At 61.4% G+C, this 87351-nt stretch carries 92 protein-coding genes; 45 read left to right on the top strand and 47 right to left on the bottom strand.

Annotation, left to right across the window (positions count from 1 at the left end; translation table 11 throughout):
* Positions 1 to 100: 100 nt before the first annotated feature.
* The 8 genes from acuI to sppA all read right to left on the bottom strand — a co-directional run bounded on the left by acuI (position 101) and on the right by sppA (position 6329).
* Positions 101 to 1090, bottom strand: a complete 990-nt coding sequence (gene acuI / locus ACODTY_RS17225; RefSeq protein ID WP_488995442.1) for an acrylyl-CoA reductase (NADPH) — start codon at positions 1088 to 1090, stop codon at positions 101 to 103.
* Between the two features lie 50 nt (positions 1091 to 1140).
* The gene (gene lspA / locus ACODTY_RS17220; protein WP_488995446.1) at positions 1141 to 1623 is read right to left on the bottom strand and encodes a signal peptidase II; all 483 of its coding nucleotides are present in this window, start codon (positions 1621 to 1623) and stop codon (positions 1141 to 1143) included.
* A gap of 11 nt (positions 1624 to 1634) precedes the next feature.
* Positions 1635 to 2504 carry a TrmH family RNA methyltransferase gene (locus tag ACODTY_RS17215; RefSeq protein WP_488995441.1) on the bottom strand — a complete coding sequence of 290 codons (870 nt, stop codon included), beginning with the start codon at positions 2502 to 2504 and terminating at the stop codon, positions 1635 to 1637.
* Positions 2501 to 3574 (bottom strand): RsmD family RNA methyltransferase, encoded by a 1074-nt coding sequence (locus ACODTY_RS17210; RefSeq protein ID WP_488995440.1) that lies wholly within the window; start codon positions 3572 to 3574, stop codon positions 2501 to 2503. The genes ACODTY_RS17215 and ACODTY_RS17210 overlap by 4 nt, the downstream gene beginning before the upstream one ends.
* Positions 3575 to 3640: 66 nt before the next feature.
* On the bottom strand, positions 3641 to 4606 hold the full coding sequence (gene lhpI, locus ACODTY_RS17205; protein WP_488995439.1) for a bifunctional Delta(1)-pyrroline-2-carboxylate/Delta(1)-piperideine-2-carboxylate reductase: 966 nt from the start codon (positions 4604 to 4606) through the stop codon (positions 3641 to 3643).
* Between the two features lie 42 nt (positions 4607 to 4648).
* Positions 4649 to 4984, bottom strand: coding sequence for a DUF1049 domain-containing protein (locus ACODTY_RS17200; RefSeq protein WP_488995438.1), 336 nt, complete (start codon positions 4982 to 4984; stop codon positions 4649 to 4651).
* Between the two features lie 21 nt (positions 4985 to 5005).
* Positions 5006 to 5290, bottom strand: coding sequence for an integration host factor subunit beta (locus ACODTY_RS17195; protein WP_056234146.1), 285 nt, complete (start codon positions 5288 to 5290; stop codon positions 5006 to 5008).
* A gap of 82 nt (positions 5291 to 5372) precedes the next feature.
* Positions 5373 to 6329, bottom strand: a complete 957-nt coding sequence (gene sppA, locus ACODTY_RS17190; RefSeq protein ID WP_488995437.1) for a signal peptide peptidase SppA — start codon at positions 6327 to 6329, stop codon at positions 5373 to 5375.
* A 279-nt stretch (positions 6330 to 6608) separates the two neighbouring features.
* Between sppA and lptC the strand changes: the two genes are divergently transcribed.
* The 6 genes from lptC (at position 6609) to ptsN (ending at position 11781) form a co-directional block, all read left to right on the top strand.
* Positions 6609 to 7343 carry an LPS export ABC transporter periplasmic protein LptC gene (gene lptC / locus ACODTY_RS17185; protein WP_488995436.1) on the top strand — a complete coding sequence of 245 codons (735 nt, stop codon included), beginning with the start codon at positions 6609 to 6611 and terminating at the stop codon, positions 7341 to 7343.
* Positions 7330 to 7902 (top strand): LptA/OstA family protein, encoded by a 573-nt coding sequence (locus tag ACODTY_RS17180; RefSeq protein ID WP_488995435.1) that lies wholly within the window; start codon positions 7330 to 7332, stop codon positions 7900 to 7902. The genes lptC and ACODTY_RS17180 overlap by 14 nt, the downstream gene beginning before the upstream one ends.
* Positions 7902 to 8714 (top strand): LPS export ABC transporter ATP-binding protein, encoded by an 813-nt coding sequence (lptB, locus tag ACODTY_RS17175; protein ID WP_488995434.1) that lies wholly within the window; start codon positions 7902 to 7904, stop codon positions 8712 to 8714. The genes ACODTY_RS17180 and lptB overlap by 1 nt, the downstream gene beginning before the upstream one ends.
* Positions 8715 to 8895: 181 nt before the next feature.
* Positions 8896 to 10416, top strand: a complete 1521-nt coding sequence (gene rpoN, locus ACODTY_RS17170; RefSeq protein ID WP_488995433.1) for an RNA polymerase factor sigma-54 — start codon at positions 8896 to 8898, stop codon at positions 10414 to 10416.
* A 252-nt stretch (positions 10417 to 10668) separates the two neighbouring features.
* Complete coding sequence (hpf, locus tag ACODTY_RS17165) at positions 10669 to 11247, top strand: ribosome hibernation-promoting factor, HPF/YfiA family (RefSeq protein WP_488995432.1); 579 nt, start codon at positions 10669 to 10671, stop codon at positions 11245 to 11247.
* Between the two features lie 69 nt (positions 11248 to 11316).
* Positions 11317 to 11781, top strand: coding sequence for a PTS IIA-like nitrogen regulatory protein PtsN (ptsN, locus tag ACODTY_RS17160; protein WP_488995431.1), 465 nt, complete (start codon positions 11317 to 11319; stop codon positions 11779 to 11781).
* Positions 11782 to 11860: 79 nt separating this feature from the next.
* Here ptsN and ACODTY_RS17155 read toward each other — a convergent pair whose 3' ends face one another.
* A complete protein-coding gene (locus ACODTY_RS17155; RefSeq protein WP_488995430.1) occupies positions 11861 to 12130 on the bottom strand; it encodes a BQ00720 family protein in 270 nt (89 codons plus the stop codon).
* Positions 12131 to 12193: 63 nt separating this feature from the next.
* Positions 12194 to 12619, bottom strand: a complete 426-nt coding sequence (locus tag ACODTY_RS17150) for an Hsp20 family protein (RefSeq protein WP_488995429.1) — start codon at positions 12617 to 12619, stop codon at positions 12194 to 12196.
* Between the two features lie 129 nt (positions 12620 to 12748).
* Here ACODTY_RS17150 and ACODTY_RS17145 point away from each other — a divergent pair, with 129 nt between their 5' ends.
* The gene (locus ACODTY_RS17145) at positions 12749 to 13690 is read left to right on the top strand and encodes a nucleoside hydrolase (protein WP_488995428.1); all 942 of its coding nucleotides are present in this window, start codon (positions 12749 to 12751) and stop codon (positions 13688 to 13690) included.
* 2 nt (positions 13691 to 13692) lie between these two features.
* Here ACODTY_RS17145 and ACODTY_RS17140 read toward each other — a convergent pair whose 3' ends face one another.
* From ACODTY_RS17140 to ACODTY_RS17125, 4 genes are all read right to left on the bottom strand, one after another.
* Entirely contained in the window at positions 13693 to 15153 is a 1461-nt protein-coding gene (locus tag ACODTY_RS17140; RefSeq protein WP_488995427.1) for an amidase, read from the bottom strand.
* Between the two features lies 1 nt (position 15154).
* Complete coding sequence (locus tag ACODTY_RS17135) at positions 15155 to 16054, bottom strand: ribokinase (RefSeq protein ID WP_488995426.1); 900 nt, start codon at positions 16052 to 16054, stop codon at positions 15155 to 15157.
* An 85-nt stretch (positions 16055 to 16139) separates the two neighbouring features.
* Complete coding sequence (locus ACODTY_RS17130; protein WP_488995425.1) at positions 16140 to 17036, bottom strand: methylated-DNA--[protein]-cysteine S-methyltransferase; 897 nt, start codon at positions 17034 to 17036, stop codon at positions 16140 to 16142.
* 76 nt (positions 17037 to 17112) lie between these two features.
* Entirely contained in the window at positions 17113 to 17607 is a 495-nt protein-coding gene (locus ACODTY_RS17125; protein WP_488995424.1) for a DUF2244 domain-containing protein, read from the bottom strand.
* Positions 17608 to 17629: 22 nt separating this feature from the next.
* Here ACODTY_RS17125 and nth point away from each other — a divergent pair, with 22 nt between their 5' ends.
* Positions 17630 to 18427, top strand: coding sequence for an endonuclease III (gene nth, locus ACODTY_RS17120; RefSeq protein WP_488995423.1), 798 nt, complete (start codon positions 17630 to 17632; stop codon positions 18425 to 18427).
* Here nth and ACODTY_RS17115 read toward each other — a convergent pair.
* Positions 18422 to 18877 (bottom strand): DUF2214 family protein, encoded by a 456-nt coding sequence (locus ACODTY_RS17115; RefSeq protein WP_488995422.1) that lies wholly within the window; start codon positions 18875 to 18877, stop codon positions 18422 to 18424. The genes nth and ACODTY_RS17115 overlap by 6 nt on opposite strands.
* Before the next feature lie 120 nt (positions 18878 to 18997).
* On the opposite strand from ACODTY_RS17115, the gene ACODTY_RS17110 reads away from it, so the two are divergent.
* Complete coding sequence (locus ACODTY_RS17110; protein WP_488995421.1) at positions 18998 to 19228, top strand: YdeI/OmpD-associated family protein; 231 nt, start codon at positions 18998 to 19000, stop codon at positions 19226 to 19228.
* A gap of 36 nt (positions 19229 to 19264) precedes the next feature.
* Positions 19265 to 19807: a GNAT family N-acetyltransferase gene (locus tag ACODTY_RS17105; protein WP_488995420.1), complete on the top strand. Its 543-nt coding sequence runs from the start codon at positions 19265 to 19267 to the stop codon at positions 19805 to 19807.
* Positions 19808 to 19809: 2 nt separating this feature from the next.
* Here ACODTY_RS17105 and ACODTY_RS17100 read toward each other — a convergent pair whose 3' ends face one another.
* A complete protein-coding gene (locus tag ACODTY_RS17100; RefSeq protein ID WP_488995419.1) occupies positions 19810 to 20583 on the bottom strand; it encodes an IclR family transcriptional regulator in 774 nt (257 codons plus the stop codon).
* A 206-nt stretch (positions 20584 to 20789) separates the two neighbouring features.
* On the opposite strand from ACODTY_RS17100, the gene ACODTY_RS17095 reads away from it, so the two are divergent.
* The 5 genes from ACODTY_RS17095 to ACODTY_RS17075 all read left to right on the top strand — a co-directional run bounded on the left by ACODTY_RS17095 (position 20790) and on the right by ACODTY_RS17075 (position 25927).
* Positions 20790 to 21731 (top strand): Bug family tripartite tricarboxylate transporter substrate binding protein, encoded by a 942-nt coding sequence (locus ACODTY_RS17095; RefSeq protein ID WP_488995445.1) that lies wholly within the window; start codon positions 20790 to 20792, stop codon positions 21729 to 21731.
* Between the two features lie 128 nt (positions 21732 to 21859).
* A complete protein-coding gene (locus ACODTY_RS17090; RefSeq protein WP_488995418.1) occupies positions 21860 to 22363 on the top strand; it encodes a tripartite tricarboxylate transporter TctB family protein in 504 nt (167 codons plus the stop codon).
* A gap of 3 nt (positions 22364 to 22366) precedes the next feature.
* A complete protein-coding gene (locus ACODTY_RS17085; protein ID WP_488995417.1) occupies positions 22367 to 23890 on the top strand; it encodes a tripartite tricarboxylate transporter permease in 1524 nt (507 codons plus the stop codon).
* Between the two features lie 13 nt (positions 23891 to 23903).
* On the top strand, positions 23904 to 25082 hold the full coding sequence (locus ACODTY_RS17080) for a CaiB/BaiF CoA transferase family protein (RefSeq protein ID WP_488995416.1): 1179 nt from the start codon (positions 23904 to 23906) through the stop codon (positions 25080 to 25082).
* Positions 25079 to 25927: a citryl-CoA lyase gene (locus ACODTY_RS17075; RefSeq protein ID WP_488995415.1), complete on the top strand. Its 849-nt coding sequence runs from the start codon at positions 25079 to 25081 to the stop codon at positions 25925 to 25927. The genes ACODTY_RS17080 and ACODTY_RS17075 overlap by 4 nt, the downstream gene beginning before the upstream one ends.
* A gap of 2 nt (positions 25928 to 25929) precedes the next feature.
* On the opposite strand, the gene ACODTY_RS17070 is transcribed toward ACODTY_RS17075, so the two are convergent.
* From ACODTY_RS17070 to ACODTY_RS17055, 4 genes are all read right to left on the bottom strand, one after another.
* Positions 25930 to 26391, bottom strand: a complete 462-nt coding sequence (locus ACODTY_RS17070) for an NUDIX hydrolase (protein ID WP_488995414.1) — start codon at positions 26389 to 26391, stop codon at positions 25930 to 25932.
* 112 nt (positions 26392 to 26503) lie between these two features.
* Entirely contained in the window at positions 26504 to 26803 is a 300-nt protein-coding gene (locus tag ACODTY_RS17065) for a hypothetical protein (RefSeq protein WP_488995413.1), read from the bottom strand.
* A 218-nt stretch (positions 26804 to 27021) separates the two neighbouring features.
* Positions 27022 to 27204: a Flp family type IVb pilin gene (locus tag ACODTY_RS17060; RefSeq protein ID WP_488995412.1), complete on the bottom strand. Its 183-nt coding sequence runs from the start codon at positions 27202 to 27204 to the stop codon at positions 27022 to 27024.
* 387 nt (positions 27205 to 27591) lie between these two features.
* Entirely contained in the window at positions 27592 to 28593 is a 1002-nt protein-coding gene (locus ACODTY_RS17055; protein WP_488995411.1) for a phosphatase PAP2 family protein, read from the bottom strand.
* Positions 28594 to 28669: 76 nt separating this feature from the next.
* On the opposite strand from ACODTY_RS17055, the gene ACODTY_RS17050 reads away from it, so the two are divergent.
* The 4 genes from ACODTY_RS17050 (at position 28670) to ACODTY_RS17035 (ending at position 31972) form a co-directional block, all read left to right on the top strand.
* Positions 28670 to 28993 carry a hypothetical protein gene (locus ACODTY_RS17050; protein WP_488995410.1) on the top strand — a complete coding sequence of 108 codons (324 nt, stop codon included), beginning with the start codon at positions 28670 to 28672 and terminating at the stop codon, positions 28991 to 28993.
* Between the two features lie 39 nt (positions 28994 to 29032).
* A complete protein-coding gene (gene msrA, locus ACODTY_RS17045; protein WP_488995409.1) occupies positions 29033 to 29698 on the top strand; it encodes a peptide-methionine (S)-S-oxide reductase MsrA in 666 nt (221 codons plus the stop codon).
* A gap of 207 nt (positions 29699 to 29905) precedes the next feature.
* The gene (locus ACODTY_RS17040) at positions 29906 to 30895 is read left to right on the top strand and encodes a BMP family lipoprotein (RefSeq protein ID WP_488995408.1); all 990 of its coding nucleotides are present in this window, start codon (positions 29906 to 29908) and stop codon (positions 30893 to 30895) included.
* A 24-nt stretch (positions 30896 to 30919) separates the two neighbouring features.
* Positions 30920 to 31972: a hypothetical protein gene (locus ACODTY_RS17035; RefSeq protein ID WP_488995407.1), complete on the top strand. Its 1053-nt coding sequence runs from the start codon at positions 30920 to 30922 to the stop codon at positions 31970 to 31972.
* 15 nt (positions 31973 to 31987) lie between these two features.
* On the opposite strand, the gene ACODTY_RS17030 is transcribed toward ACODTY_RS17035, so the two are convergent.
* Positions 31988 to 32398 carry a hypothetical protein gene (locus ACODTY_RS17030; protein ID WP_488995406.1) on the bottom strand — a complete coding sequence of 137 codons (411 nt, stop codon included), beginning with the start codon at positions 32396 to 32398 and terminating at the stop codon, positions 31988 to 31990.
* 47 nt (positions 32399 to 32445) lie between these two features.
* Positions 32446 to 32652, bottom strand: a complete 207-nt coding sequence (locus ACODTY_RS17025; RefSeq protein ID WP_488995444.1) for a SlyX family protein — start codon at positions 32650 to 32652, stop codon at positions 32446 to 32448.
* A 200-nt stretch (positions 32653 to 32852) separates the two neighbouring features.
* Here ACODTY_RS17025 and ACODTY_RS17020 point away from each other — a divergent pair, with 200 nt between their 5' ends.
* Genes ACODTY_RS17020 through deoA form a run of 6 tightly spaced genes read left to right on the top strand, consistent with a single transcriptional unit; the run spans position 32853 to position 39077 of the window.
* On the top strand, positions 32853 to 34385 hold the full coding sequence (locus ACODTY_RS17020) for an ABC transporter ATP-binding protein (protein WP_488995405.1): 1533 nt from the start codon (positions 32853 to 32855) through the stop codon (positions 34383 to 34385).
* A complete protein-coding gene (locus ACODTY_RS17015) occupies positions 34382 to 35521 on the top strand; it encodes an ABC transporter permease (RefSeq protein WP_488995404.1) in 1140 nt (379 codons plus the stop codon). The genes ACODTY_RS17020 and ACODTY_RS17015 overlap by 4 nt, the downstream gene beginning before the upstream one ends.
* 1 nt (position 35522) lies before the next feature.
* Positions 35523 to 36494, top strand: a complete 972-nt coding sequence (locus tag ACODTY_RS17010; RefSeq protein WP_488995403.1) for an ABC transporter permease — start codon at positions 35523 to 35525, stop codon at positions 36492 to 36494.
* 28 nt (positions 36495 to 36522) lie between these two features.
* Positions 36523 to 36915 (top strand): cytidine deaminase, encoded by a 393-nt coding sequence (gene cdd, locus ACODTY_RS17005; protein ID WP_488995402.1) that lies wholly within the window; start codon positions 36523 to 36525, stop codon positions 36913 to 36915.
* The gene (locus ACODTY_RS17000) at positions 36912 to 37718 is read left to right on the top strand and encodes a purine-nucleoside phosphorylase (protein ID WP_488995401.1); all 807 of its coding nucleotides are present in this window, start codon (positions 36912 to 36914) and stop codon (positions 37716 to 37718) included. The genes cdd and ACODTY_RS17000 overlap by 4 nt, the downstream gene beginning before the upstream one ends.
* Before the next feature lie 39 nt (positions 37719 to 37757).
* A complete protein-coding gene (gene deoA / locus ACODTY_RS16995) occupies positions 37758 to 39077 on the top strand; it encodes a thymidine phosphorylase (RefSeq protein WP_488995400.1) in 1320 nt (439 codons plus the stop codon).
* 10 nt (positions 39078 to 39087) lie between these two features.
* On the opposite strand, the gene ACODTY_RS16990 is transcribed toward deoA, so the two are convergent.
* The 3 genes from ACODTY_RS16990 to ACODTY_RS16980 all read right to left on the bottom strand — a co-directional run bounded on the left by ACODTY_RS16990 (position 39088) and on the right by ACODTY_RS16980 (position 41456).
* Entirely contained in the window at positions 39088 to 39651 is a 564-nt protein-coding gene (locus ACODTY_RS16990; protein ID WP_488995399.1) for a TIGR02281 family clan AA aspartic protease, read from the bottom strand.
* 105 nt (positions 39652 to 39756) lie between these two features.
* Positions 39757 to 40386, bottom strand: coding sequence for a uracil phosphoribosyltransferase (upp, locus tag ACODTY_RS16985; RefSeq protein ID WP_488995398.1), 630 nt, complete (start codon positions 40384 to 40386; stop codon positions 39757 to 39759).
* Positions 40387 to 40478: 92 nt separating this feature from the next.
* Positions 40479 to 41456 carry an adenosine deaminase gene (locus tag ACODTY_RS16980; protein WP_488995397.1) on the bottom strand — a complete coding sequence of 326 codons (978 nt, stop codon included), beginning with the start codon at positions 41454 to 41456 and terminating at the stop codon, positions 40479 to 40481.
* Between the two features lie 102 nt (positions 41457 to 41558).
* Between ACODTY_RS16980 and ubiE the strand changes: the two genes are divergently transcribed.
* From ubiE to coaBC, 3 genes are read left to right on the top strand one after another with little or no spacing between them, the layout of a single operon-like run.
* Complete coding sequence (gene ubiE / locus ACODTY_RS16975) at positions 41559 to 42335, top strand: bifunctional demethylmenaquinone methyltransferase/2-methoxy-6-polyprenyl-1,4-benzoquinol methylase UbiE (RefSeq protein WP_488995396.1); 777 nt, start codon at positions 41559 to 41561, stop codon at positions 42333 to 42335.
* A 13-nt stretch (positions 42336 to 42348) separates the two neighbouring features.
* Positions 42349 to 43923, top strand: coding sequence for a 2-polyprenylphenol 6-hydroxylase (gene ubiB, locus ACODTY_RS16970; protein ID WP_488995395.1), 1575 nt, complete (start codon positions 42349 to 42351; stop codon positions 43921 to 43923).
* Between the two features lie 59 nt (positions 43924 to 43982).
* Entirely contained in the window at positions 43983 to 45458 is a 1476-nt protein-coding gene (gene coaBC, locus ACODTY_RS16965; RefSeq protein ID WP_488995394.1) for a bifunctional phosphopantothenoylcysteine decarboxylase/phosphopantothenate--cysteine ligase CoaBC, read from the top strand.
* A gap of 87 nt (positions 45459 to 45545) precedes the next feature.
* Here coaBC and ACODTY_RS16960 read toward each other — a convergent pair whose 3' ends face one another.
* From ACODTY_RS16960 to ACODTY_RS16945, 4 genes are all read right to left on the bottom strand, one after another.
* Positions 45546 to 46022 carry a DUF992 domain-containing protein gene (locus ACODTY_RS16960; protein WP_488995393.1) on the bottom strand — a complete coding sequence of 159 codons (477 nt, stop codon included), beginning with the start codon at positions 46020 to 46022 and terminating at the stop codon, positions 45546 to 45548.
* A gap of 182 nt (positions 46023 to 46204) precedes the next feature.
* Positions 46205 to 47050 (bottom strand): tetratricopeptide repeat protein, encoded by an 846-nt coding sequence (locus ACODTY_RS16955; RefSeq protein ID WP_488995392.1) that lies wholly within the window; start codon positions 47048 to 47050, stop codon positions 46205 to 46207.
* A gap of 142 nt (positions 47051 to 47192) precedes the next feature.
* Positions 47193 to 47453 (bottom strand): 30S ribosomal protein S21, encoded by a 261-nt coding sequence (rpsU, locus tag ACODTY_RS16950; protein WP_488995391.1) that lies wholly within the window; start codon positions 47451 to 47453, stop codon positions 47193 to 47195.
* Between the two features lie 154 nt (positions 47454 to 47607).
* Positions 47608 to 49113: a helicase HerA domain-containing protein gene (locus tag ACODTY_RS16945; protein ID WP_488995390.1), complete on the bottom strand. Its 1506-nt coding sequence runs from the start codon at positions 49111 to 49113 to the stop codon at positions 47608 to 47610.
* A 223-nt stretch (positions 49114 to 49336) separates the two neighbouring features.
* On the opposite strand from ACODTY_RS16945, the gene ACODTY_RS16940 reads away from it, so the two are divergent.
* Genes ACODTY_RS16940 through ACODTY_RS16920 form a run of 5 tightly spaced genes read left to right on the top strand, consistent with a single transcriptional unit; the run spans position 49337 to position 54805 of the window.
* Complete coding sequence (locus ACODTY_RS16940) at positions 49337 to 50590, top strand: sarcosine oxidase subunit beta (RefSeq protein WP_488995389.1); 1254 nt, start codon at positions 49337 to 49339, stop codon at positions 50588 to 50590.
* Between the two features lie 7 nt (positions 50591 to 50597).
* Positions 50598 to 50951, top strand: a complete 354-nt coding sequence (locus tag ACODTY_RS16935; RefSeq protein ID WP_488995388.1) for a cupin domain-containing protein — start codon at positions 50598 to 50600, stop codon at positions 50949 to 50951.
* Positions 50951 to 51247, top strand: a complete 297-nt coding sequence (locus tag ACODTY_RS16930) for a sarcosine oxidase subunit delta (protein WP_056233980.1) — start codon at positions 50951 to 50953, stop codon at positions 51245 to 51247. Before ACODTY_RS16935 ends, ACODTY_RS16930 begins: the two co-directional genes overlap by 1 nt.
* Positions 51244 to 54237, top strand: coding sequence for a sarcosine oxidase subunit alpha (locus ACODTY_RS16925; RefSeq protein WP_488995387.1), 2994 nt, complete (start codon positions 51244 to 51246; stop codon positions 54235 to 54237). Before ACODTY_RS16930 ends, ACODTY_RS16925 begins: the two co-directional genes overlap by 4 nt.
* Complete coding sequence (locus ACODTY_RS16920) at positions 54230 to 54805, top strand: sarcosine oxidase subunit gamma (protein ID WP_488995386.1); 576 nt, start codon at positions 54230 to 54232, stop codon at positions 54803 to 54805. Before ACODTY_RS16925 ends, ACODTY_RS16920 begins: the two co-directional genes overlap by 8 nt.
* Before the next feature lie 4 nt (positions 54806 to 54809).
* Here the strand turns inward: ACODTY_RS16920 and ACODTY_RS16915 are convergent, their stop codons facing one another.
* The 8 genes from ACODTY_RS16915 to ACODTY_RS16880 all read right to left on the bottom strand — a co-directional run bounded on the left by ACODTY_RS16915 (position 54810) and on the right by ACODTY_RS16880 (position 64134).
* Positions 54810 to 56393: an FGGY-family carbohydrate kinase gene (locus tag ACODTY_RS16915; protein ID WP_488995385.1), complete on the bottom strand. Its 1584-nt coding sequence runs from the start codon at positions 56391 to 56393 to the stop codon at positions 54810 to 54812.
* A gap of 105 nt (positions 56394 to 56498) precedes the next feature.
* Positions 56499 to 57977 carry a mannitol dehydrogenase family protein gene (locus tag ACODTY_RS16910; RefSeq protein WP_488995384.1) on the bottom strand — a complete coding sequence of 493 codons (1479 nt, stop codon included), beginning with the start codon at positions 57975 to 57977 and terminating at the stop codon, positions 56499 to 56501.
* A 32-nt stretch (positions 57978 to 58009) separates the two neighbouring features.
* A complete protein-coding gene (locus tag ACODTY_RS16905; RefSeq protein WP_488995383.1) occupies positions 58010 to 58780 on the bottom strand; it encodes an L-iditol 2-dehydrogenase in 771 nt (256 codons plus the stop codon).
* Positions 58781 to 59779 (bottom strand): ABC transporter ATP-binding protein, encoded by a 999-nt coding sequence (locus ACODTY_RS16900; protein WP_488995382.1) that lies wholly within the window; start codon positions 59777 to 59779, stop codon positions 58781 to 58783.
* A 27-nt stretch (positions 59780 to 59806) separates the two neighbouring features.
* Complete coding sequence (locus tag ACODTY_RS16895; RefSeq protein WP_488995381.1) at positions 59807 to 60631, bottom strand: carbohydrate ABC transporter permease; 825 nt, start codon at positions 60629 to 60631, stop codon at positions 59807 to 59809.
* A 12-nt stretch (positions 60632 to 60643) separates the two neighbouring features.
* Positions 60644 to 61516 (bottom strand): carbohydrate ABC transporter permease, encoded by an 873-nt coding sequence (locus ACODTY_RS16890; RefSeq protein WP_488995380.1) that lies wholly within the window; start codon positions 61514 to 61516, stop codon positions 60644 to 60646.
* Positions 61517 to 61607: 91 nt separating this feature from the next.
* Positions 61608 to 62918, bottom strand: a complete 1311-nt coding sequence (locus ACODTY_RS16885) for an ABC transporter substrate-binding protein (protein WP_488995379.1) — start codon at positions 62916 to 62918, stop codon at positions 61608 to 61610.
* Between the two features lie 259 nt (positions 62919 to 63177).
* Positions 63178 to 64134 carry a sugar-binding transcriptional regulator gene (locus ACODTY_RS16880; protein WP_488995378.1) on the bottom strand — a complete coding sequence of 319 codons (957 nt, stop codon included), beginning with the start codon at positions 64132 to 64134 and terminating at the stop codon, positions 63178 to 63180.
* Positions 64135 to 64353: 219 nt separating this feature from the next.
* On the opposite strand from ACODTY_RS16880, the gene ACODTY_RS16875 reads away from it, so the two are divergent.
* Entirely contained in the window at positions 64354 to 64581 is a 228-nt protein-coding gene (locus ACODTY_RS16875) for a hypothetical protein (RefSeq protein ID WP_488995377.1), read from the top strand.
* A gap of 91 nt (positions 64582 to 64672) precedes the next feature.
* Here ACODTY_RS16875 and ACODTY_RS16870 read toward each other — a convergent pair whose 3' ends face one another.
* The 9 genes from ACODTY_RS16870 to ACODTY_RS16830 form a co-directional block, all read right to left on the bottom strand.
* The gene (locus tag ACODTY_RS16870) at positions 64673 to 64921 is read right to left on the bottom strand and encodes a DUF680 domain-containing protein (protein ID WP_488995376.1); all 249 of its coding nucleotides are present in this window, start codon (positions 64919 to 64921) and stop codon (positions 64673 to 64675) included.
* Positions 64922 to 65122: 201 nt separating this feature from the next.
* On the bottom strand, positions 65123 to 65767 hold the full coding sequence (locus ACODTY_RS16865) for a TetR/AcrR family transcriptional regulator (protein ID WP_488995375.1): 645 nt from the start codon (positions 65765 to 65767) through the stop codon (positions 65123 to 65125).
* Between the two features lie 116 nt (positions 65768 to 65883).
* Positions 65884 to 66363: a MaoC family dehydratase gene (locus ACODTY_RS16860; protein WP_488995374.1), complete on the bottom strand. Its 480-nt coding sequence runs from the start codon at positions 66361 to 66363 to the stop codon at positions 65884 to 65886.
* Positions 66364 to 66468: 105 nt separating this feature from the next.
* Positions 66469 to 69597: an efflux RND transporter permease subunit gene (locus tag ACODTY_RS16855; protein ID WP_488995373.1), complete on the bottom strand. Its 3129-nt coding sequence runs from the start codon at positions 69595 to 69597 to the stop codon at positions 66469 to 66471.
* 13 nt (positions 69598 to 69610) lie between these two features.
* Entirely contained in the window at positions 69611 to 70771 is a 1161-nt protein-coding gene (locus ACODTY_RS16850; RefSeq protein ID WP_488995372.1) for an efflux RND transporter periplasmic adaptor subunit, read from the bottom strand.
* A 214-nt stretch (positions 70772 to 70985) separates the two neighbouring features.
* The gene (locus ACODTY_RS16845; protein ID WP_488995371.1) at positions 70986 to 71267 is read right to left on the bottom strand and encodes an Lrp/AsnC ligand binding domain-containing protein; all 282 of its coding nucleotides are present in this window, start codon (positions 71265 to 71267) and stop codon (positions 70986 to 70988) included.
* Positions 71268 to 71306: 39 nt separating this feature from the next.
* A complete protein-coding gene (locus ACODTY_RS16840) occupies positions 71307 to 72476 on the bottom strand; it encodes a M20 aminoacylase family protein (protein WP_488995370.1) in 1170 nt (389 codons plus the stop codon).
* 2 nt (positions 72477 to 72478) lie between these two features.
* On the bottom strand, positions 72479 to 73117 hold the full coding sequence (locus ACODTY_RS16835) for a GntR family transcriptional regulator (protein ID WP_488995369.1): 639 nt from the start codon (positions 73115 to 73117) through the stop codon (positions 72479 to 72481).
* 127 nt (positions 73118 to 73244) lie between these two features.
* Entirely contained in the window at positions 73245 to 74072 is an 828-nt protein-coding gene (locus ACODTY_RS16830) for a MurR/RpiR family transcriptional regulator (RefSeq protein ID WP_488995368.1), read from the bottom strand.
* 156 nt (positions 74073 to 74228) lie between these two features.
* Here ACODTY_RS16830 and ACODTY_RS16825 point away from each other — a divergent pair, with 156 nt between their 5' ends.
* From ACODTY_RS16825 to ACODTY_RS16775, 11 genes are all read left to right on the top strand, one after another.
* Positions 74229 to 75077, top strand: coding sequence for an N-formylglutamate amidohydrolase (locus ACODTY_RS16825; protein ID WP_488995367.1), 849 nt, complete (start codon positions 74229 to 74231; stop codon positions 75075 to 75077).
* 19 nt (positions 75078 to 75096) lie between these two features.
* Positions 75097 to 75600: a TRAP transporter small permease subunit gene (locus ACODTY_RS16820; RefSeq protein ID WP_488995366.1), complete on the top strand. Its 504-nt coding sequence runs from the start codon at positions 75097 to 75099 to the stop codon at positions 75598 to 75600.
* Positions 75597 to 76922, top strand: coding sequence for a TRAP transporter large permease (locus tag ACODTY_RS16815; protein WP_488995365.1), 1326 nt, complete (start codon positions 75597 to 75599; stop codon positions 76920 to 76922). Before ACODTY_RS16820 ends, ACODTY_RS16815 begins: the two co-directional genes overlap by 4 nt.
* Before the next feature lie 127 nt (positions 76923 to 77049).
* Complete coding sequence (locus ACODTY_RS16810) at positions 77050 to 78114, top strand: TRAP transporter substrate-binding protein (protein ID WP_488995364.1); 1065 nt, start codon at positions 77050 to 77052, stop codon at positions 78112 to 78114.
* A 96-nt stretch (positions 78115 to 78210) separates the two neighbouring features.
* The gene (locus ACODTY_RS16805; RefSeq protein ID WP_488995363.1) at positions 78211 to 79581 is read left to right on the top strand and encodes a glutamine synthetase family protein; all 1371 of its coding nucleotides are present in this window, start codon (positions 78211 to 78213) and stop codon (positions 79579 to 79581) included.
* A gap of 68 nt (positions 79582 to 79649) precedes the next feature.
* On the top strand, positions 79650 to 81038 hold the full coding sequence (locus ACODTY_RS16800) for an aldehyde dehydrogenase family protein (RefSeq protein WP_488995362.1): 1389 nt from the start codon (positions 79650 to 79652) through the stop codon (positions 81036 to 81038).
* Between the two features lie 18 nt (positions 81039 to 81056).
* Positions 81057 to 82229, top strand: a complete 1173-nt coding sequence (locus tag ACODTY_RS16795; RefSeq protein ID WP_488995361.1) for an iron-containing alcohol dehydrogenase — start codon at positions 81057 to 81059, stop codon at positions 82227 to 82229.
* A gap of 218 nt (positions 82230 to 82447) precedes the next feature.
* Complete coding sequence (locus ACODTY_RS16790) at positions 82448 to 83554, top strand: ABC transporter substrate-binding protein (protein ID WP_488995360.1); 1107 nt, start codon at positions 82448 to 82450, stop codon at positions 83552 to 83554.
* Between the two features lie 111 nt (positions 83555 to 83665).
* Positions 83666 to 84538: an ABC transporter permease gene (locus tag ACODTY_RS16785; protein ID WP_488995443.1), complete on the top strand. Its 873-nt coding sequence runs from the start codon at positions 83666 to 83668 to the stop codon at positions 84536 to 84538.
* Positions 84535 to 85326 (top strand): ABC transporter permease, encoded by a 792-nt coding sequence (locus tag ACODTY_RS16780; protein ID WP_488995359.1) that lies wholly within the window; start codon positions 84535 to 84537, stop codon positions 85324 to 85326. Before ACODTY_RS16785 ends, ACODTY_RS16780 begins: the two co-directional genes overlap by 4 nt.
* Before the next feature lie 17 nt (positions 85327 to 85343).
* Positions 85344 to 86408, top strand: coding sequence for an ABC transporter ATP-binding protein (locus ACODTY_RS16775; RefSeq protein ID WP_488995358.1), 1065 nt, complete (start codon positions 85344 to 85346; stop codon positions 86406 to 86408).
* A gap of 6 nt (positions 86409 to 86414) precedes the next feature.
* On the opposite strand, the gene ACODTY_RS16770 is transcribed toward ACODTY_RS16775, so the two are convergent.
* Complete coding sequence (locus ACODTY_RS16770; protein ID WP_488995357.1) at positions 86415 to 87074, bottom strand: class I SAM-dependent methyltransferase; 660 nt, start codon at positions 87072 to 87074, stop codon at positions 86415 to 86417.
* Positions 87075 to 87351: the final 277 nt, after the last annotated feature.

Genomic DNA, 87351 nt, shown 5'->3' with positions numbered 1-87351 from the left:
TGGATCCTCGGGTCGCGCCTTTCGCTGCGCTCAGGCTTGCCCGAGGATGACGAGGAAAAACGAAGCGGGCGTGGCAATGAATATGCGTGCGCTTTCCGTCTCACATATCGACGACGATGCGGCCCCTGATCTTGCCTTCGACGATGTCGCGTGCGGCATTGATGATGCCGTCGAAGCCGATGGTGGTCGAAAGCGCTGCAAGCTTGCCGATGTCGAGATCAGTGCCGATGCGCCGCCAGGCTTCCAACCGGACTTCCTTCGGCGCCATGACAGAGTCGATGCCAAGCAGCGATACGCCGCGCAAGATGAAGGGCGCGACCGATGACGGCAGGTCCATGCCGCCGGCAAGCCCGCAGGCGGCGACCGCGCCGCCATAGCCGGTCATCGACAGCACATTGGCCAGCGTGTTGCTGCCAACCGCATCGACGCCGCCGGCCCAGCGTTCCTTGGCAAGCGGCTTGGCCGGTCCCGACAGTTCTTCGCGGGCGATGATTTCGGTCGCGCCCAGATCGCGCAAATAGTCGGCTTCGCTGCTGCGCCCGGTCGAGGCGATGACATGGTAGCCGAGGCCGGACAAGACCGCGATGGCGACCGAGCCGACGCCGCCGGCAGCGCCCGTCACCACGACCGGCCCGCGTTTCGGCACGATGCCATGGCGCTCCAGCGCCATCACCGACAGCATGGCCGTATAGCCGGCAGTGCCCACCGCCATGGCGTCATGGGCGCTGATGCCGTCGGGCAGCGGCACCAGCCAGTCGCCGTTGACGCGAGCGCGCCCGGCATAAGCGCCGTAATGGGTTTCGCCGACGCCCCAGCCGTTGAGGATGACCTTGTCGCCCTTGCGCCAGTCGGGATGATCCGACGACAGCACCGTGCCGGCAAAGTCGATGCCCGGGACCAGCGGCCAGCGCCGCACCACCGGGGCCTTGCCGGTGATGGCAAGCCCGTCCTTGTAGTTCACCGTCGTTGCCTCGACGGCAACGGTCACGTTGCCTTCCATCAGGTCGGCTTCGGCAAGGTCCGTGACCGCGACCGACTGGTTCTTGTCCGCATCGCGGGAAACGAGGATGGCTTTGAATGTGTCCGGCATGTTCTGTCCCTGCTTTTTGCGCGGGACAATGCGGCGTCAATCTGCGGAAATCAATCGTCCGAAGGTCGTGTCTGCCGCCGCCAGCCGACGAATTCGTCGAGGATGACCAGCACGGCGCCGACGCTGATGAACGCATCGGCAAGATTGAACACGGCAAACGACCAGCTCGGCGTGTGAAACAGGATGTAGTCGATCACATGGCCGTAGACGCTGCGGTCGATCAGGTTGCCGAGCGCGCCGCCGACAATCAGGGCAAAGCCGGTGCGGGCCAGCACCTGTCCGGGCTCCGTGCGAGTGGCGAGGAAAATCACGAAGGCCGAGACCAGAAGCGACACGATGATCAGCCCGGTATCGCCGAAGGACGACAGCATCGAAAAGGCGATGCCGGTGTTGTAGGTGCGGAAAAGGCCGAGGAACGGCAGCAGGTCGATCTTCTCCTGGAACGGCAGGCCGGTTTCGACTAGGTACTTTATCCACTGGTCTACAATCATCGATACAATGACGAGCAGGGCATAGGGCGTCAGCGATTTCAAAATACCCGGCTTCATCTATGCGTCGTTTCCAGTTTCAACGCCCCGCGCCGGATTTCAAACAGCATCACGCCTGTCGCGACGGCAAGGTTGAGCGAGTCGGCACGGCCCTCCTGCGGAATGCGCAGCAGGCGATCGCAGCTTGCAGCCAGATCGTCCGGCAGGCCCTGCTGTTCGTTGCCCATCAAGAGCAGCACCGGCCGACCGGAAAAATCGACCGAGCGATAGTCCACCGCGCCTTTCAGGTGCGTGCCGGCAACGAGGCCGGGAAAGCCCTTGCGCCACGAAAGGAAAGCCTCGGGAGTCGCCTTGGCAACCGGAACGGCGAAGATCGAGCCCATCGTGGCGCGCACCGTCTCGACCGAGAATGGATCGGTCGTGTCGCCAACCAGAATGACGCCCTTGGCCCCAACCGCATCGACGGTGCGGATCACGGTGCCGAGATTGCCGGGGTCGCGCACCCGGTCGAGCGCCACCCAGACGTCTCCATCCTTGGCGCGGATGTCCTTGAGCGGCACGAGGCGCTGGGTAAAGACGCCGACCACCATTTGCGGGTTGTCGCGGCGGGTGATGGCGGAGAGCACCTTTTCGGAGACTTCCAGCACCGTGCCGCCGGCCGCTACCGTGCGGGCCGCAACCTTCTCGACCGCAGCGTTGCCGATCCCCGCCTTGGCAAACACCAGCGTGCGGATTTCCCAGCCGAGATCGAGGGCATCGATGACCAGCTTCAATCCTTCGGCCATGAAGGCATTTTGCTGGTCGCGGAACTTCTTCAGCGCCAGCGCCTTGATGTCCTTGACCAGCGGATTGGCGAGGCTGGTGACTTCCTTCACCCGCCCGACCGCGCGGCGGCCCTGGTGTTCGCTGCCATGATGGTTGCTCATTGCGCCACCCATCTGGAAAACAGGGATGTTGAGAGCGCCCGGCCTGCCGATTTCTCGCGGATGATCAGCTCTCCCGATTCAATTCTGCCGCCCATGCCGGCAAACGTATCGCGCATCAAGGCATGAATGGCGAAGAACGAGGCGCGGATGGAATAGGCGGTCAGCACCACGGCCAGCGGCTTGGGCGTCAGGATCGAGCGGCAGATGTCGGTCAGGGCCGGCAGGTGTTCGAACAGTTGCCACACCTCGCCCTTCGGGCCGCGGCCATAGGCGGGCGGGTCGAACAGGATGATGTCGTAGCGGCTGCCGCGCCGCTCCTCGCGCTCGGCAAATTTCATCGCGTCCTCGACGATCCAGCGGATCGGCTTGTCGGCCAGCCGCGCGATCTCCTGGTTCTCGCGTGCCCAGCCGATCGCCTTCTTCGAGGCATCGACATGGGTAACCTCCGCGCCGGCGCGTGCCGCCACCAGCGAGGCAAGGCCGGTATAGCCGAACAGGTTCAGCACCTTGACCGGGCGTTTGGCGCTTTCGATCAGCCCGGCCATGTGGTCCCAGTGCGAGGCCTGTTCGGGAAAGACGCCGACATGGCGAAACGAGGTGAAGCGTCCGAGATAGTCGATGCCGTTGTGCTTCATCGGCCACGTCTCGCCAAGCGGCGCCTTGGGAAAGCGCCAGCGGCCCATGCCTTCCTCGTCGGTATCGCCGGTAAAGACCGCATCCGCCCGGTCCCATTCCCTTGCCGGCAGCGCGCGCTGCCAGATTGCCTGGCCCTCGGGGCGGATGATGCGATAGGGGCCGTATTGTTCGAGTTTCTCGCCGCTGCCGCTATCCAGCAGCGCGTAGTCGGCATTTGGTGCGACCTCGAGGATCAGCGGCAGTCTTTCCGCGGGCAGGGTGCCTTCCCGACGGGCGAGAACGCGAGGCTCCGGCTTGGGCTGCTGGCGTTCCTCTTGCTTGGCCGCAGCGCGTTGCGGCTCCGGGCGTGCATCACGCGGCCCCGCCTGTGCGGTGCGCGGCTTGGCGTTCTGGTGCTGGCGGCTGTCGCGGCGTTGATCGCGAAAGGATTTCAAGGACGTGCATCTCCGGACGACAGTGCCGCTTTTGGCACAGCCGTTGAGCCATCGCAACAAACTGCGTCAGGAACGCAACGCCTTGTAGACGGCGATGCCTGCAGCGAGATCCTCGAGTGCCGCTCCAACCGACTTGAACAGCGTGATCTGGGCAGCGCTGGTGCGGCCGGCCTTTTCGCCGCGCGCCAGTTCATGCAGGTCGGCAACGATGCCTTGGGGTTTCAGCAGGCCGGAAGCCAGCGGCTGGACGATGTCGCCAGCCTCCTTGGTCGCACCGGCGCGGGTATCGACATAGATGGCGGCGCGCGAAATGGCGTCGTCGTCGCTCTCGCGCATGTCGGGCGTGAAGCCTCCGACCAGATCGACATGCGTGCCCGGTTTCAGCAATGCGCCCTTGACCAGCGGACTGGTCGAGATCGTCGCCGACGATACGATGTCTGCCGCAGTGAGTTCGGCGTCGAGATCGGTTGCCGCCTCTGCGGGCAGGCCCTCCGCGCGCAATTGCGCGGCTACCTTCTCGGCGTTTGCCGCTGTCCGGTTCCAGATGCGGATCGTTGTGATCGGTCGCACCGCAGAATGAGCCTTGGTGAGGAAGGGCGACAGTGCTCCCGCGCCGATCACCAGCAGCCGCGAAGCGTCTTCACGCGCCAGGTAGGACGCAGCCAAAGCCGATGCGCAAGCCGTGCGCCATTGCGTCAGCCGTTGGCCGTCGATCAAGGCCTCCGGTTCGCCTGTGGCCCCATTCAACAACAGGTAGAGCCCCATCACCGCTGGCTTGCCGATGGCGTTGTTGTCCGGCGATACCGTCACGATCTTCACGCCGATATGGCCGTTGGCCGAACTGCCGGCGGCATTGAAATCCGTCCAGGCGGGCATCAACAACAGGGTCGAGGCGGCACCATCAGGCCGCTCGACCGTATGGTGATGGCGCACCGGCTGCACGGCTCCCTCGCGAAACGCCGTGCGCAGCGTCTCGACCAACGAGGGAAACGTCAGCGCGCGATCGACGTCGGCTGCCGAGATTGTGAGCATCGAAAACTCCGCGACAGGTTTAGCGATCCGGCAAATGCCAGCTCAGTTGGTCGGCCGTGGCAGGGCGGGATTCTGCTGGGGAACGGCTGGCGGGCGGCTGACTGCTTGCCTCAGGCTTTCGGCCTCGACGCCGCGCTGGCGCGCCAGCTTGCGATAGCGCCCTTGCCTGACCCAGGTGGCAAGGCTGCCGATAAGCAATCCGAGCGCGAGCGCTGCGAACAGGAAAACAAAGAAGGGCAGCGTATAGGTCAGCGACGGGTTGCCGGGGTTGAACGGGTCAACCGTGAACGCGACCAGTTCGCGATTGGCCACCGCCAGCGCAATCAGGATGATTGCCAGCGGCACGACGATGACAACCAAGGCAACGCGATTGAACATGAATTTCCCGTCGATCCAGCGCTATTTGTCGCCGTTCAGCCGTTCACGCAACTCTTTGCCGGTCTTGAAGAACGGCACCCACTTTTCCTCGACGTCGACGGATTCGCCGGTGCGCGGGTTGCGGCCCGTGCGGGCAGGGCGGTTCTTGACCGAAAAGGCGCCGAAGCCCCGCAGTTCCACGCGGTTGCCCTCGGCGAGCGCATCAGTGATCTCATCGAACACCGCGCCGACGATATTTTCGACATCGCGCAGGAAAAGATGCGGATTGCGCGTGGCGATAATTTGCACGAGTTCAGACTTGATCATGCGAGCGATCCCCTTCCACAAAACACGCCGTTCAAAATTATGCAGATGATTTTATTGTCTTTTTCACTCGTTAAACGACCTGTCAAGGGTGCCAGACCGAGACAAGACCGTCAAGGAACAAGCGGTCGGCACCGATTTCGTGAAGTACCTCGCCACTGTAGTCGGGCAAGCCGAGCGCCCGGGCAACGGTGCGGGTCAACGCCTTGGAGAACAGAAAGCCGGTTCCGTTGTCGGTATTTTTCCATTCGATGACCTTGAGCTTGGCATCCACGCCCTTGGTCGCGAGCCAGTCGACAGCGACATCTTCGCCGCCGACCGCGTCGATCAGCTTGTTTTCAAGTGCCTGCCTGCCGGTGAAGATCGAGCCGTCGGCCAGCGCCAGAACCTCAGGTTTCGTCATCTGGCGCCGTTCCATGACGATGCCGACGAACCAGTCGTAGCTGTCCATGATGAGTTTGCGCACCATGGTACGTTCATCTTCGGTGGTCGGATTGAAAGGCGAGGGCTCGGCCTTCAGCGGCGAAGACTTCACTTCTTCGAGTTTCACCCCGATCTTGTCCATCAGGCCGGTCACGTCGGGAAACTGGATCAGCACGCCGATCGATCCGACGATCGAGGATTTGCGGGCCACGATATGATCGGCAGCGCTGGCAATCATGTACCCAGCCGACGCCGCCAAGGTGCCAACGGACGCCACGACCGGCTTTTCCGCGGCAATCTTGCGCACTTCTTCAAAAATGGCTTCGCCGCCGGCCGTGGTACCGCCGGGAGAATCGATCTGGAGGATTACACCTGCCACGCTTGGCGATTGACGGATCTTTTCCAGCCGCGCAAGCAGTTCCTCGTCCTCGGTAATCGTCCCTTCGATCTTGACCTTGGCGATGTGCGTGCTTGCTGTTCCGGCGAATTCGTCGTCATAAGCCCACGTCGCAAAGGCGATCAGACCCAGTGCGGCGATTGCCATCGCAGCAGCGCGCCAGAACGTCAGCTTGCGCCGCAGTCGGCGGCGGTCGATCAAGTCATCGGCTCTCAGCGGCATGTCCGGCCTCATCGGGAACTCGGGAAGACACATTTAGAGCATGCGCAAGGTCGCCGCCACCGCTTTCCGGCACCAACATGTCGCTTTGGCGCTCCTAAACCTCCCCTTGCGCGGGTTTTCCCGTATCGTGTATCTTTGCAGGCGGTATTTCCTGTGCTTATGCACGGGAGAACGTCATATTTTTGCAGTTTTAGTTCGCTTGTGCTTGTTTGAACGCCTCGGCGTGCCGAACTATAGGTCGGCATTTGAGGGGCTTATACGCTTGAGAAAGCAGCAGTAGTGGCGCGATCGACAAAACCGGCCCGTCAGCGTGATAAGCCTATCGCGCCATCGGCCAACGACGATTTTGAGGTCGATTCCGGAGCGGATCGCGCCGTCGCGTTCGATCGTGCCCAGCAACATTCACGCCGGGTTCGGCGGTTGAAGTTCGCCCTGCCGCTGGTGGCGGTGGTGATCGCCGTTGCCTTTCCGGTCTATTCCTACCTCGTCACGCCCGTCACGGTTGCGGTCAAGACCGATGACAGCGCGTTTTCCGACGGCAAGCTGGTGATGGCCAACCCCAAGCTGGAGGGCTTCACCAAGCAGAACCTTCCCTATGCCATGACTGCGGTCAGGGCCATCCAGGAAGTGTCGAAGGAAAATGTTATCGCGCTGGAAGGTATCAGTGCGCGGCTTCCCATCGATGCCAAAACCACGGCGGTCGTCGATGCCTCGACGGGAACCTACGATCGCGAGAAAAATACACTTGACCTCAACAGCGCCATCACCATCACGACTACAGATGGAATGGTCGCAAAACTGAAATCGGCCTTTCTCGACATGGGCAAAGGCAATATGAAGACAACCGAACCCGTCGACATCAGCCGTGCCGGATCGCGCATCACGTCGGAAACGATGTCGGTCGAAGATAATGGCAAGGTGTTGATCTTCGAGAAACGTGTTCGCGTCAATATCGATCCCGCCCAAGCCAAGGCGGCAAACAAGACAAGCGGAGATCCGAATGCAACGCAGTGATTCGATGAGGCTTCTGGCCCTTGCATCGATCTTGTCCCTTGTCGTGGCGGTGCCTGCCTTTGCCCAGTCGAACGGCACCAGCAGGATGTCGGGCCTAAAGCTGTCCGGCGACCAGCCGATCCAAATCGAAAGTGACAAGCTCGAGGTGCGCGAAGGTGACAGTGTCGCCATCTTCACCGGCAACGTAAACGTCGTCCAGGGCCCGACCGTGCTCAAGGCCGGCAGCATGAAAGTCTATTACGCCAAGGAACAGGGCGCGGCTTCAGGTTCAGGCACAGCGGGCTCGGCTACTACCGGCACCGCGAACATCGATCACCTCGAGGTGAGCGACAAGGTCTACATCAAGTCCGACACGCAGGTTGCGACCGGTGACAAGGGCACCTTCGACATGAAGAGCGAAGTGCTTGTCCTGTCCGGGGAAAAGGTCGTTCTGTCCGACGGCGCCAACGTGCTGGTCGGCTGCAAGCTGACCGTTCAGATGAAGACCGGACTGGCGCAGGTCGATGCCTGCGGACGCCGCGTCATGATGTCGATTACGCCGGGTTCGCAGAAGCCCTGATGATTTCATTCCCCAAGCTGCGCCTGCCTAAACTGGGGGCCTCGGGGCCTGCCGCTCCGGCTATCGCGAAGTCCTCGTCCACCAAGCTGAAGGGCACCCTGATCGCACGTGGGCTTTCCAAGAGCTACAAGGGCCGCAAGGTGGTGAGCGGCGTTTCGCTTGGCGTTCGGGCCGGAGAGGCTGTCGGCCTGCTTGGCCCCAATGGCGCCGGCAAGACGACGTGCTTCTACATGGTCACGGGCCTCGTTCCGGTCGATGAAGGCACGATCGAGATCGACGGCTATGACGTCACCTCGATGCCGATGTATCGCCGCGCAAGGCTTGGCATCGGCTATCTGCCGCAGGAAACTTCGATTTTCCGGGGCCTTACCGTCGAGCAGAACATTCGCGCCGTTCTCGAGGTTGTGGAAAAGAGCCGCAAGGAACGAGAGAAGAACCTCGACGAATTACTCGAAGAGTTTCACATCAGTCACCTCCGAAGCGCACCCTCTATGGCGCTTTCGGGCGGCGAGAGGCGCCGTCTAGAAATCGCTCGCGCTCTGGCCAGCCGTCCGGCCTATATGCTGCTGGATGAGCCCTTTGCCGGCATTGATCCCATAGCCGTGGCCGATATCCAGCAGCTTGTGCGCCATCTCACGGCGCGAGGCATCGGCGTCCTCATCACCGACCACAATGTGCGCGAAACATTGGGTCTGATCGACCGGGCCTACATCATCCATGCCGGTGAGGTTCTGACACATGGGCGTGCGGAGGAAGTCGTCGCCAACCCTGACGTGCGCCGGCTTTATCTCGGCGAAGGGTTTACGCTGTAAGCGACAGGCCCAATAGCTATTGCTGCCTTGCTTTCAGAACTGTACGTCGGGCTAACACTCCGGTAAGCCGCGTCTGTTAGCCATTGCCTTGACAAGCAAAAGGCGGGCCAGTTTCATTGATTGATCCGAAAAATTAATCGGTTGCTCGGCGATCTGCCGACAAGGAGGCAATGCCCTAACGATGGCGCTCGCGGCCAAGCTACAGCTAAGACAGGCGCAGTCGCTGGTGATGACACCGCAACTGATGCAGTCGATTCGTCTGCTGCAGTTCACTCAGGCCGAGCTTGAGCGGTTCATCGACGAGGAAATCGAGCGCAATCCGTTGCTGGAGCGGGCCGAACCTCAAGATGCCATCATCAACGACCCGGAACCTGCCGCCGAGCCTTCCCAGGCGGCAGACGACGACTGGTTCGACAATGAGGGCGCATGGACGTCGGAAGCGATCTCCGAAAAACTGGACACTTCGCTGGAAAATGTGTTCCCGGACGATCCGGGCACCAGCGAACGCCTGGGTCCGGACCTTGCGGCTCAATGGAAATCGACATCGGGCAGTGGTTCCGGCGGAGCTTCCGAAGGCTTCGACATGGAGGATATGGCTGCGGCGGCAGTGACGTTGCGCGATCATGTCGGAGAGCAGGTCGCGTTTGCCTTCAACGACCCCGCAGATCGGCTGATCGCCGCCGAACTCGCCGATAGCCTTGATGAAGCCGGCTATCTGCGCGCCGAGCTTAATGAAGTGGCGGAAAGGCTTGGCACCGATCATGCCGCGATGAAACGCGTGCTGGCGACCTGTCAGTCCTTCGATCCGGTTGGCATCTTTGCGCGAGACCTTGCCGAATGTCTCTCGCTCCAGCTCGCCGTGCGCGACAGGCTGGACCCCGCAATGCAGGCGCTGGTTGCCAATCTCGACCTTTTGGCGCGCCGGGATTTCCAGGCGCTTCGGCGCATCTGCGGTGTTGACGAGGAGGACCTGCTCGACATGCTGGCCGATATCAAGGCGCTCGATCCGCGTCCTGGATTGGCGTTTTCGGGCGGCGTCAGCGATGCCATCGTTGCCGATGTCGAAGTCAGATCGGCGAGCGATGGCAGTTGGGCGGTCGAACTCAATCCCGATACCTTGCCGCGCGTCCTGGTCGACCAGGTCTATTTCGCCCAGGTTTCCAGCCACGCCAGAAGCCAGGGAGAAAAGGATTTTCTCAGCGAATGCCTTCAAAGCGCCAACTGGCTGACGCGCAGCCTCGACCAGCGAGCGAAAACCATCCTCAAGGTGACCTTAGAGATCGTTCGACAGCAGGACGCGTTTCTGGTCCATGGTGTCCGCCACTTGAGGCCCCTCAATCTCAAAACCGTGGCGGATGCCATAGGCATGCATGAATCGACCGTCAGCCGGGCAACTGCCAACAAATACATGCTGACGCCGCGCGGCGTCTTCGAGCTGCGCTATTTCTTCACGGCAGCGATTGCGGCTTCGAGCGGCGGCGAAGCGCATTCTTCTGAGGCGGTGCGCGATCGTATCAGGCAGATGGTCGATGAGGAGCGGGCGGACGATGTGCTGTCAGACGATACAATCGTTGATCTGCTCAAGTCCGATGGCGTGGATATCGCGAGGCGTACGGTCGCCAAGTACCGGGAAGGTATGAATATTCCTTCGTCAGTCCAGCGCCGTCGCGAGAAAAAGGCGATGGCCAAGGCGTCGCGCTAGTACGAGTGCCCTTTCCACAGGTCCCGGGTTTCGTTGACAAGCCGCAGTGAAGTGGCTAGAAGCCCGCCCGCATGAAGCGGGCAGGACGTCCGCACAGGGATGGCCAGTAAAGCGTGGGCAACAGGCTGTCTGTAACCGTCGCAAAGTTCGGACGTAAATTCGGCGCAAGGGGCGCCGTGCGGCTTGTACGAACGAACCACGGGTATAAACTCCGGATAGTTTGAAGCCTGGACAAGGAAGGTCAGTATTCAGATGGTACTGCGCATAGCGGGAAAACATATGGATATCGGCGATGCGTTCCGTACGCGCATCAACGACCGTGTCGGTGAAGCGATCGGAAAATATTTCGATCGTGGATTTTCAGGACAGGTCACTGTCATCAAATCGGGCTCGCGTTTTTCGGCCGATTGCATGATTCGGCTGGATTCGGGCACGTCGCTGCACGCCACCGGAGAAGCCCAGGATCCGTCCTTGGCATTCGACGCGGCCGCCGAGCGGCTTGAAACACGGCTTCGACGCTACAATCGTCGTTTGAAGTCGCACTCACCGGTGAATTCGGCAATGGATTCTACCGACATCGCCTATGCGGTCATGGAACCGCTTGCGGATGATGACGAAGACATTCCGGCAGATTTCGCTCCCACAATCGTTGCCGAATCGACCATGGCGCTTAAGACCATGTCGGTGGCCTCGGCGGTCATCGAACTCGACACCACGGGCAGCCCCGTACTGGTGTTCCGCAATGGCGGCAACGAACATCTCAACATCGTCTATCGCCGGCCGGATGGAAACATCGGCTGGATCGATCCGGCAGCGGTCAAGACCGCGTAGGGACAGGAGAGACAGCCGGCACCGCGAATGGCGGCCGGCTGCGGCAGACGAAGCAGAGGAATCTCAAGAATGGCTCTGAACGATCTTGTCGACGTTCCGGCAATCATGCCGGCGTTGAAGGCCAACTCCAAGAAGCAGCTTTTGCAGCTTTTGTCGGAGCGCGCGGCCGCCATTTCCGGCATCCCGGAACGCGACATATTCGACACGATCCTGCAGCGCGAGCGGTTGGGTTCCACCGGCGTCGGCAATGGTATCGCCATCCCGCACGGCAAGCTGGCCGGCGTGAAGCGCATTACCGGTGTTTTTGCACGCCTTGAAACGCCGGTCGATTTCGAGGCGCTCGACGATCAACCTGTCGATCTGGTGTTTCTGCTTCTGGCTCCGGAAGGGGCGGGTGCCGATCACCTGAAGGCTCTGTCGCGCATTGCGCGCGTACTGCGCGATGGCGATACGGTGGCCAAGATTCGCGGAACCCGCGACGCAGCGGCGATCCATGCGCTCTTGTCGGATACGCCGGCGTCCCACGCGGCCTGAAAAGAAGAATGAAATAACGAATCTTCCAGGGCCGCGATCAGCGGCCCTTTTCGTTGCGCCCCCGCTGGGGCGCGGCGCACTAATGGATAGCGACCGTCGTCAGGTCGTTTTCCATTGCGCCGGCCAAGGCACGATCACGCGCATCCGACAACAGGATCGGCTGGCCATTGGCCGAAAAGAGAGCCCAGAGTTCCAGACCGGGCGCGATTTCGTCGAGGCCGGGAAAGCGTCCGCGCAGGTCGTCGCTCGAGACTTTCCTGAGGTAAGCCACAGAGCCTTCGCCGAGATGGGCGAATTCACCGTTGGTCATGGCCACTTTTTCAATGCTTCTTGCAGCAGTTCTGGTCATTTCAAGCCTCCTATCCGCGAGGCGCCTTCATGGGCCGTCTCGCATGAGAGCCATCGGCAAAGATCAGTCTTTCACCGATATGTTTATTTTCCGTACCAGCCTTTCAGCCTCCGGGCGGTCGAGGTCGATCGACAAAAGTCCGTTCTTCAGTTCTGCGCCAATCACCCGCATGCCGTCTGCAAGGACGAAACAACGCTGGAACTGGCGGGCGGCGATGCCGCGGTGGAGAAATTCACGTTCCGTGTCGTCGCTCTGGCGGCCGCGCACGACCAACTGGCTTTCCTCGGTGGTTACATCAAGGTCGCTTTCGGCGAAGCCTGCCACGGCAAGCGTTATCCGCAGTTTTTCCGTCGACCCGTCAGGGCCGCGCAGACGTTCGATATTGTAGGGCGGATAGCCGTCACCGGATTTCGCAAGGCGTTCCAGCGTCTTTTCCATCGCATCGAAGCCCAGAAGAAGCGGGCTGGAAAAGGGCGTCATTCGAGTCATCGCATTCCTGTCCTCTTTAGAGCGACATCACCCGGAAAAACCCTGTTGGCATTCTTCCGATTGTTGTTGATATGGTCCGCCAAGACGGCAAATTCAAGCGACCAGACTTCCGCTGCACAAGGAATTGAAATGTCGGATAAACGCAGGATCATCATCGATACCGACCCCGGTCAGGACGACGCTGTCGCTATTCTCCTGGCGCTGGGCAGCCCGGAACTGGAAGTCGTCGGTATTACCGCTGTCGCCGGCAATGTGCCGCTGAAGCTGACCGAGAAGAATGCCCGCAAAATCTGCGAACTTGCAGGCCGCCCCGACATCAAGGTCTATGCTGGTGCCATCCGCCCGCTGATGCGCAACCTCGTCACCGCCGAGGAGGTGCACGGCAAGACTGGGCTTAACGGGCCGGAATTGCCGGAACCCAAGATGAAGCTGCAAGATGAACATGCGGTCGATTTCATCGTCCGCGCGCTGATGGAGGAAGAGAGCGGCAGCATCACGCTTTGCCCGCTGGGGCCGCTTACCAACATCGCCCTGGCGCTTATCCGCGAACCGAAAATCGCACCGCGCATCAAGGAAATCGTCTTGATGGGGGGCGGGTTCTTTGAAGGGGGCAACGTTACCCCGGCTGCGGAATTCAACATCTACGTAGATCCACATGCTGCCGATGTCGTCCTGCGGTCCGGTGTGCCGATCGTGATGATGCCGCTCGACGTTACCCACAAGGCGCTGACTTCGGCCAGGCGTATCGCGGCCGTTCGTGCGCTCGGCAATCGGGTCGGCGAAGCGACCGCTCAAATGCTGGAATTCTTCGAGCGGTTTGATGAGGAGAAATACGGAACCGATGGCGGCCCGCTGCACGACCCCTGCGTCATTGCCTATCTTTTGAAGCCCGCCCTGTTCAAAGGTCGCTCCTGCAACGTGACGGTGGAAACCGCATCGGAACTCACGATAGGCATGACCGTCATCGACTGGTGGGGTGTCACCAAGCGCCAGAAGAACGCTTTGGTGATGCGCGACATCGATTCGGACGGCTTTTTTGCGCTGCTGACGGAAAGGCTGGGCCGGCTGTAGGTTCAGGCTGGCCGCGCACCTGATTGCCATGGCATGGCTGCCTCGTATGCGGCTGCAGCCTTGAGCACTTCCAGGTCGCCGCGCGGGCGCCCGATCAACTGAATGCCCATCGACCTGCCTCGTTCGTCGAATCCCACCGGGATATTGACAGCGGGGCAGCCGCCAAGCGTGGCAAAGGCCGAAACCTGCATCCAGCGATGGTAGCTGTCCATTGGCCGCCCCGCCACCTCGCGTGGCCAATGCAGCGTCACGTCGAACGGAAATACCTGAGCAGTTGGCAGCGCCAGAAGGTCAAACCGTTCGAACAGTGCGAGTAGCGTCCTGTACCAAGCCGAGCGCGTGAGCGAAGCGGCGTAGATTTGCGGAGCCGTAAGGACACGCGCGCCTTCGGCTTCCCATATCGCTTCCGGCTTCAGCAGGCGCCGCTTGGCTGGATCGTCATAGAGAACGTTCAGCGCCGCGCCACTTGAAGCCTGACGCAGCGTGACGAATGCCTGCCATAGCGCTTCGAAATCGAAGTCGGGCAGCAGCGGTTCGGTCGAAAAGCCCGGAAAACGGATCAGCGCTGCTTCGCACAGGTCGAGGATGCCAGGTTCTATAGGCAAATGCCCGCCAAGGTCGCCCAGCCAGCCGATATGGTCACCTGTCGCCGGCTCCTCCAGGCCATCGAGAAAAGACGCCGGCTTGTCGTAGGAAAGCGGCGCTTGCGCATCATAGCCGCACTGCACCTCGAGCAGCATCGCAAGGTCGCGGACAGTGCGGCCCATCGGCCCTTCTATGCCCATCTGGGCGTGGAAAATCTCCGGATTGGGGCCGGCCGGAACCAGACCCTGCGACGGGCGAAAGCCGAATATGTTGTTGTAGGCGGCGGGATTGCGGAGCGAGCCGCCGAAGTCGCTGCCATCGGCCAAGGGCAGCATGTCGAGCGCGAGCGCGACCGCTGCACCACCGCTTGAGCCGCCTGCCGTCAGGGCTGGATCGAACGCATTCAATGTCGGACCGAACACCGGATTGTAGGTGTTTGAGCCGAGGCCGAACTCGGGCACGTTGGTCTTGCCGACAATAATCGCGCCGGCCTTGCGTATGCGCTCGACGAAGATTTCGTCCTCGTCCGGCACGAAATCGGCGAAGATCGGCGAACCGAAAGTGGTCCGCAGCCCTTTGGTTAGCGCAAGATCCTTGATCGCGATCGGCAGGCCAAACAGAGGTCCGGCTTCACCACCACTTGCCAGATGGCGGTCGGCGGCGTCTGCTTCGCGCAGGATCTCTGCACGCTCGCGTAGCGAGACGACGGCGTTCACATATGGATTGACCACTTCGATACGATCGAGGAACGTGGTCACCACCTCGCGCACAGAGAGGTCGCGTTGCCTTATCGCTGCTGCGAGCTCGGTTGCAGGCTGGCGACAAATTGAACTGGCTGGCCCTATGGGGTGTTTTGTCGGTGGAGTTTGAATGCTCATGCTAGCGATTGAAAGCCTTGTCCACTTCGGAGGCAAGCGGGATCGACGGCTGTGCGCCTGGCTTCAGACAAGCCAGCGAACCCGCCGCCGCCGCGCGCGCCAGCGCTTGCTCCAGTGGCAATCCGGCGCCGAGAGCGGCACCGAAATAACCACAAAACGTATCGCCGGCACCAACCGTGTCCACCGGCTTGATCTTGAGCGCCGGCACTTGATGGAAACTTTCCGGCGTCGCGGCCAGCACGCCGTCGCCACCCAGCGTCACCACAACCGCATGACCAGTCTTGGCAGCAAAGGCGCGCATGCGCTCAGTGCGGTCGCCGCCGTCCAGCTTCAACAAGGCGCAGTTCAGGTCGAACTCGGTCTCGTTGGCGACGACGTAGTCGGCCTTGGCCAGATAGGCCGCCGCCTCGTCGCGATAGGGAGCTGTGTTCAGCACTGTGACGGCACCAGCTTCATGGGCGGCGTCCAGCGCAGCATCGACGGTGTTCAGTGGGATCTCGTGCTGCAGAAGCACGATGTCGCCATTGCCAAGCCTTGCTTTGACCAGATCACCCGGCACAACGGCTGCATTGGCGCCGGCCACCACTGCGATCATGTTCTCGCCGTCACCACCGACGAGAATAAGGGCCGTTCCGGTGGATGCGGAGCTTTCGGTGACGCCGGTCAGGTCGACGTTGCCGCTTTGCAATAGGGCAAGCGCTTCGGCGGCGAAACTGTCCTTGCCGACCGCTCCAATCATGCGCACGGAAGAGCCCGCGCGCGCTGCTGCCAGCGCCTGATTGGCACCCTTGCCTCCGGGGGCGGTGGCGAAGCTGGTTCCCTGCAGCGTCTCGCCGGCAGCCGGCAGGCGCTCGAGATTGGCGATCAGGTCGAGGTTGATCGAGCCGATGACGATGATCATGGACGAGAAAGCCTCCGGGTGTTTCCCGAAGGCTTATCGCGTAGCAAGCGGATTGGAAATATGGCGCGTGAGAAGCGGCGGCAAATCAACCGGTGGTAAGCTGCCCTGCTTCCCATCCAAGGATGGCGCGCTTGCGGGTCAGACCCCAGTGGTAGCCGGTCAAGGCACCCGACTTGGCCAGAGCCCGATGGCAGGGCACCACAAAGGAAATCGGATTGGCTCCGCAGGCCGCGCCAACAGCGCGCGAGGCTTTCGGTTCGCCGATATCGGCCGCAAGCGATGAATAGGTGCGCGCGCGCCCCAGCGGAATGCGCAGCAGCGCTTCCCACACACGTACCTGAAAGTCGGTGCCGATCATGACCACGCGCAATGGCTGGTCGGCGCGCCAGCGGGAAGGGTCGAAAATGCGTGCCGCATAGGGCTGCGTTGCACCCATGTCCTCGACATAATTGGCGTTCGGCCAGCGGCCAGACATATCCGCGAAGGCAGCCTGTTCTCCGCCCGGATCGTTGAACGAGAGGCCAGCCAGGCCACGGTCGGTGACCATGATCAGCGCAATGCCGAAGGGCGAGATGTGGTAGCCGTAGCGGATGGTCAGCCCCGCACCGCGTGTCTTGTAATCGCCGGGCGACATCGCCTCGTGCGTCACGAACAGGTCATGCAACCGTCCCGGACCCGACATGCCGACCTCAAGCGAGGCCTCCAGCAATGGCAGACCGTTGTCGAGCAATTTGCGGGCATGGTCGAGCGTCACCGCCTGCAGGAAGGCCTTGGGCGACAGGCCGGCCCAGCGCGTAAACAGCTTCTGCAAGCCATTGGGCGTTTCGCCAACTTCCTCGGCCAGCACCTCAAGCGAGGGCTGGTCGCGATAGTCGAGGCTGATCTTTTCAATCGCCTTGCGCACGACCTCATAGTCGCTACCGGACGGCGTGATGTCTTTTTCCAGGATAGCGGATGGCTTCATCTGTGTCTGGGCGTTCATGGACTGTCTCCTTGAGCGCCAATATCGGTGGGATGACGTTCTTTCTCCACCCGATTCCTGCACGAAAGCGGATTATTCAGCGCATTTTCGCGGTGGCCAGCGCGCGCGAAAATGCGGTTGCGAAACTTTCGCGGTCGTCCGGGTTGAGAAAGCCGCCGATCGACACGCTTTTGTCACGCGCTTCGACGGCCATGCGGGTAATGCCGATTTCGGAATGGCGCACCACCGAAAAGCGCGTCCAGAACGGATTGAAGCGATGCGCTTCCGATTTGCCGGAGGGCGCGACCTTGCGGATATCGAGCGCGGTGCGCGAGACCGAAACTTCTTCGCGAGCGCGGGCGGCGCGATAGTTCAGGCGAAAAGCGACATAGACGGCAATCACGTCCAGTCCGAAGAAGCCGAATACCGGCCACGCGCCTTGCGCCAGGAAGAATATGCCCGTCACTGCCCAGCCAGCCAGCAGCGCGCCAATCAGGATCATGAAACCGGTGCGGTCAAGCGATCTGTGCGGCGTCAGAAGCGCCTTGAAAAAGGGTTCGTCAGCGGCGAAGTCGGCATTTGTCTCGATCATTCAGCGATACTATAGGAAGGGCATGACCAAGCCCAAGCTAAAAGATCAGCCTGCAACCAAAGGTGAGTTGAAGCCCAAGACGAAAGTGCCTTCAGCACCCACGTCCCGCGCCCGAGCTGCCCGTTCGAAATCGCTCTACAGCGCTGCCGAAGTTCACGAGATTTTCCGGCGCTTTTCAGCCCAACGGCCCGAGCCGAAAGGCGAATTGGAGCATGTAAACGCCTTTACGCTGCTGGTGGCGGTAGTGCTGTCGGCACAGGCGACTGACGTTGGCGTCAACAAGGCGACGCGCGCCTTGTTCAAGGTCGCGGATACGCCCGAAAAGATGCTGGCGCTTGGCGAGGCCAAGGTCGGCGAATATATCCGCACCATCGGCCTGTGGCGCAACAAGGCTAAGAACGTGATTGCCCTGTCCGAGGCGCTCATTCGCGATCATGGAAGCGTGGTGCCGGATGACCGCGACGAGTTGGTCAAGCTGCCGGGGGTTGGGCGCAAGACCGCAAATGTCGTTCTCAACATGGCTTTCGGTCAGCACACGATGGCGGTCGACACCCACATATTGCGCATCGGCAACAGGCTTGGTCTTGCACCGGGCAAGACGCCCGAACAGGTCGAACGCGGGTTGGTCAAGATGATCCCTGATGAATACATGCGCCATGCCCACCACTGGCTGATCCTGCACGGGCGCTATGTCTGCAAGGCGCGCAAGCCGGATTGCACGTCCTGTGTCATTGCCGACATCTGCAAAGCTGCGGAAAAGACCACCAGCATACCGGCACCGCTCGTCGCGCTGGAGCCAGTGGCAGCCACCGCCCTATAGGCCGTAGCCGCGCGCCATCGCCGCTGCGAAGACCGGGATCAGCAAGAAGACGATTGCCTGCGCCAGAATTGCCTTTCTGACGGACGCGAGTTCATCGTCCGGAACCTTGAAGGCCGCATTGGCAGCGATCTGGCGATTCCAGGCGATGATGCGCATGGTTGGCTTAATGGACAGGATTCCCACAACGGCAAAGGCCGCGATCTTTGCCCAGAACACCCAGTTGTAGACGTAGAACTCCCAGCCCTTGAGGCCATAGAGAACACGCGCCAGGCCGGCGATGATGACCAGCATTGCGAGCATGCCGTAGTGGCGGTCGACGCGCCCAAGCCGACGCAGGGTCGAGGCGTCCAACGTGTTGCGTATGAGAACGAATTCCGCCGCGATGATGCCTGCCAGCGAAAACACGAGGAGATGGTGCAGGATGGCGAGTATGAGGTCGGTAGTGTCCATGGCTAGCTCCGGCTTGGCTTGGATGCGGGACGGAAGTTAGCAGCCGTTCGTGAAAATCCCATATGGGAAAAACCACCGTTCGACGTTGACGCTGCCTGCTGGCAGCCTACCTCATCCCAAATGAGCGGATTGAAGCGGCCCCTCAACGCCATGCCCGATGACGTGCGTGCGCTACTTGATGCGCGCGGACTGGCGCAAGCCTATGGCGCGCGTCCAGCCTATCAACGCAACGACTATCTCGGCTGGATCGCCCGCGCCAAGCATGCTGAAACGCGCCGGAAACGCGTCGACCAGATGCTGGACGAACTACAGCGTGGCGGCGTCTACATGAACATGGTCTGGCGCGGCTGAACGCTCTGCCTTCTTCAATGCTGGAGTATGAACCCGATGACGCACGCGCGTACCAGCGCTCCGGTCCTTGAAACGGAGCGGACGATCCTGCGATCCCACAAGCTGGAAGATTTCGACGCATATTGCGCCATGGGAACCGAGCCTGCCGTTTTCCGCTTCATCGGCGGCAGGGCGCGCACCCGCGAGGAAAGCTGGCAGCGGCTGCTCAGGCATGGCGGCATGTGGTCGCTGATCGGCTACGGGTTCTGGGCCATCGAGGAAAAGGCCAGCGGCCGTTTCATCGGAGAGGCCGGGTTTCACGATCTGAAGCGGGACATGGTGCCTTCGATCGAGGGCGTACCCGAGGCAGGCTGGGGCTTTGTCGCCGACGTCCACGGCAAAGGAATTGCCACCGAGGTGGTCAATCGGTTTCTTGCATGGGGTGACGAGGTTTTCGGTTCGGCGCGAACCGTCTGCATCATCGATCCGGAGAACACTGCATCGCTGAATGTCGCGCAAAAATGCGGCTACCGGGAGGTGCTTCGCACGCTCTACAACGAGCATGACACGATCCTGCTGGAAAGGACTGGCCTCGGCTGAGCTTACGCCCCCGCTAGCCTTGTTCTCGCCTGTTGGGCAGCCTGCTCGAGGTCCTGGGCGTCGTTGCCGAAAGCGCGTGTTGCCTGTGCTGCCGCCTCAAGCAGAGGAGGCGTCATGCGGCGCAGGAATGTCTCGTCAACGCGGGAACGAGGCCCGGCCAGCGTCATCGCCCCCAACAATGCGCGGCCCGGACCGAACACCGGGGCCGAGATGCCGGAAGTCTCAGGGTCACGGTCGCCGATTGAGAGGCAGCAATAAGCGGAGCGGATTTTGTCGCACTCCGCACCTTTTTCACCTGAAAAGGCCGATAGCACCCGACCGCCTGAACCGATGCCGAGCGGCAGGATATCACCTTCGCGCACCGTGTAGCGGATGGGATGCTTGGATTCGATCCGATACAGACACGTTCTGAAATTGCCCGCGCGAACGTAGAAAGCGACGCTTTCCCAACTCAGTTCGGCGAGGTCGCGCATGACCGGCAGCAGGATTTCCGCCGTCACTACGGAACGTTGATAAAGTGTCCCGAGGCGGAATGCCGCATGGCCGACACGGTAACGGCCATCCTCGGATCGCTCCAGCAATTGCCCACGCAGAAGTGATCCGCATATGCGCAGGATCGTGCTTTTATACAGGCCTGTGCGACCGGCAATTTCAGCTAGGCTGAGCGATGGGTCGGAAGCCGTGAATGCGCCAAGGATTGCGATGGCGCGATCCAACGCCGCCACGCCGTCGCCAGCCGGCCTGTCCTGCCCGTTGGATGTGCGGCGTGTGGCCACGGCCTTTCCTCGTTTTCATATAGTTTTCCTGTAAATATGCGTTCTGTCTAGCAGAATGATGTTCCGCTTGACAGAACATGGGGAGGATTGCACATTTTTTGACGACGAGCCCTATCGCGGGTTACGTTTCGCAGGCGCCAGGAGGAGGCGCCACAGACTGGAGGAACCTCATGTTGAATAGACGCCGATTCCTGGCGGGCACCGCTATGGCTGGTGTAGCCGGGCTGGTAGCATCGCATACCACGCTCGCACTTGCGCAGGATGCACCGCAGCTTTCAATCTTCGTGCCTGCCGCGCCCGGCGGCGGCTGGGACCAGACGGCCCGCACGATGGATCAGGTCATGCGCAAGGAAAACCTGATTTCGGGCTCGCAGATCACCAATGTGGGCGGTGCCGGTGGCGCCGTCGGCCTGCCGCAGTTCGTCAGCCAATGGGCCGGCAAGGGCAATTCGCTGATGGTGGCGGGCATGGTCATGGTCGGCGCTTTGCTGACCAACAAGTCGCCCGTCACGCTGGATCAGGTAACCCCGATTGCCCGCTTGACCGGCGAGTTCGAGGCGATCGTCGTCCCGGCCGCATCGCCGTTCAAGACGGTGCAGGACTTCGCAGCCGCCCTTAAAGCCGACCCGACCAAGGTCCCTGTCGCCGGCGGTTCCGCTGGTGGTTCAGACCACATCCTGTTCGGCCTCATCGCCAAGACCGTCGGCGTGCCGGCCACCAGCCTTTCCTACGTGCCGTTCGCGGGCGGCGGCGAGGCACTGGCGGCGTTGCTCGGCAACCAGGTTGCAGCCGGTATCTCCGGCTATGGCGAATTTGCCGAGCAGGTGAAGGCTGGAACGCTGCGGCTTCTCGCCGTGTCGTCCGGCGAGCGCCAGGAAGGCATTGATGCGCCGACGCTGAAAGAGTCCGGCATCGACGTCGAGCTGTTCAACTGGCGCGGCGTGTTTGCGCCTCCCGGCATTTCGGACGACGACAAGGCCGCCATGATCGCACTGGTCTCGAAGATGGCGGGTTCGGCTGCGTGGGCCGAAGAGTGCAAGAATCGCAACTGGTCGTCGATCCTGCTCACCGGCGACGATTACGTGAAGTTCGTCAACGAAGACAGGACGCGCATCGAGGCGATCCTGAAGGATCTTGGCCTCGCATAGGATATCGCCGGGGCGGCCCAAGGGTCGCCCCGTTTCCTCTTTTCCAATCGCCTGACGATGCGGTCGTCTGGATTCTTTAGTCCTGCGTCAGACAAGCCGCCAAGCTGCGGTGGTCACGGGAGGTGATAATGACGAACGGTGAACAGCCTGCCGTGCAACCACGCCTTGCGGTCCCCGAATTCCTGATTGGCCTTGGCATGCTGGCGGCGTCGGGAGCGGCGCTTTGGCAAACCTTCGCGATCCCGATCTCCCCGCTCTACTCGAAAGTCGGGCCAACCGTATTTCCCTACATCACCACCTTTGGCATGACGTTGCTTTCCGTGCTGCTGATCGTGAAAGCGGTCCGTGGCGGTTGGCAGCCCGAGGAAGAGAAAGAAACGCCGACCGACTGGAAGGCTATGGGCTTCGTCGTCGCCGGTCTGGTCGCCAATCTCGTGCTGATCCAGCCGCTCGGGTTCACCGTGGCATCGGTCGCCATGTATGTGCTGGTCTGCTACGGCTTTGGCAGCCGCAATCCGTTGCGGGATGCGCTGATCGGGCTGGTTCTGGCGCTTGCCGCCTATTTCGGCTTCGCCAAGGCGCTTGGCGTGAATATCGGCGCCGGCTTCATCGAAAACCTGCTGGGAGCCTGACATATGGACACTCTCAGCCAACTGGCACACGGCTTTTCGGTCGCCTTCACACCCGTCAATCTGCTTTGGTGCCTGCTTGGAACGACGCTCGGCACGGCCATCGGCGTGCTGCCGGGTCTCGGGCCGGCGCTCACCATCGCGCTGTTGTTGCCGATCACCTACCAGGTAGCGCCGGAAGCATCGTTCATCCTGTTTGCCGGCATCTATTACGGTGCCATGTATGGTGGCTCGACCACCTCGATCCTGCTCAACACGCCGGGTGAAAGCGCAACCATCGTCACCGCGCTGGAGGGCAACAAGATGGCCCGCTCCGGGCGTGGCGGGGCGGCGCTTGCCACATCCGCCATCGGTTCGTTCGTGGCCGGCACCATCGGTACGCTGGGCGTTGCGTTCCTGGCGCCGGTTGTCGTCGGCATCGCGCTGGCCTTCGGTCCGGCTGAATATTTTTCACTGATGGTGCTAGCGTTCATAACGGTTTCCGCCGTGCTGGGCTCCTCGGCAGTGCGTGGCCTTACCAGCCTCTTCATCGGGTTCGTCATCGGACTGATCGGCGTCGATCTCCAGACTGGGCAACCGCGCTTCACATTCGGTTCGACCGAATTGCTTGACGGCATCGATGTCATCATTGGCGCGGTTGGCTTGTTCGCGGTCGGCGAAACGCTTTACGTCGCCTCGCGCCGCTATGCCGGCAAGGACGAAATCGTGCCGCTGCGTGGCTCACTCTACATGACCGCGCAGGAATGGGGACGTTCATGGAAGGCGTGGATCAGGGGTGCTCTCATCGGCTTCCCCATTGGCGCGATGCCGGCAGGCGGCGCTGAAATCCCGACCTTCCTTTCCTATGCGCTCGAAAAGAAGCTTTCCAAGCACAAGGAAGAGTTCGGCACGGTCGGCGCCATCGAAGGCGTGGCTGGTCCGGAAGCTGCCAACAACGCTTCGGCGGCGGGCGTCCTGGTACCCATGCTGACGCTTGGCCTGCCGACATCGGCGACCGCCGCGATCATGCTCTCCGCCTTCCAGAGCTACGGCATCAATCCCGGACCTTTGCTTTTGACGACACAGGGCAACCTTGTCTGGGGTCTGATCGCCAGCCTTTTCATTGCCAACGTCATCCTCGTCATTCTGAACCTGCCGTTGATCGGCCTGTGGGTGCGCCTGCTGAAGATTCCCGCGCCGCAGATGTATGCCGGCATCCTGGTGTTCGCTACCGTTGGCACGTACGGCATTTCACGGTCAGTCACCGACCTCGTCGTACTCTATCTGCTCGGCGCGGCCGGATTCCTGATGCGCCGTTTCGATTTCCCCACCGCGCCAGTCATCATTGGCATGATCCTGGGGCCTTTGGCGGAAGCGCAGTTCCGCCGCGCCATGACCATCTCGAACGGCGACTGGACGGTGTTCTTCACCCATCCACTATCGCTGTTCCTGCTTACGCTTGCGGCGCTCGGCATGTTCGGGCCGATGATCTGGTCTTACTACGACCGCAAGCGCTTGCGTGGACCAGAACATGTTCCCGGCGACGCCTGAGCGGTAAGCGGACGTGACAGACCTGCTTACCGGAATCCGGGTTCTCGACCTCACCAATGTGTTGGCCGGGCCCTATTGCGCCTATCAGCTGGCGTTGCTCGGAGCCGACGTCATAAAGGTCGAGGCCCCATCGGGGGGTGATCTGGCAAGGCAGCTCGGTGCTTCCGCCAAGCTCAACGAAGCCGGGATGGGGGCATCTTTTCTCGCGCAGAACGCAGGCAAGCGCTCGGTCGTGCTTGATCTCAAGGACGCTGGCGACCGGGAGCGGTTTCTCGATCTCGTCGCAACGGCAGATGCATTGGTCGAGAATTTCCGGCCCGGCGTCATGGCGCGACTTGGCCTAGGCTACGGAGCCTTGAAAGAGGTACGGCCAAGTCTCGTCTATTGTGCGATTTCGGGTTTCGGACAAACCGGTCCGATGCGCGACAATCCGGCCTACGACCAGATCATCCAAGGTCTGTCCGGCATCATGAGCATCACCGGCACGCCCGAAACCGCACCTCTTCGCGTCGGCTATCCAGTGGCCGACACCTTGGGCGGGCTGGTCGGCGCGTTTTCGATCGCTGCGGCATTGGTTCGGCAAAAGGCGAGCGGGCAGGGCGCTTTCCTCGACGTGTCGATGCTGGAGTGTACCCTGTCAGCCTTGGGCTGGCCGGTGTCCAACTATCTCACAGCTGGCGTCGATCCGCGCCCCATGGGCAACGACAACATGACCGCCGCACCCTCCGGAACATTTCGCACGGCCGATGGACTGCTCAATATCGCGGCGAACAAGCAGGAGCAGTTCGTGGCGCTGTGCCAGCTCATCGGAGTGCCGGAATTGGCGCTCGATCATCGGTTTTCGGAGCGCGAGGCGCGCAAACGCAACCGTAGCGCGCTGACGGTGCTGATCGAAGCTGCACTTGCCGCTGAGCCAGCCGCGGTTTGGGAAGAGCGGATGAACCGGGCCGGCATTCCCGCCGGCAGGGTGCTGACAATTCCGCAGGTGCTTACCGAAGCGCAAGTGGTGGAGCGCAAGCTGACAACCCGTTTTGAAGCGGTTCCGGGTGTCGAAGGCCCGTTGACCGTTGTTCGCGGCGGCGTTCTCGTCGATGGAGAAGCCCCATCGCCTATCGTGCCGCCACCGGCGCTCGGCCAGCACATGGACGAGGTTTTCTCTAACCTGCCCAAGCGCGCCAAGGTGCGGGCGTGAGCGAGCGGGACAAAGGCGAGGGCCAGGCACGCGGTGAGCAATGGTGGGAAACCTCCATCATCGAGATGATGCCCGGCATCATCCGACTGCGCGGCTACGAGATCCAGGATCTCATCGGGCGTGTCAGTTTTCCGGCAACGATCTGGCTGATGCTGCGTGGCGAACTGCCAGGCGACCAACAGGCGGAACTTCTGGGCATTGCGCTGGCCGCAGCAGTGGACCACGGGCCGCAGGCCCCTTCGATTGCGATTGCCCGCATGGCGGCAACCTGCGGCGTCGGCATCAACAGCGCCATGGCGTCGGCCATCAATGTCCTCGGCGATGTGCATGGTGGAGCCGGTGAGCAGGCGCTTTCGTTCTACGGCGATATCGCCGCGGCCATGGATGAAGGCACGGCAATCGAACAAGCCGTTGCTTTCAGACTGGACAAGTTTTTTGCAGAAGAGCGCGGCTATGTGCCGGGCTTTGGCCATCGTTTCCACCCGGTCGATCCGCGTGCCCCGCGCCTTTTGGAAATCACGCGGGATTTTGCGGCTCGTGGCGTGATCGGTGGGCGCTTTGCCGCCATCGCGGAAATGATCGAAGCGGAAATCGCGCGCAGGAAAGGTAGGAAAATTCCGCTCAATATCGATGGCGCCACCGCGGTCATCTATGGCGAGCTCGGGTTTCCCCCGCCGCTCACGCGCGGCCTGTTCGTGCTGTCGCGTTCTGTCGGCATCCTTGCGCATGCATGGGAGCAATCGCAACGCGGCGAGCGCAACAAGGGGCCGCTGCCGCGCGAATGGCTATGGGCCTATACCGGCCCGTCGAAACGTGAATTACCCGATAAAGATTCGGGCAACTAGCGTTACTCTTCCGCAGGTATCGTCAGCGTCTTCAGCAGGCTGGACAGTTCCGGCTCATCGATCAGGGTGGCCGCCTGCGCAGGAGATAGCCATGCGCGCTGGCGCTTTGCCGTTTCCTTCCACTTCGGCAACTCGTCTTCGACCTTGAGCAGATAGACGGTGACGTCCACGCGCACGAAGCCTGCCGAAAGCCGCTTCCAGTATGAATAAGCGCCGGCTGGAGCCTTGAGCGTCTTGCCGGCCACGCCGGCTTCTTCCTCCGCCTCGATCGTCGCCGCCTTACGCCCGCTCTTGCCCTTCATCGGCCAGCCCTTGGGCACGACAAAACGTTTGGTTTCGCGCGACGTAACCAGCATCACCTCGATCTCGCCGGTCTCGCCGACGCGGAAGGGAATAGCAGCGACCTGCCGAACCCTTTCGCCCTTCTTGGCCTTGCGGATGGCCTTCTTCTTCGGTGTCGGCATGTGACTATCTCGTTCGTCGCCCATATAGACCAATCGCTGGTCGCCAGAATGACGCTCGCGCACCGATTCTGTTGCTACAAGATAGACGGCTAATGATTTCAGGCAAACCGCGCTAGCGGCATTTCTTCACATATGTGTTGCCGAAAACTTCGGTTCTGCAGTTGGAGCCGATCGTTGGTACGCTCGGACGTTGCACTTGCAGCGGTACGACCTGCTGCCTGTCCTGCTGACGAAATTGCTCCTGCTGCTGCTGGAATTGCTGCCGCTGCAATTGGTTTTGCAGCACCATGAGTTCGGTTGCCCGATCCTGGGCCGCGGAGAGGCCGGGGTTAATGGAAGCCAGAGGCTCTGCCGCCTGCGAAAATGCCGGCACTACGGAAAGTAGTCCCAGACTTGCGTAAAGAACGATCATCAGTTTTCCAGTTCGTGGCATGGCGGATTCAACCTACTATGCCCAAACATATAGGGTGTGATTGCGAAAAGTGGAATCCGGTATTCGAAATGCCTGTCCGGAAAACGGGTTGGGATCGGTTGTCTCGCTTTGATGGATGGTATGCCAGAAAAGGAAAGGCCGCCTTGCGGCGGCCTTTCCTTACCCTCGTTGCCTCCTGGGCAACGTGAATGAACTGATTAACGGCAGCTGTCGGTGTCGCCAACGCAGGTGGCGATTTCGCCGAACTTGGTGTTCAAAGCGGAGCCGAGCATGCCGGCGCCGACGATGATCGCCAGAGCGATCAGAGCTGCGATGAGGCCGTATTCGATAGCCGTGGCGCCCGACTCGTCCTTGACGAAACGCGAAAGAAGCTTGGTCATGAGAGTATTCCTTTTGCCCAGGTTGTGACTTCCGTAAAACGGTCTCTTGTCGAACCGTGGCCTAACCTTGCAGGGAACCAATTTCGGTTGCGTTAAAGGGAATGGTAAACGAAATGTAGTGCCGGCGCGTGCTTAACAAATGCCGAACTGATTTGTCGTTTTTCTATCCATTTCTTCAGTAGCGCGGCATTCTGCTCTTCAATTTGAAGGGCGTTTGAAGCCTGGGGAAGGGTTAAGGCGTGTTGCGATCTTTCAGATACGCCAAACACTCATAGCTTGTTCGATTTTTTGAATGTCTTGTCCGAATCCGAAATCGAATTCGGGACCGATACACTGGGAAGAAGCTGATTGGCTGTGGGGCGCGGACTGGCGCGCGCACCAGTGACCTTATGCCGTAGCTAGTGCGCCTGTTTGACCACGCATTGCCGCCCTCGTGCAGAAGATGGAGAATGCGAGAACGGCTAGGCCTGCTGGAATATCGCAGAGGTGATGGCCGCCATGCACCAGTACTGCCGGCAACACAAACACATTGATCGTCAGATAGACAGGAAACAGCCATCGCACGTTACGTGCATAGTAGGAGGCCACGAACGCGAGCACGATATGAAACGACGGGAATGCGATAAGCCCGCGAAACTCGTCCGGACTTAGATACGGTGCTCCATTTCGTAGCAAATCCAGTATTGCCAAACCGTAGTTGGGATCGACAATCGGACGAACCGCCAGCAGCACGTCCTGGGGTACCGTCTGATAGGCCTTCGCTCCTGCGCTGGGGAAAAGGCCCCAGAACATCACGGCGATCGTGCCGGCTATGACGACGGTGATCATCAGGCCATGCAAGTCGTCAAGGCGGGAACCAAGGCTCAGTACCACAAGCAGCAACGCAATCTGCGGCAGAGTGACGACATAGGAAAGGCGCATAAGTTCGTTAAACCACGGATGATGAGCCGCCCATCCGAGCATTCCCGGCCAGTCGTAACCCAAGGCTGCATCGATCTGGAAGAGCCAATGATCGATTGTTGGTCGTGGATTCGGCGTCAATAGATAATTGAACAGCGACATTGCCGCTGTGAAAGCGATGAATAGACCGGCGCTTGTCGCCATGGCCCCGATCTGCTCGCTTCTACCAGATCTCCGGTAGAAGAAGCCGAGCAGCAAAAGCCCGGATATAAGCAAGGCTAGCGAACCGTAAGCGGCAAGATCGACCCGTGAACCGCGTGCGAGGATCAGGATTACGTTTGCCACTGCTGCCGCAACAGTCACCCTGAGGACGAAAGCTTCTGCAGGAAAGAGATGTGTCGCTGCTCTTTTCATGGTCCCTGCTTTGCACAAGAAACTCAAGAATTCGCTAATCGGCGTGGCGTAGAAGCCCGTGGCGCGGCCCTTCAATTTCTCGTTTGAACGATTGCACCGAGGCGTCGTCCGCCATATCTGTCTATCCGAAACAGACATTGGAAAGATCTGGATGTTTCGCTTTGTGTTCCGTTTGGCTGCGATGATTTCGCTGTCGGTTGCCGTTATCATGGCGGTGCTTGACGCAACGCGCACCGTTGCTGCCTCGCAATTGGTCCTGACGCCGCTCAAGACGAGCTGGAATGCCGTATCGCCTCAGACAATGAGCACGGCGGAAATATTCGTGCGCGAAAAAATGGCGCCGGTTCTGTGGGACGCTGGCGCCAACTGGCTGCTCAGCCTGCCCGGCTGCGTGGTTTTCGCCGGCCTTGCGCTTGCATTCTACGCTGTTGGCTACAGGCGCGAGCGGACCACAAGACGGTACGCCGCGACCTGACATCTTTCCGGTGCCTTGGCGCAATGAAAGGAAGACGAGTTGTTTTTTCTCAGTGATATCCTGAACAAGAAAATTACCTTGCCGAAAGCCGGCGAGGCTCTCCCCGGCCGCGACAAGGCTATTCCCACAGCGGCCAAGCATTATGTGTCCAGGCATCCGCTCAAGGGACCGTATCCGGAAGGGCTGGAGATGGCCATGTTCGGCATGGGCTGCTTCTGGGGTGCCGAGCGGCTGTTCTGGCAAACGGAAGGCGTGTGGGTAACCGCGGCCGGCTATGCCGGTGGCCTCACGCCCAACCCTACCTATCAGGAAACCTGCACGGGCCTGACTGGCCACGCCGAGGTGGTGCTTGTGGTATTCGACCCGAAGGTCGTTTCCTACGGCGCATTGCTCAAGCTGTTCTGGGAAAGCCACGACCCGACGCAAGGCATGCGCCAAGGCAACGATGTCGGCACCACTTACCGCTCGGTGATCTATACCTATGGCGAAGCCCAGTACCAGGCGGCGATTGCATCGCGCGATGCCTACGAAGCCTCCTTGCGCAACGCTGGCCGCAGCAAGATAAGCACGGAGGTTTCACCCGCGCCCGAGTTCTATTTTGCCGAGGAAGAACACCAGCAATATCTGGCCAAGAATCCGAACGGCTATTGCGGCCTTCAGGGAACGGGCGTGCCGTGCCCGATTCCGGTTGCTGCTTCGGCCTGATGTGGTGGAGGTAACACCAGGTCGCGCCATCGCGGTTTGGTGATTGCGATTTTCCAAAAGGTCAAAAATTCCGGATGAATTTTGTTTCGGGCCATGCCAGATTGGTCTTGGCGGGAGCCGAGGTTTCCGCCCAATCTGCGCGCCGGTGCTGAAAGTGACCGGCGCGCTGCACTACAACGGAAAAACAACCGACAGGGTGTGGACCACATGAAACGTATCGTCCTCGGCCTTCTGGCCGCTACAGCCATGATTTTCCCGGCTTTCGCCGCGGACATCCAGCCGGCTCTGCTGTACGATCTCGGCGGAAAGTTCGACAAATCCTTCAACGAGGCTGCCTATAACGGAGCCGAGAAGTTCAAGACCGAAACCGGCATTGCCTATGTCGAGTTCGAGGTTTCAAACGCCTCGCAGCGCGAGCAGGCGCTGCGCCGCTTTGCCGAAGACGGCCGGAGCCCGATCGTCATGGCAGGCTTCTCCTGGGTCGATTCCCTGAAGAAGGTTGCCGCCGAATATCCTGAACTCAAATTTGCGATCATCGATGACTCGGTCGACCTGCCGAACGTGCGCTCGCTGGTGTTCAAGGAACACGAAGGCTCCTATCTGGTCGGCGTCATGGCGGCGATCGCCTCCAAGTCCAAGAAGGTCGGCTTCATCGGCGGCATGGACATTCCGCTGATCCGCAAGTTCGGTTGCGGCTATGTCGGCGGCGCGAAGTCGGCGGGCGCAACGGACGTCATCCAGAACATGACCGGCGATACGCCGGCAGCCTGGAACGACCCGGCCAAGGGCGGCGAAATCGCCAAGACCCAGATCGACCAGGGTGCGGATGTCATCTATGCCGCAGCCGGCGGCACCGGTGTTGGTGTTCTGCAAGCGGCCGCAGACGCCGGCAAGCTCGGCATCGGCGTCGATTCCAACCAGAACGGCCTGCAGCCCGGCAAAGTGCTGACCTCGATGCTCAAGCGCGTCGACGTCGCCGTCTACAACTCGTTCATGGATGCCAAGGACGACAAGTTCACCGCCGGCCTGAACAATCTCGGCCTCAAGGAAGGTGGCGTCGACTACGCCATGGACGACAACAATAAGGATCTCGTCACGGCTGACATGAAGGCAGCGGTCGAAAAGGCCAAGGCCGACATCATCGCCGGCACGGTCGAGGTTCATGATTACACGTCGGACAGCGCCTGCCCTTACTAATTACGGATGGCCATTTTTTTTAGAATGAAAGACGCTGGGGGGAACCCCAGCGTCTTTCTGGGTTCGATAGTTGCCGTTGATTCGATATGGACACCGTGGGGGCACGATGATCCGTTTATCGCCGATTGCTTTCACAATGGCATTGATGACCTAAGTTTTAGGTGCGGTCGTCTCAGTACTAAGAACATTTCAAAGAATATTGACTATATTGAAATAAGCACTGGCCTTTGCAATTGGGAAAAATACTTTGACTCCCAGCGGGAAGGCGACGGGGCGAGATTCGAACGATGTGTTAGTTGGGGAGAGTCTCCTAAAGAGTTCACAGGTGGGCCAGTCTGCTTAGTAAGATTTGAAGGTCTTCTTAGTGAAGAGGCCAAGTGTATTCTCAATAGCGAAAGGCGCCATATTGCTGAGCGAGATATGACATCCGAGTTTCAGAAATTAATTAATAATTTTTGTTGCGCGATAAATATCGCGAGGCCGGGTTGTTTTTCTTTTCATCCTGTAGATTCTGCGGCGGATAGATACAGAGCAATTGGATCATTTAATGGTTTCTGGAGATATATTCATGTATTGAATGATAAGCTCGGCTGGCCGACCTTCCGACAGTTTAATACGCCTTCCGTATGGGAGTGGTACTCTGGTATATCTGGTGTGATTGTTGGTAGCGATTCATCGAGTCTATCGAGAGCGCTTGCTATATACACTCGACTTTTTCGGCAACACTACATAAGCGATGAGTTGCAGGACATTGTTTGGAGTGTTGCTGGAATCGAAGCGTTGCTTGGCGAAACTGGATACACCATAGTTGGTGCTCTAAAGTCTAAGTTGAAGGTCGTTTTTCCTGGAATTCAAACGGCGAAATTAGATGTAGAAAAGACAATAGGAAAAATGTACGGGATCAGATCTTCTCTGGTTCACGGATCAGAAAAGCTCCCTGGCAGATTTAGCCTTGAGAAGCGTAAAGAATCGGATGACATACACGAATCTTTTGCTGCGGGTATTCTTTTGGGTCTCCTACAGGTTGCTTATCAAAGGAAGATATCTGATTTTCGATTTGAACATGTTTTCGTTTAATAATCAGGGTATGCTTCACAACTTTCCGGCAAAATAACCAAGGCAGAAGGCTACGATCAGGCCAAGCGCAACGATCATGCCGCGTTTTTTGTCCGTTGCGTGGGATCCAGTGTCAGTAACATTACGCCCAAGAGTGGAAACGGGGGCACCAACGGGTGCAAAATTTCCGCCAGCGTCCCGGCCGGCGCCCTGCATTTGCGGCAGCCCGGATATGCGCTGAAGCACCGAGTTCCAGCCTTCGTCGGCGTGACTGCTGTCATTGTCGCCAAGATCGAACACATGCGCCCGCTCTGCCATCTGTAGCACGGCATCGCGAAATGCAGAGTCGAGTTCCAGATCGCGCTCGGCGCGTTCCCGTTCGTCGTCGTCCATGAGGCCAAGCACGTAGCTGCCGGCCCGCTTGATGCGGTCGCGTTCACCTGTCATTGCCACTGTCCCCCAGAGGCAGGACCTGTCGATCCGGCCGCGTCTATTTACCAGTGCGGCGGTTTCGTTACCGGTATCTCGCCGGCTGACTGCTCTTCCAGTTCCAGGAAGCGGTCGGTCAGCGCGTCGAGTTTATGCTGCAGGCGTTCAATTACTTTCCATTGTTCGGCAATTTGGCCGGATAGCTCTTCGATGATTTTTTCCTGTTCGGCGGAACGGATTTCCAGCGCCGTCTGCCGATCGTCCGTCGTGATCATCCGCTGAATCCTTCGTCTTGTCATCCACCCGACAATAAACATCTGCCGGCGCCTGTTCCTGCAATTATCACGGCACGGTGTGGTGAGGGAAATTGACAAGCGGTCCGCCTTTTGTCGAGAGTGGACCTGATTGGCACCGTCATCGGGCCATGCTAGTCATTTTTGACCAAGCGATAAAAAACAATGGGAACAGCCGCATGGGACAGGCCGCCATCGAATTGATCGGCATCAACAAGAGTTTTGGCGCTGTCCATGCCAATCGCGACATCAATCTCGAAATCCCGCGCGGTACCATCCACGGCATCGTCGGCGAGAATGGAGCGGGTAAATCGACGCTGATGTCGATCCTGTACGGATTCTATCAGGCCGACAGCGGCGAAATCCGGGTCAACGGCAAGCCGGCGGCCATCAAGACCTCAAACGATGCCATCGCGGCCGGCATCGGCATGGTGCACCAGCACTTCATGCTGGTGGAGAACTTCACCGTGCTGGAAAACATCATCCTCGGAGCGGAAGGCGAGGCGCTGCTCAAGACCAGCATTGCCAAGGCGCGCTCCGAACTTCATCGGCTTGAACGCGAATACGGCCTCGAAGTCGACCCCGATGCCATAATCGAAGAACTGCCGGTCGGCATCCAGCAGCGGGTGGAAATCCTCAAGGCGCTTTATCGCGGTGCCGAAATCCTCATCCTCGACGAACCCACAGGGGTTCTTACGCCGGCCGAGGCCGACCATCTCTTCCGCATCCTCAATCAGTTGAAGGAGCAGGGCAAAACGGTCGTACTGATCACGCACAAGCTGCGTGAGATCATGGCGATCACCGACAATGTCTCGGTCATGCGGCAAGGCACCATGGTGGCGACGCGCGAAACCAAGAAGACAACGGTCGAGGAACTGGCCGAACTCATGGTCGGCCGGCGCGTCCTGCTTCGTGTCGAAAAGGGCGCGGCAAACCCAGGCGCGGTCAAGCTCGCGGTTTCCAACCTGACCGTGCGCGACCAGCGCGGCGTGACCATGGTTGACGATGTTTCGTTCGACGTTCGCGCGGGAGAGATCGTCGGCATCGCTGGCGTTGCCGGCAATGGCCAATCGGAGCTGATCGAGGCGATTTCCGGCATCCGGCGCGCCCTGTCGGGATCTGTCCTGCTCGACGGAACGCCCATCGACGTGACGGGCACAGCCGACCCCGGCGAATTGCGCGACCGTGGCCTCGCCCATGTGCCGGAAGACCGTCATCATGTTGGGCTGGTGCTGGCATTCGAGGAAAACGAGAATTCGATCCTCGGCTACCATGACGACGAACGCTACCGCAAAGGTCTGCTTCTCGACATCGATGCCATCCGCAACGATGCGAAGTCAAAGATCGAGGGCTACGACATTCGGCCACCGGATTGTCGGCTGAAGACAGCGAATTTTTCCGGCGGCAATCAGCAGAAGATCGTGCTCGCGCGCGAAATGGAGCAGGACCCCGGCGTCCTCATCGTCGGACAGCCCACGCGCGGCGTCGATGTCGGCGCCATCGAGTTCATCCACAAGCGTCTCATCGCCATGCGCGACCAGGGCAAGGCCGTCTTGCTCATCTCGGTCGAGCTGGACGAGATCCGTTCGCTCTCCGACCGCATCCTTGTCATGTTCGCCGGCCGCATTGTTGGCGAACGCGGACCGGAAGCGAGCGAAGGCGAGCTTGGCCTGCTCATGGCGGGTGTCGAACAGCGGGAGGCCGCAGAGTGAGCACCCCTTACGCCAAGCTTCCCGCCTGGGCCGATTACGGACTGATTCCGCTGATCAACCTGGCGGTTGCCTTCATCGTCGCCGGTTTCGTCGTCCTTCTGGTCGGTGAGAACCCGTTTCGAGCCGCCGCCATTCTCGTCGAAGGCGCGTTCGGGCGCGGGCAGGGCATCGCCTTTACGCTCTACTACGCCACCACCTTCATTTTCACCGGGCTCTCCGTTGCCGTGGCTGTGCATTGCGGGTTGTTCAACATCGGCACCGAGGGCCAAGCGTATATCGCCGGCCTCGGCGTCGCGGTGGTCTGTCTCACATTCGACGCAACCTTGCCGTGGTGGCTGACCTTTCCGCTGGCAACGCTAGCGGCGGCGGCGATGGGTGCGCTGTGGGCGCTGATCCCCGCTTACCTGCAAGCCAAGCGTGGCTCGCACATCGTCATCACCACCATCATGTTCAACTTCATCGCCGCTTCGATCATGGTGTACCTGCTCGTCGGCATGTTGAAACCCGTCGGCTCGATGGCTCCGCAAACGCGCATCTTCCTTGAAGGCGCGCAACTGCCAAAACTCAACTGGGTCATCGAACTGTTTGGCGCCCGCGTGCGTTCGGCCCCGCTCAACATTTCCTTCCTGCTCGCGTTGTTGATGGCTTTCCTGACATGGGTGCTGATCTGGCGCACGCGGCTCGGATACGAGATCCGCACCTACGGACACAGCCCCAAGGCGGCGCGTTATGCCGGCATCTCGGAAACCCGCATCATCATCATCACCATGATGATCTCCGGTGCGCTGGGCGGCATGATGGCGCTCAACCCAACCATGGGCGACCAGCACAATGTGGCGATCGATTTCGTCAGCGGAGCCGGTTTCGTCGGCATCGCCGTGGCGCTTATGGGGCGCTCGCATCCAGTCGGCATCGTGCTCGCCGCAATCCTGTTCGGCATGCTCTATCAGGGCGGGGCTGAACTGGCCTTTGAAATGCCTGCGATCAGCCGAGACATGATCGTCATCATCCAGGGGCTGGTCATCCTGTTCGCCGGTGCGCTGGAGCACATGTTCAGGCCGTCTATCCAGGCACTGTTCGCGTCGTTCAGTCCGAAGTCCGTCGGCATGGCTGCGGCCAAGGGCAAGGGGGCGTAGCATGGACATCTTCAACATCATCATCCAGACGCTCGACTCCACTCTTCGCCTGTCCGTGCCGCTGTTGCTGGCCTGTCTCGCCGGCCTCTATTCGGAACGCTCCGGCATCTTCGACATCGGCCTTGAAGGCAAGATGCTGGTCGGCGCCTTTGCCGGTGCCGCCGCCGCGTCCGTTTTCCACTCCGCCTTCATCGGGCTCGGCATGGCGATCCTCATCTCGATCTCCTTTGCCATGATCCATGGCTTTGCCTCGATCACTCATCGCGGCAACCAGATCGTGTCCGGCGTCGCCATTAACTTCATCGCAGCAGGCTCCACGGTCATTCTCGGCCAGGCATGGTTCCAGCAAGGCGGGCGCACGCCGGCACTGGCCGAAGGCGAACGGTTCTCGCCCATCACCTTGCCCGGGGCCGACGCAGTCAAGGATGTTCCCGTGCTCGGTCACCTCTATTCCGAGCTGTTGTCGGGGCACTCTCTGATCGCCTACATCGCCTTTGCCATGGTGCCGATCACCTGGTGGGTGCTTTACCGCACGCGCTTCGGCCTGCGCCTGCGCGCCGTCGGCGAAAACCCGGCGGCCGTCGATACCGCAGGCATTTCGGTTACGTGGCTGCGCTATCGCGCGCTTTTGTGCACCGGCGTGTTGACCGGACTGGCCGGTGCATACCTCTCGATGACGCAAAACGGCGGCTTCGTAAAAGACATGACCGCCGGCAAGGGCTACATCGCGCTTGCCGCACTCATCTTCGCCAAGTGGAAGCCGGTCAACGCCATGTTCGCCTGCCTGCTGTTTGGCTTCCTCGACGCATTGGCGATCCGTCTTCAGGGCACGCCGCTGCCGATCATCGGCAAGGTGCCGGTGCAGTTCATGCAGGCGCTGCCCTACATTTTGACTGTCGTGCTGCTGGCTGGCTTCATCGGCAAGGCGATCCCGCCGCGTGCCGGCGGCGTGCCATACGTGAAGGAGCGCTGAGCATGATCCAAGAAGGTGGATGCCGGTAATGTCGCACGACCTCTACCTCGCCGCGAAAGCGGCCATGGCCAAGGCCTATGCGCCCTATTCGAAATTTCCGGTCGGCGCTGCCATCCGCACCGAGGATGGCCGGGTTTTTGCCGGGGCCAACATCGAAGTTGCGTCTTATCCCGAAGGCTGGTGCGCCGAAACCACGGCGCTCGGGCATTACATCATGGGCGGAGGCGGCAAGATCGTCGAAATCGCCGTGATCGCAGAGCGCATGGCCAAATGTTCGCCCTGCGGGGGATGCCGCCAGCGGCTGGCCGAGTTCACCCGGCCAGACACCCGGCTCTATCTCTGCGATGAAACCGGCGTAGCTGAAACCGTAACGATGGGCGACATGCTGCCCTACGGCTTCCGCGGCGATATCCTCAAATGAAGCAGGCAATCGACCGTCTCACGGAACGGCTGGACGGGCTGATGCCCACGACAGCCATGGTATTGGGCTCCGGTCTTGGCAATCTCGCTGATCAGATAGAAGACCCCATCCGCGTTCCACATTCCGAATTGCCGGGATTTCCCAAAAGTGGCGTCACCGGCCATGTCGGCGAGGTCGTGGCTGGCAGTTTCGCCGGCCAGCCGGTGCTGATGCTGTCAGGCCGCGCCCACTACTACGAGCACGGCGACGCCGCCGTCATGCGCCCGGTCATCGAGACGCTTGCCGGCCTCGGCGTAAACAAGCTCATTTTGACCAATGCGGCTGGCTCGCTGGATCCCGAAATGCCGCCCGGCTCGATCATGCTGATCGCCGATCACATCAATTTTTCAGGCTCGAACCCGTTGTTCGGCGAGCCGAGCGACCGCCGTTTCGTCGGTCTCACCGAGGCTTACGACGCCGATATGCGCTCGGCCTTTGAAACAGCGGCGAAGGCCACTCACACCCAGTTGCACAAGGGCGTCTATATGTGGTTCTCGGGGCCGTCCTTCGAGACGCCCGCCGAGATCCGCATGGCGCGGGTGTTCGGAGCCAACGCGGTCGGCATGTCCACCGTGCCCGAGGTCATCCTGGCCCGCTTTTTCGGGCTTCGCGTTGCCGCCTGTTCGGTCATCACCAACTTTGCCGCCGGAATGACCGGTGCCGAACTGTCGCATCAGGAAACCAAGGACATGGCGCCACTTGGCGGCGCGCGCCTGGCAACTGTTCTCAAATACGTCTTTCGCAAGAGGCTGCTCGATGGATAGCGGCCTCTCATGCTGGCAAGAAGGCAGCGAGGACCGGTAATGCTGCCCCAGGAATTCATCCGCGCCAAGCGCGACGGCGGCAAGCTGGCGGCTGGCGACATCGCAGCTTTCATCTCAGGTCTTGCTTCCGGCACGGTTACGGAAGGGCAGGCGGCGGCTTTTGCCATGGCCGTGTTCTTCAACGGCATGAATCGCGACGAGGTTGTTGCGCTCACGCTCGCCATGCGCGACTCGGGCGATGTGCTCGACTGGTCGGACCTGCCGGGTCCGGTCAGCGACAAGCATTCCACGGGCGGCGTCGGCGACAACGTATCCTTGATGCTGGCGCCGATCGTTGCAGCCTGCGGAGCCTATGTGCCGATGATTTCCGGCCGTGGCCTTGGCCACACCGGCGGCACGCTGGACAAGATGGATTCCATTCCGGGCTATGCTTCGCAGCCCGACCTTGCGCTGTTTCGCAAGGCGGTTGTCGAAACCGGTGCCGCGATCATCGGGCAAACCGCCGATCTCGCTCCGGCCGACAGGCGGCTCTATGGCATTCGCGATGTCACCGCGACGGTCGAGTCGGTTCCGCTCATCACGGCGTCCATCCTGTCGAAGAAGCTGGCCGCCGGCCTCAAGTCGCTCGTTCTCGACGTCAAAGTCGGCAACGGCGCTTTCATGGAAAAGTCGCGCGACGCGACGGCCTTGGCAACCAGCCTGGTCGAGGTCGCGAACGGTGCCGGCCTGAAAGCCTCCGCGCTGATCACTGGCATGAACGAGCCGCTTGCCTCCGCAGCCGGCAATGCCGTCGAGGTTCAGAATGCGGTCGATTTCCTGACCGGACGTTTGCGCGACAAGCGGCTGGAGGATGTCACTTTGGCGCTTGCCGCCGAAATGCTGCAACTGGCGGGCCTTGCCTCATCCAATCAGGATGGCTTTCGCCGTGCCGGCGAGGCTTTGGAAGGTGGGCGCGCGGCTGCCGTGTTTGCGCGCATGGTCAGCGTCCTCGGCGGCCCCGCTGACTTGATCGACAAGCCTGAAAAATATCTGCCGAAAGCGCCGGTCGAGCGACCGGTCAAAGCGCAACAAGGTGGCTTTGTTACTGGTGTTGCCACGCGCGCCATTGGGCTTGCCGTGGTCGAACTGGGTGGCGGGCGCACCCGGCCGGAAGACAAGGTCGATCATGCCGTCGGCCTTACGCGCCTGTTGCCTGTGGGTGCCGAAGTTCGCGTGGGCGACACATTGGCCCTTGTGCATGCGCGGAACGAGGATCAGGTGGAGCGAGCGTCCGCTGCGGTGCTTGCCGCTTACACAATCGGGCCGGCGCGGTCGTCACCGGACAAGGCGATCCTGCGCCGCGTACTCCCGCGCGATTGATGCTTCTATTTTACTGCGCCAGCAGCAGCGTGCCGTTCTCGGCCTTGTAGCTGGCAAGCCGACCAAGAAAGCTCATGCCGATCAGGTTGGTCTGCAGGGCCCGGTCATCGAGTACGATTGCCTGGACATTGTCCAGATTGATCTTGCCGATCTGTAGCCGGTCGATGGTCACGGCAGCGCCGCGGATCTTGCCGTTGGCGGTGCTGACTTCATGGCGGAAATCGGAAGGGTTCAATGAAATTCCGACCCGGCGCGCTGTCGATGTCGTAAGCGCAACCAATGTCGCGCCGGTATCGACCAGCGCGTCGATCTGGCGTCCATTCACCCTGAAGGGCGCTGAAAAATGCCCTGACTGGTCCTGCTGAAGCAACACCTTGCGTCCAAGCGGCTGTTCGACATTGCCTGGAGCCGGCGTTGTCAGGTTGATTTCTGAAGTTGTCGCGTCGGTTGGTTCGTCGGTCCCGTAGACCGATTTCAGCACCGTCTCGAAGGCTTCCGGATTCGACTGGTAGAGCGCGGGTATCGCGGTCGATACGCCGATAATAACTCCCAGAAAAAGCAGACTTCGCAGCATGGGCTTGCCCCGATCAGAGCGCCCAGCCTAGTCAGCTTATGGTATCCAGCGGTTTAAAAACGGCGCTTCGACCGTCAAATTATGTAAATTTCCGGTAAACGCTGGCTATTTCGTGCCGTACATGCGGTCACCGGCATCGCCGAGGCCGGGCATGATGTAGCCCTTCTCGTTGAGCTGGCGGTCGATAGATGCGGTGAACACCGGCACGTCCGGATGCGCGGTGGTGAAACGCTCGATGCCCTCCGGCGCTGCCAACAGGCACAGGAAGCGGAGATTGGTGGCGCCGCGCGCCTTCAGCTTGTCGATGGCCGCAATTGCCGAATTGGCCGTCGCCAGCATCGGGTCGACGACGATGACCAGCCGGTCGGCAAGATCGCTCGGCGCCTTGAAGAAATACTCGATCGCTTCCAGCGTCTCGTGGTCGCGGTAAAGTCCGATATGGGCGACACGCGCTGCCGGCACCAGATCGAGCAAGCCCTCCAGCAAGCCGTTGCCCGCGCGCAGCACGGACGCGAACACAAGCTTCTTGCCCTCAAGGATCGGTGCGTCGATCTCCTCGATTGGCGTCTGGATCTTGGTCGTCGTCAATTCGAGGTCGCGGGTCACCTCGTAGCAGAGAAGGAGCGAAATCTCGCGCAACAAACGCCGGAAGCCAGCCGTCGACGTTTCCTTGTTTCGCATGATGCTGAGCTTGTGCTGCACAAGCGGATGGTCGACGACGGTGACGCCCTTCATGATGTTTCTCCGTGTTTGGCAGCTATACTAGCGAGTGGCAGTTGCGCAAGAAACCGCCGGTCAGGTGCCAATCACAGCTTTCGCCGGCAGAATCAACGGCTACTGCTGCTGTTCAACCGGGAAAGCAGGTCAGACCGTGTCTTGCGGTCGACAAAGGCGGCCTCGATGGCGGTTTTCGTGACGGCGACAAGCGCCTTGTCGTCCATTCCGAAGTGCTCGCGCCCGATGTCATACTCGCGCTTCAGCGAAGTCCAAAAATAGGGCGGGTCATCGGAATTCAGCGTTACCTTGCAACCTGCTTCCTTGAGCGCCGGAAACGGATGGCTGGCGAAATCAGGAAAGACCGAAAGCGCGATGTTGGAACCGGGGCAGCATTCCAGCACGATGCCTTCGTCGGCGATGCGGCGCACCAGATCGGCATTCTCGATTGCCCGCACGCCGTGCCCTATGCGGGAAGGCCGGATATGGTCGAGCGCTGCGGCAACGCTTTCCCAGCCCATCAGTTCTCCGGCATGGATGGTGATGCCGAGGCCTGCTTCGCGCGCAATCTCGAAGGCGCGGACATAGTCCTCGAAATCGCCCATGCGCTCGTCGCCGGCAACGCCGAATCCGGTCACCAGCGGATGGTCGCATTTGGCTGCAAAGCGCGCCGCCTGCTCGATTGCCTCGACGCCGACATGGCGCACGCCGGTCACGATCATGCGGCCCTCGATGCCGGTCTTTGCCTTGGCGCGCAGCATGCCTTCGCCCAGCGCATCGGTATAGGCCTGCGGCGACAGTCCGGCGCGGATTGCATGGTCGGGCGAGGTGAACACCTCCGAATAAATGGCTCCGTCGCGCGCGAGGCTGGTCAGGTAGTGATCGGCCAGGAGAGCGTAGTCATCCTCGGATCGGAAAAGGTCCGCCGAAAAGTCGTATGCGGCAAGGAAACTGGTGAAATCATGCCAGACAAACGAGCCTTCCCTGATGAAGGGCGAGGGGTCCTTGCCGTATTTTTCCGCCTGCCGGATGACCAGTTCTGGAGAGGCCGCTCCTTCGATATGGCAGTGCAGTTCGGCTTTCAGCGGCATCGTTTTTCCTTCATCTGCAGCGGCTGAGCGCCGCGCCTAAAGACATAGCGCCCGGTATCCTGATCGGCTATGGTCCCGCCGGTTTTATGGCGGATCAAAATCATGTCAGTTGAAAGAACGACCGCTCAGGGCGGCATGGAAACATCGTACGGCTTTCGCCAGGTCGGCACCGGCGACAAGCAGCCGCTGGTCAACGAAGTGTTCCACAAGGTCGCCAACCGCTACGACCTGATGAACGACCTCATGTCTGCTGGCATGCACCGGCTGTGGAAAGACGCCATGGTCGCGTGGCTCAACCCCTCAAAACGTCCCGGCTGGAAGGTGCTCGATGTTGCCGGCGGCACCGGCGATATCGCGTTTCGCATCATCGAGGCCAGCCAGCGCAATGCCCATGCGACTGTGCTAGATATCAACGGCTCCATGCTTGATGTCGGCCGTGACCGCGCCGCCAAGAACGGGCTTGCCGCCAATGCCGACTTCGTCGAAGCCAATGCCGAGGAACTGCCGTTCGCCGATGCGACATTCGATGCCTATACGATCGCCTTCGGCATCCGCAACGTGCCGCGCATCGATAAGGCCTTGTCTGAAGCCTACCGCGTCCTCAAACCCGGCGGCCGCTTTCTCTGCCTAGAATTTTCCGACGTCGACATGCCGTTGCTCGACCGCGTCTACGAAGCCTGGTCGTTCAACGCCATCCCCCGCATCGGCAAGATGGTGACCGGCGACGGCGAGCCCTATTCCTACCTCGTCGAATCGATCCGCAAGTTCCCCGACCAGAAGAATTTTGCCGAAATGATCGCAAAAGCCGGCTTCGACCGCGTCACGTTCCGCAATTATTCCGGCGGTATTGCCGCGCTGCATTCGGGCTGGAAGCTTTGACGGGATCGGCCTCATGAGCAGTCTGGGTGCCGCGTTCCGCCTCGTGCGGGCTGGCTGGGTTCTGGTGCGGGAAGGCGTCGTGGCTGCCGTTCCCGGCGACCAGCTTTCCGGCCTGCCCAAGTTCGGCTGGCGCGTGGCCGTCATGTTCACGCGGCGGCGCGCGCTCAGCCAGCAGCGCACGGATAGGCTGGCGCGGGCGGTGGCGCGGCTCGGCCCCTCTTATGTGAAGCTTGGGCAGTTTCTTGCCACGCGCCCTGATGTGGTCGGCAACGACATCGCGCTCGACCTCGCTTTGCTGCAGGACAAGATGCAGACCTTCCCGAAGGCGGAAGCCATTGCGGCGGTCGAGGCTTCGCTCGGGCGGCCGGTCGGCGATCTCTATCTGAACTTTGGCGACGCGGTTGCCGCTGCCTCCATCGCGCAAGTGCATCCGGCTGAAGTCGATCAGGTCGGAGAGCGCAGGCACGTTGCCGTCAAGGTTATCAGGCCCGGCGTTCGCCGCCGTTTCCAGCACGATCTCGACAGCTACTTCCTAGCGGCGCGCCTGCAGGAAAAATACATACCCTCCTCGCGTCGCCTGAGGCCCGTAGAGGTCACCCAGACCCTTGCCCAGACCACGCGCATCGAAATGGACCTCCGGCTTGAAGGAGCCGCCCTTTCGGAACTTGGCGAAAACATCAAGGAAGATCCGGGCTTCCGCGTTCCAGCCGTCGATTGGGAACGCACGGGCCGCGACGTGCTCACCATGGAGTGGGTCGACGGCATCAAGATGAACGATGTCGCCGCGCTTGATGCTGCCGGCCATGATCTCAAGGCCATTGCCGCCAATCTTATTCAGTCGTTCCTGCGCCACACGCTGCGCGACGGCTTCTTCCACGCAGACATGCATCCGGGCAATCTCTTCGTTGAAGCCAACGGCACCATCGTCGCTGTCGATCTCGGCATAGCCGGCCGTCTCGGCAAGAAGGAACGCCGCTTCCTTGCCGAGATCCTCTACGGCTTCATTACACGCGACTACCTACGCGTGGCGGAAGTGCATTTCGAGGCCGGCTATGTGCCGCACAGGCACGATGTCGCGGCCTTCGCCCAGGCCATCCGCGCCATTGGCGAACCGATCCACGGCCAGCCGGCCGAAACCATTTCCATGGCCAAGCTGCTGACCTTGTTGTTCGAAGTCACCGAACTATTCGACATGGAGACCCGGCCGGAGCTGATCCTCCTGCAAAAGACCATGGTCGTGGTCGAGGGCGTAGCCCGTACGCTCGATCCGGCCTTCAACATGTGGAAGACCTCGGAACCGGTGGTCGGCGACTGGATCAGGTCCAATCTCGGACCGCGCGGCATGATCGCCGACGCCCGCGAAGGTTTCCACGCGCTCTCGTCTCTGGCCCGCCATCTGCCGGAAATGGCGACGCGCACCGAGCGGCTCTCGCGCGAGATCGATCTCATGGCTGAGAATGGCTTGCGTTTCGACGAGGCCACGGCTCAGGCCATCGGCAAGGCCGAGGCGTGCCACTCGCGTTCCGGGCGGCTTGCGCTTTGGGTCATCGCGCTTGCGCTCGTCTACATCGCTTGGCGCCTGTTCTGACTTGCTCGAAACGATAGCAATGCTATCATTGCTATCGAAGATGAGGGCGGCTTGCTATCATGGCCAATATCACGATCCGAAATCTCGATGATGAGGTGAAGGAACTGCTTCGCCAACTGGCGGCGCAGAACAATCTCTCCATGGAAGAGCAGGCGCGGCTCATGATCCGCGCCGCCGTCGAAGGTCAGCTTGGCGCGGCAAGCCGCATCGAGCAGATCGAAGCGACATTGCGCGAGCTTGCAAGCAACAAGGCCAGGCCTTCGCCCGAACCCGCATCGCCTGCCAAAGAGCGGTCCGGCAGCCTCTCCAACAAGCGTATTTTGCTCGTCATTGGGGGCGGCATCGCTGCTTACAAGGTGCTTGACCTCATCCGTCGCCTGCGCGAGCGCGGCGCTGCCGTGCGCCCTGTCATGACGGCCGCGGCGCAGGAGTTCGTCACGCCGCTGTCCGTCGGCGCGCTTTCAGCTGACCATGTTTTCACTGACCTGTTCGACCGCAAGGACGAGCATGATATCGGCCACATCCGCCTGTCCCGCGAGGCGGACCTGATCGTCGTCGCCCCGGCCACAGCCGACCTGATGGCCAAGCTTGCCAACGGCCTTGCCAACGATCTTGCTTCCACCGTTCTTCTCGCGACCAACAAGCCGGTATTGATGGCGCCGGCCATGAACCCCAGGATGTGGACGCATCCGGCGACGCGCCGCAATCGCAGCCAGCTTGAAAAGGACGGCGTCAGGTTCGTCGGCCCGGCGCGCGGCGAGATGGCCGAAAGCGGCGAAGCTGGCGAGGGCCGCATGGTCGAGCCGCTGGAGATTGTTGCTGCCATCGAAGCAATGCTCAGGCCCGGTGCCAGGCCATTGGCGGGCCGCAAGATCATAGTCACGTCCGGTCCGACACATGAGCCGATCGATCCGGTGCGCTACATCGCCAACCGTTCTTCCGGCAAGCAAGGCCACGCCATCGCTGCTGCGCTGGCAAGGCTGGGTGCCGACGTCCAGCTTGTCTCCGGCCCGGTTACCATTCCTGATCCTGCCGGCGTGAACATGACGCATGTCGAAAGCGCCCGAGAGATGCAGGCGGCGGTCGAGAAACTGCTGCCTGCGGATGCCGCCGTGTTCGTCGCCGCGGTTGCCGATTGGCGCACTGCCAACTCAGCCGGCGAAAAGATCAAGAAGGTTGCGGGCGAGGGGGCCCCGGCACTGCAGATGGTGGAGAACCCCGACATTCTGGCAGGCGTCGGCCATCACGAGAAGCGGCCTTCTCTCGTCGTCGGCTTTGCGGCCGAGACCCAGAACATCCTGCAGAACGCCGAAGCGAAGCTGAACAAGAAGGGCGCGGACTTCATCGTTGCCAATGATGTCTCGCATGACAGCGGTATCGGTTCTTCCGGCGTCATGGGCGGTGACCGCAATAGTGTGCGCATCGTTTCGCGCGGTGGCGTCGATGCTTGGCCGGAGATGACGAAGGAAGAGGTTGCGGAGCGGCTCGCCGCTCTCATTGCGGAGAAGTTGGCAAACATCGCCGAGAAAGCCTGATTGGGCGCATTTCGGAAAGGGCGAATTGGAAAAGGCGGCACTGACGCGCCGCCTTTTGAGATCAGAAGCCGTTTTCCGAAGGAAAGCCTATTTCAGCGAATGCATCAATTCGAGCGATGTCACCGCGACCGCGACATTCAGGCCGGTCTGTGCCTGCACGCTAAGCGGCTGCAATGCATAGGAACGCTGGAAGCCGCCAAGCAGCAGGTTTGCGCCGCCGCCGGTTACAACGCTCGCCTCGGCGTTCACGCCGTAGTAGTTGCCGGCCAAATTGCCGCTGTCGTAGTCGCGCGATGCCGCGAGCACCGACCATACCAACTGACCCTGATGGGTTGAGCCGAGATCAACGCCGAGCTTGGAAATCACGCCCGTATAGATTTCGGATGGCCCGCCGTTCGACGGCTTGAAGGTGCACGACACGCCCTTGTTGGAGGTCACGACATAGGACGTGCCGCCGTCGATAGAGCAGTCGAGCACGCCGAGTTCGAACCGGCCTGTGGCATTTGCCGATGTTGCCAAGCCAAGGACGGCAAAAGTCGCGGCGAGGGTAAGTTTCTTGATCATGAAATCTCTCCTGAAGCAGGATAAGGGCAACGCTTGGAGCGTTGGACACCTGAAGAACGCCCCACCTTGTGGACCGTTCCCTGCAACAGTGGCGCGATGATGGCACGGCCTAAAATACGCGCCGCGCAACGGGCGTCGGAGCAGCGCTCAGGCCCTTGAACTTCGCTGCTTATGTGCGCCGATCAGGCCGCGCGCGTGCGCGAAAGCCCGTCCTTGGCCGGCTGGTAGGTGGGGCTCAGCCGCACCGCTTCCGCATAGGCCTTTGCCGCCTTTGCCTTGTCGCCGCGCCGCTCATAAACCAGCGCCTGGTTGGTCCACGCTTCGGCGTTCTTCGGGTCGAGCTTGATCGCCATGTTGAAGTCGGCGAAAGCATTGTCTTCCTGGTTCAAGGCCAGATAGGACAGGCCACGCCCGTTGTAGGGCTCGGAGGCATCCGGTGCCAGCGAGATCGAGGTCGAGAAGTCCTCGATGGCGTAGTTGTGCTGGCCCTGGCTCTGATAGATCAGGCCGCGATTGTGATAGGCGCGCGCGTCGGTGGTATCGAGCTGGATGGCCTTCTGGAAATCGTTGAAGGCTTCCTGCGTGCGCCCAGCCTTGCGGTAAAGATTGCCGCGGCCGATATAGGCGGCATCGTAGTTCGCGTTGATCTGGATCGACCGGTTGTAGTCGGCCAACGCATTGGCCTGGTCGCCCATGAAGCGATAGATCAGCGCGCGGTTCGAATAGGCCTGGTAGAAATTCGGGTTGAGTTCGATCGCCTTGTCGAAGTCCCTGAGCGCCTGCTGGTACTTGCCGCCGCGGCCATAGGCGGAACCGCGCACATTGTAGCCTTCCGGGTCGCTCGGATTCGAGTTGATGACCTGCGTCAGCGAGGAAATGTTTTCCGCCGAGCCTTGCGCGGTGTCGATACTGGCCAGTTCACCTACCGGGGCGGACTGGCATGCGGCCAGTGCCAATAGGGAAGTGAAAGCCGCCGCCAGCGCAAAACCACCAAATGAGGTCCTGCGCCTATCGCTCAAAGCATCCATCGCTGTGTTGTCCTCGTCTCTCTAGCTGGCCCAGCCCCGCGCCGCCTCGCGTTCGCTCATTCCAACCCAAAATAAAAGGTGGCCGCGATTGAGCATCGCGCCACCTCAAATATCCCCCGAAAGGGGCAAAAAACTGGCGTGATCAGCGCGGTGCGCGTGCAGCACCGGCTGCCGCTGCTGCCGGACGCGGCGTGCTGGGAAGGAGGCCTTCGCGCTGGGCGCGCTTGCGAGCCAGCTTGCGGGCGCGGCGAACGGCTTCAGCCTTTTCGCGGGCGCGCTTCTCCGAGGGCTTCTCGTAATGTCCGCGCATCTTCATTTCACGGAAGATGCCTTCGCGCTGCATCTTCTTCTTCAGCGCACGAAGCGCCTGATCAACGTTGTTGTCGCGGACGAGTACCTGCACGGGCAATCCTGTCTTTCGGGTTCGAAACCATCTTGCAAGCGGCCATAGCCACAAGCCTCCGTGGCGGGCTCCACCACGAATTTTGGCGGCTGATAGCAGAATCGACGGGGCATGTCCACATAAAGAGTGGCGAAACCGATCAAATCCGCGCGCGCTATTCGGCGGCGTCGCTGGAAGCGCCGGCTTCGTCCGGCGCATTCGGGTCTCCGGGTGCGGTTTCGCAGCCGAGATCGGGGAAAGCCAGTACCCGCTTGCCGTGGAAGTCCGTTCGCACCACCAGGAGGTTGCGCTCCTCGAAATAGGTGATCAGGCGGCGTGCGCGGCGCGGCGAATGGCTGCCATAGGTGCGGGCAAGCGTGGCGTCGGACGGGCAGGGTGCGCCGGAGACTGCTGCCTGGGCGACGACGAGGAACACGCCTTGCAGGTCTTCCGGCAGGCTCTCCGACAGGCTGAGCGCTGTTGCCCATGTCTCGCCGCCCGCCGTCTCGCGGTCGACGCCGGCGCGCGCCACCGCAAGCTTGCGGCGGAAAGCGGCAAGCTGGAGTGGTTCGCCGGCGACGCGACGAATGCGGCAGCGCACGAGGAAGTCCTGGTAAAGCACGGCATCGGTGCGGAAGGCGGCATCCGGATCTTCGAGGATTTCGCGCATCACAGTGTCGATGCCGGCCTCGCGCTCTGCCTCGTCGATGATGGCGAAAACCGGTTCCGCCGGTTGCTCCGGCGCCGGCTGAGGGCGTGACAACTGGGCGATGATGTCGGCCGTGGGCGTAGGTGCCGGCGGCGGGCGGCGCACCGGCTGCCGCATTTCTTCCGGGCCGGGGGTGAAAATCAGGTCGAGCGTGTCCTCCGTCGTCTCCGGCAGCGGCATCAGCTTGGGGCTGACCGAGCGGGCCGAGGTCTCGACCGCGCCGATCGTCACCGGCAAAGGCCGGCGCGAGATTGCCGGGCCGAGCGCCACGAAATGGCCGCGCGCCAGGTCGCGGAACATCTCGGCCTGCCTGCGGTCCATGCCGAGCAGGTCGGCGGCGCGCGCCATGTCGATATCGAGGAAGGTGCGACCCATCAGGAAGTTGGAAGCTTCCGCCGCCACGTTCTTGGCAAGCTTTGCCAGGCGCTGCGTTGCGATGACGCCCGCCAGTCCGCGCTTGCGGCCGCGGCACATCAGGTTGGTCATCGCACCAAGCGAGACTTTGCGCGCCTCATCCGATACTTCGCCGGCCACGGCGGGCGCAAAAAGCTGCGCTTCGTCCACCACGACCAGAACCGGGTACCAATGGTCGCGCTCGGCATCGAACATGCCGCCGAGAAAGGCTGCCGCCGCGCGCATCTGCTGCTCGACGTCCAGCCCCTCCAGGTTGAGCACGACCGAAACGCGGTGCTGGCGGATGCGGCCGGCAATGCGGGTCAGTTCGTTTTCCGTGCGTTGGGCATCGACGACGACGTGACCGAACTTGTCGGCAAGCGTGACGAAATCGCCCTCCGGGTCGATCACGCACTGCTGCACCCAAGGTGCGCTCTGTTCCAGCAGGCGGCGCAAAAGGTGCGACTTGCCGGAGCCCGAATTGCCCTGAACGAGCAGTCGGGTCGCCAGCAACTCTTCGAGATCCATCATGGCCGACTTCCCGGGGGAGGCCGCTCCCATGTCTATATCTACCTTCACGCATCGCTCCTTTACGGAAACAAGGCTCTAGCACCGCAGTTCGGTCATTGCGAAGCTTTGAAGCGGCAATACCCACAGGCCGTTTGCCGCGATGCTTGCGTATGGCGCAAAGCGGCACTAGTCGTCGCAAACAGCGCAAGGATGGCCGCATGGTTTCGCTAGTGGTACACCTCGCGCGACAGGCGTATCGAACGCCGCTCCTCATCCGCGAGGCTTGGAACACGTGAAAAAATATTCGGTATTCGCCATCGCCCGCGAGGCCATGCGTGGCCACAAGGGTTGGGAGGAACAATGGTCCTCACCAGAGCCCAGGAAAGAGTATGACGTGATCATCGTCGGGGCCGGCGGCCACGGTCTTGGCACCGCTTACTATCTCGCCAAGGAGCACGGCATCACCAACATCGCGGTGCTGGAAAAGGGTTGGCTCGGTGGCGGCAACACCGGCCGCAACACCACCATCATCCGCTCCAACTATCTCTATGACGAATCGGCAGGCATCTACGACCATGCCGTGAAGCTGTGGGACGGGCTGTCCCAGGACCTCAATTACAACGTCATGTATTCGGCGCGCGGCGTCATGATGCTGGCGCACAACATCCACGACATTCAGGTGTTCAAGCGCCATATCCATGCCAACCGGCTGAACGGCATCGACAATGAATGGCTGACGCCTGAGCAGGCCAAGGAATTCTGCCCGCCGCTCAACATCTCCAGGGATGCCCGCTATCCCGTGCTGGGTGCTGCCTTGCAGCGGCGCGGCGGCACCGCCCGTCACGACGCGGTCGCATGGGGCTATGCGCGTGGTGCATCGGCGCGCGGCGTCCACATCATCCAGAACTGCGAGGTCACCGGTATCAATCGCGGACCGAATGGCGAGGTTACCGGCGTCGAGACGACGCGCGGCACCATCGGCGCCAAGAAGGTCGGCGTCGTCGCTGCCGGCCACACCTCTGTTCTGATGAACATGGCAGGCGTTCGCATGCCGCTCGAAAGCTATCCGTTGCAGGCGCTGGTGTCGGAGCCGATCAAGCCGATCGTGCCATGCGTCGTCATGTCGAACACCGTTCACGCCTACATCTCCCAGTCCGACAAGGGCGAACTGGTGATCGGGGCCGGCACCGACCAGTACACATCCTATTCGCAGACCGGCGGCCTCCACATCCTCGAGCACACGCTCGACGCCATTTGCGAGATGTTCCCGATCTTCACGCGCATGAAGATGCTGCGCTCGTGGGGCGGCATCGTCGATGTCACGCCGGATCGTTCGCCTATCCTGGCCAAGACCCCGGTCAAGGGCCTCTACGTCAATTGCGGCTGGGGAACCGGCGGCTTCAAGGCGACGCCGGGCTCGGCCAATGTCTTTGCCCACACGATCGCCCGTGACGAACCGCATCCGATCAATGCGCCGTTCACGCTGGAGCGTTTCCGCACCGGTCGCCTGATCGACGAGGCGGCTGCCGCTGCCGTGGCGCACTGAGGCTGCGATGACCGGTCCCGTCAATCTTGCTAGCAAGCTCGCCTTGTTCTCCGAGCACTGGTCGCCAAAGATCGTGACCGGCTTCAACGGCAACGACGTCATGGTCGTCAAGGCAAAGGGCGAGTTCAACTGGCACTCGCATCCGGAAACCGACGATTTCTTCCTTGTCTTGAAGGGCCGCCTGACGATCAAGCTCCGCGACGGCGACGTCGTGCTTGGACCCGGCGAAATGTATGTCGTGCCGAAAGGCGTCGAACACTGCCCGGTCGCCGAGGAAGAGACGCATTTGCTGATCATCGAACCCGCCGGAACGCCGAATACCGGCGATCCGGCAACTGCCGTAACCAAGGTTCACGTCTGATGCTACTGATCCATTGCCCCTACTGCGAGGAAGAGCGGCCCGAGATCGAGTTTCGCAATGCCGGCGAGGCGCACATCGCGCGACCCTCCGACATCGCCTCGATCAGCGACGCGGATTTCGAAAAATTCTTCTTCATTCGCGACAACACCAAGGGCCTCGTCTACGAGCGCTGGCGGCATGTTCACGGTTGCGCCCGCTTCTTCAATGCGGTGCGTGATTCCGTGTCCGACAAGTTTGTCATGACCTACAAGGCCGGCGAGCCGAAGCCTAAGAAACTGCCGGGAGCGGGCAAATGAGCGCATCCTACCGCATCTCCGGCAAGGGCCGACTGACCCAGGCCAAGACGGCCCGCTTCACCTTTGACGATCAATCCTACACCGGCGTTGCCGGCGATACGCTGGCTTCCGCACTTCTGGCCAACGGCGTCCATCTCGTCGGGCGTTCATTCAAGTACCATCGTCCGCGTGGCATCCTCTCGGCGGGTGCGGAGGAGCCCAATGCGCTGGTCGGCATCCATCGCGATGCGGCGCGCAAGACGCCGAATGTGCGCGCCACCGTGCAGGAACTCTACGACGGATTGACCGCAGTCTCGCAAAACCGCTGGCCGTCGCTTTCCTTCGATGTCGGCGCGGTCAACGACATTGCCTCGCCGTTTTTCTCCGCCGGTTTCTACTACAAGACCTTTATGTGGCCGAAGGCTGCGTGGAAGAGCCTTTATGAACCCAAGATCCGTGAAGCTGCCGGCCTTGGCGTTTCGCCGGACCTGCCGGACCCCGATCACTACGCCGCTCGTTTCGCCCATTGCGAAGTTTTGGTGCTTGGAGGCGGTGCGGCCGGCATCGCTGCCGCGCTTGCCGCGGCGGAGACGGGCGTTCGCGTTATCGTTGCCGACGAGCAGGCCGAGTTCGGCGGAGCGCTGCGCTTTGAAAGCGGTTCCGTCATCGACGGCCAGAACGGCTGGGAGTGGGCGCAGGCGTCGGTTGCCAAACTGGCTGCCATGGACAATGTGCGGGTGCTGTCCCGCACCACCGCATTCGGCTACTACGCCCAGAATTTCGTCGGACTTGTCGAGCGCGTCACCGACCACATGCAGGCCCCGCATCCCGACCTTGCGCGCGAGCGGCTGTGGCAGGTCAGGGCCAAGCGCGTAATCATCGCAACCGGCGCCATCGAACGCCACATGGTGTTCGCCGACAACGACCGTCCGGGCGTCATGCTTGCTTCGGCTGCGCGCGCCTATCTCAACCACTATGGTGTCGCGGTCGGCCGCAATGTCGGCGTCTACACTGCCAACGACAGCGCCTATGCCGCCGCCATCGACCTCAAGAAGGTCGGCGTCAACATCGCCGCCATCGTGGACCTGCGCGACAATCCGGCGGGCAGCATCATCGACGAGGCGCGTTCGCTCGGCATCGAAATCCACGGCGGACGCGCCGTCGTTCGCGTCGGCGGCAAGCTGCGCGTTTCTTCCATGACCGTGCAGCCCAAGAACGGCGGCGGCGAACGCACCATCCCGGTCGATGCCGTCTTGATGTCGGCCGGCTGGACGCCTTCCGTGCACCTTTTCTCGCAGTCGCGCGGCAAGGTCGCCTTCAACGACGAAGTCAAGCGCTTCCTGCCCGGCACCTATGCGCAGGATTGTGTTTCGGCCGGCGCTTGCAACGGCACCGACGGCCTGTCCGCCTGCCTCGATGAAGCCTACGCGGCTGGCGTCAAGGCGGCGAAGGATGCCGGCGGCAAGGCTGCAAAATCCAACAAGCCCAAGGTCGAGGCGAGCGAAAGCTGGTCGCGCGGCATGCTGGGTGCTGCACCCGGCGCTGGTCCGGGCACCACGGTCAAGGCGTTCGTGGATTTCCAGAATGACGTTACCGCCAAGGATATCCGCCAGGCCGTGCACGAAGGCATGCGCTCCATCGAGCACGTCAAGCGCTTCACCACCAACGGCATGGCGACCGATCAGGGCAAGACCTCCAACATGCACGGCCTTGCCATTGCCGCCGACGAACTCGGCAAGCAGATCCCGGAAGTCGGCCTCACCACATTCCGCGCGCCTTATACTCCGGTCACCTTCGGTTCGATTGTCGGCCACGCGCGCGGCAAGCTGTTCGACCCGACCCGCCGCACCGCCACCCACGGCTGGGCGGAGCGCAACGGCGCGGTGTTTGAGGATGTCGGCCAATGGAAGCGTGCCTGGTACTTCCCCAAGTCGGGCGAAGACCTCCACGCCTCGGTCAACCGCGAATGCGTCACCGTGCGCAAGACCGCCGGCCTGTTCGATGCCTCGACGCTCGGCAAGATCGAGGTTGTCGGGCCGGATGCGGCGAAGTTCATGGAACTTCTCTACACCAATCCATGGGAGAAGCTGGAAGTCGGCCGTTGCCGCTATGGCGTCATGCTGCGCGAAGATGGCTTCATCTATGACGATGGCGTCGTCGGCCGCCTCGCCCCCGACCGTTTCCACGTCACCACGACGACGGGCGGTGCGGCCCGCGTCATGAACCATATGGAAGACTATCTCCAGACCGAGTTCCCGCATCTCAACGTCTGGCTCACTTCCATCTCGGAACAGTGGTCGGTCATCGCCGTGCAGGGGCCGAAGTCCCGCGACATCATCGCGCCGCTGGTCGAAGGCATCGACATGTCGGATGCCGCGCTGCCGCATATGTCGGTGCGCGAAGGCAAGATCTGCGGTGTGCCGACACGCCTGTTCCGCATGTCGTTTTCGGGCGAACGCGGCTTCGAGGTCAACGTGCCCGCCGACTACGGCGAGGCCGTTTGGGAAGCCCTGTGGGCCGAAGGCCAGAAGCACGGCGCCTGCGCCTACGGCACCGAGACGATGCACGTGCTGCGCGCGGAGAAGGGCTACATCATCGTCGGCCAGGACACTGACGGCACCGTCACGCCCGATGACGCCGGTCTCGGCTGGGCAGTCGGCAAGAAGAAGACCGACTTCGTCGGCATTCGTGGCCTGAAGCGCCCCGACCTGGTGGCCAAGGGTCGCAAGCAACTTGTCGGCTTGAAGACGAAGGACCCGAATGTCGTGCTTGAGGAAGGTGCGCAGATCGTCGCCGATCCCAAGCAGCCGATCCCGATGAAGATGCTCGGCCACGTCACCTCAAGCTACTGGTCGGAAAATTGCGGCCGCTCCATAGCGTTGGCCTTGGTTGCCGGCGGCCAGGATCGTCTGGGTGAAACGCTTTATGTGCCGATGCCCGACAGCACCATTGAGGTCGAAGTGACCGGCATGGTGTTCTTCGATGAGAAGGGAGCGAACCTCAATGGCTAAGGCTGCTGTGAAAAAGCCGGCTTCCGCATCGGTCGAGCGCCGTCCGGCACTCCACGGCCGCGAGACATCCGGTTCAAACGTCAAGGTCAGCGTTTTGCCGCCCGCCGAGCGCATGTCGCTGAGGGCACCTGAAGCGTCGGTCGCTTCGCTCTCGCGCGCTCTCGGCGTAACCTTGCCGCAAAAGCCCAAGACATCGGCCAGCAAGAATGGCCGCACCGTGTTCTGGCTTGGTCCGGATGAATGGTTCGTCATCGACGAAGCCGGCGGCGACCCGCTTGACGATTGCGCGAAAGCGAAAGCCTTGCATTCCGCGGTCGGCGTCTCGCATCGCAACGTTGCCTTTGCCGTCTCGGGTGCGGGAGCCGTCGCAACGGTTAGCGCTGGTTGTCCGCAGGACCTCTCCCTTGACGCGTTCCCGGTTGGCGCGTGCTCGCGCACCGTGATGGGCAAGTCGGAAATCCTGCTCTATCGCCCGGCGGCGGACACCTTCCGCGTCGAATGCTGGCGCTCGTTCTCCGACTATGTCTTTACGTTCCTGACGGAAGCGACGCGCGACGCGGCAGCCTGAGCGATCACACGATTGCGTCGAGGGCCTGCCGCTGGCGGTGCATTTCGAGGAAAATCCGGTAGTCCCGGTCGAAGCGGGTAGCCGCAGCCTTGTCCGGCTGCCGCTGCTTGCCTTCTTGCTGCATGCCGATGCACGCCTTGGCCAGATCGGGATATTGGCCTGCGGCTGTCGCCGCGACCGTGGCTGTGCCGATAAGAACGGAATCCGACAAAGGCTCGACCACGGTGCATCCGGTGGCGTCGGAATAGAGCTCCATCAATAGCGGGTTCTTGGTGTGCCCCCCGGTCACGTGCAGCGTGTCGATCAGGTAGCCGTTTTCGTTCATTTTCTCGAGCACGTGGCGAACGCCGAGCGCAATTGAAACGGCTGTGCGCCAATAAAGCCGGCACAGGCTGTCGAAGGATGCGTCGAGCGTCAGGCCGCTGATGACGCCGACCGCATGCGGGTCGGCAAGCGGCGAGCGGTTGCCGTGAAAATCCGGCAGCACATGCAGGCGTCCGGCGAGGTCCAGGCCTTCCGTCGCGCGCAGTTGCATTATCCGGTTCACGATCCGCGTGTGCATTGCAACGTCCGGCTCGCCGCCTGCGCCGTGGCTGCGGATGACGTGGTCGAGCAGTGCGCCGGTGGCGGACTGGCCACCTTCGGTCAGCCATAGATCGGGCAGCGCGGCGCCGAAGTACGGTCCCCAGAAACCGGTAAAGGGCTGCGGCTTTGAAGACAGCGCCATCACGCAGCTCGATGTCCCAGCGATGAGCGCCAGATGGCGGCTGATCTTCGAATTGTCGCCTGCGAAACCGCCCAGAACGCCCAGTGCCCCTGCATAGGCATCGATGACACCTGTGCCGACGATGCAGTTTTGCGTCAGGCCAAGTTCGGTTGCCGCTTGCGGCAGGAGTGGCCCCAGGGCTGTTCCGACCGGACTTGCCCGCTCTGGCAGACTTGCATGTTCGAACAGGTCTTCGAGCCCTATGGTGTGGAAGAAATCCGGACGCCACGGCTTCGCTTCATGGGCAAGATAGGTCCATTTCGCGGTCAAGGTGCATTGCGAACGGGCCGACGTTCCCGTCGCTTTCCATGAAAGGAAATCGGCGAGGTCGAAGAGGTATCCGGCCCGCTCCCAGCTTTGCGGCAGGTGGCGCTTCAGCCACATCAGCTTCGGCATCGCCATTTCCGGCGACATCACGCCGCCCACATAGCCAAGCACGTCGTGGTTGGTGCGCGTGCATTCGTCGGCCTCGTCGATGGCGCGGTGGTCGAGCCACACGATCGTGTCCCATCGGGCTTCGCCGCCGGCCGATACACTGAGCTGTCTGCCTTCGGCATCGCGCGCCACCAGCGAGCATGTGGCATCGAACGCCAAGCCTACGATGTCGCTCGGCGCGACCTTCGCCTTATCGCGCGCGTCCCGCACGGCTTTGCAAACGGCGCGCCAGATGTCTTCCGAATCGTGTTCGGCGTGGTTGGGCGAGGGCTGGTGCATGGCGATCGGGTGTTCGGCGCGGCCAAGCAGCACGCCCTTGCAGTCGAACACACCGGCCCGCGCGCTGCCCGTGCCAACATCGACAGCGCAGACATATCCGCTCTTCAATACGCCGCTCTCTTGTCCCAAAGCCTGCAGGATCAGGTTTTTGCAACCTGTCGGCGACTATAGAGTCCGCCGCTGCCGGCGCAAGCGCAAGGGTGGACTTCTGCTCTAGCGCGCGTTGGAAAGATAGCGCGTAAGCGTCGCGCGTGCGCCGTTTGCCCAAAGTTCCTGCAAGGCGCTTGCGAAGGCTGCCGAGAAGGTGCTCGACCGGCCGACAGCGCCATAGATGTCTTCCATGGCGAGCCATATGCCGGGGTCGTTGCGGGCTGCCTTTGCCGTTGCCTGCATGCGATCCCAGTTGGGATCGTTGGGCTCTATCACAGCGCCGGAATCAGTCGTGCCTTGGCAATAGCGGCACCAGAGCGCGGATTCCAGCGCCAGCCCTTCAACGCTTTTTCCAGCCTTCAGGCGGTCGGCGATGGTCGGAATGATGAACTTCGGCTGGCGGTTCGATCCGTCCAGGCAAAGCCGTCGCACGGTGTCGCCGATCTTCGGATTGGAAAACCGCTTTTCGATCAGTCTGTAGTAGTCCGACAGGCTGGTGTTGGGCACCGGCGGAACGGTCGGGATAATTTCATCGTGCTCGATCTTGGCCAGGAAATCGCGCACCAGCGGCTCCTGCATCGCCTCGTGCACGAAATGGATGTCCATCAATCCGGCCGGGTAGGCAATCGCCGCATGGCCGCCGTTGAGGATGCGGATCTTCATCAACTCGTAGGGCGCGACATCGGGCACGAACTGCACGCCGACTTTTTCCAGCGGCGGACGCCCGTCGGTAAAATGGTCCTCCAGCACCCATTGCCGGAAGGGTTCGCAGAAAACCGGCCAACTGTCTTCCACGCCGAAATCGTCCGCGAGAATCTTGCGCTCCCTGTCCGTTGTGGCCGGCGTAATGCGGTCGACCATGCTGTTCGGAAAGGCCACGCTGTTCGACACCCAATCCGCGAGGTCCTCGTCGATCAGGCGCGCCAGGCCGATCACGCCGTCGGCGGTCACGCGGCCATTGTGGGGAATGTTGTCGCAAGACATGACCGTAAACGGCACCGTTCCTTCCTCGCGCCGGCGCATCAGGCCCGCAAGGATGATGCCGAAAACCGTTTTTGGCTGGGCGATGTTGGCGGCGTCGGCCGTGATATCAGGGTTGGTCGGGTCGAAGTGGCCCGAAGCCGGGTCAATGAAATAGCCGCCCTCGGTAATGGTCAGAGAAACGATGCGGATCGACGGGTCGGCCAGCCGCTCAATCGTGGCTGCGGCATCGCCGGGCGCCACGAAATCCACCATCGAGCCTGTAACCCGCGCGCTGACCTGGTCCTCGTCCTGTTCGACAACCGTCGTCAGCCAATCCTGTTCTGCCAATTTTGCCCGGCCGATCTTCTCGCCTTCGAACACGCCGGCTCCGACAAGCGCCCAGTCATGGCCTTCGCCGGCATTGAACAGGTCGTCGAGATAGACCGCCTGATGCGAGCGATGGAAGTTGCCGACACCGAAATGCAGGATGCCGGGCGAAAGCCTGTCCCGGTCGTATTTCGGCCGCGCGACCTTTACCGGCAGCGTGGCGAGGCTTTTCGACGACAGCTTGATGGTCATGGCAGTATTCCCTTCCAACAGCCCGGATGCCCTCAGTTCATCCAGTTGCCGCCATCGACATTGTAGGTCTGGGCAACGATGTAGTCGGCGTCAGTGCTGGCGAGGAAAACGGCCATGCCGGTCAGATCCTGCGCCGTTCCCATGCGCCCGTAGGGCACGCTTTCACCGACCAGTCTTTTCTTCTCGCCCAGCGGCCGCTTCTCGTATTTGGCGAACAGCGAATCGACATGTTCCCAGTGCTCGCCCTCGACCACGCCCGGCGCGATGGCGTTGACGTTGATGCGGTGCTTGATGAGGTCGAGCCCGGCCGACTGCGTGATCGAAATGACAGCCGCCTTGGTCGCGCAGTAGACGGCCACAAGCGCCTCGCCGCGCCGGCCGGCCTGGCTTGCCATATTGATGATCTTGCCGCCCTTGCCGCGGGCAATCATGGAGCGGGCCGCAGCCTGCAGCATGAACAGGGTCCCGGCGACATTGACCGAAAACAGCCTGTCAAAGCTTGGCCGCGTGATCGCGACGATGGGCGCGAGATCGAAAAGTGCTGCGTTGTTGATGAGGATGTCGAGACCGCCGCATTGGCGCTCGACCGCATTTATCGCAGCTTCGATAGACGTTTGATCGGTCACGTCCAGATGGACCGGCCAGGCCTTGGACCCAAGCTCGGCTGCGGTCGCCTGTGCCGCCGCATAGTTGATGTCGGCGATGGCAACCGTCGCCCCCTCGCGGATATAGGCTTCGGCGAAGGCGCGGCCGATGCCCCGCGCCGAACCAGTAACAAGAGCCGACTTGCCTTCAAGGCGCATCTAGAGGGCTTTCCCGTCAGCGCCGAAGCGGTGCACCTTCGACGGGTTGGGCGTCAGGTAAATGGTGTCGCCGTGCTGCACGGCAAGCTCTCCGTCAGCCCGCACCGTCAGCGGTCCAATGCCATCGGCTTGCACATGCAGGAAGGTGTCGGAGCCGAGATGTTCGGCTACGCCGACCTTGGCCTTCCAGGTTCCTTCGCTGGTCGAAATCTTCAGGTGTTCCGGCCGAATGCCGATCGTCCTGGCACCGTGCTTTGCGGCAGCTTCGCCTTCGATCAGGTTCATTTTCGGCGACCCGATGAAGCCTGCGACGAACAAGTTCTGCGGCTTCCTGTAGAGGTCCATTGGCGAGCCGACCTGCTCGACATTGCCGGCGTTCAGAACCACGATCTTGTCGGCCATGGTCATCGCCTCGATCTGGTCGTGGGTGACGTAGATCATGGTCGTCTTCAGTTGATGATGGAGTTCGCTGATCTCCAGCCGCATGGTGCCGCGCAGCGCCGCATCGAGGTTGGACAGCGGCTCGTCGAACAGGAAAGCCGATGGCTGGCGCACGATGGCGCGGCCGATGGCGACGCGCTGGCGCTGCCCGCCCGACAGTTGGCCGGGCCGACGCTCGAGATAATTGGTCAGGTTCAGAACCCGCGCCGCCTCGGTGACTTTGCGGTCGATCACCTCCTGGCTTTCGCCGGCCATCTTCAGCGGGAAGGCGATGTTCTTGGCCACCGTCATGTGCGGATAGAGCGCGTAGGACTGGAACACCATCGAAAGCTTGCGCTTGGCCGGCGCCTCGTTGGTCACGTCGCGGCCGTCGATGTTGATCGAGCCGCCGCTGACGTCTTCAAGTCCGGCGATCAGGCGCAGCAGCGTGGACTTGCCGCAACCTGACGGCCCGACAAAGACCACGAACTCACCATCCTCGATGTTGAGGTCGATGTTGGGGATGATGGTCGTCGCCCCGAAGGACTTGCTGACCTGCTTGAGCGTGATGTTTCCCATAAGATTACTCCGCGAGCGGTGCTGGGCTTATTTGACGGCGCCGAAAGTCAGGCCGCGCACGAGTTGCTTCTGGCTGAACCAGCCGAGAACGAGGATCGGTGCGATGGCGAGCGTCGACGCGGCTGAAAGCTTGGCCCAGAACAGGCCCTGTGGACTTGAGAACGAGACGATGAACGCGGTCAGCGGCGCGGCATTGGTGGTGGTCAGCCGGATCGTCCAGAAGGCTTCGTTCCAGGCCAGGATGATGTTCAACAAAAGCGTCGAGGCGATGCCCGGCACGGCCATCGGCGTCAGCACATAGACGATCTCGCCCCACAAGGACGCGCCGTCCATGCGCGCCGCTTCGAGGATTTCGCCGGGAATCTCGCGGAAGTAGGTGTAGAGCATCCACACCACGATCGGCAGGTTGATGAGCATCAGCATCACGGTGAGGCCGCCGCGATTGTCTAGCAGGTTCCAGTCCCTAAAGATCAGGTACATGGGAACAAGCACCGCCACGGCCGGCATCATCTTGGTGGAAAGCATCCACATCAGGATGTCCTTGGTGCGGTTCGTCGGCGAGAAAGCCATCGACCACGCGGCAGGTATCGCCACGATCAAGGCAAGGATCGTCGAGCCGACCGACAGGATCACCGAGTTCATGAACGGCTTGAAGTAATTGTACTGCGACTGAACCTCGGCGTAGCTTTCCAGCGTGCCCGACGGCACGAGGTTGAAGCCTGCAATCGCCTCCGTTTCGGATTTGAAGCTGGTGATGATGGTGTAGAGGATCGGGAAGAAAATCAGCAGGGCAACGATCCATGCTGCGATCGTCCAGCCAAGCTTCGTGCTGCCTGATACGGTGCGGGCCATTGCTTGTCCTCCCTACTTGTCCAGGTTCTTGCCAACGGCGCGCATCAGGAAGAAGGCGACGATGTTGGCGAGTACGACAGCGATGATGCCGCCAGCCGAGGCTCCGCCGACGTCGTAGCCGAGCAGCGCGGTGCGGTAGATCAGGAACGGCAGGTTGGTCGAGGCGTAGCCCGGACCGCCATTGGTGGTGACCAGAATTTCCGCGTAGATGCCGAGCAGGAAAATGGTCTGGATCAAGATGACCACGGTGATCGCACGCGCCATGTGCGGCAGCGTCAGATAGATGAACCGGCTGACGGGGCCGGCCCCATCCATTTCGGCTGCTTCCTTCTGCTCGCCGTCCAGCGATTGCAGCGAGGTGAGAAGGATCAGCGTCGCGAAGGGCAGCCACTGCCAGGCCACGATCAGGATGATGGAAAAAAGCGGGTATTGCGCGAACCAGTCGATGGGCTGAAGCCCGAAGAAACGGGCGATGTCGGCAAAGACGCCATAGCCCGGATGCATCAGCATGTTCTTCCAAACCAATGCAGCCACCGGCGGCATGACGAAGAACGGCGAGATGACCAGGATGCGCACGATGCCTTGGCCAAAGATCGGCTGGTCAAGCAGCAGCCCCATGGCAATGCCGCCGATCACCGTGATCAGCAGCACTCCCACCACGATCACCAGCGTGTTCCAGATCGACTGGAAGAAGGCGGGATCGGTGTAGAAGAATTTGTAGTTGAACAGGCCGCCGAAGCTGACGTTTCCGGGGTTCAGTAGATTGTAGTTCTGGAACGAGAACCACAGCGTCATCGCCAGCGGCACGATCATCCAGATCAGCAGCAGGACGACCGAAGGCGCCATCATGAAGCGGGCAAGCGTGCGGGTCTGTCGGGTAGCCATGGCAATCACCGTCTCGTCGAACAGCTTTCGATATGGTCAAAAGTGGCCGCCCGGACCGGGAGCCGGGCGGCCAAGGCACCGGGAGGTTGCCTTACTTGATGTAACCGGCGCGGGTCATTTCGCGTACGGACGCGGCCTGCGCTGCGGCCAAAGCATCATCCACGCTCGACTGGCCGGCAAGTGCTGCCGAGAAGAGCTGGCCGACGGTCGTGCCCAATCCCTGGAATTCGGGGATGGCGACGAACTGGACGCCGACATAGGGAACCGGCTTTACGGTCGGATGCGTCGGGTCGGCCGAATTGATCGAGTCCAGCGTCATCTTGGCGAAAGGCGCGGCCTTCTGGTACTCGGCGTTGTTGTAGAGCGAGGTGCGCGTGCCGGGAGGAACGTTCGCCCAGCCTTCCTTGGAAGCGACGAGGTCGAGATAGCCCTTGCTCGTTGCCCAGGCCACGAACTTCTGGGCCGCTTCGGCCTTCTGCGTGCCAGCCGGAATGGCGAGCGACCATGCCCACAGCCAGTTGCCGCGCTTGCCAAGCCCGTTGTCGGGGGCCAGCGCATAGCCAACCTTGTCGGCAACCGTCGAGTCCTTAGGATTGGACACGAAGGAAGCCGCAACCGTGGCATCGATCCACATGCCGCACTTGCCCTGCTGGAACAGCGCGAGGTTTTCGTTGAAGCCGTTGGACGACGCGCCTTGCGGTCCGGCGTCCTTCATCAGGTCGATGTAGAACTGTAGCGTGTTCTTCCATTCGGGCTGGTCGAACTGCGGCTGCCACTTCTCGTCGAACCAGCGTGCGCCGAAGGAGTTGGACATGGCCGTCAGGAAGGCCATGTTCTCACCCCAGCCCGCCTTGCCGCGCAGGCAGACGCCGTTGATGTCGTTGGCGCGGTCTGTCATCTTGCGCGCCGCGTCGGCAATGAATTCCCAGGTCGGCGCGTCGGGCATGGTCAGCCCCGCCTTTTCCATCAGGTCCTTGCGGTACATGACGAACGAGCTTTCGCCGTAGAACGGCGCGGCATAGAGTTTGCCGTCCATCGACAGGCCGCCGGCAATCGCCGGGATGATGTCGGCCGCGTCATAATCTGCGCCGAGATTGTCGAGCGGCAGGAGCCAGTTCTGCTTTGCCCAGATCGGCACTTCATAGGTGCCGATGGTCATCACGTCATACTGGCCGCCCTTGGTGGCGATGTCGGTGGTGACGCGTTCGCGCAGGACGTTTTCTTCGAGCGTAACCCACTGCAATTCGATGCCGGGGTTCTTGGCGGTGAAATCATCGGTCAGCTTCTGCATGCGGACCATATCGCCATTGTTGACCGTGGCGATGGTGATGGATTCGGCGTGAGCGCCAAATGCAAGAACGCTAGCCGAGCACAATCCGAGAATGAGTGCGTGAAGTCTCATCAAAATCCTCCCAAAACCAAGTTGAGCATTTGCCTTGGCTATGGGCAATTACTCACTTAAAGTGATTTATATGTCAAGCGGGATTCGTGATTGGCCCGAAATGCTGTGGACATGGCTGCGGGCGCAGGGGTAGCGCGAACTGGAATCCGATCCCGAGACGGGGCGGGTGAGGCATGATCTTTCCACCGGCGCAAACTGATGGCCGGCCAGGAAAACGGGACGTGGGGATTGGAGATCGGCGACAGCCGATCAGGCGGGATCAGCCGGCGAGGGCTGCTGCCGCCGTGCGCTCGTCGGTTATCAGGCCGTTGATCAGGCGCCGGTTCATCGCCGCCAGTATGCCGGGCAGCTTGCGCTCGCCCATGGCAAGCGCGACAACCAGCGAGCTCTCCCGTGAAGGTAGCGGCGCTGACGAAACGCGGTCGTTGGTGATGCCTTCGATGAAGCGCCCTTCGTGATCGAACACCCAGCCGACGATCTCGGCCACGCCGCCGGCTTTTTGCAGCGCTTTCAATTCGGTTTTGGTGATGAAGCCGTCCTCATAGAGCGGCGCGTTGGGGCCAAGGTCGCCAATGCCGACGAAGGTGACATCGGCCTTTGCCGCCAGTTCAAGCGTAGGCTGGATCATCGGCTGGCTAAGCAGCATTTCCCGCTCTTTCGGCGACGAGGCGATGACCGGCAGCGGCATCGGGAAGGACCGCGCCTTGACGCGGTCCGACATCGTGAAAATCACGTTGTAGAAGGCGGCCGAACCGTCCGGCGAGATGTTTCCGGTCAGCGACACCACCTTGTGGTGCGGGCAATCCATCGACGGCAATTGCTCGATGGCCGCCTTCAGTGTGCGCCCGGTGCCGATCGCCATCACAATCGGTTCGGTCGAAAGCAGGCGCTTTTCGATTTCCGCGGCGGCGGCCTCGGCAATGCCGATGGTGGTTGATTGCGAAGTGGGGTCGCTTGGCACCACCTCGACCAGATCGAGAGCAAAGCGAGCTTTCAGCCGCGCCGCCAGGTCGAGGCAGTTGGCGATCGGATGGTCGACGCGGACCTTGATGAGCCGTTCGGATACGGCCAGCGAAACCAGTCGCTGTGCAGTCTGGCGCGAGATGCCGAGCTTTGCCGCAATCTGGTCCTGCGTGTTGCCGGCCACGTAATAAAGCCAACCTGCGCGGGCGGCGTCGTCCAACCTGCCGCCGCCACTTTCCGGGCGGTTGTTCATTATTTGGTCGGTCCTCGCTGGGACATGAGCATTCCTTCAATCGCGGAAGTTACTATGCAAGCTTTGAAGCAATTGTCCATCGACAAGAGCATTTACCCGAAACGATTGATGGTGGAATGTGCGGCCAGGCTTGGGCCCGACATCCATCTGGAATACCGCCCGTCTTGCGGCGGGCCTGATCGACCCATACGTTTGGATGACGCTCAGGGAGATATGACGATGGCCGGTCATGCAAAACCAGACGCCGCCAAGCGCGGCAAGACTTCAGCGGTGAAATCGCTCGAAAAGGAGAGGCGCGAGGACATCAACGAAGAAGAGCTGGAAGAGGGTCTTGAAGACACGTTCCCCGCCAGCGATCCGGTCTCGGTTACCTCCAGCGCCATCCCCGGCGGGCCGGCCAAGCCGGGCAAGGCAAAGACCGTGAAAGGCCGCAAGCCGGGGCGCTAGTTACTCGCAGATGAGCCAGCGCAGACGGGAGACGACCGGGCGGGCCATGCGGTGGTCCGCCGGTTGTCCATCCTGCATGAAATGATTGCCGTCAAAACGTCGACGGCATGATCCACGGGTTGACGCCGATGCCAAGTCTCGGTCCCTCGCTCGGCGCAACGGTAGGCTTCGACTTTTCTAGCGATCCGGTCGAGGAACAGTCGAGCTTGGTGGCGCTTTGCGCGCAGGTCATTGCCGTATCAGCCTTGGTCGCTACGGGTTGGGTGGATTGGGCGGCCATTGCTCCACTGGACAAGGCAAGCAGGGTCGCAAGGGCGAAAGCGGTTGTTTTCACCGTCATTCTCCGTTCGGGTGGTGGTAAATTTCGTACGTGTACGGTTGAAAATCTAACCTTACGTAAGGTCGAATTCAAGGAAAATTGTACGTGTACGACTTTTTCCTTACGTTACGGCAAGCACGCGCTGTGGAAGCGTGCGTCCAAACTTGAAGGACCGTAGAAATTGCCTTCGGATGATGTCGCGGAGAGTAATCACTTACCGGCTCAGCAGGTTGCCGGCTCGTCGCTCAACGGTGCAATGGGTCCTGACTTGAATCCTGCCAGCGCCAGATCGTACATGCGCTCGACGAATTGCTGCGGGTCGCCGAACTTGTAGCTTGGAAACGAGATCAGCAGCAGAATTGCGCCGTGCCCGATCGCCCACATCATGGTCGCGATGGCTCGGGGATCGCCTCTCAGCTTGCCTGCATTGACGCAGGCCTCGATGCGCCCGATCAAAAGTTCCATTGCAGGGTTGCGCTCGTCCGGCTGTCCGGGTTCGAGCTTTTCCGGCGGCGTCATGTGTTCGGTGCCCGCCACGATGCGGTATTCGTTCGGATTGCCAAGCCCGAAGACGGCGTATTCGATCATCACGGCGCGCAGCGCGTCCAGCGGATCGTCCGGGCGGTTCTGCTCAATGCGCCGCGCAAGCCCCTCGAATGCGTCTTCGGCCAACGCATAGAGAATTTCCTGCTTGTCCCTGAAATACGAGTAGACCGACATCGGGGCCATGCCCACGCGCGCCGCCAGCTTGCGGATGGTCAAGGCGTCGTAGCCTTCTTCCTGCACGAGCCTGTGTGCGGCGGTGATCAGTTCGGAGCGCAGATTCTCCTTGTGCAATTCGCGACGCTGCTTGGCGTTGTGCAACACCCGGTCACCTTTCTCATTCCCGCCGCCGGATTCCTATATAAAGGCCGTGGGAGAGGGGGCAAGATGCCGTAGGGGAACATGGTTGATGCGCATCAACCTGTTTTCAAAAAGCTGCGTCAGGCCTGCCGGGTTTCAGGTTCGGCAAAGGTCAGGGTCAGCCATCGGGCGGTCAGCGCCGGCTTCTTGGCACCCTCGATTTCAACCGTCACGTCGTGCGTTACCTGCACCCAGCCCGACGGGCGTGCCTTGACGTCTGCAAGCAGGAAACGGGCGCGGATGCGCGAGCCGGTCTTGACCGGTGCGAGGAAGCGGATCTGCTCGAAGCCGTGGTTGACGCCCATTTTGCCCTTTTCCAGCGGCGGCAGCGTCTCGAACGTCATCGCCGACAGCAGAGACAACAGCAGGAAGCCGTGGGCTATGGTGCCGCCGAACGGCGTCTCCAGCGCCGCGCGCTCGGGGTCGCAATGGATGAACTGGTGGTCGTCGGTCGCATCGGCGAACTGGTCGATCATGGTCTGGGAAACCACGCGCCAAGGCGAGACGCCGACTTCCTTGCCGACGCTGTCGAGAAGCTGCTCAAGTGTGATCGGGGTCATTCGGATCGTTTCTCTTCTCGGGCCCTGTCGCTTGCGCGGGCACCAATAGAGGGTTGCGCCGGGCTTGTCATCCGGCGCAACTGAAATCCCGATATGCCGATGGAGCTACTCGGCCGGTTCCATGTTGGTGTAGGCGGCTTCCTCGAGTTCGCGCTTCAGGCGCGCTTCCTCATGCGATTTCGGCTGCACGAAGCGGCCAAGCAACAGGTAGGCGACGGGCGTCAGGAACAGCGTCGAGATCGCGGCAAGGCCGAGACCGCCGACGATCACCCAGCCCAGAGCAATGCGCGCCTCGGCGCCCGCGCCGCTCGCCAGCACCAGAGGCAGGCCGCCGAGCACCGTGCAGATCATCGTCATCATCACCGGCCGCAGCCGGATGTTGGAGGCTTCCTCGATTGCTTCGCGCACACCCAGTCCGCGGTCGCGCAACTGATTGGCGAACTCCACGATCAGGATGCCGTTCTTCGCCATCACGCCCACCAGAAGCACAAGGCCGATCTGGCTGTAGGCGTTGAGGCTGGTGCCGGTTATGAGCATCGCGATGATGGCGCAGGCGAGACCCAGCGGTACCGTCGCCATGATGATGATGGCGGAAACGAAGCTTTCGAACTGCGCCGCCAGCACGAGCAGGATGATGACGAGCGCGAAGCCGAAAATGGTGATCATGCCGCTGTTGGTTTCGCCAAGCGTTGCCGCCTCGGCCAGCGGCAAAAGGCGTGCGCCTGCCGGCAACAGCGGGTTGGCGATGCCTTCTACCGTGTTCAGCGCGTCGCCCAGCGCGAAATCCTGCGCGAGGTTGGTCGTAATGGCCACCGAAGCCTGCTTCTGTTCGCGCTCAAGCGTCGGCGGAACCGCCTTTTCCGTCAGCGTTGCGATGGTCGACATCGGCACGTAGCGGCCGTCGCCGGTCTTTAGGAATACGTTCTCGAGGTCGGTCGGGTCGTTGATCGGGTTGGTGGTGGACACCAGCTTCACGCCAAAGGAGCGGTCGCCGATATAGACGTCGCCGATGTCGTTGCCGTCCAGCATCGCCTGCATGGTGTTGGCAAGGCCGGTGATGTCGATGCCGAGGTCGGAGGCCCGCTGCCTGTCGATGGCCACCGCCAATTGCGGCTGGGTCGGGTCGACGGACAGCCGGGGCTGCTCGAAGCGCGGATCGTCATGCAGGGCATCGATGACCTTGTTCGCCGCCTGGCTCAGCGCCGCGCGGTCGTTACCCACCAGCGCAAACTGCAAGCCGTTGCCGGCGCCGCGTATGCCCAGGCTGTTCGGCTGGACCGGGAACACCTGCAGGCTCGGCACCTTTTCCGCAAGCTTGCGTATCTCGGCCATGATCTGCTGCTGGCTGCGCGTGCGCTCGTTCCACGGCGCCAGCGTCACCACCATGAAGCCGCTGTTGTAGGCGCCGTTGTTGCCGGCAAACTGGAAGGTGCTCTGGATCTCGCCCGACTGGCGCATCGGCTGCATCAGCGCTTCGATCTCGCGCATCTGCGAGGCGGTGTAGTCAAGGCTCACGCCTTGCGGCGCATTGATGCGCAACAGCACGGCCGAGCGGTCTTCCGTCGGCGTCAATTCCTGGCGGATGGTGCCGAACAGGGCAAAGGCGGTGCCGGCAAACAAAAGCGCCACCAGCACGACCAGCCACGGTGCGTTGAGGCACATGCGCAGGCTGCGCCGATAGAAATCGCCAAGCTTCTTGCCGATCCTGCCGCCAATGCCGCGATTGCCCTCATGGTGAAGCGAAGCACCGCTCAGCATGCGCGACGCCAGCATCGGGCAAAGCGTCAGCGCCACGACGCAGGACAGAAGCACCGACATGGCAAGCACGAAACCGAATTCGCGAAACAGGCCGCCCGTCTGGCCGGGCAAAAACGAGATTGGCACGAACACGGCAATCAGCGTTGCTGTGGTGGCGATGACGGCGAAGAACACTTCCTTTGCACCCAGCACGGCGGCGGCACGCGGCCCCAGTCCTTCGTTGCGCCTTCGCACGATGTTTTCCAGCACCACGATGGCGTCGTCCACGACAAGGCCAGTCGCCAGCACCAGCGCCAGCAGCGTCAGGATGTTGATCGAGAAACCGGCGAGGTAGATGGCGGCGATGGTGCCGATCATCGCCACCGGCATCGACAGGGCGGGGATCAGTGTTGCGCGCCAGTCGAGCAGGAACACATAGATGACGATCAGCACGATCGACACGGCCAGCATCAGCGCGATCTCGACTTCGTGCACCGCGCCGTTGACGAACACCGCGTCATCGCTGGTGATCTTGATGTTCATGCCTTGCGGAAGGCTTTCCTGAAGCTTGGCGACCACCGCCTTCACGCCGTTCGAAATATCGAGCGTATTGGATTCCGCGGCACGCACGATGCCGATGCCGATGCCTGTCTTGCCATCCGAGCGCAATGTGCTCTGGCCGATGTCGGGGCCAAGCGTCACGGTTGCCACGTCGCCTATGTGGGTCGTGCCGTCGATGACGATCTGCTCGAAGGCTTCAGGCGTGGTCACGTCCGCCGTGGTGCGAACGATCAGGTTCTGGTCGCTGGTGGTGATCGAGCCGGACGGGGAATCGAAAGCAACCGAGGCCAGTACGCGACGCAGGTCGGCGACGGTATAGCCGAGGCTCGCGAGCTTCGCCTGGTTGACGTCGATGCGGAAGATCTTCTCGCGGTCGCCGTAAATCTGCACGTCGGCGACACCAGGAACCGCGGCCAGCGTGTCCTCGATCTGGTCTTCGACAATCGTCGTCATGTCCTCGACAGACATGGTGTCGGAGGTCACGGCCAAGCGCATCACGGCATCGGAATTGGCGTCCGCCTTGACGATGCGCGGTGTATCGGCTTCGTCCGGAATCTGGTTGGCGACACGTCCGACGGCATCGCGCACATCGGAGGCCGCGACGTTGAGATCGACACCGTCGTTGAATTCGATGGTCACGCGGCTGGAGCCGAAGGTCGAGCGCGACGAGATCGATTTGACGCCCGAGACACGGGCTACCGCGCCTTCGAGTATGTCGGTCAGCTCGCGGTCGACGGTTTCGGCTGCCGCGCCGGTAAAGGTGGTGTTGACCGAAATCACCGCCCGGTCCACGTCCGGCAGTTCGCGCACCTCCACACCGTAGAAGGCAGCAAGGCCGGCAACGGCAATCAGCGTATTAAGGACGAAGGCCAGCACCGGGCGACGGATAAAGAGCGCCGTCAGTCCCGTTTCGCTGTTTTTGGTTTCTTCCGTCATTGCGGCATCCCGCTCACGAGCCGTCGGCTTCGACGGCTGGCGATGCACCGCCTGCCGCAACGCTCACGCCGCCGCCGTCGCGAACGCTTTGCACGCCTTCGGTCACGACGATGGCGCCCGGCTTGATCTGCCCGTCGATAAGGACGCTATCCGTATTGCGCTGGACGATGCGCACCGGCACGCGCTTGGCCTTGCCGTCTTCCACCGTCCACACGAAAGCACCATCGGTGCCCCACTGCACGGCCAACGGGCTGACCGCAGGGTAAGTGTCGCCGGCAAACTGCATGCCGATCTGGAAAGACATGCCGGCGCGCAGCGAATCCGACGGATTGGCGATCGCCGCCTGCACCCAAAGCGTGCGGCTTTTCTCGTCGATGCGATTATCTATCGCCGAAACCGCGCCGCTGTACTCATTGTCCGGATTGGCTAGCGGCGTCGCCTTGATCGCAGCGCCGATCTTGATTGCGGAGGCAAAGCGCTCCGGCACGTAGAAATCGACAAGGATGCTCGATCGGTCGTCGATGGTGGCGATGGAAGACTGGCTGGTGACGTAGTTGCCTGCCTCGATCGGCAGGATGCCGACGACACCGGAAATGGGGGAGGTGATCGAGCGCCGCTCCAGCGCCACTTGCGCGTCGTGCAGCGAAAGCTCGGTGTTGCGCAATGCCAGTTCGGCGTCGGTCAACTGCACCTGCGTTGCCGCGTTGGAGGCGCGCAACTGGCGCACGCGCTCGGCCTTGGCCACGGCGTCATCGCGTTCGGCTTTGGCGCGCTCGACGGCGATTTCTTCGGTTGCCGAATCCAGTTCGGCGATAACCTCACCCTTTTCGACATGCGCGCCGGACTGGACGAGGATGTCCGTCAGGCGTCCCGATCCATAGGGGGTGACGGCCACGGTCGCCTTGGCGCGGCCTGTGCCGATAGCCTGCAGGCGGTCGTTGATGGTGGCTGTGGTCGCCGGTGCGGCAACGACCATGACCTGCTGGCGGTCCGAATTTCCGCCCTGCGCATCACGCCGAATTGAACCGGTTTCGGTCTTCGCCGTCGAGGCGTGCGCCCATTCGATGCCCCAGCGGGCCAGCACTTCGGGTGCTCCCGGGAAAAAGCTGACCCAGGCGGCGACCGCCGCGACAAGGATCACAAGTGCCAAAACGAGCTGTTTCCAGGCGGTCATCGGGGCTCCGGTATGCAATCTGATATTGCGTCAGCCGGTTCGTAACACCGAAACAAGACGACGCATTATACCGGCAAATCGCGAACAATGCGCGGTACAGGGCCGTTATGACAATTGTCCGGTCCCAAAGCACATTAATTCTGCGTAAGGTTGGCGGCTCCAAGCCCTGATAATTCGGCGCGACGTTTTCGACTCGATGGCCAAAAATCTCCCCTCAAGCTGGAAGCACGCGCCACAAGAGAAATTCGGCCCGGATCTTTTTGACGCCGGGAAGCTTCGAGAGGATGTTGCGATGAATGCTCTCGAACTCCTCTATCTCGTTTACGGAAACGAACAGCAGGTAGTCCGTGTTGCCGGCCACCGCGTAGCATTCTTCGATTGCTGGATGATGTCGCAGCGAGCGTTCAAACCGTTCCACGACACTCTTGTTGAGCGCCTCCAATTCGATCCAGATCGGAATCCTGGCGTTTGCGGCAAGGGGTTGCGGCTGCGCCATGACGCCTGCTCCGGGTGACGCCCGCGCGGTCATAATGCGCTAGTTGTGCCTCGCCTCGACGAGCGATGCGAAATATGAGGCTCCGAAGGGCAGCGCTTCATCGTTGAAATCGTACCATGCGCTGTGAAGAATACGACCATTGTCATCCGGCCCGTTACCGATCCAGCCATAGCATCCGGGCCGATCCTCGAGCATGAACGCGAAGTCCTCGACGATCATGGTCTGCGGCGGATTGGTCTCGACGCTGTTGAACACGTCCGATCCTGCAGCCTCTGCCGAGACGGCGGCAGAAGGCGAATTGATGAGCGTCGGATATTGCTGGACATAGGAAATCTTGCACTGCGCGCCGGTTGACATGCCGATACCCTCGACGATGCGGCGCACCGCAGGCTCCGCAGCCGCGCGGGCCTGGGGAGAGAACGCCCGGACGGTGCCGCGAATGGTGACGTTGTTCGGCAAGACGTTGTAGGCGTCGCCACCATGAATTTGTGTGGCGCTGACAACGATTGCATCCAGCGGATCGGTGTTGCGTGCAGCGATCTGCTGGAGCGCGACGAGGATGTGCCCGGCCGTCAGGACAACATCGGCTCCCTTCTGCGGTTGCGCAGCGTGCATGCCGGTGGATGACACCTCGATATCGAAACCGTCGCCCGACGCCATCATCGGTCCCGCCTTCACGGCAAAGGTTCCAATGTCCATGCCCGGCCAATTGTGCAAGCCGTAAATCTCGTCGCAGCGGAATTTCTCGAAAAGACCCTCGCGGATCATGCGTGCCGAGCCGCCGTCGCTGCCGCCCATCTCCTCGGCAGGCTGGAATATGAAGACGACGCGGCCTGCGAAATTCCGCGTCTCGGCAAGGTAGCGGGCAGCGCCGAGAAGCATCGTTGTGTGTCCGTCGTGCCCGCAGGCATGCATGACGCCCTTGTTCGTGGAGCGATGCGCAAAATCATTGCGTTCTTCGATCGCCAGCGCATCCATGTCCGCGCGCAGCCCGATGGAACGCTCGCTCTTATGATTGCCGTAAAGCACACCCACCACGCCGGTTCCACCAACGCCTTCCGTAACTTCGATGCCATAAGAGCGAAGTTTTTCGGCGACGAAGCTGGCGGTTTCATACTCCTGATAGGAGAGTTCGGGATTGGCATGCAGATGATGCCGCCACTCGGTCATTTCGCGTTGAAATTCAGCGATCCTGTTCTTGATGGGCATTGCTAGGATTTCCCGTTTCTTATGCTGTCATGGGCCTGGCGCAAATGCTCGCGCAGGATCGAAACCGCGCCGGCTTCGTCGCCCCGCCGACAGGCCTCGAGCAGTCTGCGATGTTCGGCAGCCGATTTTTCAGGGCGGGCCGCAATGGAACTCGCAATCACCTCCGCAAGGGCCGACGCCTTGTTGAGCTGCTCTATGGTTCGCAACAGCGTCTGTCGGTTCGACGGGCCGTATAGCGCATGATGGAAATCCCAGTTCATCTCCGAAAGCTTGGACGGGTCCGATGCTGCATCGGCGGCGTCGAGAGCCATTTCGGCCTTGGCAAAATCGAGTTTGCTGTGGTGCCGAAAGGCGGAGCTGAGTGCCAGCGGCTCCAGCAAAAGCCGCATCTCGAACAAATCGTCGACCACCCCTTGCTCAAGCTTTGCGACCCTTGCGCCCTTGTAGCCGGTGGCCTCGACCAACCCGTCCTCGGCGAGCGACTGCAGCGCATGCCGCAACGGCGTGCGGCTGATGTTGAGCTGTTCCGACAACGCTTCCTGTCGCAGCGGCTGTCCGGGGCGAAGCGTGCCGTTCAGGATCAACGCCCTGATCTGGTCGGCAGCGGATTCGGCTTGCGTCTTCTGTGTGTCTGTTGTCATAATTGTATCCAATAATTATTTCTGGATACAATGTCAACGCCGAAACCTCTGGCGGGCGCTCGACCTCGCGGTGACACCTTGAGAACCGTATCGGCACATGGAAACTTGGCCGCCGCCTGAAGACGCTCTAGCGCAGCTCTTCCATTTCGCGGATGCGGCGCGTGCCTTCGGTGTCCAGCTGGCGCGTCGCCGCGTCGATCAGCGTTTCGGCGATGACGAACAGGGAGGCCGAGGAGTCCCACGCCGAGGGCATGGCCGTGCGCCCGGCAATCACATGCCTGGCGAAGCGCGCGATAGGCGACAGCCACTGGTCGGTGATCAGCACGATCTGAACCCCTCGCTGGTGCGCCTTTTCGGCAAAGCGGACGAGGCTTTCCTGGTAGCGGCGGATGTCGAAGATCAGCAGCACGTCGTGCTTGCCCATGTCGATCAGCCGGTCGCGCCAGATGCTCTCCTGCCCGGACAGATGGAACACGTTGGGGCGGATGATCGCCATATGCGCCGCCATGTAGCGGGCGAGCGGATCGGTGAAGCGTCCGCCGATCAGGAACATGTGGCCGCGCCGGTCGGAAAGTTTCGTCGCAATATCGGTCAGCTGGCGGTCCGAGATGTGCCGGAACGTCTCGCGCAGATTGTCGAGCGTCGCCTCCAGCATCGGCGATGCTGTGCCGCCGCCAGCCGCCGCTGGCGCCAACGTCCGCGATGCCGGCGACTGCAATTGCGCGGCCAACTCGTCCTGGAGCGCCGACTGGAATTCGGGATAGTTGTGGAAGCCAAGCCTGGCGACGAAGCGCAGGATCGTCGGCGACGACACGCCTGCCTGCTGGGAGAAATCCGCCACCGTCCTCAGGCCGATCAGCGGATAGTTGGCAATCAGCGTCTGTGCCGCCCGCCGCTCTCCTGCGGGCATCGCGTCGAGGCGTTCGGCGATCAGTTCAGCGATACTGGAGGTCATCTGTTTGTTAATCCCAAGGCGATGGATCGCATTGCTGCCCCGCACTCACAAAACACATTTGACAAACTCGAACAATGTGTATGAAATCATCCAGAGTGGCGCAACTGAACAAAATACGTAACATATGATACGGCGCCTCGGGGAGACTATTTGGCTATGGGGAGTGAGCCAGACAGCCTTGCATCGGCCGCGACGGTCGAGGTGACGAATCCGGGCGGATCGAGCCCGTACCTGTTCACCTGCGACCACGCTTCCAATTTCATTCCGCCCGAATTCGGCACGCTCGGCCTCGATCCGAGCGAGCTTACGCGTCACATCGCCTGGGACCCCGGCGCGCTTCCCGTGGCCAAGCTTCTGGCGCAGGCGCTTGACGCCACGCTGATCGAGACTTGCGTCTCCCGTCTCGTCATCGACTGCAACCGTCCGCTCGATGCGCCGAACCTGATTTCGGAGGTCAGCGAAACGACGAGCGTTCCGGCAAACGCCAACCTCACGCAGGCCGAGCGGCAGGCCCGTATCGATCTCGCCTGGCGTCCGTTCCACGACACCATCGAGCGCACCATCGACGAGCGCACCGCAGCAGGCCGCGAAACGCGCCTCGTTTCGGTGCATTCCTACACGCCGGTCTATTTCTCGAAGGCGCGGCCCTGGCATATCGGCATCATCCATGACGAGGACGAGCGCATCGCCACGCCGCTTCTGAGGGCGCTCAACGCCGTCGCGGGCATCGTCGTCGGCGCCAACGAACCCTATTCGCCGGCGGATCTGGTCTATTTCACGCTGGAGCGCCATGCGCGTTCGCGCGGGCTTGCCTGCGCCATGATCGAGATCCGCAATAACGAAATCGCCACTGGGGCAGGGCAGGCCAGATGGGCCGAGCTACTGGCGGCGATCCTGCCCAAGATCGAAATCGCCTCCGGCTCGCGGGCTCCGGCCTTCACTGAAAGGGCGAGTGCACCGCCCGCAAACGTCACGAACCAGCAGACCCGCCGATCAACCGTCTAAGCGACAAGAAGGACCGAGAATGGCTCAGCTCTTTGTCAGATATGTCGATGCCTTCAACTACCGCGTGGGCCGGGTCGCGATGTATCTGTTCTTCGTCATGGGCGCGATCCTGCTCGCCTCTACGATCTCGCGCCTTGCAATCGGCATTCCCATCAACTGGGCGCTGGAGATGTCGCAGTTCCTGTTGTCGGCCTACTATCTTCTCGGCGGCGCCTATGCGCTGCAACTCGACCAGCATGTGCGCATGGACCTGTTCTATGGCCGGCTTTCGGCGCGCCGCCGCGCGGTCACCGATGCGATCACCATCCTGTTCGTGATCTTCTATCTCGTGGTGCTGTTCGGCGGCGGCCTGTCGAGCACGAACTACGCCATCGTCTACGGCCAGAAAAACTACACCGCCTGGGCGCCGCCCCTGTGGCCGATCAAGACCATCATGACGTTCGGTATCTTCCTGATGCTTTTGCAACTCATTTCCACTTTCATCAAAGACGTCGCCATAGCGCGCGGAAAGCCGATCGCATGAGTTCCGAATTCATCACCCTCTTCATGTTCGGCACCATGATGGTGCTGTTGATGACCGGCCAGCGCGTGTTCGGCGTCATCGGCTTCGTCGGCTCGGCGGCGGCGCTCTGGCTATGGGGGCAGGGCTCGTTCGAGATGCCCTTCAACGCCTCGTTCCAGGTGATGAACTGGTATCCGCTGATCACCGTGCCCTTCTTCATCTTCATGGGCTACATGCTGTCGGAATCAGGCATCGCGTCAGGCCTCTACCGCATGTTCCATGTCTGGTTCGGTCCGGTGCGCGGCGGCCTTGCGCTCGGCACCATCGGCCTCATGGTCCTGATCGCGGCGCTCAACGGCCTGTCGGTCGCCGGCATGGCCATCGGCGCAACCATCGCGCTGCCGCAGCTCCTGCGCCACGGCTACGACAAGGTCATGGTCACCGGCGTCATCCAGGCCGGCTCGTCGCTCGGCATCCTCATCCCGCCAAGCGTCGTGCTTGTGCTGTTCGCCATGATCGCGCGCCAGCCGGTGCTGGACCTGTGGCTCGCCGGCGTCGGTCCGGGCCTGTTGATGGCGTTCATCTTTGCCGCCTACGTCTATATCCGCTGCCTGTTGCAGCCCGATATCGGACCCGCCCTGCCGGCAGAGGAAAGGGCGCAGATCACGCGTGCCGAGAAGTTCGCCCTGCTGCGCCAGGGCATCCTGCCGCTCGCCATCTTCTTCATCATGATGGGCCTGTTCATGTCGGGCACCACCAGCCTCGTCGAAAGCTCGGCCGTGGGTGCTGCCCTCGCCACGCTGGCCGCGTGGTGGGGCGGCAACCTCAATCGCAAGGTCTTTGAAGATTCGACGCGCAACACGCTCGGCATCTCGTGCATGTTCATGTGGATCATCCTCGGCGCGCTCTGCTTCAGCTCGGTCTATGACGGGCTTGGCGCGGTGAAGGCGGTCAAGACGCTGCTGCTCGACACCTGGGAATTCTCGCCCTGGACCATCCTGATCCTGATGCTGCTTTCCTTCGTCGTCATGGGCATGTTCCTGGACGACACGGCGATGCTGGTCATCGTTGCGCCGCTCTACATCCCGCTGGTCATCAGCCTTGGCTTCAATCCGATCTGGTTCGGCATCCTCTACACCATCACCTGCCAGATCGCGTACATAACGCCGCCCTTTGGCTACAACCTGTTCCTCATGCGAGCGATGGCGCCTCCCGAGGTCACGCTGATCGACATCTATCGCTCGATCATTCCATTCTTCTTCCTCATGGTGCTGTCGCTGGTGATCATCATGATCTTCCCGGAGATCGCGCTGTGGCTGCCCCAGGTCTACAAGGGTCAGTAGCGAGGGATGCCGACAACAAGACAAAAAGAAAAAAGGGGATCGATGCACGACACACAGAAGCGCCGGGAGGCGGGTATTCCGCCTCCTTTCGAAATCTAACCTAGGCTAACAACGGGAGACTTGTGAGATGACCGACAAAACCACCCTCAACAAACGCGACTTCCTGCGCAAATCCATCCTGACGGGTGCAGGCGCAGTCGGCGCCACCGCATTGGCCACGCCCTACGTGAAGGCGCAGAGCCCGATCAAGTGGCGCTTGCAGACCTATGCGGGCCCGGCTCTTGCCGAGCATGTCATCAAGAATTCGATCGACTGGTTCAACAAGGCCGCCAATGGCGAGATGGTGATCGAGCTCTACACCGCCGACCAGCTTGTGCCGCAGGGCGAACTGTTCCGCGCCGTGCAGTCGGGCACCATCGATGCGGCGCAGAGCGATGACGACTCCGCCGCGGCTCCCGTCGACGTCAAGGTGTTCGGCGCCTACTTCCCGCTTGCCTCGCGTTACTCGCTCGACGTTCCGGCGCTGTGGCACTGGCACGGCCTGAAGGAAATCTGGGAAGAGGCCTATGCCGAAATCCCCGGCGTCACCTGGCTGAGCTCGGGCGCGTGGGACCCGTGCAACTTCGGCACTACCAAGCCGGTCAAGTCGCTGGAAGACCTCAAGGGCCTGCGCGTCTATACCTTCCCGACCGGCGGCCAGTTCCTGTCGAAGTTCGGCGTCGTGCCGGTTTCGCTGCCTTATGAAGACGTCGAACCGGCGATGCAGACAGGTGAGCTCGACGGCGTGTGCTGGTGCGGCATCACCGAAATGCACACGGTCGGCTGGGCCAATGTGTTGAAGTACTACCTCACCAACCCGGTCTCGGGTGCCTGGGCCGGCTCCTACTTCGTCAACACCGACAAGTGGAACGCCGTTCCGGAACATCTGCAGCAGCTCTACCGCCTGGCCATCGACAGCTCGCACTACTATCGCCAGCATTGGTACTGGGCGGGCGAAGCCAAGTACCGCAACGAGGGCAAGCTGGAATTGACGACGATACCTGCGGCCGAATGGAAGCAGGTGGAAGATGAAGCCGTGAAGTTCTGGGACGAAGTTTCGGGCCAGAGCCCGCGTTCGGCAAAGGTCGTCGAGATCATCAAGAAGTACAACGAATCCATGGTCAAGGCTGGCGCACCGTACCGCTACAGCTAAGATGTGTTCTGGATGAAACTACAAGCCGGCCGCTCCAGCGGCCGGCTCTCGTGTTGAAACTCGATGCGCCAGGACCGGCGCCGGAGCAGGAAAAGAATGAGCGGAAACCTTACTTTCGATCAGTTGAAGAAATCGGTTGCCGATGGTGCCATCGACACGGTTCTGGCCTGCGCCGCCGATATGCAGGGTCGCCTGATCGGCAAGCGGTTTCTGGCCTCGTTCTTTGTCCAGTCAGCGCATGACGAAACGCATGGCTGCAACTACCTGCTGGCCGACGACATCGATATGGAACCGGTGCCGGGCTACAAGGCGGCAAGCTGGTCGAAGGGTTACGGCGACTTCGTGCTGAAACCCGATCTGTCCACCATCCGCCTCGTGCCATGGCTGGAAAAGACGGCGCTGGTCCTGTGCGACGTGCTCGACCACCACACGCATGACGACCTGCCGCATTCGCCGCGCGGCATCCTCAAAAAGCAGATCAAGCGGCTCGCCGAGCGCGGCTATATGGGCTTCTTCGCCTCGGAGCTGGAATTCTACCTGTTTTCCGAAACCTACGAATCCGCCCGGGCCAAGCACTGGCAGAACCTCAACACCGCCTCTCCCTATATCGGTGATTATCTCATCAGCATCACCACCAAGGAAGAAGGCTACATGCGCCGGCTGCGCAACGACATGAATGCGGCCGGCATCCCGATCGAGAACTCCAAGGGCGAGTGGGGGCCGGGGCAGGAAGAGATCAACGTCCGGTACGCCGAAGCGCTCGAAATGGCGGATCGCCACGTCTTCCTGAAGAACGGCGCCAAGGAAATCGCCGACATTGAGGGCAAGGCTGTGTCGTTCATGGCCAAGTACAATTACGGACTGGCCGGCAACTCCAGCCATATCCACAATTCGCTGTGGAGCGCCGACGGCAAGACGCCGTTGTTCTTCGACAAGAGCGCACCGTGGACACTGTCCGAACTCGGCCGGCAGTGGTCGGCCGGACAACTCAGATACGCGCGGGAGTTCACGCTGCTGCTTGCGCCCTACATCAATTCCTACAAGCGTTTTCAGTCCGGCACTTTTGCCCCGACCAAGATCATGTGGTCGGAAGACAACCGCACCGCCGGTTTCCGCCTGTGCGGCGAAGGCACCAAGGGCATCCGCATGGAGTGCCGCATCGGCGGCGCGGATCTCAACCCGTATCTTGCCTTTGCCGGCTTGATCGCCGCCGGCCTTGCCGGCATCGACGAGAAGCTTGAGTTGCAAAAGCCGTTCGTCGGCGACGCCTACCAGGCCGCTCGCCTGCCGGAGATTCCGAAGACCTTGCGCGATGCGACCGAGGCGTTCTCCAAGTCGAAGATGTTGCGGCAGGCCTTGGGCGACGATGTGGTCGAGCACTACGTCCACACCGCGCGCTGGGAACAGCTCGAATACGACCGCCGCATCACCGATTGGGAATTGCATCGCGGCTTCGAGCGCTATTGATTGAGCAACGGAACTGGGCAGCCAACGCCTCCCCAACTGCCCCAAACACTGATTGAAGGACGAAAACAATGACCGAAACGGTCAAGCTGAAATCCCCTATTGATGGCTCGATCTATGTCGAGCGGCCGATTGCAAGCGATCAGGCCGTTAATGCTGCCGTCGAACGCGCGCGCGCCGCACAGGTTGCCTGGGCGCAGACCTCGATTGCCGAGCGCGGCAAGTACATGCTTGCCATGTTGGAAAACCTTGTCGCTATGACCGACGACATCGTTCCCGAGATCGCTTGGCAGATGGGGCGCCCGGTCCGCTATGGCGGCGAGTTCGGCGGCGTCAAGGAACGCGTCACCTACATGGTCGAAATCGCCGAGCAGGCGTTGAAGCCGGTGCTGGCGTCGAACCCCAAGGACGGCTTCCGCCGCTATGTGCGCAAAGACCCGCTTGGCGTGGTCATGGTCATCGCGCCGTGGAATTATCCTTACCTCACCGCCGTCAACACCATCGTTCCGGCGTTGATGGCCGGTTCCACCGTCATCCTGAAGCACGCCGCGCAAACTCTGCTGGTCGGCGAGCGTTTCGCCCAGGCCTTCGAAAAGGCCGGGCTGCCCAAGCATGTTTTCCAGAACCTCGTCCTCAATCATGCCCAGACCGAAAAGCTGCTCGGCTCCGGCAAGATCGACCATGTCAATTTCACCGGCTCCGTCGCCGGTGGCCGCGCCATTGAAAAGGCTGCGGCAGGCACCTTCATGACGCTTGGGCTCGAACTCGGCGGCAAGGACCCGGCTTATGTCCTGCCGGATGCCAAGCTCGACCATGCCGTCGCCAATCTGGTCGATGGCGCGTTCTTCAATTCCGGCCAGTGCTGCTGCGGCATCGAGCGCGTCTACGTGCACGAGAAGGTCTATGACGAGTTCGTCGAAGGCTTCATCGCGGAGACGAAGAACTACGTCGTCGGCAACCCGCTCGACCAGGCCACCACCATGGGGCCGATGGCGCAGGCGCGTTTCGCCGACCTGATCCGCGAGCAGAAGGCCGAGGCGCTGCGCAAGGGCGCCAAGGCCCACATCAACATGAAGGTCGAAAAGGACGTCGCCGGCTCGCCCTATCTCGCGCCGGAAGTGCTGACCAGCGTCGATCACCAGATGAGCGTCATGCGCGAGGAAAGCTTCGGCCCGATCGTCGGCATCATGAAGGTGAGGAACGACGAGGAAGCCATCGCCCTGATGAACGACAGCCCCTATGGGCTGACGGCCTCGATCTGGACGCGCGACACCGATCATGCCGTGGCCATCGGCGACCGCGTCGAAACCGGCACCGTGTTCATGAACCGCTGCGACTACCTCGATCCCGCACTTGTCTGGACCGGCGTGAAGGACACCGGCAAGGGCGCGGCGCTGTCAGCCATCGGCTACGACAACCTGACACGGCCGAAATCCTATCACCTGCGCGAAACGATCTGATTTTCGAAAGAACAAGACATGTCCAAATTTGTCTCCAAGTGGAACTACCCCACCACCGTCCGCATCGGCGCCGGCCGCATCAAGGAACTGCCTGATGCGCTTGCATCCACCGGCATAAAGCGGCCGCTTTTCGTCACCGATCCGGGCCTTGCCAAGCTTCCCGTCGTCGCCTCGACGCTGAAGATCCTCGAAGACGCCAAGGTGCCCTACGGCGTCTTTTCCGAGGTCAAGCCGAACCCGGTCGAATCCAACCTCACCGCCGGCATCGCAGCCTTCAAGAAGGGCAAGCATGACGGCGTTATCGCCTTCGGCGGCGGCTCCGCGCTCGACCTCGGCAAGCTGATCGCCTTCCAAGCCGGCCAGACCCGTCCGGTGTGGGATTTCGAGGACATCGGCGACTGGTGGACCCGCGCCAATTCCGACGCCATCGCGCCGATCGTCGCGGTGCCGACGACTGCCGGAACCGGCTCGGAAGTCGGCCGCGCCGGCGTCATCACGCATGAGGAAAGCCACACCAAGAAGGTCATCTTCCATCCGAAGATGCTGCCCGGCATCGTGCTTGCCGATCCCGAACTTTCGTTCGGCATGCCGCCTTTCATCACCGCGGGCACCGGCATGGATGCGCTTGCCCACTGCCTCGAGGCCTATTGCGCGCCGGGCTTCCATCCGATGGCCGACGGCATCTCCGTCGAAGGCATCCGGCTGGTGTTCGAAAACCTTCCCAAGGCCTTTGCCAACGGCAAGGATTTGACGGCGCGCGCCAACATGATGGCGGCGGCCGCCATGGGCGCGACCGCGTTCCAGAAGGGCCTAGGCGCCATCCACTCGCTGTCGCACCCGATCGGCGCGCTCTACGATACACATCACGGCATGACCAATGCGGTCTTCATGCCTTACGTCATCGCCTTCAACCGCGACGCGATCGAAGACAAGATCGTGCGCCTTGCCGCCTATTGCGGCATCAAGGGCGGCTTCGACGGTTTTGCCAAGGCGATCATCAAGCTGCGGAAGGAACTCAAGGTGCCGCACGCCCTGCCGGGCCTCATCAAGGGGCTCGACATGGACAAGAAGCGCAAGAGCCTGATTGCCGACATGGCCGTGGTCGATCCCACCGCCGGCGGCAACCCGATCAAGCTCACCAAGAAGGCCGCGCTCTCGTTGCTCGACAAGGCAATCGAGGGCACGGTGTGAGTGTCTGCCAGTCAAACGAAAATCAACGAAAGGTGATGGGGAGGATCATAAACAATTAGCCGGAAAAATAAGTCCGGGCTAATTGCTACAACCGCTTAAATAGAGTTAGATTTTCGTACTGCGGCGGGTTGGCTTCATTTAGGTTTCATCTAACCGTCACATGAACCCGATACCGCATCGCAGGCGTCTTACGGCGTCAGTTCAACGGAGAGAACACAATGTTCAAGTTTGCGGGGAAGGTGCTTTCCCTTACGGCGGCCACCCTCATGGTGACCTCGGCCATTTCGTCCGCCCAGTCGATGGACGAGCTGGTTGCCGCCGCCAAGGCGGAAGGTCAGCTCACGACCATCGCCCTGCCGCACGATTGGTGCGGGTACGGTGCGGTGATCGACGGCTTCAAGAAGAAGTATCCGGAGATCACGATCAACGAACTCAACCCCGACGCTGGCTCCAGCGACGAAGTTGAGGCCATCAAGGCCAACAAGGACAACAAGGGTCCGCAGGCGCCCGACGTCATCGACGTCGGCCTGTCCTATGGTCCGCAGGCCAAGGCCGACGGCCTGATCCAGCCCTTCAAGGTCTCGACCTGGGATTCGATCCCTGAGTCGGCAAAGGACGCCGAAGGCTACTGGTATGGCGACTATTACGGCGTTCTCGCCTTCGAGGTGAACAAGGACCTCGTCAAGGAAGCGCCGAAGGATTGGGCCGACCTGCTCAAGCCGGAATACGCCAACTCGGTCGCTCTCGCGGGTGATCCGCGCGCCTCCAACCAGGCCATCCAGGGCGTTTACGCCGCCGGTCTGTCGAAGGGCGCTGCTGCTGGCGAAGCCGCAGGTACCGCTGGCCTCGAGTTCTTCAAGGAGCTCAACGCCAAGGGCAACTTCGTGCCTGTCATCGGCAAGTCGGCAACGCTGGCCCAGGGCCAGACGCCGATCCTGATCACCTGGGACTACAACGCGTTGTCCGGCCGCGACACGCTGAACGGCAACCCGCCGGTCGACGTCGTCGTTCCCGCCACCGGCGTTGTCGCAGGCGTCTACGTTCAGGCCATCAGCGCCTATGCGCCGCACCCGAACGCAGCCAAGCTGTGGATGGAGTATCTTTATTCCGACGAAGGCCAGCTCGGCTGGCTCAAGGGATATTGCCACCCGATCCGCTTCAACGACATGGCCAAGCGCGGCGTGATCCCGCAGGACCTGCTCGACAAGCTGCCGCCGGCAGCAGCCTATGAAGCTGCCGTGTTCCCAACTCTCGATGAGCAGGCTGCCGCCAAGGAAGCCATCACCAAGAACTGGGATTCGGTGGTCGGCGCCAACGTGCAGTAATCCAACCGGGGATCGGGCGGCCAGCGCCGCCCGGTCCCTCCCTTTCCCGGCAGGCCGGATACCAGGATGGCGAATATCAGCGCAACCGCGACCAGCGAGACGACCGGGGTGATGCCGCCCGCAAGGCGCTCGAGCGTGCGCATGGCGACCCAATGGATCGGGGTCGCGCCGTTCTTCATCTTCGCGCTGATGTTCCTGATCCTGCCCACGCTCTATCTGGTCATGGGCGCGTTCCAGAACGCGGCGGGCGAATACACGCTCGAAAACATCTGGATGCTGTTCCAGGACCCCTCGATCCGCCTGTCCTACTGGGTGTCGATCAAGATCAGTTTCTGGTCGGCCACCATCGGCGCCTTCATCGGTCTTGCCATGTCCATCGCCATCGTGCGCGGCGGGCTGCCCAACTGGGTGCGCTCCAGCACCATGACCTTTTCCGGCGTCGCCTCCAATTTCGCCGGCGTCCCGCTGGCCTTCGCCTTCCTGGCCACGCTCGGCCGTCTCGGCCTCGTCACCGTCATCATGCGTGATGTGTTCGGCCTCAACATCTACGGCATGGGTTTCAACCTGTTGACCTCGTGGGGCCTCATCGCCGTCTACCTCTATTTCCAGATCCCGTTGATGATCGTCATCATCACGCCGGCGATCGACGGGCTGAAGAAGGAATGGGGCGAGGCCGCCGCCACGCTCGGCGCAACGACCTGGCAATATTGGCGCATGGTCATCATACCAGTCCTTTGGCCGAGCTTCCTCGGCACCGTCATCCTGCTGTTCGCCAATGCCTTCGGCGCCATCGCAACGGCCTATGCCTTCACCGGCTCCTCGCTCAGCATCGTGCCCATCAAGCTCTATGCCCAGATGCGCGGCGACGTGCTGCACAACCCGAACCTCGGCTACGCGCTTGCCTTCGGCATGATCGTCATCACCGGCATCGCCAACGTGTTCTACATCTGGTTCCGCGTGCGCAGCGAAAGGTGGCTCAAATGAAGACCGGCCGCTTCTGGGCCTGGGTGACCTTCATCCTCGGGGCCTGCTATTTCTTCATTCCGCTGATCGCGACCTTCGAGTTCTCGCTGCGCATGCGCCGCGGCGAATACTCGTTCGACGCCTATTCGGTGGTGCTGGGCGATGCGCGTTTCCAGCAGACGTTCAGCTACTCGGTTATCGTCGCCGTCTTCACCATCATTCTCGGCGTTCTCATCGTCGTGCCCACCGCATACTGGATCAGGCTGCGCATGCCGCACCTGCGTCCCGTCGTCGAGTTCATCACGCTTCTGCCGCTCATCATCCCGGCCATCGTCATCGTGTTCGGCTACATCCGCATGTACGGCTCCAACTCGCCTTTGCCGTTCCTTGCCTCGGCGCGCGGCACCGATGTCCTGCTCATCATCGGCTATGCGACGCTCGCGCTGCCCTACATGTACCGCGCCGTCGACACCGGCCTTCGAACAATCGACGTCAGGACGCTTACCGAAGCCGCCCAGATCCTCGGCGCCGGCTGGACCACAATCATCGGCCGCATCATCTTGCCAAACGTGCTGATCGCGGTCCTGTCGGGGGCTTTCCTCACCTTCGCCATCGTCATCGGCGAGTTCACGCTTGCAAGCCTGCTCAACCGACCGGCCTTCGGTCCCTACATGCAGCTGGTCGGCGCCAACCGGGCCTATGAACCGGCGGCGCTCGCCATCATCGCCTTTGCCATCACCTGGGGCTGCATGTCGGTCATCCAGGTGCTGTCGCGCTTTGCCCCCAAGTCGGCTAACCGTCCGAACTGATCCGGAGATATTGACCCATGGCCGATCCGTTTCTCAGCATCCAGGGCGTCAGCAAGGCGTTCGGTCAAACCACTGTGGTGGAAAACTTCAATCTCGACGTCGAGCGCGGCGAATTCGTTTCCTTCCTCGGGCCGTCCGGCTGCGGCAAGACCACGGTGCTGCGTATGGTTGCCGGCTTTGAAGAGCCGACCGCCGGCAGCATCTATGTCGGCGGCAAGGACATCACCTATCTCAAGCCGAACCAGCGCAATGTCGGCATGGTGTTCCAGGCCTATGCGCTTTTCCCCAATCTCACAGTGGCGCAGAACATCGGCTTCGGCTTGAAGGTTGCCGGCGTGGCCAAGGCGGATGCGGACAAGCGCGTCGCCGAGATGCTCGAAATGATCAAGCTGCCGCAGTTCGGCGACCGTTACCCCTACCAGCTCTCCGGCGGCCAGCAGCAGCGCATCGCGCTTGCCCGTGCACTCGCACCCAAGCCGAAGCTGCTCTTGCTCGACGAGCCGCTTTCGGCGCTCGATGCCAAGGTGCGCGTGTCGCTGCGCGAGGAAATCCGCGCTATCCAGAAGCAGCTCGGCATCACCACCATCTTCGTTACGCATGACCAGGAAGAGGCGCTGTCGATCTCAGACCGCATCGCCGTCATGTATGGCGGCAAGGCCGAGCAGGTCGGCGCGCCGTTCGAAATCTACAACCGCCCCGCAACCAAGTTCGTCGCCAATTTCGTCGGCACGCTGAACGTTCTCGAAGGCACCGTCAGCGACGCGGCCAGCGGCAAGGTCAAGGTCAACACCGAAGAGATTTCGCTGAAGGGCAAGCTCAACGGCTCCAAGACCGGCGACATGCTCTCGCTCGCGCTCCGGCCCGAAGCGATTTCACTTGGGCGCCGGCCCGGCAACGACGCCAGCCTGTCAGGCCAGATTTCCGACGTTCATTTCCTCGGCTCGGTCATTCGCGTGCGCGTTGGCATCGGCGGCAGCAGCGTCTCGCTCGATACCTTCAACAATTCGACCACGCCGCCTCCGGTGGTCGGCGAAAATGCCGAGATCAGCTTCTCGTCCGGCGACGTGCTCGTACTGCACTAGGCCGCTCTAGGACCCGTTCTGGTTGCGCCGCAGCAGGCTGAACTGGAATGCCTGCGGCGAGCCCCATGGCGTGGTGTGGACATGGCGGCGGGAACTTACAAGTTCGAAGCCCTTGCCAATGGTGTCTGCCAGCATTTGCGGGTCGTAGCGGTGCACCGGCAGGCCGCTGCACCGCTCCGGCCCATCCGGTGCGAATGTTGCAATGATGGCGTGGCCGCCCGGAACCAGGGCCAGACGCAGCCGCTCTATATAGGCTTCTCGCTCCGCAGCTTGGGTGAGGAAGTGCAAGGTCGCCCTGTCGTGCCAGACCTGGTAGCTGCGCTCCGGTATCCAGCTTGTCACGTCAGCCACGATCCAGTCGATTTTCGCCGCGTCCCCGCCAAGGCGTGCCTGCGCGGTTTCGATCGCTGTGCGTGACACGTCGAGCACGGCAAGCGAGTTCCAGCCTTTTCGCAGCAATGCGTCGACAATATGCGAAGCTCCGCCGCCGATGTCGATGAGCGGGGATTCCGGACCGGCTCCGGTTTCGAGTATCATTTGCAGCGACAGGTCCGGCGTTTGCTCGAACCAGCTTACGCCGGTTTCGCCCTTGGTCCGGTAGGTGCTGTTCCAATGCTGTTGCCGCCCGATCTCGTGGGCGGCGGGGGTGTCCGGTGCGGAGGGCATGGCGCTGATCCAGCCGTTTGCTGCGTGCCAGAATAAAGCCGCTTGCTGTCTCCCCCAAGACAATTCTGCTGCCCGCCATTCTTTCGATATGGTTGGCATGGGGTGTGGACCGAACGAACCAATCTTCTGTCCACACCCCATGCCAACCCCTTGTTCCTGCTAACTTCCCGAAAAATCTTCCTCCCCACTTATCCACCCCTCTCCGCACCTCCCCCATAATCCGCCCCATCGCTCTTGCGGGAACCGGCTGCGCACCGGGCAACGGTTAGGGCGGCGG

The organism is Mesorhizobium sp. FG116, from assembly GCF_057809835.1.
This window is presented reverse-complemented; position numbering and strand designations above follow the sequence as displayed.

Bases quoted from the DNA above. Each gene is read 5' to 3' on its own strand.
- ACODTY_RS16910 (WP_488995384.1), bottom strand. From the start codon at position 57,977: ATGACCATCAAGCTGTCGTCGAAAAGCCTCGCCACGCTGCCGGTAAAG.
- ACODTY_RS16855 (WP_488995373.1), bottom strand. From the start codon at position 69,597: ATGACGGAAGAAACCAAAAACAGCGAAACGGGACTGACGGCGCTCTTT.
- ACODTY_RS16930 (WP_056233980.1), top strand. From the start codon at position 50,951: ATGCTACTGATCCATTGCCCCTACTGCGAGGAAGAGCGGCCCGAGATC.
- acuI (WP_488995442.1), bottom strand. From the start codon at position 1,090: ATGCCGGACACATTCAAAGCCATCCTCGTTTCCCGCGATGCGGACAAG.
- ACODTY_RS16815 (WP_488995365.1), top strand. From the start codon at position 75,597: ATGAGTTCCGAATTCATCACCCTCTTCATGTTCGGCACCATGATGGTG.
- ACODTY_RS16980 (WP_488995397.1), bottom strand. From the start codon at position 41,456: ATGCCGCTGAAAGCCGAACTGCACTGCCATATCGAAGGAGCGGCCTCT.
- ACODTY_RS17155 (WP_488995430.1), bottom strand. From the start codon at position 12,130: ATGACCAGAACTGCTGCAAGAAGCATTGAAAAAGTGGCCATGACCAAC.
- ACODTY_RS17040 (WP_488995408.1), top strand. From the start codon at position 29,906: ATGAAACGTATCGTCCTCGGCCTTCTGGCCGCTACAGCCATGATTTTC.
- coaBC (WP_488995394.1), top strand. From the start codon at position 43,983: ATGGCCAATATCACGATCCGAAATCTCGATGATGAGGTGAAGGAACTG.
- ACODTY_RS17140 (WP_488995427.1), bottom strand. From the start codon at position 15,153: ATGAGCATTCAAACTCCACCGACAAAACACCCCATAGGGCCAGCCAGT.
- ACODTY_RS17000 (WP_488995401.1), top strand. From the start codon at position 36,912: ATGAAGCAGGCAATCGACCGTCTCACGGAACGGCTGGACGGGCTGATG.
- ACODTY_RS17180 (WP_488995435.1), top strand. From the start codon at position 7,330: ATGCAACGCAGTGATTCGATGAGGCTTCTGGCCCTTGCATCGATCTTG.
- hpf (WP_488995432.1), top strand. From the start codon at position 10,669: ATGGTACTGCGCATAGCGGGAAAACATATGGATATCGGCGATGCGTTC.
- ACODTY_RS17110 (WP_488995421.1), top strand. From the start codon at position 18,998: ATGAGCGGATTGAAGCGGCCCCTCAACGCCATGCCCGATGACGTGCGT.
- ACODTY_RS16880 (WP_488995378.1), bottom strand. From the start codon at position 64,134: ATGAACAACCGCCCGGAAAGTGGCGGCGGCAGGTTGGACGACGCCGCC.
- ACODTY_RS16800 (WP_488995362.1), top strand. From the start codon at position 79,650: ATGACCGAAACGGTCAAGCTGAAATCCCCTATTGATGGCTCGATCTAT.
- ACODTY_RS16850 (WP_488995372.1), bottom strand. From the start codon at position 70,771: ATGACCGCCTGGAAACAGCTCGTTTTGGCACTTGTGATCCTTGTCGCG.
- ACODTY_RS17215 (WP_488995441.1), bottom strand. From the start codon at position 2,504: ATGAGCAACCATCATGGCAGCGAACACCAGGGCCGCCGCGCGGTCGGG.
- ACODTY_RS16870 (WP_488995376.1), bottom strand. From the start codon at position 64,921: ATGACGGTGAAAACAACCGCTTTCGCCCTTGCGACCCTGCTTGCCTTG.
- ACODTY_RS16890 (WP_488995380.1), bottom strand. From the start codon at position 61,516: ATGGCTACCCGACAGACCCGCACGCTTGCCCGCTTCATGATGGCGCCT.
- ubiB (WP_488995395.1), top strand. From the start codon at position 42,349: ATGAGCAGTCTGGGTGCCGCGTTCCGCCTCGTGCGGGCTGGCTGGGTT.
- sppA (WP_488995437.1), bottom strand. From the start codon at position 6,329: ATGCCGCTGAGAGCCGATGACTTGATCGACCGCCGCCGACTGCGGCGC.
- ACODTY_RS17150 (WP_488995429.1), bottom strand. From the start codon at position 12,619: ATGACTCGAATGACGCCCTTTTCCAGCCCGCTTCTTCTGGGCTTCGAT.
- ACODTY_RS16905 (WP_488995383.1), bottom strand. From the start codon at position 58,780: ATGCGCCTTGAAGGCAAGTCGGCTCTTGTTACTGGTTCGGCGCGGGGC.
- ACODTY_RS16805 (WP_488995363.1), top strand. From the start codon at position 78,211: ATGAGCGGAAACCTTACTTTCGATCAGTTGAAGAAATCGGTTGCCGAT.
- ACODTY_RS16795 (WP_488995361.1), top strand. From the start codon at position 81,057: ATGTCCAAATTTGTCTCCAAGTGGAACTACCCCACCACCGTCCGCATC.
- ACODTY_RS16835 (WP_488995369.1), bottom strand. From the start codon at position 73,117: ATGACAACAGACACACAGAAGACGCAAGCCGAATCCGCTGCCGACCAG.
- ACODTY_RS16825 (WP_488995367.1), top strand. From the start codon at position 74,229: ATGGGGAGTGAGCCAGACAGCCTTGCATCGGCCGCGACGGTCGAGGTG.
- ACODTY_RS16900 (WP_488995382.1), bottom strand. From the start codon at position 59,779: ATGGGAAACATCACGCTCAAGCAGGTCAGCAAGTCCTTCGGGGCGACG.
- ACODTY_RS16810 (WP_488995364.1), top strand. From the start codon at position 77,050: ATGACCGACAAAACCACCCTCAACAAACGCGACTTCCTGCGCAAATCC.
- nth (WP_488995423.1), top strand. From the start codon at position 17,630: ATGACCAAGCCCAAGCTAAAAGATCAGCCTGCAACCAAAGGTGAGTTG.
- ptsN (WP_488995431.1), top strand. From the start codon at position 11,317: ATGGCTCTGAACGATCTTGTCGACGTTCCGGCAATCATGCCGGCGTTG.
- ACODTY_RS16770 (WP_488995357.1), bottom strand. From the start codon at position 87,074: ATGCCCTCCGCACCGGACACCCCCGCCGCCCACGAGATCGGGCGGCAA.
- ACODTY_RS16830 (WP_488995368.1), bottom strand. From the start codon at position 74,072: ATGACCTCCAGTATCGCTGAACTGATCGCCGAACGCCTCGACGCGATG.
- ACODTY_RS16820 (WP_488995366.1), top strand. From the start codon at position 75,097: ATGGCTCAGCTCTTTGTCAGATATGTCGATGCCTTCAACTACCGCGTG.
- ACODTY_RS16935 (WP_488995388.1), top strand. From the start codon at position 50,598: ATGACCGGTCCCGTCAATCTTGCTAGCAAGCTCGCCTTGTTCTCCGAG.
- ACODTY_RS17125 (WP_488995424.1), bottom strand. From the start codon at position 17,607: ATGATCGAGACAAATGCCGACTTCGCCGCTGACGAACCCTTTTTCAAG.
- ACODTY_RS16860 (WP_488995374.1), bottom strand. From the start codon at position 66,363: ATGACCCCGATCACACTTGAGCAGCTTCTCGACAGCGTCGGCAAGGAA.
- ACODTY_RS16885 (WP_488995379.1), bottom strand. From the start codon at position 62,918: ATGAGACTTCACGCACTCATTCTCGGATTGTGCTCGGCTAGCGTTCTT.
- upp (WP_488995398.1), bottom strand. From the start codon at position 40,386: ATGAAGGGCGTCACCGTCGTCGACCATCCGCTTGTGCAGCACAAGCTC.
- ACODTY_RS16785 (WP_488995443.1), top strand. From the start codon at position 83,666: ATGCCGCCCGCAAGGCGCTCGAGCGTGCGCATGGCGACCCAATGGATC.
- ACODTY_RS16895 (WP_488995381.1), bottom strand. From the start codon at position 60,631: ATGGCCCGCACCGTATCAGGCAGCACGAAGCTTGGCTGGACGATCGCA.
- ACODTY_RS16790 (WP_488995360.1), top strand. From the start codon at position 82,448: ATGTTCAAGTTTGCGGGGAAGGTGCTTTCCCTTACGGCGGCCACCCTC.
- lhpI (WP_488995439.1), bottom strand. From the start codon at position 4,606: ATGCTCACAATCTCGGCAGCCGACGTCGATCGCGCGCTGACGTTTCCC.
- ACODTY_RS17030 (WP_488995406.1), bottom strand. From the start codon at position 32,398: ATGACAGGTGAACGCGACCGCATCAAGCGGGCCGGCAGCTACGTGCTT.
- ACODTY_RS16780 (WP_488995359.1), top strand. From the start codon at position 84,535: ATGAAGACCGGCCGCTTCTGGGCCTGGGTGACCTTCATCCTCGGGGCC.
- ACODTY_RS16775 (WP_488995358.1), top strand. From the start codon at position 85,344: ATGGCCGATCCGTTTCTCAGCATCCAGGGCGTCAGCAAGGCGTTCGGT.
- ACODTY_RS16990 (WP_488995399.1), bottom strand. From the start codon at position 39,651: ATGCTGCGAAGTCTGCTTTTTCTGGGAGTTATTATCGGCGTATCGACC.
- ACODTY_RS17035 (WP_488995407.1), top strand. From the start codon at position 30,920: ATGAAAGACGCTGGGGGGAACCCCAGCGTCTTTCTGGGTTCGATAGTT.
- ACODTY_RS17115 (WP_488995422.1), bottom strand. From the start codon at position 18,877: ATGGACACTACCGACCTCATACTCGCCATCCTGCACCATCTCCTCGTG.
- ACODTY_RS16925 (WP_488995387.1), top strand. From the start codon at position 51,244: ATGAGCGCATCCTACCGCATCTCCGGCAAGGGCCGACTGACCCAGGCC.
- ACODTY_RS16920 (WP_488995386.1), top strand. From the start codon at position 54,230: ATGGCTAAGGCTGCTGTGAAAAAGCCGGCTTCCGCATCGGTCGAGCGC.
- ACODTY_RS17135 (WP_488995426.1), bottom strand. From the start codon at position 16,054: ATGATCATCGTCATCGGCTCGATCAACCTCGACCTGATCGCCAATCTC.
- deoA (WP_488995400.1), top strand. From the start codon at position 37,758: ATGCTGCCCCAGGAATTCATCCGCGCCAAGCGCGACGGCGGCAAGCTG.
- cdd (WP_488995402.1), top strand. From the start codon at position 36,523: ATGTCGCACGACCTCTACCTCGCCGCGAAAGCGGCCATGGCCAAGGCC.
- ACODTY_RS16955 (WP_488995392.1), bottom strand. From the start codon at position 47,050: ATGGATGCTTTGAGCGATAGGCGCAGGACCTCATTTGGTGGTTTTGCG.
- ACODTY_RS17145 (WP_488995428.1), top strand. From the start codon at position 12,749: ATGTCGGATAAACGCAGGATCATCATCGATACCGACCCCGGTCAGGAC.
- ACODTY_RS17090 (WP_488995418.1), top strand. From the start codon at position 21,860: ATGACGAACGGTGAACAGCCTGCCGTGCAACCACGCCTTGCGGTCCCC.
- ACODTY_RS16875 (WP_488995377.1), top strand. From the start codon at position 64,354: ATGGCCGGTCATGCAAAACCAGACGCCGCCAAGCGCGGCAAGACTTCA.
- ACODTY_RS17060 (WP_488995412.1), bottom strand. From the start codon at position 27,204: ATGACCAAGCTTCTTTCGCGTTTCGTCAAGGACGAGTCGGGCGCCACG.
- ACODTY_RS17070 (WP_488995414.1), bottom strand. From the start codon at position 26,391: ATGCCGACACCGAAGAAGAAGGCCATCCGCAAGGCCAAGAAGGGCGAA.
- ACODTY_RS16845 (WP_488995371.1), bottom strand. From the start codon at position 71,267: ATGGCGCAGCCGCAACCCCTTGCCGCAAACGCCAGGATTCCGATCTGG.
- ACODTY_RS16960 (WP_488995393.1), bottom strand. From the start codon at position 46,022: ATGATCAAGAAACTTACCCTCGCCGCGACTTTTGCCGTCCTTGGCTTG.
- ACODTY_RS17105 (WP_488995420.1), top strand. From the start codon at position 19,265: ATGACGCACGCGCGTACCAGCGCTCCGGTCCTTGAAACGGAGCGGACG.
- ubiE (WP_488995396.1), top strand. From the start codon at position 41,559: ATGTCAGTTGAAAGAACGACCGCTCAGGGCGGCATGGAAACATCGTAC.
- ACODTY_RS17065 (WP_488995413.1), bottom strand. From the start codon at position 26,803: ATGATCGTTCTTTACGCAAGTCTGGGACTACTTTCCGTAGTGCCGGCA.
- ACODTY_RS17010 (WP_488995403.1), top strand. From the start codon at position 35,523: ATGGACATCTTCAACATCATCATCCAGACGCTCGACTCCACTCTTCGC.
- ACODTY_RS16840 (WP_488995370.1), bottom strand. From the start codon at position 72,476: ATGCCCATCAAGAACAGGATCGCTGAATTTCAACGCGAAATGACCGAG.
- ACODTY_RS17130 (WP_488995425.1), bottom strand. From the start codon at position 17,036: ATGAACGCCCAGACACAGATGAAGCCATCCGCTATCCTGGAAAAAGAC.
- rpoN (WP_488995433.1), top strand. From the start codon at position 8,896: ATGGCGCTCGCGGCCAAGCTACAGCTAAGACAGGCGCAGTCGCTGGTG.
- lptB (WP_488995434.1), top strand. From the start codon at position 7,902: ATGATTTCATTCCCCAAGCTGCGCCTGCCTAAACTGGGGGCCTCGGGG.
- ACODTY_RS17020 (WP_488995405.1), top strand. From the start codon at position 32,853: ATGGGACAGGCCGCCATCGAATTGATCGGCATCAACAAGAGTTTTGGC.
- ACODTY_RS17085 (WP_488995417.1), top strand. From the start codon at position 22,367: ATGGACACTCTCAGCCAACTGGCACACGGCTTTTCGGTCGCCTTCACA.
- ACODTY_RS17200 (WP_488995438.1), bottom strand. From the start codon at position 4,984: ATGTTCAATCGCGTTGCCTTGGTTGTCATCGTCGTGCCGCTGGCAATC.
- ACODTY_RS17195 (WP_056234146.1), bottom strand. From the start codon at position 5,290: ATGATCAAGTCTGAACTCGTGCAAATTATCGCCACGCGCAATCCGCAT.
- ACODTY_RS17095 (WP_488995445.1), top strand. From the start codon at position 20,790: ATGGCTGGTGTAGCCGGGCTGGTAGCATCGCATACCACGCTCGCACTT.
- ACODTY_RS17050 (WP_488995410.1), top strand. From the start codon at position 28,670: ATGTTTCGCTTTGTGTTCCGTTTGGCTGCGATGATTTCGCTGTCGGTT.